Source organism: Microbulbifer elongatus (genome assembly GCF_021165935.1).
Taxonomy (GTDB): domain Bacteria; phylum Pseudomonadota; class Gammaproteobacteria; order Pseudomonadales; family Cellvibrionaceae; genus Microbulbifer; species Microbulbifer elongatus.
Window position 1 is genome coordinate 402,496 of sequence record NZ_CP088953.1, and the last position, 115,343, is coordinate 517,838.

Consider the following 115,343-nt stretch of genomic DNA (forward strand, 5'->3'; position numbering starts at 1 on the left):
AGATACCCCGACGCGGCAGCAGCCGCGTGCAGATCTGTTCCACCAGGTGGCGATCGTCTTCGTTGTTGCCGAGAGTGGCCCACTGCGCGACTTCCCGCGCGGTGAAGATATCCCGTGTGCACTCCCGCCACTCGGCGCTCGGATAGAGGCGCGGGTCGTATTCGTTACTGACAAAGGGGTAGGGATACTGCAGCCAGTTGGCGGGGCGGTTCTGCAATGCTCTGCGGCTGACGGACACCGGGTTACAGTGCGCGCGCCAGAACTGCCGGTCGTCTTCGTCCCGTTGTGGCTCACCGGCATTGTGACTGATTACCCCCTGCTGTGACACGGTTTCACTGACATAGAAGCCACTGCGCTCGCGGGTGACCAGAAAGCCGTCATCCACCAGCTGCTGATAGGCCAGTACCACCGTATTGCGGGCGACACCCAACTGCTCGGCCATGCGGCGCGACGAGGGCATTTTGTGGCCCGCAGGGATGCTGCCTGACAGGATACCCTGGATCAGTCTTTCGCGGATTTGCTGCTGCAGACTTTTATCCGCAGCGGGATCGAGAACGATCAGTGCTTCGCTCATGAACGGCTCGTTATATTTGTTTTGGCCTGGGTGCGCATACTGGAGATTGCTCGCAGTTTGCACGGCGCCCCGTTCAGATTCAAGCCGGGGCGAGCGCCATGAGAATGGGCACCCCTGGAATCACCAGGAAGACCAAGTGCACCGCCCTGCCCGGGCTTGCGAAGGCATTCAGGCTCTATGGCTCAAGTACCATGCGTATTGTGTGCCAGTTTTTTCAGTCGAAATGCCAGCCACACCAGAATAATACCGAATACAATCGCGTAGCTGCCGATCAGCCAGAGTAAAGCCAGCGCACCGGCGCCCGGTTTCAGAAGTAGTACGAGCCCAAAAATCACCGACAGCACCCCGGCAAAAATCAGCAGCCATTCCTGGTCAATTTCCTTGCGCAGGCGAATAGCGCCAATTATCTCGAAGATGCCCCGCACCAGCGCCCAGGCACCAATAAAGATCACCAGCACCAGCGCCGTGACCTGTGGATAGACAAAGGTGAGAATCGCCGCGGCGATGCCGGTGATCCCCACAAACAGTAGCCACCAGAGGGACGAGCGCTCTACCTGGCCACGCCCCTTGATCGCCCCGTACAGCGCCACCACGCCGTCGATCAGTGTGTAGATCGCAAACAGGAACACGAGGCTCAGCAGGGATATGCCCGGCCAGATAAATGTCAGCACACCAAATGCGATAGCGAACAGGCCACGCACCAGCGCCACCCACCAGTTATCGGCCATAGCGCGCAGTAGCGGTCGGGAAGACAGGGATAATTGAGAGTCACTTTCGGGTGCCATGGGGGCCTCCTGACATGGGGGGCCCGATGCGGGCCACCGTTACGCCGGAGTTTTAGTCTCCCGAAAAGCGAAAAACGAGATTATTTTTTCAGTGAGCGGCGGTTTTAGATGAAGTGCTGCACCTTGTTCTTGTAGCTCCGGCTCATTTTCAGGCGCTCACCGTTATTCAGCACCAGGTGGTACTCTCCATTGATGTGCGCGCAGATCTCGCGGACCCGCTTTAAATTGACGATGGTGGAGCGGTGAATACGCTGGAATACCTTCGGATCCAGCTGCTGCTCCAGCTCCTTCATGGTGATCCGCATCACATGGGTTTCTCCATTGGCGTGCACACACATGTAGTCTCCGGCAGCATCGATCCAGTCGATATCCCGCGCGGGCACCAGGGTAATCTTTCCCGAATCCTTGATCGCGATCTTGTCCGGGTAACGGCTACCACCCAGCTCTCCGGCAGCCAGCTTTTCCTCCAGAGCCTCCGGTGATTCCTGGGTGAGGTCTGCCGCAGCCTCGAGCAACTGCTCCCGTTGTGCCACCAGGTTTTCGCTGCCCAGCTTTTCCCGCACCCGCTGCAACGCCAGCGCGAGGCGGTCTTCCTCAATCGGCTTCAGCACGTAATCCACGGCACTGACCTCAAACGCTTCCACCGCGTACTGATCGTAAGCGGTCACAAATACGATCTGAGGAATTTCATCCCGCGGCAGCAACTGGACCAACTCCAGCCCACTGACGCCGGGCATCTGGATATCCAGGAACGCCACATCGGGCTTCAGCGCCAGAATCTGCTCCCGCGCCTCGCGGCCATTACCACACTCGGCCACCACCTCAATGCCACCCAGGTTTTCCAGGCGCAGGCGCAGACCGCGCCGGGCCAGAGGCTCATCGTCCACAATGATGACGTTCAGGGTTTCGTTACTCACTGCTCGCTTCTCTCCGGATAATCCGCCTTATTACCGCACTTGGCGCCATTGCGCGCTATTCCTGTTCGAAGGGAATACGCAGATGCACTGCCAGCCCGCCTTCCGGGCGATTACAGAATCGGGTTTTCTGCTCGACCCCATACAACGCGCGCAGACGTTCGCAGGTATTGCGAATACCCACACCGGCACCGCGACCCAGGCCCGCGAGATCCTCCTCGCGCACCCCTGGCCCATTGTCGCTGATCTCGATCAACAGTTCGCCGGCAAATACGCGCGCTTTCATCGTGATTTCACCACCCCACTCCCGCTGGGAAATACCGTATTTGATGGCGTTTTCCACAATAGGTTGCAGCAACAGGCTGGGCACCAGTGCATTCGGCGCATCGCTGTCCAGGTCCACGTTGATCTGCAGGCGATCCGCAAAACGCACTTTCTCGATATCCAGGTAGAGCATCAACGCCTCGACTTCCTTTGCCAGCGTGACCTTCTGCATCGGATCGTTATCCAGCGAGTGGCGCAGGAACTGAGACAGCCGCGTCACCATGCTGTTGGCGGTTTTACCGTCCTGATCCAGAATCAGGGTGGAAATCGCGTTCAGGGTATTGAACAGAAAGTGCGGGTTGAGCTGATAGCGCAGCATCTTGAGCTGGGACTGGTGCGCGATGGACTCCGCCTTCAGGGCTTTTTCCTGCTGCTGCAGTGAGGTCTGGTAGTACTTGATACCGTAGTAGAGCGCGGTCCAGGTCATGTATATCAGAAAGGAGTACGAGAACCAGTAGACCGCCATCACCATGGGGTGTTCGTCACTGTCCTTGCCGTAAAGCCACAGGGAGCCACCGAACTTGATCGCCGCCCACAGCGCGGCGGCAATGATGAGCACCCCCAGAGTGCCAATCAGACGGGTAGCCGGCGGTTTGTCCCACAGGTGCTGGAAGCCGCGGCGCATACCCTCGGACAGGGCGACCCCCGAGGCTGTAGCCACCGCCAGATAACCGGTGTACAGCCAGTGGTTTTCCACCCAGAAGAAGCCACCGATAAAGGTCAGCAGTGTGTAGCCTGCCCAGCCGCTGAATTGCAGCGCCCAGTACTGGTTGCGCTCGGTTGCCAGCCAGTCGGACAGCCAGTTGAAAACAGAAGTACCCATAAATCTCCAAAGGTGCGCACGTACGGCGCCAATCTGGGAAAATAGCCTAAAGGACACAAGCCGTGGACGAAATACCACCAAACGCAACAATCGGACGGACTGCCGCAGAAAACGCGGCAAGTGGAGGCAGAGCAATGAGTTACTGGCTGTTCAAGTCGGAACCGGATGAATATAGCCTGGATGACCTCAAGGCCGAACCTGGTCATGTTGGACGCTGGGACGGTATTCGCAATTACCAGGCGCGCAACTTCCTGCGCGACGAGGTGGAAGAAGGCGACGGTGTGCTCTTCTATCACAGCGCATGCAAGGTGCCGGCCATCGTCGGCACGGCGCAGGTGGTGCGAGCCGCCTACCCGGATCCCGCTCAGTTCGATCCAGAGAGTAAATACTTCGACCCCAAGGCCACCGCAGAGAAGCCGCGCTGGTTCTGTGTGGATATCCGCTGGCAAAGCGAATTTGCCCGCCCGCTGCCACTGAAAGAGATCAAGCAGAACCCGGCGCTGGCGGAGATGGTGCTGGTGAAACAGGGAAGATTGTCGATTCAGCCAGTAAGCGAGAGCGAATGGCGACTGCTATTGAAACTCGGAGCCTAAACGACACCTTTGGTGCGCGCGATAAACAGGCTGAGTAGAGATAATACGGTCAGCACCACGAGAATAATGCCGAGTAACAGAAAAGGACGAAACGGTTTGCGCTCCACATCGTTGTGGCCGCTTTTCAGGTAACGATCGACCTTGGCCTGATCTTCATCAGAGAGCTTTTTTGGCGGGATGGTGTTTTCGGAGTCTGGACTGGGCGAATCTGAACTGGACATAGCTAACCCGGGCTCTTTTTATTGTGATGACCGGAGTTTAGGAGATTCGTCGATACTAAAAAAGCCCTGGAGAATATCGGCTCCCGAGCGCAGCGCCCCTCCAGAGAGGGCCTGGATCACGGGTGCTTTTGTCATGCCGGACTCGATCCGGTACCGGGATGACAATACGAGGCTAGATGACCGGAACGCCCGTCATGCCGGATCTCGTCCGGCACGACAGAAGCATCTGGCATCCAGCACCCGGGGTTAGAACAAATCTTCTTCCAGATCCATCAGGGTCTCACTACCGGCCAGCACGCTCGCGGCCAGCGCCTTGGCCTGCGGTAACAGGCGGGCAAAGAAGAAGCGGGCGGTTTTGACCTGGCTGCGGTAGAAGTCATCACTCTGGCCCACGGCAACACTGGCGACCTTGGCCCACATATAGGCGTAAGCCACATAACCGAACTGGTGCAGGTATTCCACAGAGGCCGCACCCGGCGCATTGGGGTCGGTCTTGGCGGCCTCGATCACTGCGGCGGTCACGTCTTTCAAGCGCTGCAGCTCGGTTGCCAGCGGCACGATGAATTCCGCCAGGGCGTCGTTGCCGGCATTGGCATTGATAAACGCCTGCACGTCGGCCGCGAACAGCTCGAAAAAGGCGCCGCCGTTGGCCACGGTCTTGCGGCCGATCAGATCCAGTGCCTGAATACCGTTGGTCCCTTCGTAGATCTGGGTAATGCGCACATCGCGCACCAGCTGCTCCTGGCCCCACTCGCGGATATAGCCGTGGCCGCCGAAAACCTGCTGGCCGAGTACCGTGCAATCGAGGCCTTTGTCGGTAAAGAAGGCTTTGGCCACCGGGGTCAGCAGCGCCACCATGGCTTCCGCGTGCTGCTTTTCCTCACCCTCGCCGAATTTCGCCAGATCCAGCCATCTGGCCACGTAGGTGGACAGCGCACGGGCGCCACCGATATAGGCTTTCTGGGTCAGCAGCATACGGCGCACGTCCGGGTGCACGATGATGGGGTCGGCGGATTTTTCCGGTTGCTTGGCACCCTCCGGCGAACGGCTCTGCACGCGTTCACGGGCGTATTCAATGGCGCTTTGATAGGAGCGCTCGGAGGCACCCAGCCCCTGAATACCCACTCCCAGGCGCTCGTAGTTCATCATGGTAAACATGGCAGCGAGGCCCTTGTTCACCTCGCCCACCAGCCAACCTTTGGCACCGTCGAAATTCATCGCACAGGTGGCGGAGGCCTTGATGCCCATCTTGTGTTCGATGGAGCCACAGCTCACGCCGTTGCGCTCGCCCAAGCTGCCGTCTTCGTTCACCAGGATCTTTGGCACCAGGAACAGGGAGATCCCTTTCGGGCCCTTGGGCGCGTCCGGCAGCTTGGCCAGCACCAGATGGATGATGTTTTCCGACAGGTCGTGATCGCCGCCGGTGATAAAGATCTTGCTACCGGTAATGCGGTAGCTGCCATCGTCCTGTGGCTCCGCTTTGGTGCGGATAATACCCAGGTCGGTGCCGGCGTGGGGCTCGGTGAGATCCATGGCGCCAGCCCAGGTGCCGGCATACATATTCGGCAGGTATTTTTCTTTCAGTTCGTCACTGCCGTGCGCGTCCAAAGCCAGGCAGGCGCCATTGGTGAGTACCGGGTAGAGGGCAAAGGAGATACTCGCCGAGCACAGCATTTCTTCCACCTGGGCACCCAGCATCTTGGGCATCCCCATACCGCCATATTCCGGATTCCCCACCAGTGCTCCCCAACCACCTTCGCAGTAGGTGGCGTAGGCTTCCGGGAAGCCTTTCGGGGTGGTTACCACACCGTCGTTCCAGTGGCAGCCTTCCTCATCGCCGCTGCGGTTGAGCGGGTCCAGGGTATTGGTAGCCAGCTTGCCCATCTCCTCGAGGATGGCGTCGGCGGTTTCCCGGTCTGCGGTTTCCGCCAGCGCGGGCAAGCGCGCCCAAAGTTTGTCTGCCTCGAATACCTCGTGCAGCAGGAAGTTCATCTCGCGCAGTGGTGCCTTGTAGTCGGCCATGGTCTCGCCTCGCTGGATCGGTTGTAGATGGTTACGCAATGACTGAGTGGACAGCTCAATGGCTAGATCAATCGATTGTTTCAAATACATGTTTCAAACATATGTTTGAAATCTAGGGCCAAGCGTATGCCAAGTCAAGCCGAACACTGGGTCCGGCCTGTCTTTATCAGTCACCACCCGGGCAAGGGGCGGTTCGCGAAGGGATCAGTTGCAAGAAGATAGCAGCGGGGAGAGGTCGAGGTGGGCGGCGCCATTGCGGTAGTCGCCAGATGCATCGAAGTCCAGTTCCCCCAGACAGGGAGCGGGGAGAATCGCCCGCAGCGTCATCAGGTTCTCGTCGGCTCTGGGCATCTCGGCTTTGGGCGTGCGTACAAAGTTGGCCACCCACCCTGCCAGTTTCAATCCGTCACGGTGAATGGCCTCGGCGGTCAGCAGGGCGTGGTTAATACACCCCAGTTCCATACTGACCACCAAGATTACCGGTAGCTCCAGCGCCCTTGGCAGGTCGGAGAGGAACTGCCGCGGCGCCAGCGGCACCCGCCAGCCACCGGCCCCTTCGATCAGCACCAGGTCAGACTTGTTGCTCATGACCCCGCGACAGATCCCGACTAAACGCGACGGATCCAGCCGCCTGCCGGCTTCCATCGCCGCTATATGTGGCGCGATGGCCGGCTCCAGGGCAATGGGGTTCACCTGCTCGTAGGGCATCTCCTCGGTCATGGCCTCCATCAGGGTGAGCGCATCGCTGTTGCGCAACCCCGCCGGTGTCTGCTCACAACCGGACGCCACCGGCTTCACCGCCGCGGTCTTCAGCCCCTGCTCTTTTGCTGCCTGCAACAAAGCGGCTGTGGTATAGGTCTTGCCGACTTCCGTATTGGTGCCGGTCACAAAAAACGTACGGGTCACGGAAACTTACCTCCCTTTTGGAAATCTTTTATGTTGACGCCTCTTTAAACATGATCTACTTGCTGATAAATTGTTCACGTAGAGCAGTAATCGTACAACCCACTTCGCCAATCACGGCCGGGGTTAGGATAATTGCCTAACGAAGACCCCGCCGCTGGCATGGGGTGACAGCCGAGGACAGCGCTGTCATGACGCTATTGCGTCACCAAGTCGCACCGCGCAACCACATTGCTCAGCCACTGGCGGATGCTCCCCGCCTGAACGCCGAGACTCCCCGCATAGGTCAGGGATGTGGAAGTGCGAAAGTACGGATGCTGATTTACAGCCCCGGAATGACATAACAAGCAAATGCCATCAACACCGACGAGAGCCATGCGATACCTGAAATTGAGCCTGATTGCCTTACTCCTGATCCCCACTCTGGCCGTTGCCAAGATCAAGCCGGTTGATGAGGTGGTGGTGTATAAATCCAAACACCTGATGCAGCTGAAGCGCAACGGAAGGGTTGTGAAAAGCTACAAGGTGGTGTTCGGTAAAAACCCGGTGGGTCACAAACAGTACGAGGGCGACTCCCGCACACCGGAGGGCCGCTACACCCTGAACTGGAAAAAGAAAAACAGTACCTATTACCGTGCCATCCAGGTTTCTTACCCCAATGCACAAGACCGAGCGCGGGCCAGAAAAATGGGGCGCAGCCCCGGTGGCTCCATCATGATCCACGGCCAGAAGCCCCACTGGAAAGGCATCGAACAGTACCTGACCAAAATGAACTGGACCGACGGCTGTATTGCGGTAACCAACCCGGAGATGGACGAGATCTGGGCGATGGTGGATACCGGTACGCCGATTGAGATTTTTCCGTAACGCCCGCGCCAACAAATTCGAAGTACAAGAATCAGAATCGAAGGCCGGGGGCTGGGGCAAGTTTTTCGAACCGTCGTCGCCATGGATGGCGGCGCCGGAGCGTACATGGATGTACTCGCAGCGATTCGAAAAACTTACCCCAGCGCACGGCCGCCACCGCATTGGAGATCAGTGCTCCGGACCACCGCCGTGGCGGCGAATCACTGGGTGCGGGTTTTCAGGACCGAGCTAGGCGCCCCCCAGTGAACCCATCGCTGGGCGCTTCGGCACAAACATCCTGTTTGTGACGATCCTGAAAACCCGCACCCAGCAATTCACCTTTAACTTTTGACTTCTGTGGCTCGATGTTCAGTCTCAGTGTTCTTCCTGGTAATACTCCGGCGCCAGATCATCAAAGCGCGTGTACTTACCCACAAACGCCGCCCGGCAGGTACCAATCTCACCGTTACGCTGCTTACCGATAATCAGCTCCGCCAGGCCCTTATCCGGACTGTCCTCGTTGTAATACTCATCCCGGTAAATAAACAGAATCACATCCGCATCCTGCTCGATCGCCCCGGATTCCCGCAGGTCCGAGTTCATCGGCCGCTTGTTCGGGCGCTGCTCCACCCCACGGTTCAACTGCGACAACGCAATCACCGGGCACTCGTATTCCTTCGCCAACGCCTTCAAAGAGCGGGAAATCTCGGAGATCTCCTGAGTACGCCCCTCGGTACTGCCCTTCACCTGCATCAACTGCAAGTAGTCCACCATCACCATCGCCGGCATCGCCCGGCGCTCCGCCTCCTCGCGGGACAGCTTCGGGTCCGCCTGCATCAGCTTGTTGGTGTGATCGCGCACCGTGCGCTTAACCCGCGCACGCACTTCCGACGGCGACAGGCCCGGGGTGTCGTCGATATACAGTCCCTTACCCTTCATCTTCTGCACCGCGCTCGACAGCTTCGGCCAGTCCTCTTCCTGCAGCTTACCGTTACGGATACGCCCCTGATCGATCTTGCCGATGGACGACAACATCCGCATCACCAGACTGTCCGACGGCATCTCCATACTGAATACCAGGGTCGGCTTTTCCTGACTCAACATCGCCGCCTCGACGAAGTTCAGTGCCAGTGCGGTCTTGCCCATGGAAGGACGGGCGGCGAGGATGATGAGCTCACCCGGCTGCCAGCCGGAGGTGCGCTGATCCAGCTCGGTGAGCCCGGTGCTGAGACCGGTGAGATCACCTTCCGATTTGAACAGCTCATCGATACGCTCGACGGTCTTCTTGAGCAGCGCATCCACACCGACAAAGCCGCCCTCTTTGGCACGACCCTCGGCGATTTCCGCCACGCGGCGCTCCGCCATCTGCAGCAGGTCGGCGGAACCCAGACCACCGGGATTGAAGCTGGTGCGGCTGATTTCACCGGCGGCGGCAATCAGCTGGCGCAACATGGAGCGCTCGCGCACGATTTTGGCGTAGGCGACGATATTGGCCGCAGACGGGGTGTTTTCGGCAAGCTCGGCGAGATACGCCGGACCGCCCACGTCCGCCAGCAGATCGCGGCTGGCCAGCCCCTCGGCGAGGGTGACGATATCCAGGGGCTGTTCGCCGTTGGACAGCTCCAGCATGACGCCGAAGATGATGCGGTGACTGGCGACGAAGAAGTCTTCCGCGCTCAATTGCTCCGCCACCGCATCCAGGCGACTGGCGTCGAGCATCAGGCCGCCCAGTACCGACTGCTCCGCCTCTACCGAGTGCGGCAGCGGAGAACTGGCGGTGGTTTCCTGGGCATCTTCTTCGTGCGGAGCGTATTCGTTCATCTTCGGCTTAGTATTCGATGACCCGCGAAATCTTCCGGACCGGAAGGTTCGCGGGCTAAAAACAAATCAGGCGCTGGCTCTCCCCGTCAATCTCGCGATCGACAGGGAGAATCCAGCGCCTGATTGTAGCGCGCCTGAGGCGGGAACGGGCAATCCCGTTTCCGCTCAGCGCAGCAGCGCGTTCTAGCGGTGGCAGAAGCTTATTCGGCTTCTACAACCACCTTCACGGTGCTGATCACGTCGGCGTGCAGCTGTACGTCTACGTCGTACTCGCCCACTTCGCGCAGCGCACCTTCCGGCAGTTTCACTTCCGCCTTGGCAACTTCAACGCCAGCGGCGGTGATTGCTTCAGCGATGTCGCGTGTGCCGATAGAGCCGAACAGTTTGCCTTCGTCGCCAGCGTTGGCAGCGATGGTCACAACCAGGTCGGCCAGCTTGGTAGCGCGGCTTTCCGCTTCGCTCACTTTCGCAGCGGCAGCGGCTTCCAGTTCAGCGCGTTTGGCTTCGAACTCAGCAACGTTCGCTGCGTTGGCCAGTACGGCTTTACCGGTAGGCAGCAGGAAGTTGCGGCCGAAACCGGCCTTGACTTCAACGCGGTCGCCCACGTTGCCCAGTTTGCCTACTTTGTCGAGCAGAATAACTTCCATCTCGGAACCCTCAGTTTCAGTTCTTGTGCGCCGCTCAGCGTTTATTGCTTGAGCGCGCGCGAATATCAATCCAGCTATCGATCAGGGCCAGTCCACACAGGAACCCGGCCAGCGGCAGTGCCGCGATTACCAGCATGATGTACATGGCGATCAGCGGACCGCGCCCCCAGCCCTTCTGGGCAACCAGCCAGTGGATCAGGCAGATGCCTGCCACCATGATGGGGAAAGCCGCCACCGCGCCCCAGAACACAAAGTGTTCACTGACGAGGCAGTAGATCCACAACAGCATGCCGGCCGCGGCAATCGGCAGGGGCATGCGCAGCCCGTGCATTTCTTCCCGCAAACCACCGGGGTTGTACAGCAGCGCCTGCCACCAGCGCCCGAGCAGCAGAGACAGCATGGCGCTGATCACGGATACCCAGGTCAGGTAGCCAGTGGCCTGCGCTTCGCTGGCAAATGCCTTGCTCAGCTGCTGGGCCTCCGGGGTACTGGCACCGCCAGCAGCCTCGTTGACCGCGGCGACCAGGTTGTCCAGAACTCCGCCGCTCACCTGCGAGGTGACGAGGATGCCCACGGCGGTTGCGCCGGTCATTGCCACCAGCGCCCAGCTCCAGGCGCGGGTCGTGCGCAGCACCATTGCACCGGCCAACACCCCCACAAAGTGGGTGATGGCCATGCCCGCCATCAGTGGCGACATATAGCCGGCACCGGCGGCGGCCCCAATCGGCAACAGGGCCCAGGCCAGAACGAACAGGCCGTCACTATTGCCACGGCGCAACCCTACCAGTGCAAGCACCGCGGGGCTGATCAGCGGGATTCCCACCATGGTGAGGATCACCGCGCGCACGCGCGATCGCATGGCAAATTCAGCGATAGCGCGCACTAGATAGCTTCTCTTTTACAACAATTGCTACGAAGCAAAGCGCAGCTTAGGCTTCGTGGCTGTCCGTGTACGGCAGCAGCGCGATGTAACGCGCACGCTTGACCGCGGTGGCCAGCTGACGCTGATACTTGGCTTTGGTACCAGTAATACGGCTCGGTACGATTTTGCCAGTTTCAGAAACGTAGGCTTTCAGGGTATCGAGATCTTTGTAGTCGATACGCTTAACGCCTTCGGCGGTGAAACGGCAGAACTTACGACGACGGAAAAAACGTGCCATCTGACTATCCCCTTACTCTTCGTCTTCAGTGGTGTCGGAAGACGCTGCTTCCTTGGCGCCTTCGGAAGAAGACTCTTCCTTCTCGGCGCGCTCGCGACGCTCAGAGCGTTCTGCGCGCGCTGCTTTGCGCTCGCGGGACTCTTTCTCGGCCTTCATGATCGGGCTTTCTTCGGTGATGGCTTCGTCTTCGCGAATCACCAGATTGCGGATCACGGCATCGTTGTACTTGAAGTTGGTGGTCAGTTCCGCCAGCGCTTCTTCAGTACACTCCACATTCATCAGAATGTAGTGCGCCTTGTGGATCTTGTTGATCGGGTAAGCCAGACGGCGGCGGCCCCAGTCTTCCAGACGGTGAACGTCGCCACCGCTTTCTTTGATGGTCGCAGTGTAACGCTCGACCATGCCGGGCACCTGCTCGCTCTGGTCCGGGTGAACCAGGAATACAATTTCGTAATGACGCATTTTTGCTCCTTACGGGTTAACACAGCCTCCCGGCTTGCTGCGGTTTTGGTACCGCGGCTGCCCAGTGAGGCAAGGAGTACACAGTAGCAGTCCGAAGGGTGCTATTGCGGGCGGCGTATTCTATGCGCCCGGGGAGGTGGTTGCAAGTTGAACAGTTCGGGGAGTGGCGCGCAGCAAAACAGATTACGTGACTATCGGGTCGCCGCACGCGAGCAAAAAAATGCGGTTTTCATTGAGGGGATTGGCGCGCGCCTCGTCATAGGGGCAATGGTCGCGACAATAACCCAGAAGCCGAACAACAAGAAAACAAAGACCCAGAAAAAATAACAATAAATAACATGGACCGAAGAATAACAATCGGGATCCAATCCGCAGAGGGGCTCAGCCCCTCAGCGTTTCTTTTCACCTCTCATTCCGTTCCTGCCCCAGCCACTGGCCGCCCCGTATCAATCAGAAGACGTAACTGACTCCCAGGCTCAACTCGGTCTTGTCGTAGTCATACAGCGCCCGGTTTTCCCGATTGCCGATATTCAGCAGCTTGCCATCGAGACTGAAGCGCGGGGTCAGGCGGTAGCGGGTGGAGACCCAGGTTTTGATGCGATCGGACTCACGTTCGTACTCAAGCACATTGCCGCCATCGTCCACCACCCGATTCAGTCCGTCGTACACGCTGTAGAGGTACTCGACTCCGGCGCGCAGTTCCCAGCGGCTCAGAAAGCGCCAGCGCAGGTCGCTGCCGAATGCGTGACGCACCGGGGAATAGCTGTAGTAGTCCTCCGCGGCCTGTTGCAGGTCCTCGCGGTCGTTGGTGTCGTACAGGTAGTACACGCCCCAGTCTGCGCCGAATGTCTCGCGGCGCGCACGGGCCGAGAAACGCTGGCGCCAGCCGTCCAGATAGCTGTAGTTTTCACCGCCGGCGTAATAGGCGGGAATAACCGACAGCTGCACACGGGTCGCGCCAAAATCCCGCTTGGCCCGCCCGATGAGCTGCAGCTGCTGGCTGACCCGCTCGCCACCCAAGGTTACCCACTCAACCCCACTGCCGGCTTCCAGGCTCCAGCCATTCCAGCGCAGATCGCGAATGAACGACGCGCTGAGGCTGCCCAGGTTCAGACTGTCCAGCTCGCTATAGCGACGGGTAAAGCCGTAGCCCTGCAGGCGCCAACCGTCGTCCTCGGTCCCCGCGAGCCGGTACTGTCCCCAGCCGAACAGTTCGAAGAAGCTGTCTTCCCCCACCGCGTCCTCACCCAGCAACTCGGTCTTTACCGCGTAGGGGTTGCCATCCTGGCCGCCATTGATACTGACCATGGCCAGCCAGGGTCGCGACCGGGGAGCCGGCGCCTCGACCGGACTGCCCAGCTGCAGCGCTGCCAGCCGTTGCAGCTTCGCCGAGCCGGCGCGCTCGCTCACCCGGCGAAAATACTTCGCCGCCAGCACCTGATCGCCCTGGCGCCGCGCCACCAGCCCCAAATTGTATTCCGCCAGGTCCCGCCACTGGGGCTCGGCCACCAATTGCCAGAAATAGTCGGAAGCCTCCGCGTACCGGCCCAGCTTGAACAGGGTGACTCCGAGGTTGAATTTGAGCTTGGCGCTGTCATCCCCACCCTGCTCCGCCTGCCGGAACAGGGTCAGCGCCTGCGGATAATCGCCGCGCTTGAAGGCGCCGGTAGCCGACGGCAGCTCTTCGGCGCTCAGCCGCGCCGGGCCGAACACGGAGACCGCGACAAGAGCGGTCATCAAAAAAAACAGTTGAATAAATTCGCGCATTCCGTGCCTCGTTACCTGACTTCCCGGTATGGAGTTTTGTGCCGCATCAATCGGCACCAGCCCGGGCGGCTTCCTGCGCGCCCGGGCCGACTTCGGTCACGGTTCCTTATCCTCCGGCACCCTCTGCCGCGTCGCTGGCATCACTGGCGACATCGCCGCGCAGGGAATCCAGCAGGGCATCCACATCCCCCATGCTGCCGCGCGCGTCTTCCGGTACAGCACCGAGGATGTCCTGCATCATCTGCTCGATCATGCCCTGCATTTCCGCATTGGTGAGGCCATTTTTCAGGGCCTCCTCCACTGCCTCGCGCGCGGATTCCACCGCCTGCTGGGCCTGCTCATTGGCCGCCAGCGCCGAGTTTTGCGCGCTGGCCATCAGCTCGGCGCGGCGCTCAGCCATTTCCGCAAGCATCGCTTCACTGTTTGCGGCGCCCTCGCCTGACAGCGCACTGTCACCCGTTTGCGCTTCGCGCATGGCCTTGATTGCGGCCAGTGCAGCGGCGAGTTTCTGCTCGGCAATCTCGCGCATTTCTTCCGGCAGCTCGATATTGTTCAACAGATCCTGGGCGCTCTCTGCGTCCTCTACCACCTGCAGGGTGATATCCGAGTCCGCCATTTCCACGGTGGCCGGATCCTGTTGCGCCCAGGTGATACAGGAAAGCGGCAGGCAGATGGTGAACAGTGCCGTGCACAGCAATTTCCGCTTAATCAAAACGTGGAGCGCGGTCGCTTGAATCTTTGACATAGTCCTTTACCTCGAGTGATCAAAAATAAATGGCAATTCAGAGTCAGAGTTGTCTAACTCACCAGGCTTTCACTACTGGAAGCCCTTGCTGGCGGCCGGCGATGACTGTCAGCCAGTAACTACCCAGTTACACGGAGCGGAAAGCCAAAAGGTTCCCGCAAAATTTCCACAAGACAGAAAAATTAAAGCAGGCACTCAGGCGGGATGCGGGAAGGCAGGCGGGGCACAGGTCTCAAAAAACACCCAATACAGAAAGGGACCTGCCAAATCGTTTTGTTGCGTCAGAAGCCAGAAATAACAGGCATAAAAAAAGCCGGACGGATACTCCGACCGGCTTTACGGGGGGATAACACCGGGCGATCAACCTGCCCGCTGGCGCACCGCTTCAAACAGGCAGACACCGGTGGCGACGGAAACATTCAGACTACTGACCTCGCCAGCCATAGGGATTTTGATCAGGTGATCGCAGTTTTCCCGGGTCAGACGCCGGAGCCCCGGTCCTTCTGCGCCCATCACCAGTGCCAGGGGACCGGTCAGGGACGACTGATACAGTTCCTGCTCTGCCTCGCCGGCGGCACCGAAAATCCATACCCCCGCCTGCTGCAGCATCTGCAGTGTACGCGCGAGATTCGTCACGGTAATAAATGGCAGCACCTCGGCGGCGCCACAGGCGACCTTGCGCGCGGTGGGCGTGAGGCCCGCCGCCTTGTCTTTGGGGGCAATCACCGCGTGTACGCCGGCGGCTTCGGCCGAGCGCAGACAGGCGCCGAGATTGTGCGGGTCGGTCACACCATCGAGGATCAACAGGAACGGCGCTTCGCCCTTGCCGTCCAGCTGTTTGAGCAGGGACTTCAGGAACTGCTCGTCGTAGATCCTGGTGTCGCCAACGCAGATGGCCACGGCGCCCTGATGACTACCGTCGTCGCCGACCTTTTCATCCAGCGCCTTGCGATCGACATAGCGAATGGTGAGTGCATTCTGCTCCGCCTGACGGATGATTTTCTGCAGCTTCTGATCACGGCGCCCGCGCAGCAACAATAATTCCTGCACCTGCTGGGGCGAACTTTTCAACAGGGCCTGTACCGCGTGCAGGCCATATACCAGTTGTTGTGCCACGATTTATTTCTTTCCGCCGGTTTTTTTCGCCAGTTTTTTCTTGAGCTTCTTCTTCGCTGCCTTTTTGGCGGCGCGTTTTGCGGCCTCGGCTTTATCCGCCTTCTGCGCAGCCTTGCGCGCGGCGACTGCCGGGCGCTTGCCGCCCTTGCGCGGTGGTGTTTTTTTCGGCTTGCGTTTTTTCGGCGCAGCCTCGTCGCCGGCCTCACCGGCGCCTTCACCCTCCACCAGACGCTCTCTGGAAGGCGGTACCACTTCTGCGGTATCGCTACCTACCTTGCGCTTGCGGATCGGGCGCGGCTCATCTGCACTCTCTTCCCCGCTTTTTTTCTTCAGGCCTCCACCCCAGGGGCTGGCCTTCTGCTCCTCCGAACTGAAATCGGATTTGCCGCGGCGCTTGCGCTCCTGCTGGAACTCCACTGCCATTTCCATGGCGCGGCCGCTGACCTGGGTGGATTCCTCGCCGGCGCGGGTTTTCTTTTTCGGCTTGGTGGCTGCCGGGCCCTCACTTGCGGCGTCAGGGGTAGTGCGCTGGGTACTGCTGGCACTCATGGATTTTTTTTCACTCTTGCTGTCGCCCTTGGCGAACGAATTCTTTTCCGCCTTTTTGTCGGCTTTCTTGCCGGCTTTAGGCTTTCGGTATTTTGGGGTCTGGTAACTGGGGCGCGGGTGCAGCTCCACAAAGCTGAAATCCACCTTGCGCTCTTCCAGATCCACCCGCGCCACTTGCACGGTGACGCCGTCACCCAGATGGAAACGGGTGCCGCTGCGCTCGCCAACCAGACGCTGCTGCGCCTGTTCGAAGCTGTAGTAATCCTTGGGCAGCGCGGTGACGTGGATCAGGCCCTCCACATACAGGTCGTCCAGCTCCACAAACAGACCAAAGCCGGTGACCGCACTGATCACGCCGCGGTACACCTCGCCCACATGATCCTGCAGGTATTCGCACTTGAGCCAGCTGACCACATCGCGGGTGGCATCGTCGGCGCGGCGCTCGGTCATGGAGCAGTGCTCACCCAGCTCCACCATGGCCACCGTGCTGTAGGGCAGAATTTCCTCCCGCTCCAGCGCGTGGGCACCGGGCGCCTGGCGCACTTTTTCCGCAACCGGCGCGGGGTTAGCGCTGCCATTGCGGATCAGCCAGCGCAGGCCGCGGTGTAACAACAGATCCGGATAGCGGCGGATCGGCGAGGTGAAGTGGGCGTATGCGCGGTAATCCAGGCCAAAGTGACCGCGGTTTTCCGGCTGGTACACCGCCTGATTCATGGAGCGCAGCAGCATGGTCTGGATGATGTGGAAATCCGGGCGCCCTTCGACCTGCGATAGCAGTGCCTGGTAGTCGCTCGGTTGCGGCTCACTGCCACCCTCAAGGCGCAGACCCAGCTCGCCCAGGTATTCGCGCAGATTCTCTAACCGCTCAGACTTGGGAATATCGTGCACCCGGTACAGGGCCGGCAGTTCCGCCAGCTCCATCAGTTCCGCCGCACACACATTGGCGGCGAGCATGCACTCCTCGATCATCTTGTGGGCGTCGTTGCGCTGCACCGGCACGATGCGCTCGATCTTGCGCGCGGCGTCAAAAATGATCCGCGTTTCGGTGGTCTCGAAATCGATGGCGCCGCGACGATCCCGCGCTTTGCGCAGGGCGGTGTACAGATCGTGCAGGTTGTCGATATGTGGAACCAGCGCGGCAAACTGCTTGCGGATCCCGCTGTTGCGATCATCCCGTTCGGCAACCATCTCACCGACCTGGGTGTAGGTAAAACGCGCGTGACTACGCATTACGCCTTCCAGGAACTGGTAGTTCTGGATAGTCCCCGCCTGGTCAATGTGCATCTCGCACACCATACACAGCCGATCCACTTCCGGGTTCAGAGAGCAGAGACCGTTGGAGAGTTTCTCCGGCAGCATGGGCACGACAAAGTCCGGGAAGTACACGGAGTTGCCACGCTGGTGCGCCTCTATATCCAGCGGTGTGCCCACCTGAACGTAATGGGAGACGTCGGCGATGGCCACCAGTAATTTCCAGTTGCCGTCGGGCAGAACTTCACAGAACACCGCATCGTCAAAGTCCCGCGCGTCCTCACCGTCGATGGTCACCAGCGGCAGCTGGCGCAGGTCGATGCGCGCGGTTTTGTCCTCTTCCAGCACCTCGTCGGCGATACCGTCCACCTGCGCGAGCACCGACGCCGGCCAAGTGTGGGGAATGCCATAGTTGCGGATGGCGACATCGATTTCCATCCCGGGTGCCAGGTGGTCGCCGAGCACTTCCGCCACCTCGCCCTGAGGCAGGTTGTTGCGACCGGGCTGGGTGGTGATATCCACCACCACATACTGACCGCTCTGGGCGTCGGCGCACTTGCCTTCCGGTACCAGCACATCGAGGGTCAGACGGGGATTGTCCGGGCGCACAAAGCAGATGCCGTCTTCGCGGTAAATCCGCCCGGCCAGTTGCTGGGTATTGTGCTTGATCACCCGCACCACCGCGCCTTCGCGTTTGCCGCGGAAACCGCCGGGGGTTTCCCGCACCAGTACCTCGTCGCCATCGAAGACCTTGCGCATCTGGCGGTGGGACAGGAACAGGTCGTCGCTGCCGTCACCGGGAGACACAAAACCGAAGCCATCGCGATGGCCGATCACTCGCCCGCGCACCAGGCTCATTTTGTCGAGCACGCCGAAGTCGCCATCGCGGTTGCTGGCAATCTGGCCGTCTCGGCTCATGGCGATCAGGCGGCGGCGCACGCCCTCGCGGCGGTCTTCGTCGTCAATGGACAGAAGGTCCGCGACGGTCTCCCAGGCCACCGGGCCCGGCTGCTGTTCCAGCAGGTCGAGTAGAAACTCGCGGCTGGGAACGGGTTTTTCGTATTTCTCCGCCTCGCGCTCGGCGTGAGGATCATTTTCCATTGCGGCGGGATTGTTTTTTTCCTGATTCAAAACTGCTTCCATAATTCTGCGATTGACCGCGCGGTCTGCGCAGCCCCGGGATTTGTCCGGCGCAGGGGGTGTGAATGGGTGCAACGGTCAGGCCCGGGCTCTTCAGTTTTACGGTAAGCCAGGACGAGTGATTGGAGTGGCGAGTGCCAGAAGTGGCATTGGCCACTGGTTTTGTTGCACATTGCCGCGAGTATAAGCGATTTGTGGCTCATTTCCCGATTTGATTTGCAGTTTCCGTCCGCCTATACCGGTAAAACACGCGGCAAGTGAACGCAAGCCGTTGATTGGCTGACAAATTTTGGCAGCGAGAGGCGACGAAAAAGCGTTGACACCCCCCTGGGGAATCACTATAGTGCGCGTCCTCAACGGGGCACACCGTTGAATTGCCCAGGTGGCGGAATTGGTAGACGCGCTAGCTTCAGGTGCTAGTGGCCTTACGGTCGTGGAAGTTCAAGTCTTCTCCTGGGCACCATCTTTAAAAAAGGGGCCGACTCGCAAGAGTCGGCCCCTTTTTGTTTTATCCCCCCAACTACCCCCCCCCAACTACGAACAGCGCCCCAATTTAGTTTGGGAATTTGCTGTTGTACGGACGAAGGTGGCGATGCCGGGCGTGGCTTTGCGAGACGTTGATTCGGGCAAAAGCCCTCACCCGAAGGGCACCTTCGGTGTCCAAGGCTAACGCCTTGTCCGCGAGAGGGACCTCGCGGAAGAGCCCCCATGGATGGGTTTACGGCGTGTCTCGCAAAGCCACGCCCGGCAGCGTCACCGCCACCGAGCCAGCTCGAAGGCTTACCCCGTATTACGCATACCCGCCGCAATACCCGCAATCGTCACCATCAGAGCACTTTCCAGTACCGGATCCTCCTCACGGGTGCGCAGACGCGCCATCAACTCTGCCTGCAACAGGTGCAGGGGATCGGTGTATGGATCGCGCACACGGATGGACCAGCGCATGACCGGGTTGTTATCCAGCAGACTCTCGCGGCCGGTGAGCTCACTCAGGGCGGCGACGGTGCGCGCCAGACGGCTGCGCAGTTCGACACCCAGTCGTTGCAGTTCGGCATCATCGGTGAGGCGTTCTTCGTACCAGAGGGCCACGCGAGGGTCGGACTTGGCCAAAACCATTTCCAGCATATCCACCACGGTCTGGAAGAAGGGCCACTGCTCGCTCATGGCGCGCAGGGTGTCGGGAGCATTTTCCAGGCCGGTCTCCAATGCAGCGCCGGTGCCGAGCCAGGCGGGGAGCATCAGGCGCATCTGGGTCCAGGCAAATACCCAGGGGATGGCGCGCAGGGTTTCCACGCCGCCGCCGGGCTTGCGGCGTGCGGGGCGGCTGCCCAGGGCCAGGCGGCTAAGCTCGGTCTCTGGGGTGACCGTGCGCAGGTAGGAAACCAGCGCCGGGTCGTCGCGTACCACTTCGCGATAGGCGCGTACGGAGGCCTGGGTCAGGCGATCCATTTCCGCGCGCCACTCCGGACGCGGCTCCGCCGGTGGCAACAGGGTCGCCTCCAGGGTGGCGGCGATGTACTGCTCCAGATTGTAGGCGGCCACGGACGGGCGGCCGTATTTGAAGCGGATCATCTCACCCTGCTCGGTCACACGAATGCGACCGGACACGGATCCCGGCGGCTGGGACATCAGCGCCATGCGGGTAGGCGAGCCACCGCGGGAGATGGAACCGCCGCGACCGTGGAACAGGGTCAACGGAATACCGTGCTCTTTAAAGATTCCGGTGAGCGCTTCCTGGGCGCGGAACTGGGCCCAGGCCGCACCCAGGAAGCCGGCGTCCTTGGCAGAGTCGGAGTAGCCGATCATCACTTCCTGACCACCCTTGACCCGCTCGCGGTAGAAAGGAATCTCCAGCAGCGCGCTCATGGTGTCGAAGGCGTTGTTCAGGTCATCCAGGGTCTCGAACAGCGGCACCACGCGCATGGGCGACTGCACGCCGGCAATTTTCTGCAGCAGCATGACCGCCAGCACGTCTGAAGACGTGCGGGCCATGGAAATGACATAGGCGCCGAGGCCCTCCGGGCCCTGCTCGGCAATCACCTTGCAGGTGTCCAGCACTTCGCGCACTTCGTCGGTACAGAATTCACTGCGATAGAAGGCGCCGTTGATCAGCGGGCGGCGGCTTTCCAGCTCCGCCAGCAGGAATTTCTGCTTTACCTTCTCACCCCATTCGGCGTAGCTGCCCAGATCCAGGAAGCGGGTGATGGCGTCGATCACCATGGCGTGACGGGTGGACTCCTGGCGCACGTCCAGTTTGAGCAGGGTAATACCGAAGCCGTTGAGGCGGCGCAGGGTGTCTTTCAGCTGGCCATCGGCGATGGCGGCAAGACCGACTTCGCGCAGGGAGCGATCAATCAGGCTCAATTCCTGATACAACTCGCCGCTGGTGGTGTAGACCTCACCCTGTGGCTCGGATGCCCCATTTACGCGGGCCTCCATCAGCGCGCGGGTGTTGCGCAGACGGTCGCGCACCTCGCGCAGAATCAGCCGGTAGGGCTCCTGGCTATCTCCGGTGCGGGCCAACAGTTCGTCGCTGGCGCGGTGCATGGACAGGTCCGCCAGCAGATTTTCCACATCCCGCAGATACAGATCCGCGGCCATCCAGCGAGCCAGGGTCAGCACCTGACGAGTCACCTTGGCAGTGACATTGGGGTTGCCATCGCGGTCGCCACCCATCCAGGAGGCAAAGCGGATCGGCACCCAGTCCGCCGGCAGCGGCTCCAGACCAGCCAGCGCCAGCTCGTTTTCAATCTCGCGCATGCCCTGGGGAACGGCTTCCCACAGGGACTGTTCGATGGTGGCGAAACCCCACTTGGCCTCATCGACCGGGGTCGGGCGCTCGCGGCGGATTTCATCGGTGCACCAGGCGGAAAGGATCTGCTCACGCAGCAGGCGGCGCAGGCGCTCGGCCTCTTCCGGGGTGCAGTCCGGGCGATCCAGCCCGGTCAGCAGATCCGCCATCTGATCGTATTTGCGAATCAGGGTGCGCCGGGTAACCTCGGTGGGGTGCGCGGTGAGCACCAACTCCACGGACAGATCGGATAGCACCTGACGCACCCGCGCCGGCTCCACTTCCGCCCTCTTCAGCTCCTCCAATACCTGCCGCAGGCCACGGTCGGTGTCCGGATCCCCGGGGAAGCGCTCGTGCTGGCGACGCAGGCGTTCGCGGTGGCGCTGTTCGGCGATATTCGCCAGATTCAGGAACTGACTGAAGGCACGCGCCACCTCAAGGAGGGTCTCGTCATCCAGCGGGTCCAGGAGCTCCCGTAGTTTACCTACAGGCATTTCCCCGTGACCGCGGCTCTCCACCGCTACCTGGCGAATCGTCTCCACAGTATCGAATAAGGCATCACCCGCCTGTCCGCGCAATACGGTTCCAAGCTCTTCGCCAAGCAGGCGAACATCTTCCCTCAAGGGTGCATTCTGATCTTGATCCACGGATTAATTCCCCCTTACTGGATTACTTATGAAAACCATTTTCACATATTTCCGGTCAGTTTTTGATGCCCGACACCGAATTCCTGTAAAAAAACTACAAAATTGCCGGACACAAAACAAGCGCGCGCGGATACCGGAATGCACGCCCGGTGTCGGTTTATCGGTCACACAGGACAATTGACAGCCCGCTGAAAATGGCTATAGTGCGCACCTCAACAGCGCACAGCGCTGCTTGCCCAGGTGGCGGAATTGGTAGACGCGCTAGCTTCAGGTGCTAGTGGCCTTACGGTCGTGGAAGTTCAAGTCTTCTCCTGGGCACCATCTTTACGCAAAAAGGCCGACTCTCACGAGTCGGCCTTTTTGTTTTGCGCGCTGCGCAGGTTTTGGGCGCTATCGTTCAGGGATCGAAGGCGCCAGATGACGCCTCCAGGCCCAATCTCACTCAGCACCCACTATCAGCGCCCTCCTATTAACGTCCGCCAACGGCCATGGGCAGCGGCTCCAGCATGGCGCTTTCCAGTACTCCGCGCTCAACCGCACCGTCTTCCACCTTCGCGCTTTCTTCCCGCTCTTCCTCGTCGTCCTCAGATTCACCCAAAGGTCGCAGCTCGCCACCGCGCAACTGCACTTCCGGGAGGTTCAGCGCGTCGATACCCAGACTGTACGGGGCCACTTCGCTGAAAATACCCGGGTCCAGCTGGGCGATGTCGTCTACCGGGTTCTGCACCGCAGTCTTCAGTCCCTGGGTCGTCTCGGCACTGGCGATGGAAACACCCTTATTACCGATTGCGGTAAATATTGGCATATATCCCTCGAACGCCGGCTCGTAGTAAAACAACGCGACGATGCCCACAGACTCGGTGACATTGAATCGCAACGGGTTAATTACCGTACCGATATTGCCCCAGCGCTGCTGCTCGGTACCGATAACCGCGGATCCGGCTGTAATGTGCGTATCGCGGAAACTCTCGGCGGTTAGCAGGCCAAAATTGGCGCTGGCCAGGGATAGATTGCCTCGACCCACATCGAGTTTTCCGATCACCAGATCATCGCTCTCCACAATCGACACATCGATATCGCCGCCGCTCGAACGCAATGACAACGACTCGAGATCAGATTCAATATTCAGATCACCGGCCAGGGTAAGGTCGGCGCCGCCAGCCTTGAGGAAGCCACCAATGGTTTCTGCGGTAGTACTGACGAGGATCACATCGCCCGCACCGCCGTATCCGAGCGTCATATCACCGCCATTAAACTCGATGCCCGCAGTACCGCCAATGTTGGTGAAGTCCATTTGCTGACTGGAAACCAGATCCAAGCCGCCCGCAGTATCCTGCAGGGACTCGAAACCGGTAAAAGCGAACTCTCCCAACTGGTGTTGTGCCTCCGAGTTACCGCGGATCTGCCATTGCTGCTGCGTGGCCAGCTGCATCACCAGCTGATCGCTACCAGATCCCCCGGCAAGCTGCGCGGGCTGGCTGCCGGCCGTGATCTGCAAAACATCGTCGCCAGCGCCCAACAACAGGCTATCCAGTAGGGTGCCGCCCATGATCACAGTGTCATCCCCAGCACCCGTATCCAGGGATGCCAAACTTCCCCCATCCAGCTGGAAGGAGTCGTTGCCGCCACCGGCGACAATCTGCTCGAATCCACTGAAGCTCACCGAAGCCTGTGCATCCGAGACGCTGCCGCCGCTGTTGCCCAGGGTCCAACTCATATCGGCATCGAAGCCGAGAAGGGTATCGCTGCCACTGCCCGCTGCTATGGAATCCACTCCAGCGAAATTCACTCCACCTATCTGCAGATTTTGTGGACCAGTCATCAAGTATTCGGTACCGAATGACGGACCTGTATAGGCGCCGGTAGCCTCGACCTCCTCCAGGTTTTCAAACAGTACGGTGAGGGAGTCGACCGTGGCCACTGCAGCACCTTCCACCAGCGCGGCATCGCGCTCGAGCGAACGCCAGAGAACATCATTCCCGGTGACAACATCTGTGCCTCCGCCGGCATCGACGCTCTCTACACCACTGAATCCCATACCGGCGACGGTGATACCGCCATCGCTCAGCACGAACCTTTCAGTGGTGGCACTGCCAACCAGCTCCGAGGCGCTCACACTTTCAATTCCGGTAAACGCCATCTCACTGCTTGTGAACGCACCGTCCACCCCCGCCAGCTGCACGCTGGAGATCGCAGTGACATCGTCGCTTCCAATACCGCCATCGACAGCGGTGACATTGGAGAATTGAATGCCATCTACAGTCAGAGCACCGTTATCGATGACCGCAAAGGTATGCCCACTGTCATTTCCGACAATGCGACCAGAGCCCCCGGCGAACCGTTCGATACCTGAGATCAACAAGTCACCGTGCTGCAGGCTCGCAACCTCTTCCGCCAACTGCCAGTCCGCGCCGATGGAACTGCTCAAGCTATCCCCCTCAGCGCCACCAGCAAGTTTTGTCACACCCTGAAACGCTATCCCGGCGACCTCGATCGAGCCGTCGCTGGCGAGCGCGAAACTATCTGCTCCCGCGCTACCTGTCAGGGTGTCAGTGGTCGCCTGTTTGATACCCTTGAGGCTAAGCGAGCCCGCAAACACCTCTCCAGCAGTGTCAGACAATGTCAGCCCACCATTGTAGGCGCTGGCATCCAGAGAGTTATCGGCAGAAACACCATCCACAAATGTCATGTCGTTGATGGTCAATCCGCCTACAGAAATACTGTCAGCACTGTTCAGAACAAATGCATCTACCCCGTCTGTACCAAACACACCACCACTCAAGGCGTTGAGAATCTCTACATTCAGGAAGGTGATACCGTTATTTTCAGCACTGCTGCCACCGACGATCGTCCAGTCTGCGCCATCGAACCCGGTAACCGTATCAACACCACCTTTTCCGTCTATCTGAGTGGATTCGGAAACTATCTCAAATCCATTGACGATCACATTGCCATCAGCGTTGAACCAGATTTCATCACTATCGTCGGTAGCTCCAACTGCGCCCACGTCGAGCTGTTTGATATCGTAAAACTCGATACCCTCCGCGAAGACAAAATCGTTGGTCTCATTCAGATCTATCGTACCGGCGGAGCGCAGAGTATTGGTACCATCGTTACCATTCACCCGATTCAGCCCCGTCAGATTCAGATCCGCCACGGTGATTGCGCCCGCACCAGTCACCTCGAACGTTTCGTCCCCAGCGGACCCGTCCAGCTCAGCCAGCACAGCCGAGCTCAGTGCGGCAAAGGTCAGAGTACCGGCCACCTGCAACTCGCCATCGGTGCCAGTCAGGGCCAGTGCATCGCTGTAGCCGCTGGCATCCAGCTGGTCACCGGCAACGCCGGGGTTGGTTACGGCATCATAGGTTGAGCCATTGCCGACAACACTGGCCAGGCCGGTAAACGCCATACTTTCATAGGACACGGTTGCGCCGTCGTCGGCACTGCCGGTCAGCGTAAAAGCATCATCCCCTGTGGTACCGGTCAGCGTGGCTGCAGTGGTGTTGAAGCTCTCAAAGCCATCGAAGGTGATGCCGTTGCTGCTTTCTACGGAATCTGCATCCAGCAGTGCCCAGTTGATACCACTGGCACTATCAACGCTATTGCCGGTGCCACCGGCGGTCACGCTGGTAACACCGTCGAACTCGATCAGGCGGGCGGTGATACTGTCACTGGTAAGAGTAAACACTTCACTCTGCGTGCTACCGGTGAGCGACGCGGTATTGGCGGAAGTGAGTCCACTGAAGGTGATGCTGCCTGCGGTAACTTCCCGCGCACTGCCGGTGAGCACCAGGCCCGCACCAAAGGCGCTGGCATTGAGGTTGGCATCATTCGGGGCCGTGAAATGCTCGACATTGCTGAAGGTGATACCGTCGTGCAATACCGAAGCGTCCGCATACAGGGTAAAGCCCTGACCTCCACGGGAATCCACCCGGTCACTTTGATCCACACCGGTGCCGGCATCGACACTACTCACGCCGATGAAGTCAATATCCGCAACCTCGACGGCACCACTTCCTTGCAGGGTATAGACTTCCGCATTGGTGCTGCCTTGCAGCGTGGACGCGGTGGCACTGTCAATACCGGTAAAGTCGATCGCACTGCTCTTGAAGGCACCGTCGGTCCCAGCCAGGGTAACACCGGCGATGGCTTCTACGTCATCCGCGCCGGTACCGGCATCCACACTACTGATGCCACTAAACTGGTGCGTGCCATCAACGGTCACCGCGCTGTCAGCAGTCACCACAAAGTCGTGCCCGCTGCTGTGCCCTTTGATCACCCCGGCGCCACCGGTGAAGACGTCGACACCTGTAATAGTGAGGTCACTATCCGATTCGCGATCGAGGGTAACGCTGGCCAGGTTTTCTGCCAGTTGCCAGTCGCCACCGGCAGCGCTGTTAAAACTGTCGGAGCCACCGTTGCCGTCCAGGTTCGCAACACCGCGGAAGATAAACCCGGTATAAGTGTCGACGGTCAGGATATTGCCGGTAGCCAGATCGAAGACTTCTTTATCTGTGGTGCCGGTCAATTTGCCAGTGGTGATGTCTGTGATACCGGTGATGGTTAGTTCACCGGCTTCCAGCTCGCCAGTGGTGGTGGTGAGACTGATACCCGCACCGAAGGCACTGGCATCCAGGCTATCCGCATCGCCATTGCCGTTCAGGGAAGTCATGCCGAAAATGGTCATACTGCCAAAATCGATACTGTCATCCGTGTTCAGCTTGAAGCGGTCGGCACCGGTGGTGCCCAGCAGACCACCGCTGACTGCTGCCAGGGTTTCGGCGTTGAGAAAGGTAATGCCGTTGTTTTTGGCACTGGTGCCACTCAGCAGCTGCCAGTTCTGGCCCGACATGCCGGTGACACGGTCGTCGGTACCGCCGCGCGCATCAATGGTTGTGACGTTTTCAATGGCGATACCATTAACGGTCAGCTTGCCCAGGTCATCGAAGGCAATAATGTCATTGTTGTTGGTGGCGTTCAGGGTGGCGGTTTCATTCGCATCAATAACCCCCAGACCATAGAAGTCTATACCGCTGCTGCGAACATAGCCGCCTTCCATGGTCGGTGTGTCTTGGGCAACCAGCTTGTCGTTGCCACCACCGCCGTTCACACGGGAAAGCCCGGAAAGATTGATGCCGGCAGCTGTCAGCGTACCTGAACCGCTAGCCTCAAACACGTCGGCGCTATCGGTTGCGGTCAGCTGCTCCAGGATCGCGGAATTCAGCCCTTCGAAGGTCAGAGTACCGGCCACCTGCAACTCGCCATCGGTGCCAGTCAGGGCCAGCGCATCGCTGTAGCCGCTGGCATCCAGCTGGTCACCGGCAACGCCGGGGTTGCTTACGGCATCATAGGTTGAGCCATTGCCGACAACACCGACCAGGCCGGTAAACGCCATATTTTTATAGGACACGGTTGCGCCGTCGTCGGCACTGCCGGTCAGTGTAAAAGCATCATCCCCTGTGGTACCGGTCAGCGTGGCTGCAGTGGTGTTGAAGTTCTCAAAGACATCGAAGGTGATGCCGTTGCTACTTTTTACCGAATCTGCATCCAGCAGTGCCCAGTTGATACCACCGGCACTGTCAACGCTATTGTCCGTACTCCCGGCGGTCACGCTGGTAACGCCGTTGAACTGGATCTGTTGTGCACTGACGCTGCCACTGGCCAGGGTAAATACATCGCTTCCACCACTGCCGGTAAGCGACGCGGTATTGGCGGAAGTGAGTCCACTGAAGGTGATGCTGCCTGCGGTAACTTCCCGCGCACTGCCGGTAAGCACCAGGCCCGCACCAAAGGCGCTGGCATTGAGGTTGGCATCATTCGGGGCCGTGAAATGCTCGACATTGCTGAAGGTGATACCGTCGTGCAATACCGAAGCGTCCGCATACAGGGTAAAGCCCTGACCTCCACGGGAATCCACCCGGTCACTTTGATCCACACCGGTGCCGGCATCGACACTACTCACGCCGATGAAGTCAATATCCGCAACCTCGAGGGCACCACTTCCTTGCAGGGTATAGACTTCCGCATTGGTGCTGCCTTGCAGCGTGGACGCGGTGGCACTGTCAATACCGGTAAAGTCGATCGCACTGCTCTTGAAGGCACCGTCGGTCCCAGCCAGGGTAACACCGGCGATGGCTTCTACGTCATCCGCGCCGGTACCGGCATCCACACTACTGATGCCACTAAACTGGTGCGTGCCATCAACGGTCACCGCGCTGTCAGCAGTCACCACAAAGTCGTGCCCGCTGCTGTGCCCTTTGATCACCCCGGCGCCACCGGTGAAGACGTCGACACCTGTAATAGTGAGGTCACTATCCGATTCGCGATCGAGGGTAACGCTGGCCAGGTTTTCTGCCAGTTGCCAGTCGCCACCGGCAGCGCTGTTAAAACTGTCGGAGCCACCGTTGCCGTCCAGGTTCGCAACACCGCGGAAGATAAACCCGGTATAAGTGTCGACGGTCAGGATATTGCCGGTAGCCAGATCGAAGACTTCTTTATCTGTGGTGCCGGTCAATTTGCCAGTGGTGATGTCTGTGATACCGGTGATGGTTAGTTCACCGGCTTCCAGCTCGCCAGTGGTGGTGGTGAGACTGATACCCGCACCGAAGGCACTGGCATCCAGGCTATCCGCATCGCCATTGCCGTTCAGGGAAGTCATGCCGAAAATGGTCATACTGCCAAAATCGATACTGTCATCCGTGTTCAGCTTGAAGCGGTCGGCACCGGTGGTGCCCAGCAGACCACCGCTGACTGCTGCCAGGGTTTCGGCGTTGAGAAAGGTAATGCCGTTGTTTTTGGCACTGGTGCCACTCAGCAGCTGCCAGTTCTGACCCGACATGCCGGTGACACGGTCGTCGGTACCGCCGCGCGCATCAATGGTTGTGACGTTTTCAATGGCGATACCATTAACGGTCAGCTTGCCCAGGTCATCGAAGGCAATAATGTCATTGTTGTTGGTGGCGTTCAGGGTGGCGGTTTCATTCGCATCAATAACCCTCAGACCATAGAAGTCTATACCGCTGCTGCGAACATAGCCGCCTTCCATGGTCGGTGTGTCTTGGGCAACCAGCTTGTCGTTGCCACCACCGCCGTTCACACGGGAAAGTCCGGAAAGATTGATAGCGGCAGCTGTCAGCGCACCTGAACCGCTAGCCTCAAAAACGTCGGCGCTATCAGTTGCGGTCAGCTGGTCCAGGATCGCGGAATTCAGCCCTTTGAAGGTCAGAGTACCGGCCACCTGCAACTCGCCATCGGTACCAGTCAGGGCCAGTGCATCGCTGTAGTTGCTGGCATCCAGCTGGTCACCGGCAACGCCGGGGTTGGTTACGCCATCATAGGTTGAGCCATTGCCCGCAACACTGGCCAGGCCGGTAAACGCCATGATTCCATAGGACACGGTCGCGCCGTCATCGGCACTGCCGGTCAGCGTAAAAGCATTATCCCCTGTGGTACCGGTCAGCGTGGCTGCAGTGGTGTTGAAGTTCTCAAAGCCATCGAAGGTGATGCCGTTGCTGCTTTCTACGGAATCTGCATCCAGCAGTGCCCAATTGATACCGCTGGCACTGGATACACTATCGCTACTCGCCCCTTTAGTAACCGAGGTCAAATCACTGAATTCAAATCCGGTATACCCGGAAACAGTCAGTGTTCCGTCACTCCGTAAGGTAAAGACTTCCTGAGCAGTACTGCCCTTCAATTGACCGCCGCTGGCAACAACCTCCCATGCACCAGTGAAATCAATCAATGAATTGCGAACGTGATCGGCACCCAGGGTCCAGATACCACCACCGGTGACCTGGTCATTCCCGGACCCGGCGATAGTCGACAGCCCCGTAAATGTGAATGCATCGCTCGCGAGATCCGCATTGTTCGAAGAATTTATATCCAGGGAGACACTCTGACCATTAGTATTAACCGAGGCAACACTGGTAGACGCGAAGTCAGAAAATAGAATACCGCTGCTGACGGAGAAATCTGGTTCGTCTTCTGCCCCGGCGAGATGCGAGTAGATTCCGCTGCCGCTAGCATCATCGAGATACAATACCGCCAGCCCGGAGGCGTTTTCCGAGAAACTGTCGTTTCCATCGGAGATCACCTCCCCCAGCGCATCAAACACCATTCCGTTGACTGTTACCGTCTGCGAACCGGCACTGGAGCCGATCACGAAGTCGTGTTGTGTTTCTGCTGTTGTAGACGCGGTCAACTTATTGGCAGTAATACTGGAGATGTCGGACATTTCCAGGGTGCCGGCAACCACTTCCAGTTCGGTATCGGTGAGCACCAATCCATTTGAGTAGGCACTGGCATCCAGAGAAGGATTACCTGCAGTGCCAACGACAAAACCCGAACCTCTCTGCAAAAAAGCAAGATCACTGAAAGTCGTATTTGCGACAAAAACGTCGCCATCGGACTCAAGCGTGAAACGCTCACCAATATTGAAATCTAGCGTACCGCGGTCAGTATTGATGGTATCGAAATCGTAAACATCCACGCCGGAGCCACTTGAGAAGAAAAGCTCACCTTGCTCAGATCTATTCAGGGTCCAGCTATCGTCCCAACCTATAACCTCTGTTCCGTTTTCGGTACCCTGAACTGTTTTTAAAGCATAAAACTCGATATTACTAGTGCTGACGTCAAAGTAATCACCCTTCGAACCATCATTTTTAATGGTGAATATGGCAGTACCGACCGCATTGCGTGCCGAGAGCACATCAGTGGTAACCGTACTTAATCCGTAGAATACTGTCCCAGTACTAGCTGCTGCATCTGTCAACAGAGCAACACTATCGTTATCAACTCCAATTACAACTCCATATTCGTAATCAGAGGCACTCAGATGACTACTGCTCGATCCAGCGCCGGGGGATACCTTCGCCAAATCTTTAAACAGCATCCCATGGATACCGACATAACCACCGCTGCTGATTGAGAAATTATTTTTGGCATTCTTTTCGGCGGTTAGATCCGCACCACCCGACGTAACTTCCCAGATACCGGTGAAATCAATACCATTATTATTCCCACCATCGTCAATTACGGTCCAATCACCGGTCGAGTACAGCTTATTTCCGGAAGCCCCGATTACATCGGTAAGACTGCTGGCTTCCAGATTTATATCCGTAAACTCTGCCACCCCATTACCGGTCACTGACAAGGCGATACCGCCGGCCTGTCTCGTATCTATCTGTGCGACTTTAACGCCAGATAGCCCAAAAAACTTGATCCCGCTATCGTTACTGGCAGTGTCGACGAATACATCTGCCGCAACATCGCCATCATCTTTTTTAAGATAGACTTCCGATAGATCTAGCGCATTCAATTGACCACTAGACTCTACTTTGTTGATGCCACTGAATATCAATTGGGTACCATCAAACTCCGCGTTATTGGCAACGGTAACGGAGGTTCCACTGTCCACATCGAAGAAATAGCTATTACTATCACCGACAACGTTTCCTGAACCACCAACAAATACACCGACATTCTCAACAGTGAGACTTCCCCCGTGGGTAACGCTGGCCAGGTTTTCTGCCAGTTCCCAGTCCCCACCGGCAGCACTGTTAAAACTGTCGGAGCCACCGTTGCCGTCCAGGTTCGCTACACCGAGAAAGTTAAACCCGTCGTAAGTGTCGACGGTCAGGGTGTTTCCGGCAGCCAGGTCGAAAATTTCCTGGCCTGTGGTGCCGGTCAATGTTTCGGTCGTGATCTCGGTGATTCCGGTAATGACTAGACCACCGGCGTCCAGCTGGCCGGTGATGTCGGTCAGACCGATGCCCCCACTGAAGGCGCTGGCGTTAATAGCATCCTTGCCCCCAAGACCATTCACCGTATCGAGGTTTTCAAAAATCACTCCACTGTATTCGATATTCCCAGAGCCATTTAGGAAGAACACATCGTCGTCAATACCATCAGTTCCATTATTCCCAAAGAGTGTGACCCCTTCACCGACCACCACACCATCAGCATTTGTGATCGTTGCAACACTCGTTAACGAGTCACTTTTAAGCTTTGTTTCACCACCGCTCGATTCAATTACTGAAAATGAGGAGATTCCACTGACATCAAAGTGATGATTACCACCGGCGTTAGCTATCGTGAATGGATTTACAGACTGTATATTCCCGATAATACTAACCGTTGGAAGGTCCAGCTCTTCGGCTCCCTCCACACCCACTCCCAACGAGAAATCGTTGACACTAACAGCTCCGTTATTAGTAAAACCACTAGCAGCTACTATGTTCAAGGTGCCGTTACTAGCTGTTACTGTTTGCCCCGTGGCCAGCTCCACAGTGCCTTCGGATACGAGATTAAGAGACGAAGACTCGGTCCATTCGAGACCTTGCTCGACAGTAAGTGGCTCTGCATTCGCATCAATGGTCAACGTTGCGTTAGCGGCCAATGCGTCGGCGACTGCGGTGGAGCTGATACAGTTATCCGCGCAGTCAACACCATCTAGCTCCAGGGATTGGGCAGTAACTTTCCATTCGCCACCAGCTGCCGCATCTATGTCATCGGTAACCACGGACACATCCGATGCACCTGCGATGGCATCTTCGGAAGTGGTTGTAACGACACCACCGCTACTAAGCACGCCATTCCCAGTAGCACTGATGCTGCCAGCAAGGGTAAGGCTCTGGGAGGCAGAGACAGTAATATCGCCACCATCCGCCACCGTATCAATTACTGTATCGGGGTCTGTATCGGTGTTTGTGTAGGTACTGGCATCCGCAATCAGCTCACTATCCGTACCCAGCACAACATCCTTGGCCGTAACGTCAATTGATCCTGCCACGGCATTCTCAATCTCACCGTTGCTGACATTCAGGGTTCCATCATTTTCAATCTTTGCCGTGCCCGCCCCATAGGCACCCAGAGTGATCGTGCCTCCGGAGGTGTCAATTCCCGTTGCCAGAACATCACCGGTGTTATTCACAGCTGCGCTGTAGATACTATCAGCTGCGCCAGCCTTCATTACTACCTGTACAGCATCCACCGTGCCGGAATTCAGAATCTCGTAAGCGGCATCAAACTCATCATCAAGAGCCTCTTTCTCTACTTCTACACCGATCAGCCCATCGCCACCCAGGCTCAGCGTGACGCGGCCGCCCGTATGAATATTGATATTACCGCCCACCAACTCGCCCTGATCTTGTGCGGTAGACAACAGACCTGAGTTCTTCACGCTCTCACCAATGAGTGTGATACCCCGACCGGCCCTGATCACACTGCCAGCTTCAACGGTTACTGATCTGGACTCGCCATCTTCACTGGATATACTCGATGGATCTATTAAGTTGAAAGCAAAATCGCCAGAGCCACTGTCAATATCGCCTTCCATAGCCGCGGCCGTCAGTGCAGCCACATTAACAGAAGCCCCCTGTCCGAACAGAACGCCCCTGGGATTGATCAATACCACATGACCGTCTGAACCCAACCAACCCGCAATGTTGGTGGTACCATTCTGCACCTTATTGATCACCACGGAAGACGCATCAAAGCTTCCATCAGCAACAGCGGTAAAGTCAAAATACAGCCCTTCCGACTGAGCGATATTGAATGTTTCCCAGTCAAGTTTGGCAAACTCGCCATCAATACTAATTTTGGAAAAGCTTTCGCCGTCCACCTGATGTTTATCGCTATCGTCGAAGGTAACAGCGTCGTCAGTGGTGAAGTCTCCAATATTTCCAACTTCTACAGAATGTGCCACGGTGGCACTCATCAGCCCCGCCAGGCTCACCGCAACAGACAGCAAATTTCTTTTCATATTCATGATTCTTGCCACTTAGCTCCATGGCGGCGTCGAAACGCTGCCGATACCATTAAATTTGAGTTTTGTTTATTGCAGGAAGTAGGAAAAATCTGCGTATAAGGTTGGCGCATCGGCATTGTCGCCAGTGCCGTCCACCGAAGACTTTGACGTCGTTGGCCACGCCACAGACAACTGGCTGGCCCAGTTTTCACTCCAACTGAGCTTAAACAGAAAACCGGCTCCAGCGAGAGCTGCCCAATCGTTGTTCAGGTCGGCTTCAAAGTTGTTCACGACCCCATAACCCGCGTCGGCTATTACTGCGATCTGCAGCACATCGTTCAGTCGATGACCGAAGACTCGCGGGTTAATCGCATCGGGGAACGACGGGTACCACTCGGCAGAAATCAGACCGGCCTGATCGGCAGAAAAATCTCGGACGTCAAAGGCGCGGACCCCATTGGCGCCACCAAGAGAGAACTGTTCAAATGAAGGCAGAGTATTTTCACTGTACTGCCAGCGGCTTTTCACAATAAGACGGGACTGGGAATCAGTCAGCGGCATTGGTAAAAACAGCAGAGAGCTGGTCTCCGCAGCAACCTTCTCAAACTCGGAATCAGTTTCCAAGTCCGTTTCGCCAGAATAGCTTGATAATTCACCGTACTGAAATTTTGCGTTAACTACGTTCAGCATCGGGATACTACCGCCGGAGAGCTGATCAAAATAGACACCAACCTCACCGCCAAGCGCTTGATCCCAACGCTCCAGAATTGGCGTTGCAGCCAGAATTTCCGTTTTCTTATCGGTTATTGCAACATTACCAGTAATATTAAAATCACGAGAGCGCCGGAATTTATGTTCGAAACTCAGACCGTAGTTTTCGTTAACACCTTCCAAGTCGAGCAAGTTTATGAAGTCATCTTCATTTTCCGGGTTATGAATCTTGAACTTATTGTAATCAGCAGAAAATTGAACACGAGTTCGTGGATTCAATAGGGGAAGACTGTACTTGATCTGTCCGAGATTGGACCCGAAACCTGAATCAAAATCGTCGATACCGGAAGACTTCAGATACCCTACGGTCAATTCATCACCAATGCCTAACGGATTGAACCAGTCAACGGCGCTGAAGATTCGGTTGTCGCCGGTAAATGTCGACCCATGGTTGTCCATGCGGGTTACCAGGCGCCAGTCACTCTCATCTCTGACTTTCAGGTTAAGCCGAGTCTCACCCGGGTTATCCCCAGGGCTGAAATACCCAGTTACATTCAATGCTGGCAAATCGTTCAGCAGATATAGCGATTCTTCGATATTGTCGTGATTGACCAGCTTGCCTTTCTGTGAGGAAAATGCAGCGGCCAACTGTTTTTCACTATATTTCCGATTCTCGTGTACCGACACCTGCCCGAGAAGCCCCTCCTGAACGGAGAATGTCACGATGCCATTTTTCACTTCCTGCGCCGGGATCTGAACCTGTGCGAGAAACAGACCCTGCTGCCGGTAAAAACGGGTAAGCTCGGCAGCAATATCTTCGAGGTCGACGTAACTCAGGCCACGCTGTGCATTCTGCCTTTCCAGCGTAGTAACAAGCTTGCGCAGCTCCCGCGACCCAAGATTTTCTGGAGTGAAGCGCGCTCCCATACTGTCGAGAAGAGTTGCGATTTCTTTAAGATTGTCGACGGTATAGCCTGCCGCAACAATCTTATCCTCTTTCATGTATTTGACACGCAGCGCTTCTGCTTTTGCCTCTACCGTTTCGCGATCGATACCGAACTCCGGATATTCTTTCAGCCGATGGAACCGGAATTCCTTGACAGAAATCCGCGGCCCGATTTCACGGCCTGAGACTTCTGGTATATCTGTATCCAGGTTCGGGTCCCGGGCCTCCTTAGCCCGACGCTCAAACTCCCTCTGAACATCCTCGTTATTAACGTGAGGCACATCCTGCTCAAAAGCCTGCCTTACACGACTACGAAAGCTGGAGTCACTCTGTTGCGCCTGCGCCTGTAACGCAACCGTCATCATGCCCGCCAATGCGACGCACAACCATTCCTTGCTCGATGAAGACACGGATCCCCCCGGAGTTCCTTCTCAATTTTCCAGAGCGTAAACATACTTCGACGCCCTGCTTTTATTTAATTTTGTTCAAAGCCTGACAGTAGGCATTCATCAATTCACTATTTCGCAGTATGCGCTGCCACAACAGCACCACTGGTTTTTCGTTTACCGGTTGAGGTCCCGCACTACGCGAAATCCAGTGAGCTCATCCGCGTTACCACTGTGGAACATTTTTGATGTTGCAAGACATCGGCTCATGGGATCCTGACGACTACCACCGGCTGCGATCAGATTATTCTCCAAATCAAACACCCATTCCTGAACGTTGCCTACGGCATTGACAATACCGAACGGGTTGGCGGACCCTGCGCGCGCAGCAACAAGTTCTGCCCCTTTTTCAATACCCCCATAGCGCAGGTAGCAATTGCGGTCGGAAACTTCTGGCTCACCATTTGCACTCGCGGCAGCAAACCACTCGCGCTCACTGGGCAGACGGTAACTTCGGCCGGTCTCCCCGCTGAGCCATTCCAGATAGCGCTGCACCTGAGTCAATTCCACGTTGTGTACGGGTAGCTTTGAGTCGGCTTCCGAGAACGGCGAACAGCTACTGGTGGCGGTACAGAACTGTGAAAATTCAGCCTGACTGACCTCAAACTTGCCAACCGCCAGGGGCCGACCGGAACCACCATTGACCACCACCAACTCAGGACCTTCGCCACCCGAAACCATTGGGTCAGCACAGGTGTACCGATCCCCGCGGGCACCGCTACCGGGGCGCAGGTGCGCGCAGTAGTCGATATCGAGATTAGCGAGCACTTCCTGACTGGGGAGTAGATTTCGGGCACCTTCCAGAAGAGTTGCCGTGGTTGCCGGGCTCTTGAGCGCGAGCTTTCCAAAGCAGCCGGCAAGCTCTTCACCCACCACAGGCCGCAGCAGTTGCGCTTTAGTGACATCGATTGAGGCAAGTCGGGTCAGCGCATCTCCAATCTGCGGCAGACTGATGTTGAAATCACACTTCAGGGTGCCTTCCAGATCGTCGAGAACCATATCGATCTGTCGTTGCTTCTCCTGCGCAATACGCTGCTGTTCTGCACGTAGCGCTTCACGCCGCAGGCGCTCTTCTTCGCGCTCTGCTGCCAGCCGCTCCTCTTCGAGTTTGCGTCGCAGCTCCTGTCGCTCCTGATTCAACTGAGCGCGAATGGCATCCGCACCGGCTACATCGTCATTCCAGCTTGCAGCGCGTCCGAGCATCTCTTCCGCGGGTTCCAGGTTACCGAGGTTGAGCTGACCGGTAGCGGCGGCAATAAACAAGTCGGATACTGAACGATGAATGGATTCACGGAATTCAGCATCGGACGGATTCAGGGTTGCGTAATCCTGCAGCTCGGTACGCAGATCACGTTCCCAGTTTTGGGTCAGCACACTGAGCCCAAGCAGGCGTTCAATCGCCTCTTTTTTGTCGGCAATTCGACGCTGCAGTAGTTCTTGCTCCAGCTTTTTCTCCAGCTCTACCTTCACACGCTGCTGCTCAGCGGCATTTTCCTGTTCAAGGTGGTTGTAGCCGATACCGCCCGCTACCAGTGTTGCCACAAACAGTGTGCCGAAGGCCCACTTCCAGCCGGTTTTTCCGTAGAACTTTTGAACAAATCGCTCGACAGTCTCAGTTCGGTCCGCACGGTGCAGCGCCAGTGCAGATTCCAGAGCACGCCACTGACGACGGCTCAGCGACCGAATACGCTTGGGCTTCAGCTTCTGCTCAAAAGCCTTATCAGCGGGCACTTTGTTATAGGGGTGGCGCCCACAGAAAAGCTCGTATGCCACACACCCCAGAGCAAAGACATCATCACTAGGCTGGGGCTCGCCACCCTTGAGCATTTCAAGACTTGCATAGGCCGGAGTCAGCGCTCCCAGGGTGCCAGCATCAAAGATGGTTTTTTCACCGGCCTTGCTTGCAATTCCACCTTCGGATACCGCTCGCGCGATACCAAAGTCAATAACCTTCGCACCCTTTTTGGCGGTGACGAAAATATTGCCGGGTTTGAAGTCCGAGTGCACGATGCGATGGGAATGCGCATAAATCAGCGCCTGGGAAACATCGCGCAGGATTGATTCCGCGCGCTCTTTCTCCAGACCCACATCCGCGTGCTCACGAAGCAGCTTGTCGAGGGGCGCCCCTTCAAGAAACTCCATGGTCATGAAGACACGATCGCCTTCCCGGTCGAAATCGTAAACAGTTACGATGTTGGGGTGAGCCAGTGTCTGGGACTTCCGCGCCTCCCGCTGCAGGGAAATGAACGCGTCGGGATGCTTCTGAAAGTCTTCGTTCAGCAGCTTGATCGCGACATAGGGATCACTGTCACTGGCTTCAAGCTTGCGGCGGTCCAGGGCTTTGTAGACGGCTCCCATCCCCCCAACACCGAGCAATTTATCCAGCTCGAAACGGCCCTTGATGATCGTTTTGGTAACAGCGCCCTCTCGGGATCTGGAGGGCTCAAAATGCACAGCCTCACGGGGGCGGGGAAGTGATTCTCCAGCACCGCCGGAATCGACGATTACTGTCGCATCGATACCGTCGACGCCCTTCGCAATGCTCGACGTACCAGATGGCGACTCACCGGCACCTGAGGGAACCAAACCCGGGTTGCCGCCAATCGGGGGATGATCGTTGGCACCGGTATTCTCGTTGCCTACAAAAACCGTGACGTCAGATTCATCACAGGCCGACAGGTTTTCCGCAGCTTTCTGAATTATGCGGGTCTTGTCATTCACAACCATCTCCCTGGTGTAAACTCAGCGGCGGATCCTCTCGCCGATAGGATTTTCGTTGCGCACGGTGCGCCATCAGACCGCATCGCGTCTGGCACCTTCCGGATTTGTCAGCGAGGAAGTGGGACCGTGCCCGAAGGTCGCGAAGTATATCGAAGGGCTCTCACGCCAACAATTAATTGGCACAAGGTTTTACACGAATTCCTATTACACTTTGTTACATAACTGGTGAGTCGTTACCAGTTAGCCCGCAAGTGAAACCATCGTACCAATAGTGCTGTGACTACAGGCCAGCATGCACATACCGCACACATCAAAATGGAACGATAGTGCCACCAACACTCGCCGCGCCCGACTCTACCGGAAATAACGAAATCTTTATTGGACTAGTGCGCTGATACCGCAGGTTTCCTGAAAATTTATTGGTGCCAGAGTCGATTTGAAGTATCTGCAAGTATTCCGTAATAGTGTTATCCCGCACGCTATAAAATAGTGCCAGAGTCGATTTAAAAATTCCCACAAATGGTTTTTTTTTTATTTTGGCTCTGCTTAAATCCAACCGCTCGCCAAGTTTTGGCACTCCTTGAACTACTGCTGTCGCGGTGGAAAAGGAAACCCCACCATCGATCCATACCATATTGAGGGATTAACAATGGCCATTTACATGAACTTCAACAACAAGGCGCCTGCCGGTAACGTAACTGCCAAAGGTTACGAGGACTGGATTGAGGTAGACAGCTTCAACTTCGGTGTCGGCCGTGGCATCTCCATGGAAGCGGGCGCTGTTGCCAACCGTGAAGCCACCCGCCCGAGCCTGAGCGAAGTTACCGTGACCAAGCGTATCGACGCTGCTTCCGGCGGCTTGTTCAAGTCCTCCGTAACCGGTGATGAAGGCGTAAAAGTCGAGATTCACGTTGTTCAGACCGGCGCCAACTCTGTAGAGAAGTTCGCTGTTTACACTCTGGAAGACGTTCTGATCTCCTCTTACAGCATCTCCGCTGCCGCAGGTGGTGCACCGGCTGAGTCCATCTCTCTGAGCTTCGCCAAGATCGAGGCGGACCTCAACCATGCGGACAAAACCAACAAGAACCCGAAAAACATGCGCGTCGGATACGACCTTACTACTGCTACTCCGCTGTAATCTGGTCAATCGCAGGCTGCGACATTTCGTTCAGCGGTCGGCGCGAAGAGCCGGGCTTAGCAGCAGGGGGCTGTCAAGCCCGGCTTTTCTGTTTTACTGATACTTGCTTTTGCCATACAACCTTTCTCGAATGCGGCCTGAGGGCGCCAAGATACCGGCGATTTCCAGGTATGAGGGTCGTAATGACAGGGAAATTCGCTTCGGGGGCTCCAGTATGAGAACCCCGGCGCCGACAAGGACTTGGGGCTGATATGTCTTCACTCAATCAAGACAATCGCATGATCCGGACGGATTGTCCGATCGGAAAAGATATTTTCATCGCAACCGCCATCACCGGCGAAGAGCATATCTCCAACACCTACCGCTACCAGCTCCGCCTGATGTCGGACGATCACGAAATCACCCAGGACAAGATTGTCGGCAAACTATTTACCGCCACGATCCAGCACGGTGATGCGGAGAAATACATCAACGGCTACGTAACACATTTTTCTATGCTCGACGTGAATGCGGAAGGGCTGCGAGAGTATACGGCTGTCATTCAACCCGGCCTGTGGTTCACCACTTTGGCGGGGCAGAATCGTATCTTCGAGAGCAAGTGTGCACTCACTATCATCAACGAGGTGCTGAAAGAGCACGCCGCGGTGGTCACGTTCAGCACCAAGTGCAACAAAAAATTCCTGAAACGCGAATATTGTGTACAACACAACGAAAGCGATTTTCAGTTTATCAGCCGGCTTCTCGCCGAAGAAGGTGTTGCCTATTACTTCCTGCAGTCAGACGGCAAGCATGAGCTTGTGCTATGTGACGACAGTAAACATTTTTACGACTGCCGCACAGACAAACTTGAATACGACGGCGGCGGCAGCCATCCAACCATGCATTCTGTACGCCGCTGGCAGCGCGAATTTAATTACCATGGTGGCGGTTTCGAGTTTAAAGACTACAACGAATATACTCCGGATAAAGACAACAGCCAGAATGTGTCAACAGCGAGCAAGCTGAACAACGTAAAAGGCTATATTCAGAGCCTGTACGGTCGAAATCACTTCGAGCCGAAATCAGATGGTACCCACGTATTCCAGGATAGCCACCACAAGACACTCACCGAACATGCAGTCGAGTCACTGGAAGCGGGTTTTGACATAGCGCGTGGCGCCAGTGATTGCGGTGAGCTCTGCGCTGGGGGTAGATTTGAGCTGGCACACTCACTGAAGAGTGAAAAAGGTAAGTATCTCATCACCTCGTTACGGCTGTCAGCGAAAGACAGTAACAGCGAGGACTCACAGTTCAGCAACACATTCACCTGCATCCCTGAGAAGGTCATGCCGCGGCCGGTACCTTTCGGCAACCTGAACAGGTCCCATGCGCCACAGGTGGCCACCGTAGTTGAGGTAAAGGCCACAGACTCTTCCGGTTCCGGGGACGAATATACCCAACTCAAAGTAAAATTCCCCTGGAATTCCAAGCAAAATAGCTGCTGGATTCGTGTGCTGCAGTCTTTCTCAGGCAAAAACTGGGGAGCCAGTTTTGTGCCCCGGGTCGGTCAGGAGGTGGTGGTGAGCTATATCAACGGCAATCTTGATCGACCGCTGGTGACCGGCGCTGTGTTCAACAGCAATAATCCTGGCCCTCAATACACCGCAACTCAGAGCGGCTGGAAAACACAGATCAAGGACAGCAAATTCAATGAGCTGCGCTTCGATGACAAAAAGGACAGCGAAGAAATCTATATGGAGGCCGGTAAGGATCACAATTTCCTGATCAATAATGACCAAACAGGAAAGATTGATAATGATCAGACACTGGAAATCAAAAATAACCGCACCATTACCATAGCGGAAGGTAATGAAACGATTACGCTCGGCAAAGGCGACCAGAAGACGGATATCGAGGGCAGTCAGTCAGTGACGCTCAATTCTGGCGATCACACCGTCAAGGTGAAAAGCGGAAAACAGACAATTGATGTGATGGGAGCCATTAAAATCACCTCCAAGACATCCATCGACCTGAAAGTGGGTGGCAACAGTATTTCCATCAAACCCTCGGGTATTGAGATCAAAGGTACCATGCTAACCTGCAAGGGCGACTCCATGGCGGAAATGAAGGCCGGTGGGATACTGACACTTAAAGGCGGCGTCACCAAGATTAACTGACGGAATACATTATGACTGACCTGGTGAAAGTTCAGGCGACAACCGCGCAAGAGTTGTTACAGGACATTGAAATCAGTGAAGAAGGGCAGCCGCATCTGGTTCTGGACACCGCACCGGAGATCAGCATCCTGCGCCTGATGGAAGCGGCATGTTATGGCGATGCGGTCAAACTGCTTGCTCGTGGTCTTCCGAAACGGGAAGCCGTCTGGTGGGCTTGCCTGTGCACGCGCGATATCGAGACACCGGAGACCGATGAGAATAATCGCAAAGCGCTGATGGCCGCAGAAAACTGGGTCAAAAAACCCAGCGAAGAACGGCGCCTGATTTGCAAACAGATGGGGGAGGCCACCAAATTCAAGACACCGGCAAGCTGGGCGGCAACCGCAGCCAGCTGGTGCCATGGAAGTATGGCGGGGCCCGATGAGCCCGTGGTGGAAGCACCGGAGCATCTGTATGCCCATGCTGTCGCGGGCAGTGTTTCCCTGGCAGCGGTGATGCACAATCCCGTGAACCCCGAACAACCCTTCGAGCGGTATCTGCAACAGGGTCTCAATCTCGCCCGGGGCGGCAACGGCAAAGCCGGGTAACCACGCAGCCAGGAGTATTCAACAATGGGAAAGCCCGCTTCACGTCTCACGGATATGCACGTTTGCCCCATGGTGACCGGCACGGTTCCCCATGTGGGAGGGCCAATCGTCTCACCGGGAAGCCCCACCGTGCTGATTGGCGGTATGCCAGCTGCAACAATGGGCAGTACCTGTACCTGCGTCGGACCACCAGACAGCATCATCATGGGCAGCACCACCGTACTGATCGCCAACAAACCTGCTGCCCGCATGGGGGACTCGACCAGTCACGGCGGTAAAATTGTCATAGGCTGCCCTACCGTTCTGGTGGGCGGTTAGAGGGTAAACAAAAGAAGGCCGTTTCCACCTCAGGGATGGAGCACGGCCTTTTCGACTTCAGGCAAGCCCCCGGCGTCAGTCCCGGGAGCTTTTGAACACGTAAAGCTTCATAAAATCAGCAATCTTCTAACTGACCTGATATTCAAACTCACCCTCTTCCGTGGCACCGATATGTACCCGCTTGATATCCTCACCGCGCGCCATTCGATCCAGACACTCGCTCGCCAGCGCCGGCAGGACGGTTCGATTGAGTATGACTTCGATATTCCGCGCCCCGGTATCGGCTTCCTGACAACGGGCAACAATGCTGATTAGCACATCGTCTTCGTAGCTGAATTCCGCCCCATAGTGTTCTTTCACACGCTTCTCGATGCGGCGCATATTGATTTTACAGATTTCGACCAGATTCTCGTCATCCAGCGGGTAGTATGCGATGACATTGGTTCGCCCAAGAAACGCCGGTTTGAATTTCTGCAACAGGTGTGGCCGGATATTGTCCAGCAGTACCTCGGGTTCCGGTTTTTCTTCAACCTGATTGAAGATCGCGCGAATTGCGTCTTCTCCGGCATTGGAGGTCATGATGATGACGGTGTTTTTAAAATCGATGTCACGCCCCTCACCGTCTTTGATGGTGCCCTTATCGAACAGGTTGTAAAAGATATCCTGAACGCCGGGGTGCGCTTTCTCCATCTCATCCAGAAGGATCACCGAGTAGGGTTTACGCCGCGCTGCTTCCGTCAATACACCACCCTCGCCGTAGCCCACGTAGCCGGGAGGGGAACCGAGCAACATGGATACTTTGTGTTCCTCCTTGAATTCGGACATATTGATGGTCGTAATATTCTGCTCACCGCCAAACAGTGTATCGGCGAGGGCCAGTGCGGTTTCGGTTTTGCCGACACCGCTGGTACCACAGAACAGAAAGACGCCGACCGGTTTGCGCGGGTCGGTGAGGCCGGCGCGGGATGTACGAATCGCTTGCGCCACCGCTTCCAGTGCATGCGGCTGACCGATAACCCGCTGATTCAGGCGCTCCGCCAGGCTCTGCACCGCGTGGATTTCATCGGCGACCATTTTCCCGACGGGAATCCCGGTCCAGTTGGCGATAACCGCCGCGATTGCCTGCTCATCAACCTCCGGCTGCATCAGGGGCGTATCGCCCTGGATATTCTGTAACTGGGCGGTCAGCTCCTGCAGCTGCTGTTTGAGATCGGCGAGCAGTGACTCATCGGCTGAAGACCCCGTGGTAAACGCTTCATCAATCTGGTCCCGCAGAGCACGAATCTGCGTGATCAGTTCAAGCTCCTGCTGATGTTGACTCTGTAGATGCGCAAGACGCTGCTCCGCCTCTTCTTTATCTGCCTGCAGTGCGGACAGCGATTCTTCATGGGCACCAGTGGCGGCGTTTTCCCGGCGCAGCTTTTCCATGGTGCGCTCGGCACCAGCGATAATTCGCTGGGCATCCTCGATGGCGCCGGGTGTTGCCGACTGACTCAGTGCAACCCGTGCGCAGGCAGTATCCAGCAGGCTCACGGACTTGTCGGGTAACTGTCGGCCCGGGATATAACGGTGAGACAATTTTACCGAGGCAACAATTGCCTCATCCAGAATACGTACTTTATGGTGGGACTCCAGGCTTGGGGCAATGCCCCGCATCATATCGATGGCCTTGTTTTCGTCTGGCTCTTCCACTTTTACGACCTGGAATCGACGGGTTAGCGCCGGGTCCCGTTCGAAGTACTTCTTGTACTCGGCCCAGGTCGTTGCCGCAATGGTGCGCAACTCACCCCGAGCCAATGCGGGCTTCAACAGATTGGCTGCATCCCCCTGGCCTTCCTTTCCGCCCGCACCAATCATGGTATGCGCTTCGTCGATAAACAGAATAATCGGCGTGGTTGACGCGCGCACTTCTTCAATCACGGACTTCAGACGATTTTCAAACTCGCCTTTCACACTGGCGCCAGCCTGCAACAGACCCAGGTCCAGGGTCCGCACGGCAACATCACGCAGTGGTGTCGGCACATCACCATTGGCAATACGCAGGGCAAAGCCCTCGACCACAGCGGTCTTACCCACACCGGCCTCGCCAGTGAGGATCGGGTTGTTTTGCCGCCGGCGTGTCAGGATATCGACACACTGTCGTATCTCTTCGTCACGCCCCAATACCGGATCGATTTCGCCGTTACGCGCGCGCTCGGTGAGGTTGACGGTATATTTATCCAGAGCCGGCGCTTTGCTCGCCATAACCGCGGCCGCAGCGCCTTCACCGCCATCTGCAGCGGCAGTGAGGTGATGGGATTCAGCACTCTGTCCGAACATTGCACGGGCAGTCTCGCGAATCGACTCTGGTGCTATGCCTTTCAGTACCGGACAGCTTTCCAGCACCTGGCGACGGGCGCTTTCCTCGAGCAGCAGCGCAGCCAGCAGATGTCCGGAACTCACTACCCGATGACCGAAATCAATGGAGGCAAGCATCCAGCTGTTTTTCGCAGCTTCGACAATCGCAGGAGACAATGCGGCAGGGCGACTGCTACCGGATTTGAAGGCAGCGATAGCGGTAGCCAGTTGCTTGGCAAACTGGGATGGATTGACATCGTGCTTTTCAAGAAGGTGAAACAGATCGGTGTCGGATTGATCCAGCAATTTTAACAACCAATGCTCTATTTCCACGTTGTACTGGCTTTGTGCCAGGCAAAGGCCGGCGGCTCCTTCCAGTGACTCCCGCATATGCGGCGTCATGGTTTCTACCAGGCGCTTAAGATCGATGTTGATCATAGACTTTTCCCTTTTTTGGTAATCCGTTTCAAAAGCGGCAAGCAGTGCATGCTTCTGTAAAACGGCGGTTTCCTTTCAGACTTGGAGGTATCGACGACAGACAGCTATAAATCATGCTAACGGCAGTGCTTCGTCAGGTGACATCTGTTCGGCACTCAAACTGATATATACCGGCTCACCGCTCTCCGGCTCCGTGGACATATGTGTATTCCAGCCGAGTAGCGGCTGGGTCGCTGCCTGGTCGGACAGCTGTACCGGCGCGACATCGTCGGTGAACAGGGTCGCGGAAATCTCGAAATCCATCTCCACGCCCGCCCCCAGCTGGATGAAGGACTTTAGCGCTTCCAGTTTACGCCCACCGGGGGCCATGGCCATGTGCGTTTCGTAGTCCATTGGCTCGATCACCACACGAAATTTATTCTGCGCCTGGAAACAGTGTGTCCCCATGATCGTATCTACCCCCAGTCGGTTATTAACCCCCAGGGGTTGCTCCGCACAAGGCAGTCGCGTGAGTACGTCCTCAGGCAGCTCGTCCCATTGCCCCTGAAACTGTTCTATTGACACGTTGAGGCCGAAAAACTGCCGGATCATCTGCGCAAGGCCCGTGGCCGAACACTGCTGACGGCCCAAGTGGCCGGCCAGGCCCAGTAATGCATCGTCGGGAATTGGCAGGCGATACCGCATTTCACTGGTACCAAGCCCCGCGACCGAAGCGATAACCTGAGAGAAGAGATCCGGCTCTTTGTCCTGCCGCAGGCGCGACTGCTCGTAGTTAACCGGCAGCTGGTACTTTTGCCAGGCGCGATACAGCAGTGATACGTGACGATGATTGAAGATATCGAGAAAATCTTTCAGTGCAGCGTTTTTCTCTTTTAATTCCTGCTGCACCACCTCGGTCATAAAGTACGGCAACACACCCTGACTGCCGATCAGCCCTCCAAACCCGACCTCCATTTCCCATTTTTCAGTGTCGGAATCCGTCTCTTTTATCCCGTCCGGCACCGAACGACGATGGAGTTTCAGAACATCGGCACTAACAAACGACAGTGATGTCTGCGACTTGAAACGCAAAAATTCTCGCGACGGCGGTGTTGCTGTACCGAGTCGGCCAGCGCCGTAGGGAGAATCCTCGCCCGGTGTAAGAACCGCCGACTCGAGAAGCCGCACCGCCTGATAGAATTCGAATCGGTAAGGCTCGGTGCGCAGCTGCTCGATTAAACCAGTGCTTTGTCGCCTGCGCGCGGTGGCCATCGCTTAAGCTCTCCATCCCGGCCACTCAACTTAGCGATCAGCCGGGTAAATGAATTGATAGAACAGTACAGCCCGAGGAATCGCTCAATCACACTGGCAAACAGTAACGCGCTGGTACCCTTGAGCATCATGGAATCCAGAACAATGGTGACCTCGGTGCCGCGACACAGCACAACGCTTCCGTCAATCTGTATGGGTGCGGTAATCGGACGGGTTTCCATCTTCAGCAATGCTTCAATGAGATTGCGGGTGCTGCCGGAATTCCGAAAGTCGTAAAGGCGGAGTATTTCCTTGAAGGCGTCACAGCCACCCTCGCCGCTCAGAGAGAGATGATTGAGATTCAGGTGCGATACAAGACGCCAATAGCTACGCTCCCGTCGCGGTGGTCGCAGGGTTTCAGTAGGTGGTACCACGCAGCTGATCCGCTGCGCCGGCGCATCGCCATCCACGATCGTCAGGTAGGGCTGTGCGTTGCCGGTAGGCAGCTTTTTCGGCAGATTCCGGTTGCTACAGGTCAATTTGAGGTCGAGCGTCTGCCCATTGGCCTCGAGGGGGCGAAAATCAAGATCCACCAGACTGATATCCAGTTCCGATGCCAGCTCATTCCCATGTTCCCCTTCAATGACATCGCGGCGCCGCGCATACCAGAATGCACTTTGTGCACTTCCAGACTGGCTGTGCTGCAATCCGTAGAAGGGGCGATACCGCGTGGTGTTCCCAGAGGAATCTGTGCCGTTGACTTCATCAATGGAATAGACTTCCAGGCCATCGGTACGGCGGACATCCGCAACCACATGGTATTGGTACTGGCGGTGATCCACCGGGATGGGATCCGCACTCTGTTCAAACAGATTGATCACCGGAGTGCAGCCAAGCGCGAACATCTCCTCGGTCATCTGTTTTTCGAGTTCGTCGTGGGTTTCCGACAGATAGAAATACAGGTTCAGTGTATCGCCATAGCGGCCATCAATGGCATCCGCCACGCCGGTAATATCAATAAACTGAAATTTTTCCGGGAAGGTGAAATATTCCGTCAACAGGCGATAGCCCAGGAACGCTGATTCGGGATAGGGCAGCAACCCGTCATCACTGTCGAGCCCAACCTGTTCAATTCGGCTTGGCTCAAGCATTACCGGCGAGGGATCGCCCTCCCCATTTGCGACCACTAATCGGACGCACTTTGTCAGCAACAGGTCATACAACTCGCAGATATGGCTGGGCAGTCCACGCAAGAAAAAGCGCAACGTTTCCGGCGCAAGTTCGGAAAAATGGACTTCGCTACTGAACGTTTTCAGAGATAGCTTGAGAACACCGTTGGCACCCTGGATATCGTTACACCCCGGCGCGATAAACGGCCGCGGCATTAAAGTTGCGGATTCGACGCGAAACGGTGATACATCGACTGGATAGCGACTGCTAAAACGGCAGGTCTGCCCTTGGAAGGTCTCTGTTTCCAACACCAGATCTCTCTCCAGGTGCACGATCGCATCCAGATCCGGTTCCGCCTCAAACTGGACGATAGCACAGGAAGGTATTGGGCGGAGATAATGTGGATAAAGAGTTTCCAGTACTGCATCGGTTAGCTCGGGGAAGTCGTCGTTGAGCTTCTGCTGCACCCGCGCGTTCATATAGGCGAAGCCTGACAGCAATCGGCCGACCAGAGGGTCGTCTACTGTTTCGGCATCGAGTTGAAGACGGGAGGCGGCGGCAGGGTGCAAACGCGCAAATTCGCCAGCACTCTGCTGGACAAACGCCAGTTCCCGCTCGTATAAATCGATCAGCTTTTCACTCACTACAGAATCTCCGAAACATCCACGAGCTGGGTCACCGGGTTTAACGTGGAGTCGAACACGATCACCTCCGCGGCGGGATTTACATGCAATACCGCTTCTACACGAAAACGGATACTGGGGTCTTCCACATCGACCTTCTCCTGAGTGGATACCTTGACCGAGCGTATACGCGGCTCAAAGTCGAGGATCGTTCGTTCAATATCGCGGCAGAATCGTTTTCGGCTGTCAGCGGATGTCAGGTTGACTGTGGAGAGATCCGGCAATCCATAATTGATATTTGACGCCTCCAGATGCTCATGTTCCTCCGGGGCAGAAATGCAGCGATAGCGAGTATTGAACAGGTATTCCAGGTCCCGCCTCACCCCTTCCCGCAACTGCCGCAGCACCTGATGGGGACGGTGCAGATCTACCCGGCCCGAGGACTCCAGCAAGCGATCCAGTAGCGGTGCAATCAGCCGCTTTTCTCTGGCCATTAGTTCGCTGCCCCCACACCGATTTGTGAAAGTGCGGTAGTCAATTTCAATTCGGATACCAGGTGGTCGACGGTATAGTGGCTCTTAAGGTGAATAATGCTCTGATAACTCCCCGCTTTACCGGGCTCATCGACTACCCTTACCCGGGCTTCCCGCAGAGGATAACGAGCGAGCATTTCCCAGGAGAGGTCTTCCCGACCCGTGGTATACCGATCCATCCAGTGTTGCAGCTGACGCTCGCAATCGGCGGCGTTCATATAGGCCCCAACCTTGTCGCGAATCATGACTTTAATGTAATGCGCAAATCGGGAAGCACAGAGTATCTGCTGCAACATGCTGCTTATCCGGGCGTTAGCCTGAGCCGCCTTGGAGCTGTACTGCTTGGTTTTCTGCAGTGAGGGCACACTGTTAAAAGCGCTGTAAGGTGTGTCGTAACAGTGGCACAGGCATATAAAACCGAGATCACTCAGCTCTCGCTCAACGAAATCTGTCACCAGAATCGAGGTCGACATCCTCAGAAACTGTGGTTGACTGTCGACCCCGTAGCCAAGAGCCGGTAGCTGGGTAACCAGTCCGCCCCCCAGGTGATCCCGTGCGACCCCGCGGATATGGGAGAACCAGCCAACCTCGTCAAATTCCCGTACCAGCACGGCGCCAAGCGCGAAGACACTGTTTCCCCAGAGATAATTTTTGCTGTTCGTCGCCGCCACATCTTCGCGAAATCGCAGCCCGCGGTAGGCAGAAAAGCCCTGCGTATGTGGCTCGCGCATCAGTACCTGCGGCAGGGTGATACCGATAAACCGGCTATCCTCCAGCTCCCGTAAGCTGTTCCAACGGATGTACTGTTTTTCGCGGAAAATTTCGCTGTAATCCATGGGTTTCGCGAGATCATCGTAGCTGTCCACACCGAACAACTGGGGCGTGGCGCTGCAGATAAATGGTGCGAAGGCGGCAGCTGCCGTATGCGCTATTCCCTGTAGCGTGAAAACATCGTCATAGGGATGACCGTCAAACGGGCGATGAGAGATATAGTAGTCACCCAGCAACAGTCCATAGGGCTCACCACCGGGCGTACCGAACTCTTCGTTGTAGATAAGATGAAAAAAGCCCGACTGATCAAAATCCGGCGCGCGCTCGATGTCCCGGGATAAATCCTTCCAGCTCAGGTCCAGGAGCTTGATCTTGATATTGTCAGCACTTGGGGTCTGCTGAATCAACAGGAAAAGGCCCCGCCAGCTCGCTTCAAGCCGCTGGAATTTCGGCGCATGGATAATGTGGTTAAGCTGATCACTGATCAGCATATCCAGCTCACTGATAACACCGCTGATCCACTGACGAACGCTGGTACTACGATGTGCATCACCGGTACCACGGGCGCTTACCCAACGCTCAAAGGCAAACAGGTCATCGGGCTCGTCAAGAAAATCCTTCAGCCAGTTGGCCTCGAGCACATTGTCATCGCAATGCACGGAAGCGCTGCCGGTAGTTGGACTGGAGGTAACGGCAGACAAGGCGAGAGCTCCCTAGGATCCTTGGGACAGAATTGACAAATAACGAACACGCCGAGCGTGCGTAGAAGGGCCGGCAGAAATGCCGGCCCTACACCATCAACCCGCAGACGGGATATTGGCGACCATACGCATGGAAGTGGTGAGTTCTTCCATCTGCAGCCATGGTTTCAGATAGGCCACGGCGCTGTAGCACCCGGGCTGACCAGGGATCTCTTTCACTTCAACGCGGGCTTCCGCCAACGGATACTTGGCTTTCATCTCGGCGCTCGCATCCGGGTTGGAGTTGGTGTATTGAGAAATCCACTTGTTCAACCAGCGCTCACAGTCACCGGCTTCCATGAATGAGCCGACTTTATCCCGCGCCATCACTTTCAGGTAGTGAGCGATGCGGGAGGTCGCCATGAGATATGGCAGACGAGCGGAAATGGATGCATTCGCAGTGGCATCCGGATTGTCGAAAACCTTGGGCTTCTGTGCACTCTGGGAGCCAAAGAAAACGGAGTAATCGGTATTCTTGTAGTGGCACAGCGGCAGGAAGCCCTGGGCACTGAGCTCAGCTTCACGGCGGTCGGTAATGCCGATTTCCGTCGGGCACTTTTGATCGAGGTCGCCGTCATCGCTTTTGAACACGTGGGTCGGCAAACCTTCCACCTTACCACCCCCTTCTGCGCCGCGAATCGCAGTACACCAGGAGTTTTCTGCAAACGCTTTTGTCATGGTAGTGCCCATGACATAAGAGGCATTCATCCAGCAGTATTGATCGTGCTCCGCCGGCTTTGACACCCCAGATTCATCCACTTCAAATTCTTCGAAATTGAAGGATTCCACAGGCTTGGTATTGGCGCCGTAAGGGGTACGAGCCAGTGTACGGGGCATCACCAGGGTGACAAAGCGGGAGTCATCACTGTCGCGGAAGCTGCGCCACTTGATGTATTCACCGGACTCGAAGATTCCACCGAGATCACGAGGCTTCGACAGCTCGGTAAAATCGTTAAAACCAAACATGCCCGCGCCGGCGGCAGAAATAAACGGGCAGAAACCAGCAGCTGCCACGTTAGACATCTTGCTGAGCAGTTCGATATCTTCCGGGTGACTGGTGAATTCGAAATCACCGATCATGCAGCCGAAAGGCTCGCCACCTGCAGTACCGAACTCTTCTTCATAGATCTTTTTGAAGGTCTGGCTCTGATCGAACTCAACAGCCTTGTCCAGGTCGCGAAACAGCTCGCGCTTGTTGATATTCATCATCCGGATCTTCAAGGTGGCACCGGTTTCAGAATTCATCACCAGGTGGTTGAGGCCGCGCCAGGAGCCTTCCAGCTTCTGGAATTTCTCATCGTGGAGAATGGCGGAAAGCTGGCGCGACATCGCCTGATCAATTGCCTGCACTGCCTTATTGATGGTCTGGGTCAGGTTGCGGTCCCAGGTCAGGGTTCCCTGCAATGCCTGCTTGGTCAGGTTGGCAATCAGGTCCTGAGCTTCATCCGGCTGGGTCTGCTTGGTCGCCGAAATGGCCTGCTCGAGGAGACTGGCTGACTGCTCTTCAACTTCCTGTTCTGCTACATTTTCAACTTCGGTGCTCATTACGCATCCTCTCCTTTTTCTTCACCGAGGCCAAGCTGCTCGGAGATAGCGCTGACGTTGTCTGTGCTTTTCAGAATATCCTCAAGGACTTTTTCCAGTTCCTCCGAGCGATCGGCCTTGCTCAGCAGGTCACGCAATTTACTGCGTGCTTCGAGCAGTTGCTTCAGAGGTTCAACCTGATCGACGATCTGCTCCGGGGAGAAATCATCCATATGGTTGAAATCCAGGTCCACAGCCATCTTGCTACCGTCGCCAGCCAGGGTGTTTTCAACCTGCAGATTCAGCTTGGGATTTACCTTGGCCATGACATCATTGAAATTGTCACGGTCAATCTGAACAAACTTGCGCTCTTTCAGAGGTCGGCGATTTTCGGTGTTGTCACCGGAATAGTCCCCCATCACCCCGGTGACGAACGGAAGCTCTTTTTTCACCTCCGCGCCATTGGTCTCCACATCGTAGGTAATATGGACACGCGGCTTACGCACACGCTTGAGTTTATTGTGAATGCTCTCGGACATCGGGGTCTCCTTTCCTCAATTTGGAAATCGTGGGATTAGTCGGGGTTACCAGCTTGGAGCGCCGGACGAGGCCGGCTCAGATTCAGATTGATCGGACCAGCTATCGTCAGTCTGACTCGCAGGAGCCGGATCTGGCTCGGCAGACGCTGCCGCCTGATCCGAGCGCACTGCTGCTGCGGGAGGGGCTACGTAACGCTGGCTGTCACTGCCATCCAGCATGACGCCGGTCAGCTGTGAATAGATCGCGCGGGACTGGTCATCGGGAAGAAGTTCGGTCATCAACTCCGCAACCGTCATGCGTCCCCAGTTGATTAGCCGCTCGAGCCCGGGGGCCAGCGGCGTGTGCGGTTCGTAGGTGCGAAAATAGCGCGCGGCCTTTTCCAGCAGTACCAGCGCATCTTCACGAGAGGTGATAGCGCCGGTTGGCACCGCAACCTGTTGCACCATCGCTGTGACCTGCTGCATCCCAGGCTCCTGCGGCGCTTCGCCATCGGGCGCCTCAGGGGATTCCGCAACCGCTGCCAGAGATTCCAGCTGCTCCTGATAGATAAAACGCGTTGTACGCAGCACCTCATCCAGCAGGCTGCTGATATTGGAAAACGGGGGAGCATCGTGGGCACAATGTCCTCGCAGTGTTTCATTGATCTGCTTGTAGGTTGTCAGCGCTTCTTCCAGTGTCTCTACCAAATCCTGAGCCCACTGGGGAGCAGCGCTTTTCGAGCACTGCTCAAATTCACCGAGACCGTAACCGAGTGTTTCAACACGCGCGGCTTTTGCATCCGGGTCAGCGATTTTATCCGCGTCTCTTGCCTGCTGATACTGGAAAAAAGAAAAGCCACCGAAGTCCCCTTCCGGGGTAATCTCTGCACTGCGGATAGGAAGCAACAACGTGCCGTCCGCACCGTCGCCATTGAGGCCGGTCAGCGGTGCAACCTTGGTTTCAAGACCGTCTTCATCGGGCTCGGGGTAAAGGCCGTCCCAAAACTGCTCGACCAGGCCATTGATCAACGCCACACCATCGCGCAGACCGGCAAAACCGTGCAGGCGGATGAGCGCTTCGGTGTACCAGCTCGCGACTTCAAGATCTTTGCTTTTTTCTCGCAGAATCTTTTCTGCGGTTCTCGCGACATCCCGCCACGGCGCCAACAGGTCGGTATCGCTGTCGTCAAACATAGCCGAGCGCTCGGCCGCTCGGGCGCTATTGCGCGCATCTTTAATGGTGTAGTAATCGGAAGTGGGTGAGCGATCCTCACGGATGTCCTCCCCCTGGGGGCTGTCTGCACTGATCTCCTGCAACAAGCCGTCAATTTCGATCACATTGGCGAACGCCATAGAAATTCCCTTTTCTCACAATTTTCAATCCAGCCAGATAGACACAGATCAAAGAAAACTCGACATCAATTCCGGGCGCGATTAAGCCCGCATACGCCGTTTTCGACGTGACATCCGGCCCACTCTTTCTGCAGACTTCGCCGGCGGTCGGGCAGTGTTAAAACTGCCTAGAACACTCAGAAGCAAGGAACGCTTCTCCTCGAACGCCTGTGCTTCACACCAGAAAAACTGCGTGAATACTCGGCCGTCACTGCGGCAGCAAGCAACCAGATAACGCACCGGAATAACATCTATGCGTGCGCTGATCTCCCCCACAAAGCCATCAAAGCGGCCTTGAGAGAGCGGCTCCGCGGGGCGCACTACTCTGCCCCCAACAATCTGGTGAGCACATTGTTGCAGCTGGGCGCTACAGTAATCTTTCATTGCAGCGGGGGAGTCAAACTGTTGTACAGGTTGCCAGAGAACCACGCAAAACTCGTTATTTTCGACGTTTCCCGCTTCAATCACCGCATTCTGATTGAGACCCGGAAGGGCCTGCCAGTGCGCAGGCAGTTGCAACGCACAGCTACCATCGCTGGCAGCCAGTTTCTCTCCTCCGATCACAGCCGACGCTGGTTTACTGTCATTCTTTTCACGCGACGCGTTCTGACCGGAATCGCCGTCAGGCTGATCAGAACCATGGACTTCCACATGCCAGCCCGCTTCGGCAAAGGCCCCGGCAAGACGTTCAGCATCAGCCGCATGCTCATACCGTTTGACCACCGACGTACCACTGGCGAGCAATCGTTTAATCTGATGAAAGTCGAGACCAAAACGGCTGGCCAGGTACGCTATGCTCTCACGCCGGGAATAGCCATGACGCAGGCGCCCGGTAAATACAACTTGAAAGTCATTTACTGACATTTCTCTTCCCTGAGTTTTTAGCCTCACACTCCATGGAGGCTACAAAGATGCCGAGGTCATCAATCCGGTCCGGGGCCATCTTCATAAAATTCAGCAATAATGGCATCGAACCAATCGGTACACGCGTACCGATTAAGTAAATTCCAAACCATTATTCTATCGAAATTGAATCAGCAAAGAAGCGTATCGAGAGGGCAAATTCCCGTAAATCCGCATTTATATTGGTACGCCCATACCAAGTAATACAAAATTACACCAGTTTGGTGGCGGCGCGTAATTACACGTTATTTCACCAGTGTAATTGATCGCGGCTGATTACACTTATTGTCCGTCGGAATCACTCGGAAGAACGTCAGCTTCCCGTTCGATAATGTTATCCACAGCCACTGTTTACCAGTGATATTCCGGCGCTCCGATCATGGAGCAATACGTGGAGGGATCCGGCAGGCCGGGACACAACATGGAAGTGGCATTCAGGTGCTGTGAGCCTGCACACCACCACAGGCTATAGCTGCTGGCATTGGGTTTCATCAAAGTTTCCAGCAGCAGTGGATAAGCGTCTTCTACATCGCCACCACCGCTCACTGAAATCAACCCTTGGCTGTTGTCGCTAGCGGATTGCAGCGCAATATGTCCTTGCGACTGCGTGACACTTTTCCCCGCCCATGCAGGAAAACGCTCGAGGACCTGATCCACGAGCAGCCCATTCTGTAATGCCTCGATGGAAAGTTCTGACAACGCCTGAAACCAGGCACGATCATCCGTCATCAATGTAAAAGGGTTCACGGAAGCGGGTTGCGCGGCCGCCAGAGTAAGCGGGAAATAACGCCCCACACTGTCGACACTCGGCACAAGAACTCCAACCCAGCTCTGCCCGTCGAGCACACCCGGAGAAAAAGCGAATCGCCAGATCGGGCTGGTAAGATAATAGTCCAACCAGCCCTCACCTATAATTTCCCGCGCGCCGTGCACCGCCCTCTGCAGCCACTCATCCCACGGCGTAATAAAAGAGCCAGGAAGATCCCGTTGTACGAAGTCACCGTGCGCAGGCAGCTTGCCAAATATTCCTTTGTTCGCCATAACAAAAGCCTGCGCTTACAGAACCTGCGGGCAGCGGTAGGCCGCCAGCAGATTCTTATCAAACGGGTTATAGGCACTGGACGATCGCACCCGGAACTGCGCCGAGCGCCCTTCTTCGCTAAACGTAAGCAGGTACTCATTGCTGCTGCGCCCGCGGGTCATCTCCGAATTGCCCAGCAGCCGGTACCAGGCCCAATCGCCTTCAAAGTGCTGTCGATGTATCGTCTGATTCAGATCTTCAAAAATGATACGCACACGATTGGACTCACCACCGCGCCAGTCAAGATTACGACTGGTACGCGGGCCATGCGAGTACGGCACCCGCTGATCGCCCAACTCCAGAGCGAACAGGCGTACACCGGAGTCGAGCTTTGTCGGCTCTATGCGGAATCCGTAACCAGCCTGCTCTCCCTGAGCAAACAGGGTTTTGCGGATAATCTCCGCACGCTTCAACTGAGTAAGAGAACTCGAGGAAATCCCAAGGGTGCGCCCTTCCAGTGCGCGCGCCTTCCAGTTACGTGTATCAACAAAGGGTTTCAGATACTGCTGCACAAACTGCTGCTCAATCCCACCGGGCTTGAAGTACTCATTAAACAGCAACACCGGCACTTCCTGTTCGCTACGGCTCTGCAGTGGGAATCGGTTGGCAAGGCTGCGGCTATATACACTGTATACCTGCTCACGCCAGGCACGATCGACATGGCCTTTTGCCTTTGCCATAACCAGTGCCCAGGTATTGTCTGCCACCTGCGTCAGCCAACGATCGAAGGGCGCCGGGGCGTTGGTGGCCTTGATGCGCAATTGCTTGATCGCATCACTCGCACCAGAAAAACGCGCTTTGGCCTTGTTGAAAGCGACCTCGCCGGCGTCTACACCGCCGTCGATTTCAGCGAGATACTCCTGCACTTTGCCGATTGCGGCAAGATATTCCTGAACCCGTGCCGGACGCCCTTTCTCACTACGGGTAAGCCTGTGCAGTTCCTCAAACCGAATATCAACGACCGTGGGTTGATACTGTTCCGCAATGGCATTTGCGGCGCCGCTAACCGCGGCACCTCCCAACCTGCGCGTGGTGCTCGATACTGGCAGCGGAACCCCGTTGGCATCCACCGGCAGCTCCGGACGCAACGTCAGTCGGGTATTGTCCGCGGTAATCTCCGAGACTGCGAGCAGCGGCGAGTACACCGGATCGGCAAGTTTGGACAGAACGTCAAACGCCTGAGAGGTAGAATTGAAGCCCGTCAGCGAAAACCCGGTAAGGAACTGCTGCCAGCGCTGCTGGTACTCCGCCAGATAAATGCGCTTAACATCTTCACCGAGCTGTTGGCGGTCTTCCTCACTGAAGTCTTCACCGTCCAGGTCATTTCCATAGATCCAGCGCTCCTCTGCCAGCTTCTGCAGCAATGGAGAGTCCGCACTGAAGTCCACATCCTTGTACCCTGCCTTGGTATACAGATAGGGAATCTGGAACCTGGGGTCCGCCGGGTCCACACCAAATAGCTGCCGGGTATCGCCCCCGACCTCCCCGTACAGGTCAATCCGCGCCTGCCCGAGATCACTGCGCTGTAACTGACCATAGAGACGCTGGGGAACCGGGATACGGCGCAGCTGCTGCCGGGCACTGGCGACGACGCGCTCGTTCGGTGCTCGGCCTTCCGGCAGTGGACGGAAAAACAGACGCTCCAGGTGGGCGAGTAACTGCTCCTGCCTGGCCGCCTCGCCACTCAGGCGCTTCGACCAATCCGCGGAGAAATATGCCTTCAGCGTTTCTATATCGCGCTTGTCTTTCTCAAAGAACATCAGATAGGTTTTCAGGGTCGACACCAGAGCCGGGTCAGCACTGTCCATTCTGGACAGATCACGCTCGATGGCGGTCTGCAACGCGGGCAGGAAAAGGGTGTCCAGCTGCTGCTGGTACAGCAGATCCGCGGCGCGATCTACACGATCGTCATACAGGCCCAGGTTATTCAGCCATGGATGTTCTTCTTTCTGATATACCCGCGAGGCGGTATGGAGATGCTCCAGCTGATCCAGCGCTTCCGTTGGTGTCAGCCGCCGGCCGCGCGTTTCGGCCTGCAGGGCTTCAAAGCTGCGAATATGATCTCGCACCTCATTCATATACAGCTTGTTCTGAGCGACGCTGCCGGTCCATAAAAATAGTGCACCGACAAAAACGGCGGCAGAAGCGGCATACACTGCCCCGCGAAACCAGCGGGTGGCGCGTTCGAATTTTCGGTTTACCCCGACGAGCTCCGCCTCAGGAAACACAACATCTTTCAGCAGGCGGTGCAGGAAATAGCTCTTACCCTGCCCCTGATGCTTGTGCCCCACGTCCCGTTCCAGACCAAAGTCAGCACTGACCGTGGCCATCATTCGGTCAATCGGACTGCCTTCCTGAGTGCCACTGGTGAAATAGATTCCACGTACCAATGGGACGGTGTCGTAACGATTCGGGCTGAATGCCTGACGCACAAATTCTGAAAGCAGGCTCTGCAGGCTTTCCATACGCGCAGGAAAGCCCTGTAACAGGGCACGCTTTTCAATATTGCGTTCCTGATTCACCCGCCACAATACGCGCTGATTAAGCCGTCCAATCAATGCGCGGAACTCACCTGCAAACTCATCCAGCGGTGCTCCGTCACCAACGCGGCCCTCTTCCGGAAAGCTGATACCCCAGACCTGTTCACGCTCCGCCTGTGAAAGGTTGTCGAAAAACTCACTAAAGCCTGCCACCAGGTCACACTTGGTGAAGGTGAGATAAATCGGAAAACGAACACCGAGTTGCTGCTGCAGTTCATTCACCCGGGCGCGAATGGTTTTCGCCTGATGGGTACGCTGTTCTGCGGTCTGCACCATCAGATCCTGCAGGCTGATCGCAACCAGCACACCGTTTATCGGACGACGACGACGATACTTTTGCAGCAGATTCAAAAATGCCTGCCAGGCACTGTTGTCATATACCCGATGACTATCCTGTGTGGTGTAGCGGCCAGCGGTGTCGATGAGCACGGCATCATTGGTAAACCACCAATCGCAATTCCGGGTGCCGCCCACACCACCCAGGGCCTCCTTGCCGTGACTCTGGGCCAGAGGAAACTCCAGGCCAGAATTCACCAGCGCGGTGGTTTTACCGGAGCCCGGGGGGCCGATGATGATGTACCAGGGCAATTGATACAGGGAGACCTGCCCCTGGGCGGAGCGGAATCTCGCCTTGCGCAGCACCTGCATGGCATCGCGGAACCGTTCCGAGAGTGCCTGCAGCTCCTCCTGACTACGCTCCTGATCCGGATCCGCAGGCGCCTCGTCCTGCGACGCTTCGATACCCTCGATCAGCGCCTGGTTCTGACGTCGCTCCACCAGCCACTGAGCCAGATTCCATACGATCCAGAGCGTGAACATAACGACGATAATGGCAATGCGCACACCTTTCGACAGGGTTGCGTTTTCACTGCCGAACTTGATGTATTCCGCACCAAACCAGATCAATAGAGACAGTGCGACAAGGCCGATCAGGCCGAGCACCCATTTATTGGCAAAAAAATTGGCCAGACGTTTCATGGTAATTTCCAGCGTTCCTTATTTCTGCTCAATCGACGGCGATACGGCGGTGTCCGCAGTCAGCGCCTGTATTTCCACAGCCACCGGGGTTGCGCTCTGGTACAGCCACCAGCGATAGCCACTGAAGGTGACTGCGAGCACACCAAGTACCACACTGGCAATCACCCACAGCGGAATGTACTGGATCAGTCGTGTCTTACGCTCGACACATCCTCGCCAGCGAGGAGAAAGGTCCCGTTCCATGGGCGGGCGGTGAGTCTCAATCGTGCGATACAGGTTGTCGCGAATCTGATCGAGTTGTTCGTATCCACGGGGAGCAAGCCGGTATTTCCCCTGAAAACCAAGGCTCAGACAGAGATAGAACAATTCCAGTAACTCGATGTGCGACCCCGGTGTCTCCAATGTTCGCTGCAGGATCAGAAAACATTTCTCACCGCCAAACGTCTCTTTGTGGAACAGACTGAGTAGCGAGTGCTGACTCCAGCCACTGGCGGTGCCCCAGGGTGTTGTCAACACGACTTCGTCCACTACGGTACACAACAGATAGCGCGCGGTGAGTACTGTCTCCTGCGGCAGGGAAAGCTGCTTTGCCTCACGCTCAAACGACTGAATCTCACGTGTCAGGCGTTTGTGCAGGTCCGGTACATTGTTGTGGCTCATGGTGGTACGCGGTTTGATGATCGCACCGAGCAGTTTGGACGCTGCGGAAATCAGCGGATTGAGACTGTTGCGAATTCGCAGATCCGCTGCCGCCTCTGCTGCGGAGAAGTCCTGCGCACGGGGACGCGCACCAGTGGGCGCGGCTGCACCGGGCGTGGGGACCATTACCGTACGATCGGCGGCACCGGGTGTTGAATAGGCGTCGTTACTCATATCAGTTATTCCTGATGGCCCAGAGTTCCATGGTCATGCCTGGGAACTCGGCCCCCAGGTGTACGGCAAAACCGCCAGAGCGCTGCATTGCCTGCCAGAGCTCACCGGTACGTTCCAGTTCGAAATAGGTAAATCCGGCGTGGTACGGAATCTGTCGCGGCGCCACAGGAAGTGCGCGCACAGTAAGCCCTGGCAGCTGTGCTGAGATCAGTTCGCGAATGGCCTCCACGGGAGCGACCTTGGCCTGCCCGGGGAAGCGGCTGCGTAAAAGATCCCCGGGCATATCTGCCTTCGCCGCGAGAATAAAGCTTGCCGTCTTCACCAGAGATGGATCGGTTATTGGCGCCACGTAAATACCGAACTTGCGCTGCACCAGATCCATGGGGATGGCGGTTTGCTCCAGTACGGTGGAGAGGGACTGACGCAAGGCAGAAAAAAGACCGGTATAACTCTGCTGCAGATTGTCGTGCAGATAGCGGGGAATTTCCGGCGGACGTTTATTCCCAGCGGTGAAGGTGGAAAGCTCGCCGGCCAGCTGTAATAACTCCAAAAACAATGTGTGTGGGTGCAGGCGCGGCTGCCCGGTAATCTGCTTTAACAACGGCTCAAAGCGGTTGATCACCTGCAGCAGCAGGTAGTCAGCGATTTCGGCAGACCCACTGCGCCCACTGTCGCTCAGGCGATGCCCCAGGGCGCTTCCCCGATGGTCCAGCAGGCCTTTTACTTCTTCGATATACGCTTTGATCACCGGAGATGCGTCGGCATTCAACAGCGGTGGGATATATTCTGCATCAAGCTCTACCGGCTTTTCCGGCTGGCGCTCGCGAATGCGCGCAATACCAATCGCCGCATAGCCACTCAGATCTTCACTGCCGAGCTTGAGACAGGTACGCAGCTTACCCACCTGAATACGAGCAGCCTCACCGGACGTAGAGGCGCTGTTACGTGCATCAAAGTTACAGGCCTGATAGCGGGCTTGAGGAAAATCCTCCTGATCTCTCACAGACTCCTGGCTGCCCGGCCGCTTCATTGGAATACACAGGTAAACCACCTCATCCCGTGTGTTCACCGGAACATCCAGCACATCGGGCAGATGCTCATTCTCTGGCGCCAGCATTGGTGTACCGTCCGGGAATATGGCGCTGACACGGGACAGTGACAGTTTGCCCATCGCCATGGGCTCGCTATCGATCGCCACTTCAATCAGTCCCCAGGTATAAGGGCCCAGGGCACTGGTGCGCGCTTCCAGCATCTGTTCCAGATAGCGGTCCTGTTGCTGGAAGTGCTGGGGACGCAGAAACATCCCCTCGCTCCAGATCACCTTATTATTCGCCGACATACATTTTCCCTGTTGCGGCGCGAAGCGCGTGCCTCGCGATATGATCAATTAAAAAATCAGCGTTTGCCTGACTGCTGTAATTTCCGCAGTTTCTCGTACTCCGCGCTGGAGATGGTTACGGTCTTGTCTTTATCCGCACCGTTGGCAGCGGCACGCTGACGCATATTCAATGCTTCCGTTGATGCGATGCGCGTACCGGCCAGGGTTATCGCATAATCATTTTTGCGGTGATCGGTAATCGGCAACAGCATCAGTGCATCGGCACGCTGGTATTGCACAAACTCGGCAAGCAGACCCACGTACTTGACGTCGGGCGTGAGCGGCAGTTCCTCAATTCGCTGTTCACCGGGTGCGAACTCTTTGAGAATGACGGTATCAATCAGGTCCTTGCCAAGACGGGACTCCGCGTTCTCATACAGGTTCAGAAATTCCTCTCGGGAGAACTGTCGATCATCCGCGAGCATAAACACACGCACCACCACCGGCGACGCGCGACCATCGCTATCCGGATTGACGTCCGACTGCACATCCAGATTCAACGCGACGCTGGTATCGAAGTTCAGGGTACGGCGAGTGGTTTGACAGGCGGACACTGCTATTGCAAGCAGAACCACCAGCAAAAAATGTACGATTTTCTGGGCTTTCACGGCTTACTCCGTTATTTTTTGCGAACATTTCCCGGGAGCACTGGCTTCCCGGCCTATATCGACTAGAGATACCTCAGTTGAAACACGGTTATTTATTGAGATTGCGCGCATTCTTCAGCTCGGAGAGCTGGCTCTCATAAGTCGTCGCGAATTCCTCGCCGAACAAACGTCGGTAACAGTTCTCCGGGTCACCGACCAGCTGACGATATGCGTCGACATAATTTTCCCAATTACGGGCGCTTTTACTGGAAAAAACCCCACTCTGTTTGCCACCCCGGCGCTCGATATTTTCCGGGCTGAAGTATTTCAACATGGCCTCATAACCTGCGCGCATTCCCGACAGAACCGCCACCTGATGATCGGACAGGTCGTCAAAACTATCGCGCACGGCCTCTACCGGGGTCATAAAGGCACCGGTGCCTGCGAACATGGCTCCCAGCGCGTCTTTTGCGGTGGCACTGAATTTGAGTGGATTATTGGCTTCGGTCTGAATCATGGTGCGCTGTACGCGCAGTTCATTCTTGATACTGGTGCGGGCACGTAGCAGATCGATAAGCCGCGCCACGGACTCCTCGACAATCGCCGCCGCCTGCGTATCCAGTTGCGCCAGCTGCTCCCCCTGTAACTGAAGCCCCAGTTGCTGGGCCATGGATGAGGCCGTCGTCGATGGTGTCGACTGAACCTGCGGCGCAGGCGGAGCGAGAGTCTCACCAGCCGGGGGGGTGGCGGGAGCGACCGCCGGCTGACTGAATTGCTGAGAGGCCTGGGCGAATCCGTGGGTCGGCGGCACTGGCGTAGCGCCAGCCACCTCCAACCCCGGGAAAGTGGGCGGTGCATGCTGCGGTTCGGCCGGCGCATCAGGTACCGGGGCGGCGTCCAGACCACCGAAACCAGGAGCGCCGCTTACCTGATCTCCGGCTACTTCCGAGAAGGATTCGGCAAAGGGGTTGTCCACAGGGGGCTGAGCCGGCGGCATGGGGGCCTGCGGCGCGCTTTCTGACACCGGCTGTGGCACCGGCTGCGGGGGCTGCCGCTCCTGTGAAGGCGGTGGCTGAGGGGCTTCCACGGGCTGCTGCTGTGCGCGGAACTGCATGGCATGATTGTGTGCAGGGGCATGGTCCTGTTCGCTGCCGTCTTTCCACCAGGCGTCGTCGTCGCCCCACTGACTGGCTGGCGCCGGACTCGGCGCAGCCGCAAAGTCACTCAACGGGTCAAACCCACTGTTGCTGATACCGCTCACCAACCCATCCGGAGCGCCGCTATTGCTGCGGTTCAGCACTTGCAGCGGATCGGTCGGTGTACTCTGCCCGAGAAGGCTATCAAACCCATCTCCAGCAAGCCCGCTGGCCGGTGCATCGGTGCCACCGCCTGCCAGGTACCCCCATTCACCGCTCTGATTATTCTGCGCGCTGGTGCCGGGCTCCAGCCAGCTATCCAGCTCCTCGGCTTCCTTGTTACTTTGCATTTTTGCCGCAGCCGCGGGACTGAACGTGGTGCGATCCGCGTTATCGAGGAAATCCGCATCACCCAGTCCTTTGGGCAGATTGCTGTCTGCCTTGGGTTGCCGTACCGACACTTTAAGCTGGTAATCACCCAGACTGATCACATCGCCGTCCGCCAGTGGAATACGCTTTCCCTTGCCAAGCGGATCCGCAGATTGATTGTGGTAGGTGCCATTGGTGCTCTGATCCACCAGGAAATAGCGGTTGTCTGCAAACTGAATCTCACCGTGCCGGGAGGAAACAACACGCTGCGGATCGGGCAGTACCCAATCATTGCTGTCCGCACGGCCGAAACTTCCCCCCTCCCGGGTGAACAATTTGGTGTGCTTGAGCATGTTGGCCCCTTCGGGGTCGGCGACAACAGAAAGCAAAAGATCCATGACGTTCAGGCTCGCACGTTGGTTGACCACGGCTGTTGGCAATGCCGCGGTACATGAGGGTGGGGAATACCGGCGGAAAGGTGCGCGGCAAAATTGGCACCGGACGGACGCAGCATCATTGCCAGGCGCCTCGCAGAGTGGTACCCGCCAGTGACTGCAGTCGCGGTAAAACGATCTCGTCACGCCCCTGTACGGAGCGCAGGGCGCTCAACCCGGCCGCATTGAAACGCGCGGCGGCTCTGTCGGTCATCCAGGCTTCAGCACAGGGAGTGAGCCATTCACCGTGCGGTAACTTGCGCAGATGCACCGGTAATCCCGTGTACTGGTCAGCGGGCACTACGGTGGGTACGCCCTGCGCCGAAAATGCAGAACAGATCGATAGCGCCAGCAAGTAGGCACTGTTACCCCACAGGTAATACCGGTGACCAAGCTCTGGACTCAGCTCTTCGAATGCAAAGGTCTCCGTACGGGAAGCGTCGGCACCAAACGGCATACGTAGCAAAAAGCGCGGTGCGGCCAGCGCCACATGCTCACAGGCAGGATAGGCCCGCAGTGCCCGCCAACCCTCGGAAAATGCTTCCGACAGAGGGTAACACCAGTCATCGGGATCCATGGATCCGGCCATACTCGGGCAGCCTGCCAGCCGGCAATCTCCGCCGAGTATCAGCGTACTTCCCGCGGCCTCGGCAATGGTTGCCAGGTCGATCAGCATGTGCAGATCGCGCTCTTCGTCAGAAACGAAATAATCCCCCAGAATCAGGTCGTAGGGCTTGCTTCCGGCGGTGGTGTAGCGCTCGACGAGACACTTGAACAGGCCTGAGCACTCGAGATCGTCCTCGGCTTGGGCAAAGTCCGCGAGCACTTCTTCCTTGCTGATATCGAGCAGGTGAATTTCCAGCCCCGGATGATCCTCCAACCGCCGCAGCAACATATGCAGGCTGCGCCAGCTGGCTTCCAGTTGGCGAAAATCACTGTGATGCATGATTTTGCGCATGGCCTCCGAGGCGGCCTCTGTCACCGCATCCAGGTACGCCGCCTGATTGGCATCGGGCTTTTTCTGCAGGTAGGGCGCTACAATATCTTTGATCAACAGGTCGATCTGCCCTGTCGCCGAGCTGCGCGTATGCTCCTGATACAGGGACTGGTAGTGCTCTCCGGAAAGTATCCGGTCGAGCATGGATTGCGCACCATCGGCACCATCCATTCGGGGCGCTGTGGGCGCAGTGATATCAGAAGGTAATAACTCGGGTCGCCATTGACGAATTTCCTCCGCTGCGTCGGCGAAACCATTGCTACTCAACAGCTGCTTCTCCAGCTCAATAAATTTCTTGAACAGGGGTACCCGTTGATAGAGGTAATCCGGATGAAGGTCATCAAACTCCAGCAGCTGCAACGGTTCATCCATTCCCGGGATATTCAGCCGAATCTGAAGCCGCTCAAACAGTTGCTCAAAGTTGTCCTTACCCAGACGATAAGCCTGCCGCTGTGCCAGAGTCTCTGGTTCACACAATGCGCGACTGGCTCGGCCACTGAAATCACCGACAATTGCCACCCGGAAATTGGCACCATGGTACCGAGTGTCGCTCCCTCCGGATTCTTCCCCGGCAGAAAATATGGCAGCGCCAGTCTGCATGCTCGCTCGACTCATAATCCCGTCTCCAGGGTGGTGGTATTGTTATCCGGTGCGCGCTCCTCGGAAGCATCACAGAGGGTTTTGACCGCTTGATGACCGGCGGGCAACTTGTCCTCTTTACTGGTCGAGGCTTTGGTCGCAGTTTTTTTGGTCGCGGATTTACGTGGACGTCCACGTTTTAACGGCCGCACTCGCTGATTGGAAATCTGTTCGATTTTGTCCTTAAACACATCCCCGCCCAGAATCTGTCCGAGCTTGATGGTTTCGGCGATATATTCAAGCAGACGCCGGTCAAAGCGATAGCGGAAGAGCTCTCGATAGGCATCCGCGCGAGCCGCAGCACTATCACCCAACGCCATATACAGACGATGATCCTTGATCACCGTGCTGGCCTCGAGATTTGCGTGATGGCGGAAACTGGACCAGGCGTAGTCACTCATGGAGTCTGCCAACCCGAGGTAGATCGGTCGCGACTCGACATAGCGATAGCAGGTCAGCAGATATGCATCCGAATCGATTAGGCTGGACTTGTAGCGGCCGGCCCACAAGGTGCCGGAGCGACGGTACCGGTGATTGACGAACTGAACGTAGCGACGCCCCAGGGACTGCATCATCGATGGAATGCCATCCGGCACTTTTGGCGTCGCAATGATCTGAATCATATTGGGCAGTAACACATACGCGTGCACATCCACCCGATACTGATCCGCCGCATTGCGCAGGCTGTCCAGATAAAACTGGTAGTCTTCCTCATCAAAAAAGCACGGCAGGTTATTGTGCCCTACCTGCACAATATGCTGCGGAATGTCGATCAGATTAAGTCTCGGAAGACGGGGCATCGTGCCAAAAAATCCTTTTTAATTTGCACAGCCGTACCAACTGCGCACCCACTAAGCGGAAGGGGTTGGCATTATGGCAAATGATTGAAAAAAAATTCAAACCTGATGCACAAGCACGTTAACATTGCCCCGCTAAAACGGAGGAAAGTCATGGAGAGGAAACCGCTGCATGGGTTTCAGTTCCGCTACTTTCAGGAATTTGTCATGGAGCTGCGACTGACATGGAGCCCATCAGGCTGGCAGTCAACGGACGCACCGATATCGGACAGGTGCGGGAAGAAAATGAAGACAGCATCCGCTGTCACAGCAACCCGGACCACCCCTTCGCCTACGTGGTGGTCGCCGATGGTATGGGCGGCTACAGCGGTGGAGCTACGGCAAGTCGCATCGCCGCTGACACCCTGGAGAAGCAGTTTGACGCCCTGCTGAGCTCCACATATCTCGCCTGTTCTCCGGCACAACAGCAATTGATGTTACGTGCTGCGCTGGTGGAAGGTATCGGCATGGCAAATCGGGAAATTCTGCAGACCAAGCAGAGCCGCCCGCAATTTTCACAAATGGGTACCACGTTGGTGGCCGCCGCCATCTGGCAGGATTTTTTGATCGTTGCGCATATCGGCGACTCTCGCGCCTACCTCTGGAACAACTACGGCCTGCAACGATTGACCAAAGATCACAGCGTGGTTCAGGAAATGATTGATGCCGGTCAACTAACCCCCGAACAGGCACAATCGTCCCAAGTAAGAAACCATATCACCCGGGCGCTGGGTATTTCAGAACCGGTGGAAGCGACCGTTAACAGCTGGACACTGAAAGAAAGTGCATTGCTCCTGCTGTGCAGTGATGGACTGACAGAATACCTTGACGACCATACCATCGAGCGGGTTCTTGCCACTTATCGACCGGCACTGGAAAGTGTGTACCATTTTATCGAAGATGCGAATCAGTGCGGCGGTCGCGATAATATCAGCGCCGGAATCATCGAGTTCTGCCATCGCACCGATGCGGTCGTGGAATTCTCGGGTGACCCGATCACCCTGCAGCCCAAAGCGGAAGACGATATCACCGTGCGCAAGGCACAGCGTTAGCGCGGTGCAGGTACCCGCTGTAATTATTTCCTGGCAAACCTATTCCGAGTAAGCGACATGACACCGGATCGTCTGGTCGAATTTGTTCCCTCTGTTCTCGCGCGCTTGCAGCCGCACACCATGCCACCGACTTCATCAGATGCGATCGCCATCTGCAAGTGGTATGAGTCCTGGGTGCGCGCAGACGACGATATCGCGCTCTCGCCACGGCTGGGCCAACAAAGCGCTCGATTCCCGGAGGATTTCTGGCCCGCGCCACCCTCGATCAATGTCAACCGTTACAATATCGTGAACGCGAGGCGCACCGCACAGCTCATTATTCCGACTTCGGTGCCGGTGCGCTTCTGCAACTACCCGGGCCATAATCGCGCCGGCGATTTTTTACCAGCACTCTCCCAATGCCAGCGGGTGGCGGATCATGTGATCGCCAGTAACGGCGAGCTGGCTTTTGTCCGAACGGACTTCGTACTCTGCGGCCCCTTTTCTTTTCAATGGCAACGTTTTTATCGGCAGTCGCTGCTCAGGGATGAGGACGAACACAGCGAGTGCGGCCTCGGTCCTGGTTGGCGCCACAGCCTGAGTGAATGCCTGCAGCTTCCAGACCCTCAGGGCGGCTCGGAGCAAAAAGTTCTGCTACACACCGCAGAGGGTCGGGTGATTGCGTTTGACCTTCCCGCTATCGGCCACGGTTGTTTCAATCGGAGTGAACGCCTTTTCCTGCTGCGCCAGAGCCTGCACAGTTTTCGCCTGTCCACTTTTGACACACCCGACAAAGTATTTCGTGCGGATGGCACTGGCTCCGTGGTGCCGCTTAGCGAAATGCGCGATGCGAGTGGCAACACCCTGAGCGTGGACTATCGCAATGGCAAGCCGGTAAAAATCGTGACGTCCTGGGGGCGCACACTGGAGTTTGAATACCAGCACGACCGGTTACTGCGCATAGTCAACACGCAAGATAGCGGTACGGCTCTGTGTGATTACCAGTTTGACGATGCGGGCACTCTGCGGGAAAGCCACAGTTCCGGTCAGCAGGAAAGTTATGCCGTCAACGAAGGCGTCCTCGCCAGCATTACCAGCCTGACCCTCGGCCATCTTGTTTTGCACTACGATCGGCTGCAGCGCGTCGATACGATTCACGTGCTCGAAGACCCGCAACCGGGCGCGGCGCCGAAACCCGAGTCGCAACCCCAGCCAACGGCTTCCGCGATGTATTACCGACTGCGCTGGAAAACCGGCAAGCACAATGGCAGGTTACGCTGCACCTTAACTACACCGGATCAACAGGACCTGCACTGGTGTTTCGATGGCCGCGGTGATCTGATAGAAATTCGCCAGGGCGCACGCCTGTCGAGCCGGCGCTATGATCATTATCGCAATCTGTGCCGCCAGGTCGACCATCAGGGAGGCGACACCCTGTTTCGACACGATCGCTTCGGTCGCCTGCTACGCCGCACCTGCGGCGCAACACACCACCGCTATCTCTATGACGAAAACGGCCGACTTGTTGCTGCCGGTGCGGTTTTAACCGGGTCAACCCCATCGCCGGCGGACTCAGAGCAAAGTCGCAGCGACGTGCAGCGCTGGCACTACCGCTATCGGGAAGATACCCCCTACCCCGCAGAAATCATCGACCAGGCCGGGCACTGCTGGCAATGCGAGCACGATGAGCACGGTCAGCTTCGTCGGCTAATCGACCCCGAGGGCGGAGGCCTATCCCTGGATTGGGACGCCCACTGTCAGCTTGTGCGGCTGAGCCATGGCGACGCGGTTTATCGCTGGGAGTACGACGCGGCAGGCCGGGTCACTGCCCGTACTGGCACGGGACTCGCACCCAGACAGTGGCAATACCGGCAGGACGGCACTCTTACAGAAGTGTCCATCGGCTCTCAGTCTTTTGTACTCAATCGCGATGAGTACCATCGTGTCTGTGCAATAAAGATCGACGGCGAACCCGCCCTGCAATGGCAATACGATGGCTATAGCCGGGTGCGGGTGCTGCAGGATCACGCCGGCTATCAACAGCGCCTGGACTACACCCCGCGGGGACAACTGTCGGCTCTGCAGGTGAAGACCCACTCATCGGTACACAACCACTACTACTGGCGCTACAACGATTTCGGGCAACCGTCGGTTTTCGGCGGTGGCGAGACCTTGCGGCGCGAATGGCTGTACGCCCCCTGCGGGCGCCTTGCGGAATTTCATGACAGTGACAGCCATTGGTACTTTCATTACAACGATGCAGGCGAGCTGGCACAGATTCGCAACAACAGCGGACAGCTGTGCAGCTTCCACTTCGATGCCCATGGTCGACTGGTGCAGGCAGCCAATGAGCATTGCAACCTGCGCTACCACTACGACCTGCGCGGCCGTTTGATTGCGGAACACCAGGACCTTAGCAGTGACACTGGCGACAGCAACGCCGCTGGCCGGCAAAGCCTGAGCATCAACCACAGTTACGACAAGCGCGGATGGCTGAAACGCTCCGGATCCGACCAGCTGAATATCGCCTACACATTTTCCGCCGCCGGCGACCTGTATGGTATCGATGCCAACGGCGCCATGGTGCTACGCATTGATACCCAGCAGCAGGACGGCGCGGTAAACGGAAGAACACTGTCCCTGGGCAACCATCAGATACAGTACCGCTATCGAGATGGTGTGCTGGCAAGCATCGGCAAAGACAAGGCGGTACTCTGGGAAATTGACGGCGCAGAGTGTCCGTCCACGATACCAGGGCCACAGTATCTTGCCGTGGCAAATGGTCACTGGGATGCCCGCGGCAACCTGATATCCGAGAGCCGCGGTGCGGACCAGGGTTCAGCCCACTACCACTATCAATACGATGGCTGGGGACTGCTCCACTGCGTGGAGTGCGGCGACTTCAAGACATGGCTGCGCTACGACCCGTTTGGTCGCCGCCTGAGCAAGTCCAGCACACATCGCCGTTCACGGCGGCAGCGGCGTGTCGCCAGTCACTGGTGCACCACCGGTCTCTGGAACGAAAGTCACCAGCTGGGTGACCGGGTACGGTCCACACACTATCTGCATCATCCCGGCGACGGTATTGCAGTGGCCCGGCTGTCGCTGGATGCGGAAGCCTCGGCTTCGCCTCAGAGTGACAGCATCCCTCTGGCTCAGCGGGAGTTTTTTATCAGCGACCAGCGCGGCCACCTGATCGCGCTGCTCGGTGAAGAGGATACAGAATCGACCGACCACCCCGTACTGTGGACTTTCGATAAATCCTCTCCGGGATGGTGCCCGGGCAGTTATCAGGGCAACCGTGGGATTCTCGATGTAGAAACCCGCCTGCTCTACCGCAACGGCCATTATTTTCATGGCGATACCATGGCCAGCCATGGCGATCCATTATCCCGCCCACTGGATGTGGGCTATCAGCAGCCACCGGACGCGGGCCGCGGTGAGAGCGAGGCGGGTACCGAACAGCTCGCCCCCGACAACAGCGGGGCAAGCTCCCCAACCGAAGTGACGGCGTCGGCGTTATTCAACAATTGACACCCAATTCCCTTTGCCGGCATCTGAGTTCCTTTAGTATTGACCCAGCGAGACAGCGCTGTCATTCCCGCGAAACTTAATAGTAACAAGGGCCACAGCGCGCTTGCCATTCATACAACCAACAATAATTTCAGGAACTGGCAATGAATCACACCACCCGTAAGGGCCTTGCACCACTGGCACTGGCCCTGGGCGCTCTGCCCGCGATCGACGCCCACAGCCACGGCACCATGGAGGTGCCGGAAAGTCGTATCTACAACTGTTTTCTCAATAACCCCGAGAGCCCTTCCGACCCCGCCTGCGCCGCCGCCAAAGCCGTGGGCGGCACTCAGCCATTTTACGATTGGAATGAAATCAACCAGGCCAATGCCGCCGGCAACCACCGGGCCCTGGTACCAGACGGCGAGCTCTGCGCCGGTGGGCGCGACAAATACGCGGGTATGAACCTGGCCCGCAGCGACTGGCAGGCAACACCGATTACCCCCAAGGCGGACGGGACTTTTGATTTTGTTTTCTGGGGCACCGCACCCCACGCCACCGATGCGTGGGTCTTCTACATCACCCGCAACGGCTATACCGGCAACGAGCCCCTAAAGTGGGATGACCTGTTCGAGTTCTGCCGCCTGGGCAACGTGCCCGTAGGTGCGGACAAACGCTACACCCTCAACTGCCCCCTGCCCCAGCTCACCGGTAAACACGTGATCTACACCACCTGGCAGCGCTCCGACAGCCCGGAAGCCTTCTATACCTGCACCGACGTCATTCTTGGCGATGGCGGTACGCCCAGTCAGTGGGCGGATGAGGGCGCACTACAGGCCTATTCCGATCTCGCTGCCGGCAGTGTGGTTACCCTGCGACTGTTCAATGCCAATGGCAATGATCTGGAAACCATCGGCTACACCCTGGAACAGGACGCGTCTGCCGCAGACTGGGCCTTGGCATTCGCCAACGCGATCAACAGCCAGTCCCAGTATGCCCGCATCGGCGTGCTCGATCCGGTGAATGACACCGTCAGCCCGATTGCCAGCGCCTCAGAAAACCGGGTTTATACCCAGGCGGATCTCAACCTGAGCCACGAGGTGGATATTCAGCCTGCAGATAATGGCGGCGATCCAGGCAATGGAGATGGCGGCGGTGATACAGGCGGAGACGGTTACGACTACACCTACCCCGATGGGATTGGTAATTATGTTCCCGGTGAAACCGTGGTGCTCGGCAGTGACAACAACCGCTATCACTGCCGCCCTTTCCCCCAGGGGCAGTGGTGCAATATCAACAGTGCTTATCACTACGCACCGGGCACGGGTACCAACTGGGAGGGTGCCTGGATCAAGCTCTGAATGAGAGCTTATAAAGCAGGCGCTACGCCTGAAAGCAAAACGCCCGGCAGTGCCGTAATGCTGTTCACTTAAGCATTGCAGCCTAAGGTGGGGCCCCGGAAAAGCCGGTTTCCAGATCAGGAAACCGGATTTTTTTGTGTCTCTTCAGCAGTCTCTCTTCGATATTGATGCCCTCCAGTCCTTCTGTGACCTGAGTACCTTCACCCAGAACATTCCCGTTGAATGGGTGGATTCCGCTCTGCAGTTATCCTCGCAAGCCACTATTCGCCGCCGTCGACTTCCCGCCGATCAGGTACTCTGGCTCGTGCTGGGCATGGCCCTGTTCAGGAATGAACCGGTCTCAGAAGTTGCCCGCAGGCTCAATATCTGTGCTCAGGGGCTCGCGAACGATAGCCTGTTGGCGCCAAGCGGGGTATCAAAGGCGCGACAGCGTCTTGGTGCTAACCCCGTTCAGTGGCTATTTCAACGTACCGGGGTGCACTGGGGACATGAGCGTTACCCCGAAGATGAATGGCGAGGATTGCAAGTTCTCGCTGTCGATGGCGCGCTGTTGCGCACTCAAGATACTCCTGAGCTGCGAGATCATTTTGGCTCCGGTAACACGAGCACAAACCGGCAAACTCCGTACCCTCTTATGCGCCTGGTTGCTCTAATGAACGTACGTTCACATGTACTTCTGAATGCAGAGCTAAGCCCTTACCGACGCAGCGAAATACGCCTGGCCGATGAGTTTATGAATCAGGTGCCGGAAGCCTCCGTAACCCTGTTTGATAAGGGTTTTTGGAGTGCAGACCTTTTGCTGCGGTGGGCGGATCAGAACACGCAACGCCACTGGCTGATCCCCGAGCGCAAAGGCCTGGTCAGTGAGACAGTGGAGGTCTACAACAAAAATGATCGACTACTGCGAATGAAGGTCTCCCCCAGGCTCGGAAGCGCAATCCGGCCCTTCCCGAGTACTGGGAAGTTCGAGCAGTGAGCTACAAGCATAATGGCAAAAACAAAACGGTATTTACCTCGCTACCGGCAGATACTTATGGCACTAAAGCCGTTGCGAAGCTCTACCAAGAGCGCTGGGAAATCGAAATCGGCTTCCGTGACATCAAAAGTTCCATGCAGCACAACGCCGTCACCCTACGTAGCAAGACCGTGGAACTGGTTTATCAGGAAGTGTGGGGGCTACTGTTGGCGTACAACGTGATACGTCGAGAGGCAAGCCAGGCAGCGGTCGCTCACGGGGGAAACCCAGCCAGGATACGCTTTAAGTTCGCATGCCAGTATATTGCTGCGCAGCTGATTGTCATGGCCGCGGCTCAGCCATTATCAAGGACTGGAGCGCGCTTATCGGAGCTTAGGGCGGGGATTGGGAACCTGTTTTTAGAGGACCGTCCTCGGCCTTCTAGGCCGAGGACGGTAAAGATCAGCAAAACCCGCTATCCGGTGAATCGTCGTGCTGCTCCGCTTAAGTGAACAGCATTACGGCAGTGCCGGGCGTTTTGCTTTCTACTTCAGGTCGCCATCGAGTGAGGCGACTGGCGCAAGGTGAACATAAACAATAGCGCCGCAATACCACCACAGGTGGCAATGGCGGCGACCAGGGTTAGGGGGCTTCCGTCAAACACCGCACTGACAATGCCGATTGCCACTGCGCCCAGCATCATCTGCATGGTGCCGCCAAGGGCCGCTGCAGTGCCCGCAATGGGGCCGTGATCATCCAGCGACAGCACCATGGTGGTGGGCACTACCAGTCCGAGAAAGGCATTGGCAATCAACAGCAGCACCACCAGCACAACAAAATCATCGATTCCCGCAAGATTCAGCATCAGGTTCAGGGCAGCCGCCAGGGAAAAACCGGTCACCGCCCATTTCACCACCGCCACACCACCAAAACGCTCACACAGATTCGCGGCAAACTGGCTGGCCACAAAAAATCCCAGGGCATTCAGTGCAAAGGCCAGACTGAATTGCGTCGGTGTCAGTCCGTAGTAATCCGTATATAAAAACGCGGCAATCGACAGGAAGGAGAAAAAGCTCGCCATGCCCATACCACCAATCAGGGTCATCCCCATAAAGGTGGAATCGCGGAATAGCACTTTGAACGCATCGAACATGGCGCGGAGTTTGAGTGGCACCCGATTCACGGCGGGCAGTGTTTCCGGCAGGGCAAAACGGATCAGCAACAGGCTCACCACCGTCGCCGCGGCCACCGCGTAAAATACCGAGGGCCAGCCGAAGGGTGCCATCAACAGACTACCTGCGAGCGGCGCCAGCATGGGAGAGATGGAAATCACCAGCATTACCGTGGTCATCAGGCGCGTCGCCTCGGTTCCGGTGTAGCGATCGCGGATGATCGCCCGCGGAATCGACATTACCGACGCCGCGCCAACCCCCTGCACAAAACGCATACCGATCAGCCACTCGATGGTAGGCGCCAGCGCGCAGCCAATGGAGGCAAACAGAAACAGCACCAACCCGAAATACAGCGGTCGTTTGCGCCCGAACATATCCGCGGCGGGACCATAAAACAGCTGGCAGACGCCAAACGCAATAAAAAAAGAAATCAGCGTGTACTGGGACATAGCCGCCGGCACACCGAAATCTTCCGCCATCGCCGGCATCGCTGGCAGATACATATCGATGGCAAAAGGCCCCACACAACTGAGCAGGCCCAGGATGAGCGCCATCTTCAAAAAATCAGGTTTCATAAATATCGATATCCGGAATATTTGCCGGACTACCGCTCGCCCGATCCCAGGCTGATTCTAACAGTCCTCAGAGGCAGTCCAAGCCCAAATAGTCACTGACTTCCACTGTTCACAAAGTCACAACTACAATAACCGCAAGTCACAATTACATGAAACCAGACTCTATGTCCCAATCAGCCCAAGAGCCATTCACCATTGCCGGCGTCACTATCGCCCGCGGTGAAACAAAAAAAATTGAGCTCCCCATCGTGCGACTCTACACCGACACCGAAATGGCCATTCCGGTCTACGTACACCGCGGCAAAAAGCCCGGCCCCACCATGTTTGTCAGCGCCGCTATCCACGGGGACGAACTGAACGGCATCGAAATCATCAGCCGCCTCATCAACAGCAAAGCACTCAAGTCGCTGCGCGGCACTCTGATCGCCGTACCTGTGGTCAATGTCTACGGCGTCCTCCACCAGTCCCGCTACCTGCCCGACCGCCGCGACCTCAACCGTTCCTTCCCCGGTTCCGCCCGCGGCTCCCTCGCCGCCCGGATGGCGCATATCTTCCTCGAAGAAATCGTCGCCAAATGTGAGTACGGCATCGACCTGCATACCGGCGCCATCCACCGCAGCAACCTCCCCCAGATCCGCGCCAACCTCGACGACCCCAAAACCCGCGAAATGGCCGCCGCCTTCGGCGTCCCCGTACTGCTCAATGCCACCCTGCGCGACGGCTCTCTCCGCCAGGCCGCCGCCGATCTCGGTGTACGCATACTTTTATACGAAGCCGGCGAAGCCCTGCGCTTCGACGAACTCTGCATCCGCGCCGGCGTGCGCGGCGTACTCAACGTCATGCGCAAACTGGAAATGATCCCGGTCAAAAAAGGCCGCCGCGGTATTGAACCCTTTATCGCCCGCCGCAGCGGCTGGCTGCGTGCCGGCGACAGCGGCATCGTCAACCACAAAAAACAGCTGGGGGACCATGTAGAAAAAGGCGAACTCCTCGCTACCATTGCCGACCTGTATGGCAACGAGCTGGACCAGGTTTTGGCAGACGCCGACGGCATCATTATTGGAAAGCAGAATATTCCGCTGGTGCAGGAAGGTGAGGCGATGTACCACGTGGCATATTTTCAGGAGCCGAATGAGGTGCTGGAGAATCTGGAGTTGTTGCAGGACAGCTTGCTGCCAGAAGAAAACTTCTGAAAATCTTATCTAACGAAGTAACACTGCAAAAATCGAAGGGCGGGTGCCGGGTGCAGGTTTTCAGGAGCGTCGCAAACAGGATGTTTGCGCCGCAGCGCCCAGGGATGGGTTCACAGCGGTCCTGAAAACCTGCACCCGGTGCCTGCCCGCCACAAAAGGTCGAACAGAGCACCAAAGGCTACGAAGCAAAATACTTATTGCTTACGCAGAAGCTCCAAAACCTCTTTGCTCGGAAAGCCCTGTAACTCAACCCCGGCCTCTTCCTCAAACTTTAAAATCGCCTTGCGAGTACCACTGCCGGCCTTGCCGTCGATCTCACCGTCGTAGAAACCCTTCTCTTTCAGCTTGGTCTGCAGCTCCATTACCTCGTCGGCTTCCAGTTTCGTAAACGGACGTTTCCAGTCTTTGGTCAGCGGCTCAGCACCGCCAATCTGGTCCGCCAGAATACCCACCGCCGCCGCATAACGATCCGAATTGTTATAGCGTTTGATGACAAAGAAATTCTTCAGCATCAGAAACGCCGGCCCCTTGCGCCCCGCCGGCACCTTCAGCTCCGCCACATCATCCGGACGCGGAAACGACTGTCCACGCACCCGCTTCACACCCAGCTTCTCCCACTCCGAAATCTTCAACTTACCTCCAGGCAACTTGCGCTCCGGAATCGTCACCTCATAACCCCAGGTCTGCCCGCTCACCCAGCCATTCTTCTTCAGCAGATTGGCCGCCGTCGCCAGCGCATCCGGCACCGAATTCCAGATATCGCGCTTACCGTCGCCATCCATATCCACCGCATAGGCCTGGTAGCTGGTGGGAATAAACTGCGTGTGCCCCATGGCACCCGCCCAGGAACCGGTCAGATGACTCTCATCGATATCACCACTTTGCAGAATCTTCAGCGCCGCCAGCAGCTGACTGGTACCGAACTTTTTGCGCTTCGGATCCGCATAGGCCAGTGTGGCCAGCGACCGAACCACACTGCGCATCACCTTCTTGTTGTCCAGTATCGCGCCAAAGCTCGATTCCATAGACCAGATCGCCAGCAGAATATTCGGGTTTACCCCAGACTGCTTCTCAATTTTGTCCAGCCACGGCTTCAGCTCCTTCTTTTTCGCCTTACCGCGCTGCACTGCGTACTTGGTGATGCGATTGTCGAAATATTGCCACGCCGGCGCTTTGAATTCCGGCTGGAAGCTCGCCTTGTCCAGCACCCACTGGTCCGGGGAATCGATACCCTTGAAGGCGCGATCAAAGGTTTCCGCGGTGATGCCCTCTCTCATGGCCTTCGCGCGGAACTCTTTCTTCCACTGCTCAAAACCCGGATCAGCCGCGGCGCCCGCCAACAGAGGTAGCGCGCAGAGAAGTACAAACAGCATGGAAACGAAACCGGTACGACGCACCGGGGAAAAGGCAACCTGGCCCATAACAGCTCCTTGGCAAATAACAGCTCGCACAAGGGTAGAACGGAAGGCAGGCAACGGAAAGGGAGGATTGACGCCAGTCACTCAGGCTGTGACTGGCCCGACACTATATTCCACGCGCTGAGAGCTCAGCGCGATACGCTGAAGGCTCCAATCAACCAAAGGAAACGGCTAGCGCGCCGGAGGAATTACGTAAAACAGCACCGCAAAGAAATGCAGCACACCGCCCGCCAGCACAAACAGGTGCCAGATGGCATGGTGGAAACGCAGACTGCGCCACAGATAGAACGCGATGCCACCGGTATAGCAAAGACCACCGAGCACCAGCAGTAACAGACCGCCCGGGGCCAGATTATCCATCAGCGGTTTGATCGCCGCGATCACCACCCAGCCCATCAGGGCGCTCAGAGTAATCGACAGGGCGCGGATTTTTTTCAGCGGAGTGAACTGAATAATCAGTCCCAGTAGCGCCAGCCCCCAGATCACACCAAACAGAGACCATCCCCAGGGCCCGCGCAGGGTGACCAGGGTAAATGGCGTGTAGGTGCCCGCGATCAACAGAAAGATCGCCGAGTGGTCTACGGTGCGCAGCACCTGCTTGGCGGTGGGATGGGTGACACTGTGATACAGGGTGGAGGCGGAGAAACACAGAATCAGCGTAGCGGCATAGATGCTGCTGCTGACGATATGCCAGGCGTCGCCGCGCAACGCAGCAAAGGCGCACAATACTCCCAGGCCGGCAATGGCCAGAATGGCACCCACCCCATGGGTAATGCTGTTGGCGATCTCTTCGGCAAAGCTGTAGCGAGTGGCGACCTTTGCGGTCAGGCTGTTGGACATGGCGCTTACCCGTGGTGCAGTTTCCGTGGATCAGGTTTGCCTGCCAGTATGGCAGAAAATTGTGACTGCAAATTGAAATACAGTCTCATGATCAGGAAATGTGCGCCGGGAGGCAAGCGCTGTTTGAGACCGGCGGGTACCGCCGGTCTCGGCAGGGTATCGGCAGCGGCGGATTACACGCTGGCGTTGTGAATCCCCATTTCACACAGGGCGGAAGATTCGCGCACGATGGTCTGCACGCGGTCCGGACCGGTGGAGATGATATCGATGGGCGCACCAACCAGCTCTTCGATGCGGGCAATATAGTTACGCGCCGCCTGGGGCAGCTCGGCTTCGCGGGCCACGCCGAAGGTGGTCTCGCTCCATCCGGGCATGGATTCGTACACCGGCTCCACACCTTCCCAGCCTGCGGCATCGAAGGGCACCGGCACATCTTCACCGGCACTGTTGCGGTAGCCCACGCAGATCTTCACTTCGTCCAGGCCATCCAGCACGTCCAGCTTGGTCAGACACAGGCCGGAGATGCTGTTGATACGGATGGCGTGGCGCACCGCCACGGCATCGAACCAGCCGGTGCGGCGCTGACGACCGGTGGTGGCGCCGAACTCGTGGCCCTTCTCACCCAGGTGACGGCCCACTTCGCAGCCCAGCTCGGTGGGGAAAGGACCGCCGCCCACGCGGGTGGTGTAGGCCTTGGTGATACCCAGTACGTAGTCGAGGTACAGGGGGCCAAAACCGGAACCGGTGGCGGTGCCGCCGGCGGTGGTGTTGGAGGACGTCACAAACGGATAGGTACCGTGGTCGATATCCAGTAGGGAGCCCTGGGCACCCTCGAACAGGATGTGCTCGCCGTTTTCGCGAGCGTTGTGCAGGATATCTGCCACATCCGCAATCATCGGCACCAGATCCTTGCGCCAGGTTTCCGCCAGCTTGAGGGTCTCCTCATAGCTCACCGGATCCGCCTTGTAGTACTGGGTCAGGGCGAAGTTGTGGTACTCGAGCAGTTCTTTCAACTGGGCACAGAAGTTGTCCCAGTTACACAGGTCGCCGAGGCGCAGGCCGCGACGGGCCACCTTGTCTTCGTAGGCGGGGCCGATACCGCGGCCGGTGGTGCCGATGGCATTTTTACCACGGGCCTTTTCACGGGCCTGGTCCAGAGCCACGTGCACCGGCAGGATCAGCGGGCACGCCGGAGACAGACGCAGGCGCTTGCGCACAGGGACGCCGGCGGCCTCCAGTTCGCCCATCTCTTTTTCCAGGGCTTCCGGAGACAGCACCACACCGTTGCCGATCAGGCAGGTTACGTCCGGGCGCAGAACGCCGGAGGGGATCAGGTGCAGTACGGTCTTTTCACCATTGATCACCAGGGTGTGGCCGGCGTTGTGACCGCCCTGAAAGCGGACGACCAGTGCGACTTTCTCGGTCAGCAGATCGACAATCTTGCCTTTGCCTTCGTCGCCCCACTGGGTGCCCAGCACCACTACGTTCTTGCCCATGTGTGTAAATCTCGTGTCGTCAGTTCAACGTTAGACGGGCGGAAGGAAATTGTTGGCCGCGCCCGTCCAGCGGCCAACCGTGCAATCTAGTTACTGCCGTACAAAATCCGGCTCAATCGGATAGCTTAGGGTTCAGCCCCGCGCTTTCACCACCCACTGGTCGCCTTCGCGCACCAGTTCGCGATCGCAACGTGCCAGGGTCTCGGTATCAGCGCTGCCCTCACCGGGCATGGCGCTGATCACGATCTCGCCCTCGGCACGCAGACTGCCAATCCGCTGCCACAACTGCTCACAGTCGCTGGCGGGGGCCAGAATCGCACCGGCTTCGCCACTGTCGTTCTGGCCCAGGGTGTTGATGGCCACCAGGTCGGTACTGAAACCGGTGGCTGCACGGTCGCGACCGAATACGGCGCCAATACCGTTGTATCGACCACCGTTGGCCAACGCCTGGCCGTGGCCCGGTGAATAGGCGGCAAATACCAGCCCGGTTTCGTAGTCGTAACCGCGCATTTCACCGAGGTCAAAAAACAGTTCTACCTGCGGGTAGCGGCGCGCGATGGCATCCGCCACCTGCTGCAATTCTTCCAGCGCATTGACCAGTGCGTTGGGGCCCTCGGCAAACAGTTCACTGGCGCGAGTCAGGCATTCGCTGCCCCCGGCGAGACGCGGCAGGCTGCGCAGCCACTTGGCCGCCTGCGGGTCTTCAATATTCGCCTCCACCCAGCGCTCGATATCCGCGACCGCCTTGCTCTGCAGCAGCGCCGTCAATGCACTCTGCTGGTCGGAGTCGAGCTGCGCGGCTTGGGCGAGGCTGCGGAAAATGGCCACATGGCCAAGATCCAGGTGAATCTCCCGAATACCCGCGGTGCGCAGTGTCTCCACCATCAGGCTGATGACTTCGATATCCCCCTGCAGACTCTCCACACCGTAGAGCTCGGCACCGATCTGGATGGGCGCGCGCGGGCCCATGGGCGCTCGCGGGCGGGTGTAAAGCACCTGGCCGGCATAACACAGGCGGTTGGCACCGCTTCTGGGAAAACTATGGGAGTCGATACGCGCAGCCTGGGGGGTAATATCCGCGCGAATGCCGAGACTGCGCCCGGACAACTGGTCGGTCACCCGGAAGGTACTCAGGTCCACATCGCGGCCCATGCCGATCAGCAGGGAGTCGGTGAATTCCACCATGGGCGGAATGATCATCTCGTAACCCCAGCGGTGGTACAGGTCCAGCAGATCTCTGCGCAGTGTTTCCACCCGCTTGGCGTCCGCGGGCAAAATCTCGGCGATGCCATCCGGTAGCATCCAGCGTTCGGCTTGGGTCATGATGTGGGCGTTCGACAGTTAACGGTGCGGCCTTGTAGGCCGGAAGAATTCTCAGTCCTGGAAATCAGCCAAAGAGCATCAGCAGGGCTGTACCGGCGAGCATGGAGACCAGCCCCGCCGTGCGCAGGCTGCGATTATCCACAGATGCCAGCTGCTGCACCAGTGCGCGCCAGCGCTTGGGGTAGAGAAAAGGCAATATGCCTTCGATGATCAGTACCAGGCCAATGGCCCGGATCAGCTCGTCCCACACGGTAACGGCTCCAGCAGCGTTCCAATAAACCGGCCGGCACAAAAAAACCGGGCGCCGGCCCGGTTTCGAGGATTTTACCACTATTTTGGCAAGGTGTGGCCACTAGAACTGGCTGATCGGACTACTTCGGCCGAAGCGAAGGTGTCGATGACGGGGACAAGCTTGCGAAACCTTCACCGCCATGGATGGCGGTGCAGAGCCCCCAGGGATGGGTTCACGGCGTGTTTCGCAAGCTTGTACCCGTCAGCGGCACCGCCACTGTGGTCACAACAAAGTCCACTACTTGCCAGATGGATCCTTCAGATAACGGAAGAACTCGCTGTCCGGCTCCACCAGCAGCATGTCGCTCTTGTCCTTGAAGGACTCCTTGTAGGCAGTCAGGCTGCGGGAGAAGCGGTAGAACTCCGGATTCTTGCTGTAGGCTTCCGCGTAGATCTTGGCCGCTTCCGCGTCACCAGCACCACGCAGCTCCTCCGCCTTGCGATAGGCTTCCGACTCGATCACCACCTTCTGGCGATCCGCATTGGCGCGGATGCGCTCACTGGCTTCCTGACCTTTCGCACGGTGGTCCCGGGCTTCCAGTTCCCGGCCGGCCCGCATACGCTGGAACACCGACTCGGACACTTCCGGCGGCAGGTCGATGCGTTTTACACGCACGTCCACGATCTCTACCCCCAGATCTTTCTGCGCGGTCTGGTTCAGATTTCGCGTGATATCGCCCATCAGCTCATCGCGCTCGCCACTGACCACCTCGTGCAGATCACGCACACCGAACTGGTTACGCAGGCGGTTGTTGATCTGTTCCGCCAGCAGGCGTACCGCATTGCGCTCGTCCCCGCGGGTAGCGACGTAGAAGCGGCCCACGTCGAAGATGCGGAACTTCGCGTAGGAGTCCACCATCATGAACTTGTTTTCGCTGTTCAGCATCCGCACCGGTTGCGAATCCACGGTCTGGATACGGGCATCGAACTTGCGCAGCTCGTTCACCAGTGGAATCTTGAAATACAGACCCGGCTTATAGTCCGTGCGCACCACTTCACCGAAGCGCAGTAATACGGCCTTCTCGGTTTCTTTTACCACAAACGCACTACTGGAAACCGCGAGCACGGCCAGCAGCACGAGGGCGATAACAAAAAGAGATTTGTTGCTATTCATGGTTTCTCTCCTTATCGCACTTCGCGGCTGCGGCGGCTATTGGCCACTTCGGCGCGCAACTGGTTGATCACCCGCTGGGAGATCTCGTCGATCACCTGGGGAGAGATTTGCGGACGTTGACCGGCATTGGTGGCACTGCCTTCAGTCAGCTTATCCAGAGGCAGGTACATCATGTTGTTACCCCCCTCGACATCCACCATTACCTTGGAGGTGTTTTGCATCACCTCCTGTACAGCGTCCAGATACATACGTTCCCGCGTCACTGCCGGCGCACGCTCAAACTCGGTCAGCAGCGCGGTAAAGCGCGCCGCTTCACCGCGGGCGCTTTCCACCACACGGGACTTATAGGCTTCGGCTTCCTCGATCATGCGCTGAGCCTGACCGCGAGCCACCGGAATCACCTGGTTGGCGTAGGCCTGGGCTTCGTTCTGCAGACGCACCTCATCTTCGCGCGCACGCACCACATCATCAAACGCGTCCTGCACTTCCCGCGGTGCCTTGGCATCGGTGAGGTTGACCACGTCGACGCGGATACCGGTTTTGTACAGGTCGAGGTAGTCCTGCAGGCGCGCCTGCGTATCAGCGGCCACCTGAGTACGATTCTGGGAAATCACCCCGTTCAGAGTCTGCGAGCCCACCACGTGGCGCAGGGCGCTGTCCGTGGCCTCCTGCAGACTTTTCAGCGGGTCCGCCACCCGCAGTACAAAGGACTCGGCGTCGTCGATATGCCACTGCACCTGCAATACCACGTCGACAATACTGGCGTCCTCGGTGAGCATCTGGCCGTTGGTGCGCTCGGTACGCACCTCGGTCATATTCACCTTGGTGACGTGGTCGATCAACGGCGGGTTCCAGTGCAGACCGGCGGTTTCGGTGCCGTGGTATTTACCCAGGCGCAGTACCACCGCAGATTCGTTTGCATCCACCTGATAGAAACCCCACAGGCCGTACACCACAGCGAGTACGATCAGTACCAGTGACCAGGGGAAGCTGGCACTGCCACCGGGACGACCGTCGTCCCCGGAAGGTTTGCCGCCGAACAGGCCGTTCAGCTTCTGCTGCATCTTACGCAGCACTTCATCCAGATCCGGCGGGCCATCGTTGTTGCGATTGCCGCCGCCCCATGGGTCTTTGTTATTACCACCCGGTTCGTTCCAGGCCATTGATCAACTCCAACTCTGCAATTTATTAATCATTAGCTGACGCAAATTCTAGCATTGATTGCCGAAGACCTAGCATTGAATAGCAAGGCCGCGCCAAGCAGCGGATTTCATTCAGTCCACTTCCCAGTCTTCTGGCTTGGGCTCATCTTCCGGCTTCTCCGGCAGCCACTGGGGTGGGTTCGACACCTCGCGGAACGGTGCCATCAGGCGCTGCAATTCCGCACGGGGCAGCAGCACCTTTAACTCTAAGTCGCCATTGTCGCGGTAGCTTTCCTCCTGCACCGCGTTCCCTTCAAACAGCTGTGCACGCAGGCGCGCATGTTGCGGCGGGATGACAATGGCACCACTGACCATCTGCTCGCCAATGCGCTCGGCGATGGCTTCTACCAGCAGGTCACAACCGGCACCCGTGGCGGCGGATAGCCACACGGCCCGCGGCACCCCCTGATCATCGCGATCAATGCGCGGTTCGGCGTCCGCCAGTAAGTCCAGTTTGTTGTACACCAGCAAATGGGGCAAATCCGCCGCGCCAATTTCCTCGAGTACTGTCTGAACCTCTTCGATCAGATGCAACCGATTTTCAGCGGCAGCGTCCACCACGTGTAACAACAGGGTGGCATTGGCCGCTTCTTCCAGGGTGGCGCGGAAGGCTTCCACCAGGCGGTGCGGCAGGTGAGATACGAACCCCACGGTGTCGGCGAGAATCATCGCGCCGACATTCGGCAGCTCCACCCGGCGCATGGTCGGGTCCAGGGTCGCAAACAGCTGATCCTGCACGTAGACCTCCGCATCTGTGATGCGGTTAAACAGGGTCGACTTACCGGCGTTGGTGTAACCCACCAGGGAGACGGTAGCGACTTCTGCCCGGGAGCGCGCGCGACGGCCCTGGTCGCGCTGGCGGCGCACCTTGTCCAGGCGCTTTTCGATGGAGTCGATACGTGCGCGCAGCAATCGGCGGTCGGTTTCCAGCTGGGTTTCACCGGGGCCGCGCAGACCGATACCGCCTTTCTGGCGTTCGAGGTGGGTCCAGCCGCGCACCAGGCGAGTGGACATATGACGCAACTGCGCCAGTTCCACCTGCAGCTTACCTTCGTGGGTACGCGCGCGCTGGGCGAAGATATCCAGAATCAGGCCGGTGCGGTCGAGCACCCGACATTTGAGCTCGCGCTCGATATTGCGCTCCTGACTGGGCGACAGAGTGTGATCGAAAATTACCAGCGCGGCATCGTGCTTGGTGACCGTCTCACGGATTTCTTCCAGCTTGCCGCGACCGACAAAGGTTTTGGGATCAGGAGTGGCGCGCTGGCCAAAAATAAACGCCACCGGGTCGGCACCGGCAGATAATGCCAGCTCTTCAAACTCCCGAGGGTCGTCGGGACTGTCGATGGCAGAAAGCTCCAGATGTACCAGCACAGCCAGCTCTCCGGATTCCGGGCGATCAAAAAACAAGGATTATTCTCTTGGGATCAATAGTTGGGCCCGCACAAACTGATGAATGCACCGGCGCCGAACAACAGACGCCCCGGGCGAGCCGGGGCGCTGAATACAACGTTACGCAATTTTGCGGGATGACAGGCACTGTAGCCGACGCCGCGGACAGCGGCGCTCTGCAGAACATTGCATCACAGCAGACGACGATTTAGCCGCCGAAGCTGTCGCGCTCACCGCCCTCAGGGGCACCACCTTCACCGCCCTGGCCGGCCGGGTTCATCAGCGGCACACGCACGGCGCGGGAGGGAACAACGGTGGAAATTGCATGTTTGTAAACCATCTGGCTTACGGTATTTTTCAACAGTACGACAAACTGGTCGAAAGATTCGATCTGGCCCTGCAGCTTGATGCCGTTCACCAGATAGATAGAAACCGGGATACGCTCTTTACGCAAAACGTTCAGGTAAGGGTCTTGTAAGCTGTGCCCTTTTGACATCTTTGTTCTCCTTGCCAAAAGATAAATCGCCAGATGACGCACGATCGCGCCCGCGAATCCCGCGGACTGAAGAAACGGCCATGGTAATGAGGCGTATAAAAAAGAGCCAAAAATTAACGAGGCTCTGTGAATAACTGACTGAAATGGGACGGATACACCGGCCCACTCACGTTATGGCTGCTCAACCGAGAAATTTCAAGGCCTCTGGCAACATTTCATCGATTTTGCGGACTTTACCGCCAGGCTCCTGTGCACCGATCCGATTCAAGTCGGGCCAGCGCCGCAGCCAGGTCAGCTGGCGCTTGGCCAACTGACGGGTAGCGGCCACTCCCGCCGCCACCATTTCATCGTACTCTGTGTCGCCGTCCAGGTACTCCCATACCTGGCGGTAACCCACCGCGCGAATCGCCGGCAGGTCTTTGTGCAGATCGCCGCGGGCGCGCAGTGCTTTCACCTCGTCGATAAAGCCGTTTTCCAGCATGCGTCCGAAGCGCTCGGCGATGCGCCGGTGCAGGATACTGCGATCCTCCGGCACTATGGCCAGCTGCTGCACATCAAAGTGCGCCACCGGCGAGGTGTCCTCCTGTTCCGCACGCAGCTGGGTCATGGTCTTGCCGCTGAGGTGATACACCTCAAGGGCGCGCTCGATGCGCACCGAGTGATTCGGGTGCAACTCGGCGGCCAGCTCCGGATCCACCTGCTGCAATTCCGCGTGCAGTGCGGGCCAGCCCTCACGGGCGGCGCGCGCTTCAATCTCCGCGCGAAACGCCGGGTCCGCCTCCGGCATCTCTGCCATGCCCTGCAATAGAGCCTTGAAATAGAGCATGGTTCCGCCCACCAGCAGCGGAATCTTTCCGCGCCCGCTGATTTCCTCCATCGCCGCCAGCGCATCGCTGCGAAAGCGACCGGCAGAATAGCGCTCGGCGGGATCGCAGATATCGATCAGCCGGTGAGGGTAACGGGCCAATTCTTCCGGCGTGGGCTTGGCGGAGCCGATATCCAGCCCCCGGTACACCAGCGCGGAGTCCACACTGATCAGCTCCACCGGCAACTGATCACTGATCGCCATGGCCAGATCGGTCTTGCCGGAGGCGGTAGGCCCCATCAGAAATATGGCGCGGGGGCGGCCTTCAGCCGAAGGATTCAACTTACTGACCTCGCAAAAACCACTTGTCCATATCTCCCAACTTGATTTGGGTCCAGGTCGGACGGCCGTGATTGCATTGGCCGCTGCGCTCGGTGCGTTCCATATCCCGCAACAGGCCGTTCATTTCCGGAATGGTGAGTTTACGATTGGCGCGCACGGAACCGTGACAGGCCATGGTAGAGAGAATCTCGTTGATCTGGTTGCCGATGCGGTCGCTGCTGCCTTCCGCCAGCAGATCGCTGAGCACATCCCGCACCAGCTGTTCCACCGGTGCACCGTGCAGCATGGTGGGCACCTGGCGCACCATCAGGGTTTCCGGGCCCGCGCGCTGCAGCACAAAACCCAGCGCAGTGAACACTTCCTCACGTTCTTCAAAGCAGTCCGCCTCGCGCTCGCTTACCGCCAGACCCACCGGCACCAGCAGTGGCTGCGCCTGAATACCACCGGCGGCGTGGGCGGTTTTCATCTGCTCGTAGACAATGCGCTCGTGGGCCGCGTGCATATCCACCACCACCATGCCGTGTTCATTCTGGGACAGAATATAGATGCCATGGAGCTGGGCGATGGCGAAACCGAGTGGCGGTGTTTCACTATCAGACTCTGCAGGCAACTGTTGCGACCAGGCACCTGCGGCTGGGGCCGTTACCGGCGCTTCCTGCACACCGCCTTCGAACGGCTTGTGCAGCTCACCGTAACCCTGCATCTGTTGCTGAATACGCTGCGGCGACGTTTGCTGGCCGTATTGCTGGCCATGGTTTTGCCCGGCAAACCCGCCCGCTTGCGGAGCAGGCTGGGATGGCGCCGAGGATAATGGCATCCGCTCCTGCCCGGAAAACACTCCCGCGGCCACGCCAGTTACCTGCGGCGCAGCCACCGGCGCCTCTCCCTCTTCCCGCGCGCCCGGGCGCACATCCGCCAGCGCCCGGTGCAGGGAGCCGAACAGGAAATCGTGTACCAGACGGCTGTCGCGGAAGCGCACTTCGTGTTTGGTGGGGTGCACGTTCACATCCACCGAGGCGGGGTCCAGCTCCAGGTACAGCACAAACGCCGGATGGCGCCCGTGGTACAGCACATCGGCAAACGCCCGGCGCACCGCGTGGCTCACTACCCGGTCGCGGATTGCGCGGCCGTTGACATAGAAAAACTGCAGGTCCGCCTGGGAACGCGAAAACGCGGGCTCCGCCACCCACCCCCACAGGCGCAGGCCACTGCGCTCCATTTCGATGTGCAGCGCATTCTGCATAAACGCCGGACCACACAACTGCGCAACCCGCCGCTCCATTTCCGCACGGCTGGTACCGCCGCGCAGGTTGTGCACGCCCTTGCCGTTGTGGCGCAAACTGATGGAGACGTCGAAGCGGGAAAGCGCAAGGCGTTTGATGGTCTCGTCGACGCGATTGAATTCGGTTTTTTCGGTGCGCAAAAATTTGCGGCGTGCGGGGGTGTTAAAAAACAGATCCCGTACTTCCACGGTGGTGCCGCGGGGATGGGCCGCTGGCGCCAGCTGGGTTTCCATCTCGCGCCCCTCTGCGGACACTACCCAGCCTTTGCCGGTTTCGTCGCGGCTGCTGGTCATGGTGAGCCGGGCGACGGAGGAGATACTGGCGAGCGCTTCGCCACGGAACCCCAGTGTGGCGACGGCTTCGAGGTCTTCCAGTGCGTGGATTTTGGAGGTCGCGTGGCGGGCCAGGGCCAGATGCAGGTCCTCTTTCTCAATCCCCTTGCCGTTGTCCCGCACCATGATGCGCTTGGTGCCGCCCGCATCCAGATCTACTTCCAGGCGGGTGGCACCGGCGTCGAGGCTGTTTTCCAGCAACTCTTTAATCACCGACGCGGGGCGCTCCACCACCTCACCGGCGGCGATCTGGTTGGCAAGTCGAGGGGAGAGTAATTGGATATTTTCTGGCATTGGATCTGGAACTGGGCTTTGAATTTACTGTGTGCCGCCCTCGCGGGGTTCTTTAAATAGCGGTGGCGCCAGAGCACCGGGTACTAGTTTTTGGAACCGCTGTGAACCCATCCATGGGCGCTGCGGCGGCGACGTCCTGTCGCCGACGCTTCCAAAAACTAGTACCCGGCACTCCGGCTTAACTTCTGACTACGAAGCTACGTCAGGAGCTATGACGCTGTCTTACCACCAACCTCCAATGCGAAGGCAGGATGCCGGGGATGGGTTTTCAAAAGCGTCGCAAACAGGATGTTTGCGCCGCAGCGCCCAGGGATGGATTCACAGGGGGGCGCCTAGCTCGGTTTTGAAAACCCATACCCGGCAGCCTGACGCCACCGCAGTCAGATTCCAACCCCGCGGAGCTGCAGCAGGGGGCCACGGAGGTCAACCCGGAGGAATAGTCAGTGTCTGCCCCACCCGAATCATGGAAGTCCGCATCCCGTTGGCCTTTTTCAGGTCCGCAACAGAAATGTTGTAGCGAGCGGCAATGCCCGACAGGGTATCACCTCGGGAAATCGTATGCTTGCGGTCTATGCGGTCAGCATTGGCCGCCAGCCAGCTGCCCGCCGGAGGGCGGGAAGTGAAATGGGCCACGATGCCCTCGCTGAGCTTTTCCGCCATGCGCCGCTGGAACATCGGGTCGCGCAAACGGCGAGCCTCCTGAGGGTTGGTGATAAAACCGGTCTCCACCAGAATCGACGGCACATCCGGATTGCGCAGCACCGAGAAGTTCGCCTGCTCCACCTTTTTCTTGTGCAGATGGGTAAAACTGCCCAGGGAGCTCAACACACTGGTGCCGATATCCAGGCTCGCATTCATGGTCGCCGTCATCGCCAGATCCAGCAGCACCCCCGCCAGGGTATCGTCCTTATCACTCAGGCTCAGATCCCCCGCACCACCAATCAGATCCGACTCGTTCTCCCGCTGAGCGAGAAAACGTGCGGTTTCACTGGTGGCGCCGCGGGAGGAAACCGCATACACACCCGCACCGCGGGCATCTTTACGGGTGAAGGCATCCGCGTGAATGGACACAAACAGATCGGCGCGCATCTGGCGTCCTTTCTTCACCCGTTCGCGCAGAGGAATGTAGTAGTCGCCGGTGCGCACCAGCTTGGCGGAAAAGCCCGGCTTGCTGTCGATGGATTTCTGCAGGTATTTGGAGATCGCCAGCACCACATCTTTCTCCCGCAGCCCACCAGGGCCCAGTGCACCGGGGTCTTCACCGCCGTGGCCGGCGTCAATGGCGATTACGATGTCTTTTTTGCCGCTGACCTGTACCTGCTCAATGGTTTTTTCTTCCACCTTGTCGCGGTCGTGCAGGTCGATCACCAGACGGTCCGGCAGGGCTTCGTGGCGGCGCAGGGCGAAGCTGCGGGGATTGACCGGCTGCTTCAGGTCCAGCACCACGCGCAGGTCGCGCTTGTTTTTGGTGGCGTGGCGCACGCCGGCGATGGGCGTGTCCGCCAGAGGCAGGTTATCCACAGCGGAGGAAAGGCTGGCACCGCTCACGTCGATCACCACCCGATCCGGGTTCTTCAGTGTGAACAGCTTGTGCTCTGCGGGGCCATCCAGGTCAAACACCAGGCGGGTGTGGTCCGGGGCGCGCCACAGGCGCACGCCCTCCACTTCCGCGCTGGAGACCGGCAGTGCCAGCAGCATCGCCAGCAGCGCGAGGAAAATAAAATACGGCTTGTGTCCCACCGGCAACCCTGCTCCGATCATTATTATTGCCCTGTCCATCGTTTGCGCGCCTAAGGTTCTGATCTGTAAAGCGCTCGCCCTGTCAGTCCTCGGTAAACTCGATGCCGTTCAGCAGCGTGGCTCCCGAGTCGCTCACCGCACTCAATTTTAGCGCGCGCCCGGTGTCCTGCAGCTGAATCTCGATGTGCAGATCCGGCGGCGGCAAGACCCCGGCACCGCGCTCCGACCACTCCACCAGGCTCAGGCTGCCGGGGCCAAAATAATCCCGCACCCCCATATATTCCAGCTCTTCCGCATCACCCAGTCGATACAGGTCGAAGTGGTAGACCCGCTCTGTGGAAAACTCGTAGGGCTCCACCAGAGTGTACGTCGGACTTTTTACCGCACCGCGATGGCCAAATGCGCGTAACACGCCGCGGCTGAACGTGGTTTTGCCCGCGCCCAGCTGGCCGCCGAGAAAAAATACCAGCCCCTCGGCCAACCCCGTCTTCAGGCACGCCTGCCCCAGGGCCTCGCCGGCGGCGACGGTGGCCGCCTCGTCGGCCAGGTACAGCGTTTTTTCCACAGGCTGCTCGCTCACTGTTGCACCTCAGTTTACCCGCTTCAGTCCACAAGACCGCGAATATGCGGCAGCAGATCGGTGGCCAACAGACCGCGCTGACCATCGGCCGCCGCGCGGTTGCCCGCTTCCCCATGTAGCCAGACACCCAGACGGGCCGCTGCCGGCAGTTCCATGCCCTGACCAATCAGCGAGGCGATCACCCCGGTCAGCAGGTCGCCCATACCGCCGGACGCCATACCCGGGTTGCCGGTGTTGATCACCTCGACGCCGTCGGCGTGGGCGATCACCGTGCCTGCCCCTTTTAATATCACCACGCCGCTGAATTTTTCCTGAATTCTGCGCGCCGCCGCGACCGGGTCTGCGCTCACGTCAGCATTGGCAATACCTAGCAAGCGCGCGGCCTCGCCGATGTGCGGGGTCAGCACCCAATCATCGCGCTTGAACCCGGCGAGCACGCGGCCACCGGCGAGAATATTCAGCGCATCCGCATCCACCACCAGTGCTGCCCTGGCGCGACCGGCGCGGGCCAGCAGTTGCTCGCTCCAGGGAGACTGGCCAAGCCCCGGGCCCACCGCAATCACGTCCGGGGTTTCCAGCAGCGGCTCCAGCTCCTGACCAGACACCACCGGATGCGCCATCACTTCCGGGCGGCGAGTAAGCGATGCCATCACGTGTTCAGGGCGCGTGGCCAGGGAGATCAGGCCGCTGCCACTGCGCGCCGCAGCCTCCGCCGCCATCATCGCCGCGCCCCCAAAGCCGTGGTCACCACCGACGATCATCACATGGCCAAACTGGTTCTTGTAGCTATCCGCGGCACGCGCGGGCAACCGCTGCAGGCTCGCGCCGGTGTGACGGGTCAGCAGCGCCGGCACCTGTGGATAAATATCCGCGGCCGCGCCCAGATCCTCGAATACCACCTCGCCGGTCACCGCGGGACCGCGCCCCAGAAACAGGCCCGCCTTGCGGCCGATAAAAGTCACGGTGGCATCCGCGCGGACCACGCCGTCCGCGGTCTGCACAAAGCCGCTGTCCGCACTGAGCCCGGAGGGCAGGTCCACCGACAGCACCGGGGCGCCGGCGCCGTTGATATGGGCGATGGCGCTATCCATGGGCGCGCGCAGGGCCCCGCTAAAGCCGGTACCCAGCAGGGCATCTACCAGCACGGTGTTTTTATCCACCGGGGGCATGTCGTCGAGACGGGTCACCAGTGTGGCGCCCTCGCGCTCGGCAAAGCCGTAGGCCTCCAGCGCTTCACCCTTGAGCCGGTCTTTGGGTATACCGACAAAGACGCTCACCGGAATCTGGCGCTGGGCGGCGAGCCCGGCAATCACATAGCCGTCGCCGCCATTGTTGCCACCACCACAGAATACCTGGATGCCACTCACCTCTGGCCAGCGGTGGCGCAGGCAGTCAAAAGCCGCGCGGCCAGCCCGCTTCATCAGGGCGATGTCGGGGATCTGCTGCTGGCGGATGACCAGTTGATCCAGCTGGCGCACGGCCTCGGCGCTGTATAGCTTCTGCGCTAACTTCTGCGAGGGTTTCTGCGCGAGGGTGCCGTCCGGGGTCATTGAGTATTGGCTATCCATAAAATCTGTACTGCTTCCGACTGTGGTCAATTTTTAAACTGTGGCAAAATACCGGCAAATTATACCGCCTCAACCCGGCAACCGCCGCACGCGGCCAGCGTCAATTTCACGATCACTCCGGCACAATGACCCCAGCATGACCGAACCCGTCCAGTCCCAGCCCTCCGCCGACCTCATGGCCGACCTGGCCGCACAGATTCACGTGTGGGGGCGGGAGCTGGGGTTTCAGCAGGTGGGCATTACCGACTGCAATCTGCAGCAGCATGGCGAGCGCCTGCAGGCATGGCTGGACGCGGGCTATCAGGGAGATATGGCATGGATGGGTGCCCATGGTGAGAAACGCTGGCGACCGGAGCTGCTGGAAGAGGGCACTATCCGGGTGATCAGCGCACGGTTGGATTACCTGCCCCCGGACACCCAGCCGGTGCAGGTATTGAAAGACGCCAGCAAGGCCTATGTTTCCCGCTACGCCAACGGCCGCGATTACCACAAGCTGATCCGCAAGCGCCTGGCGCAATTGGCCCAGCAGATTGATCGCTATTGCGAGGCGCACGACATCGCCAGCGGTGGCCGCGCGTTTACCGACAGCGCGCCGGTGATGGAGCGGGCATTGGCGGAAAAGGCGGGGCTTGGCTGGATTGGCAAGAACTGTATGGTGATCAACAGCCAGGCGGGCAGCTGGTTTTTCCTCGGTGAAATCTTCACCAACCTGCCACTGCCGGTGGAGGTGAGCGAGCAGCCCAATCAATGTGGCGAGTGTACCGCCTGCCTGAAAGTCTGCCCCACCGATGCCTTTGTCGATGCCTACACCCTGGATGCGCGCCGTTGTATTTCTTACCTGACCATCGAGAACAAGGGCCCGATCCCGGAAGAATTCCGCGAGGCCATGGGTAACCGGGTATTCGGCTGCGACGACTGCCAGATCATCTGCCCCTGGAACAAGTTCGCCACCCCCTCCAGTGAAAAAGACTTCCATCCGCGCCATGGGCTGGACAGTGGTGCGCTGGTGGATCTGTTCCGTTGGTCGGAAGAACAATTTCTGAAGAAAACCGAGGGTTCGGCAATTCGCCGGATTGGGTTTGAGCGGTGGCAGCGGAACCTGGCTGTTGCCCTTGGCAATGCCGATCCTGCACCGGAAATTTTTGACGTTTTAGAGGGGGCTCTGGATTCTGCAACACCGTTGATTGCCGAGCATATTGAATGGGCTTTGGAGCGGCTGCGCAGTGGGCGACGACGGAAGCGGAAGATCAAACGGGACTCGTAGAACTTCTATCTAATAACAACCACCTGACTCAGTGGTATCCGGTGCTCTGCCTGTGCCTGGGTGGCGACTGGGCACCTGGTGCGGGTTTTCAGGACCGAGCTAGGCGCCCCCCTGTGAACCCATCCCTGGGAGCTGCGGCGCAAACATCCTGTTTGCGACGCTCCTGAAAACCCGCACCAGGCACCCAGCCTTAGCATCAAACATTTCTCCTTCGTAAGCGGGCAATACAGCCGCCCCCCGAAAACCATAAGCTTACGAAGTACTGAGGCTCAAATCGAAGGTGGAGTGGCGGGGATCTGTTTTCAAAAGCGTCGGCGACAGGGACGTCGCCGACGCAGCGTACAGGGATGTATTCACAGCGATTTTGAAAACAGATACCCGGCGCTCCGCCGCCACTGAACCTGCTTCCAAGCCACTAATACCACTGCGGCTCAACTCATACGGAAAAAGTGCTCACGATAGTGCTTAAGCTCGTTGATCGAATCGTGAATATCATCCAGCGCCAGATGGGATGACGTTTTCTTAACGCCCTCCAGAACATCGGGACGCCAGCGACGAGCCAGCTCCTTGACCGAGCTGACATCCAGATTGCGGTAGTGAAAATAGCGCTCCAACAGCGGCATATACTTCACCAGAAAACGGCGGTCCTGACCGATGGAGTTGCCACACATGGGCGAGGCGCCCTCAGGTACCCACTGGCCAAGAAACTCGATCGTCTCCCGCTCCGCCTCGTGTTCACTGATCCGGGACTCCTTCACCCGGGTCACCAGACCAGAACCACCGTGCTGCTCCGTATTCCAGTCGTCCATCGCATCCAGCAAAGCATCAGACTGGTGGATCGCCATCACCGGCCCCTCCGCCAGCACATTCAGGCGGGAATCCGTCACCACCGTTGCAATCTCGATGATGCGCTCCTTCTCGGGATCGAGGCCGGTCATTTCCAGATCGATCCAGATCAGATTATTCTGATCCACAATAGTCTCCTTAACAGCCGCAGACGGCAGTGACCCACTGGTTAACATGAGGATAGCGGGCAAGTTACCGCAACCATCCACCGATGCAAGTTATAATCCGCCGCTTTCCACAACCCGAATCCTCATGAGCAAGCGCAAACTCAACCGCCGCCAGCAGTGGCGTATCGCCAAAATCCAGCAGGAGCGGGAAGCCCGCGCGCGCAAGCGGGAGGAAAACCTCGACCAGGCCGCGGAAGAAGGCGACCTGGGGCCGGAGCAGACCGGGCTGGTCATTGCCAACTACGGCAGCCAGGTGCTGGTAGAGAGCGATGTCGACAGCGAGCTGCGACAGCGCTGCCATATACGCGCCAATATCGAAACCCTGGTCACCGGCGACAAGGTCGCGTGGAACCCCGCCACCGGCGAATCCACCGGTGGCCTCGGTGTTGTCGGCGCGCGCCTGCCGCGCCATTCCGAGCTGCAACGCCCGGACCGCTACGGCGACATGAAGACCGTCGCCGCCAATATCGATCGTATCCTGATCGTCATCGCGCCCTATCCCGAACCCTTCGCCAACGCCATCGACCGCTACCTGGTGGCCGCGGAAACCACCGGCATCCAGCCGCTGCTGCTGCTAAACAAGATCGACCTGATCGACGACAGCAATCGCGCAAGCCTCGAAGAACTGCTCGCGCCCTACCCCGATCTTGGCTACCCGGTACTCCGGTTATCCACAAAGAGCGGCGAAGGCCTCGACGGGCTGCTGGACACCCTCGCCCAGGGCACCAGCGTCTTCGTCGGCCAGTCCGGTGTCGGCAAATCCTCCCTGATCAACGGACTGCTCCCAGGCACCGACGCCCGCACCGGCGCACTGTCGGAGGCCACCGGCAAAGGCACCCACACCACCACCGCCGCGGAACTGTTTCATCTGCCCAGTGGCGGTGATCTGATAGACTCCCCCGGCATCCGCGAGTTCGGCATCTGGCACATGAGCGAACAGGAACTGCTGGAAGGCTACGTGGAGTTTCGCCCGTTTATCGGCTACTGCCGCTTTCGTGACTGCCGTCATCAGGGCGAACCCGGCTGCGCCATCCAGGAAGCTCTGGAGCGCGGCGACATCAGCCAGCGGCGTATGGACAGCTTCCTGCACCTGCGCAACAGCCTGGAAAGTGAATAAGCAACCGCCACAGAACATTAGGAACCCCCAGTGAGCCAAATCCCCCTGATCCTGGAACCGGAGCAACTGGCCCCACTCCTCGAGCACGAGGAAATCCGCGTAATCGACCTCAGCGCCCCAGCCAACTATCACGCCGGCCACATCCCCGGCGCCCTCGGCCTCCCGTTCCAGGCCCTTATGGCCGGCACCCCACCTGCCCCGGGTAAACTGCCCTCGGTAGAGCGCCTCACCGAAGTCATGCGCGCCATCGGCCTAACCCCGGAAACCCACATTGTCGCCTGCGACGACGAAGGCGGCGGCTGGGCCGGACGACTGCTGTGGACCCTGGACGTCATCGGCCACAAAAAATACAGTTACCTGAACGGCGGCATGGTCGCCTGGAAAAACGCCGGCCTGCCCCTTTCAGCCGAAGAAGCCACCGTCACCCCGAGCGATATCACCGTGGAAATCGCCAACGACGCGCCGATGATCGACGCGCAACAAATCCAGCAGCGCCTGGAGCAAAACGACCTGCAGATCTGGGACGCCCGCTCCCCCGCCGAATATACTGGCGAACGCATTGTCGCCATGCGCGCGGGGCACATTCCCGGCGCGATTAATTGTGAATGGACGCAATTGATGGATCCGCAGCGGGATTTGCGTATTCGCACCGATGCGAAAGAATTTCTCGCTGCACTGGGGATTGATGGGGAAAAAGAAATTGCGACCCACTGCCAGAGCCATCATCGATCGGCGTTTACCTGGTTGGTGGGGAAATCTCTTGGGTTTCCGATTGTGGCTTATCCCGGCTCCTGGAGTGAGTGGGGCAACCTACCGGATACGCCGGTGGAAAATTAAGGTTAGCGCCATCGTTCACTGGATTCCCGCCTTCGCGGGAATGACGATGCCAGATGGTTTGAACCCTCTATCTCGCTAACGAAGTACAAGAATTTAAATCGCAGGTCAGGTGGCGGGGATTCGTTTTCGAAAGCGTCGCAAACAGGATGTTTGCGACGCAGCGCCCAGGGATGGGTTCACAGCGGTTTCGAAAACGAATACCCGGTGCCTGGCCGCCACAGAACTACAACTAACGGGACCCCGTAACTTAAATGCACCCGAAACTGTTTATCTTCCTGCAATACATCACTCCCCAGCACCTGCTCTCGCGCGCAGCTGGATGGCTCGCGGAAACCCGCATCGGCGGTATCAAAAATCCATTCACCAAATGGTTCGTGGAAAAATACAAAGTCGACATGAGTGAAGCACTCGAGGAAGACTACACCGCCTACACCTGCTTCAACGACTTCTTCACCCGCGCGCTAAAAGACGGCGCCCGCCCCATCGTCGAAGGTGAAAACACTATCGCCGGCTGCGCCGACGGCGCCATCAGCCAACTGGGTGAAATCCACAACGGCCGCATATTCCAGGCCAAAGGCCAGGACTACAGTCTGCTCGAGCTGGTAGGCGGCGACCCCGAAGTCGCGGCGCCGTTTACCGGTGGTAAATTCGCGACCGTTTACCTCTCGCCAAAAGACTACCACCGCGTACATATGCCCATCGACGGCGTACTGCAACGCATGATCTACGTCCCCGGCGAACTGTTTTCGGTCAACACCACTACCGCAGCAAACGTACCGCGCCTGTTTGCCCGCAACGAACGCCTCGTATGTATCTTCGACACCGCCGCCGGCCCCATGGCCATGGTCCTCGTCGGCGCCATGATCGTCGCCGCCATCGAAACCGTCTGGGCGGGACAGGTTGCGCCGATCAAACGCGAGATCCGCACCACCCGCTACGACGAACAGAAACCCATTGCGCTGAAAAAAGGCGAGGAAATGGGTCGCTTCAAACTTGGCTCAACCGTGGTGCTGCTATTTGGTGCCGACAAGGTAAATTGGCTCGAAAGCCTCGCTGCGGAAACCCCGGTGAAAATGGGCGAGCATTTTGGGGACCTTACTTAAGCATTCGCTTCCCCAACCCCCGACGCGAAGGACACAAGTCAACGCTAAGGTGTCGATACCGGGTAGGTGTTTGCGAGACCTTCTAAAACAGGGACGTTTTAGAAGAGCCCCCATGGATGGGTTCACGGCGTGTCTCGCAAACACCTACCCGGTAGCGGCACCGCCACGTAACGTCGATCACGCGTACCACCAACACATTCGCAAGTACCCATGCCTCCAATTCCCGCCTTTATCCGCAGCAACCCAAAGCTCGCTTTTTTCGCATTGCTCGCCGTCGCCGCATCCGGCTTCGGGCAGACATTTTTTATCGCGATTTTTGGCGGTGCACTGAGGGAAGAATTTAACCTGAGCAACAGCTGGTACGGTGCAAGTTACAGCGGCGCCACACTGTTATCGGCATTCGTTCTGTTAGGCGCAGGCACCCTGGTGGATCGCTGGCCACTGAAGCGCGTGGCCGCGCTCGGTGTTTTACTGTTGTGCGGGGGATGTCTGGTACTGGCCTTCGCACAATCCGCCTGGATGCTACTGCCGGGATTTTTTCTGCTGCGCTTCGCCGGTCAGGGATTTATGACCCATATGGGGATGACGACCGCGGGGCGTTACTTCACCGCCAATCGCGGCAAGGTGATTGCACTGGCCGCGCTGGGGTTTCCCATAGCCGAGGCACTACTGCCCACCAGTGGCTCCTTGATTATCGAACACAGTGGCTGGCGCAGCGTCTGGTTGCTTGCCGCGGGCCTATTGCTGCTTGCGGTATTGCCCACACTACTGTGGCTCGCGGGTGATGCAGGAAAGGAAAGTCCGCAGGAAGCACAGGAAACTTCCCTGGACGCCGGCGACTACACCCGCGCACAGGTACTCCGCGATCGCGGGTTCTGGTGTCTGCTGCCCGCCGCGCTGATGACACCGTTTGTGGTCACTGCCGTGCTGTTTCACCAGGGTGCCATTGCCGATGAACGGGGCTGGTCGCTGTCGGTACTGGCGGGCGCTTTCGGGGGCTATGCGGCGGGACATTTGCTCGCACTCTTCTTCGCCGGCGGTCTCGTGGATCGCTTCGGCGCGCAGCGCAGCCTGCCACTCGCGCTGCTGCCGATGGTTGGCGCACTGGTACTGCTCGCCTTCAGCAGTGCTCCCTGGGTGCCCTACGTTTACCTCGCGCTCATTGGCATCGCCCAGGCCGGCACCGGGACGGCGGGCAGCGCGCTGTGGCCGGAGCGCTATGGCAGCACGCACTTGGGTGCGATTCGGGCGGTTTCACAGGCCAGCATGGTGTTTTCAACCGCGGCATCACCGCTGCTGATCGGGCTTCTACTGGATAAGGGAATCAATGTGATGGGGGTTGCGCTGCTGCTTGCGGCCATCGTGGTCGCTGCAAGCCTGTTAACGCTCATGGCGCCACTGACGGCAAAACAACAATAACCTAATCAGCTGGAGAGACGTGGCGGCAGGAAGCGAGCAACAAATGCCGGCAGACGCTGCTCGTACAGATACTGGTCCCGGACCCTGGCCACATCAATGGCCGGGTAGCGGCTGGGGTCCATATCCTGCGTGATGGTGATCAGCCCCACCTCGGCGAGGGATTTCTTGCCCTTTTTCACCAGCGCCAGCTTGCGGTCATCATCCGCGGCCATATCGAACAGGCGCGGTTTCGCCAGCAGCTTTTTCTGTGCATCGGTAACCAGCATTACCTTCGGCTTCAGGCGGCGCTGATGGCTCTGCTCCACCACTACCGCAATCTCACCGGTGGAAAGCTCCACCTGAGTGCCGGTGGGATAAAGGCCGATGGACTGGATAAATTCCACCACCAGCTGCTCCTGGAATGCGGAATCGCGGAGCTCGTAAAGCTGTGCCACTGCTCTGGAAGGCGGAACGGGGAATTCGGCACCGCGCGGGTTGGTGGCTTCATCGTAAAAGGTCACGATGCCACACATGCGCGCCAACACCGGGATCTGGCCACCGCGCAAACCTTTCGGGTAGCCACTGCCATCGTACTGCTCTTTGTGGCACTGCACGATGGTCAGTACATGGCGGTCGATATTCGGATCGGAAGACAGCAGCTTTACGCTGTAATCCACAAATTTGCGATATTCCAGCTCCGCACGCGGATCGCGCTTTTCCGCCTTCAGAACCGTCTCGGGCAGGTAGAGCTTACCCACATCTTTCAGCAGTGTGGCAACGCCAAGCTGCACCAGTTCCTGCCGGCGCAGGCCGATATGCCGGCCAAACACCACCGCCCACACACTGGCGCGCACGGAATGACTGTAGGTTTGCTCGTCTTTTTCCCGCACCCGGGCCAGCCAGGAGAAGGCATCCGGACTGCGCAGCACACTGTCCACCATCTGCGACACGGTATGGTTGACCTGCGCGGTGGGGAGTGGCTGGTTTGCCTGCAACTGCACCATGACCTGGTGCATACCCAGGACAATATGCTCGTGCAGCTGGCGCGCCTTGGAGGCCTCCTTCCGCACCGGTTCAGGGGGTGCATAACTGTTGTGGCGGACCTGCACCGGTTTGCAGGGGATGGCGACGGGAATACGGCGGGGCGTGGTTTGGGTGGGGGCATCCTTTGCCGCAGACTCAGCAGCGCGGGTAATTCTGCGCAGTTTTACCCCCACATCACCGACAGTTTTCACCACATCCACGTACACATAGCGGCAGAACTTCTGCAGCTGGCGGATTTCCTCCAGGTCGCGGATATAGAAACCCTGCAATGCAAACGGGGTGCGCGTCCACGGGCGATCCAGGCGAGACACAAACATGCCTCGCTGCAGGTCTTCAACGAATACCTTCGTCTGTTGGATTGCCACTCGATAAGTGCCGTGTTAACCGTAGGGATCTTGTTTTTAAATATTCTTCACAACCAGGCCTGCGCAACGAACAGGCAGGACAGGCTGAATTTTCCGCGCACACGGGCAGCCCGCCCGACCAAAGCCGAGGCCAGTTGAATTGTCACACAAGTCTACCTCCCAGTAGACACTTTAATTGTGATGCACATCACGCAGGGCCGCGAAATTACCCACCAACTGGGGGCCAGCTGCGCAAAAGTAACCCGGGTGACACCAAAATCAACGAAACAGGTTGTCTGCGCTGACTCCGCCGGTGGCCGCTCACCCGCCGTGATACTGCCCGGACAACTCGACCACGGCATCAAACATGGCACCGGCGTGGGCGGGGTCGACCTTCGGGGTAACCCCGTGGCCGAGATTGAAGATATGTCCGCTGCCCTTACCGTAAGCCGCGAGAATGGTTTTTACTTCTTCGCGAATCCGCTCGGGGCTCGCCAGCAGGATGGACGGATCCATATTGCCCTGCAGCGCCACCTTGTCACCGACCCGGGCACGGGCCTTGCTGATATCCGTGGTCCAGTCCAGACCGAGCGCAGTAGCGCCGGTATCCGCCATCGCCTCCAGCCACTGCCCACCGCCTTTGGTAAACAGGATAACCGGCACCTGGCGGCCATCCTGCTCCTTGATCAACCCGTGCACGATGCGAGCCATATAATCCAGGGAGAACTCCTTGTAAGCACTGTGGCTCAGCGCCCCGCCCCAGGTATCAAAAATCTGTACCGCCTGGGCACCGGCACGGATCTGGGCGTTCAAGTAGTCGATCACGGAGTCCGCCAGTACGGTGAGCAGCTGGTGCATATCCTGCGGGCGGTTGTAGAGCATCTCCTTGGCGCGGGCAAAATCCCGGCTGGAGCCCCCCTCGATCATGTAAGTGGCCAGAGTCCAGGGACTGCCGGAAAAACCGATCAGTGGCACCCGGCCGTTCAGTTCACGGCGGATGGTGGTGACCGCATCGGTGACGTAGCTGAGGTCTTTCGCGGTATTTACCACTTCCAGAGCGGCGATATCGGCACTGGTACGCACGGGCTTTTTGAATTTGGGGCCTTCACCTTCCTCAAAATACAGCCCGAGACCCATGGCGTCGGGGATGGTAAGGATGTCGGAGAAGAGGATGGCGGCATCCAAGGGATAGCGCCGCAGCGGCTGCAGGGTCACTTCGCAGGCCAGTTCGGTGTTGCGACACAGATCCATAAAGCTGCCGGCCTTGGCGCGGGTGGCACGGTATTCGGGCAGATAACGGCCGGCCTGGCGCATCATCCACATGGGTGTGCGATCGACGGGCTGGCGCAGCAGGGCGCGGAGGAAACGGTCGTTTTGGAGGGGAGCGAACTGGGTATCGGACATGATCACAACGGCTGGGTAAATGGCCGGCCATTGTACTCTCGAGGTCACTTTTAGGACAGAGACTCGCCTGACTCCAGATTTATGTGGGTGATTGGGCTGCCCTATTAGAGCTTGGTGGTTCCTATTCGGGTGGCCCAGTGGCGGCTTTGCTACCGGGTGCACCTACGCGGGACACGCCGTAAACCCATCCCTGGGGGCTCGGCTGCGGCCGTCCTGGCCGCAGACGGTCCCGCGTAGGTGCACCCGGTATCAAAACCTTCGCATCAGACTATTGAGACGTTTGGAGCCACGGAGAAACCCGTCCGTGGCTCGGGTTAAACACTGCAGCCAGAATCGAAGGTGCTGATACCGAGAAAGGTTTGCCAGACCTTCCGCGAGAGGGACCTCGCGGAAGAGCCCCCATGGATGGGTTCACGGCGTGTCTGGCAAACCTTTCTCGGTAGCAGCACCGCCACAAAACCCAACTATCGGGACCACAAATCCAGTATTAAACCTCGAGGAAATCGAGGATTCCCTCGGCAGCCTGACGCCCTTCCCAGATAGCAGTAACAACGAGGTCAGAACCGCGAACCATATCGCCACCGGCAAAGACTTTTTCGTTGGAAGTCTGGAATTTGTATTCCTGCTTCTCAGGCGCAACAACGCCACCCCAGTCGGCCACTTCGATATTGTGGTCACCGAACCACTCAGCAGGGCTCGGGCGGAAGCCGAAGGCTACCAGTACGATATCTGCAGGGATGATCTCTTCGGAGCCGGGCACCACTTCCGGACGACGACGGCCGTTTTCATCGGGCTCGCCGAGCTTGGTGGTTACCACCTTAACGCCTTCCACCTTACCGTCACCGACAATTTCTACCGGTTGGCGGTTGAACAGGAAGCGAACGCCCTCTTCCTTCGCATTCGCCACCTCGCGGCGGGAACCTGGCATGTTCTCCTCGTCACGACGGTAAGCACAGGTCACGCGCTTGGCACCCTGACGGATGGAAGTACGGTTACAGTCCATCGCGGTATCACCACCACCCAGAACCACAACGCGCTTGTCTTCCACCGAAATGAAATCTTCCGGGCTCTTCTCAAAGCCCAGATTGCGATTCACATTGGCCACCAGGAACGGCAACGCATCGTACACACCCGGCAGGTCTTCACCGGGGAAGCCGCCTTTCATGTAGTTGTAGGTGCCCATCGCCAGGAATACCGCATCGTAGTCGGCCATCAACTGGTCGAAGGTGATGTCCTTGCCGATCTCGGTTTCCAGGCAGAACTCCACGCCCATCTCGGTAAAGATCGCGCGACGCTGCTGCATCACGGATTTTTCCAGTTTGAACTCCGGGATACCGAAGGTCAGCAGGCCGCCGATTTCCGGGTACTTGTCGAATACCACAGGCTGTACGCCATTGCGCACCAGCACGTCCGCACAGGCGAGGCCCGCGGGCCCAGCACCGACCACGGCGACGCGCTTGTCGGTCTTCTTCACCGCGCTCAGATCCGGGCGCCAACCCAGGGCGAAGGCGGTATCGGTGATGTATTTCTCGGCGTTGCCGATGGTCACCGCACCGAAGCCGTCGTTCAGGGTACAGGCCCCTTCACACAGGCGATCCTGCGGGCACACGCGGCCACACACTTCCGGCAGGGAGTTGGTCTGGTGACTCAGCTCCGCTGCTTCCATGATGTTGCCCTCGCTGATCAGGCGCAGCCAGTTCGGAATGTAGTTGTGTACCGGGCACTTCCACTCGCAGTAGGGGTTACCGCAGTCCAGACAACGGTGGGCCTGGCTGGCCACTTGCTTCTCGGTGTACGGCTGGTAGATCTCCACGAACTGGTTGGTGCGCGTGATGATGTCTTTCTTGGCGGGGTCCACTCGGCCCACGTCGATAAACTGAAAATCGTTGTTCAGACGCTGTGACATAAGTAAATATCCCCCTTATTCGCCGCGCTTGCGTACATCGGACAGCAGTCCGGCGAGGCTGGCAGCCTTCGGCTTCACCAACCAGAATTTGTTGAGGTAGTCGTCGAAGTTGTCCAGCAACTCCGCACCCCAGGCGCTGCCGGTTTCGGCAACGAACTCTTCGATCACTTCGCGCAGGTGACTCTGGTATTCCTCCAGGGCCTCGCTGCTGATGCGACGCAGCTCGATCAGCTCGTGGTTGCACTTGTCGAAGAAGTCGCGATCCATATCCAGCACATAGGCAAAGCCACCGGTCATACCGGCACCGAAGTTGACCCCGGTCTTGCCCAGCACCGCGACCATACCGCCGGTCATGTACTCACAGCAGTGATCACCCGCGCCTTCCACGACTGCGAAGGCACCGGAGTTGCGCACACCGAAGCGCTCACCGGCGCAGCCGGAAGCGAATAGCTTGCCGCCGGTGGCACCATAGAGACAGGTGTTACCGACAATGCTGGTTTCCTGAGAGGCGAATTCGCTGCCCTTGGGTGGACGGATCACCAGCTTGCCGCCGGCCATGCCCTTGCCCACGTAATCGTTGGCATCGCCTTCCAGGTACATCTCCAGACCGCCGGCGTTCCACACGCCGAAGGACTGACCGGCAACACCGGAGAGACGCAGTTTGATCGGCGCGTCCACCATGCCCTGATTGCCGTGGCGCTTGGCGATCTCGCCGGACAGGCGCGCACCGATGGAGCGGTCGCAATTGGTCAGCTTGAAGCTGAACTCGCCACCGGCCAGGTTTTCGATCGCGGGCAGGGTTTCTTTCACCATGCGCTCCGCCAGCAGACCTTTGTCCCAGGGCTCGTTCTTGGCCAGCTGACAGGTTTGCGGCTTGCTGTCGAGCAGCGGATCGGTGTGCAGCAGCGGTGACAGATCCAGCGTCTTCTGCTTGGCGGTGCGGCCTTCGAGCGTCTCCAGCAGATCCACGCGGCCCACCAGTTCATCCATGGTGCGCACACCCAGGCTCGCCATCCACTCGCGGGTTTCTTCGGCTACAAACCTGAAGAAGTTCATCGCCATTTCCACGGTGCCGATGTAGTGCTCGTCTCGCAGATCCTTGTTCTGGGTGGCAACACCGGTGGCGCAGTTGTTCAGATGACAGATACGCAGGTATTTACAGCCCAGCGCCACCATGGGCGCGGTGCCGAAGCCGAAACTCTCGGCACCCAGCATGGCCGCCTTGACCACATCCAGACCGGACTTCAGACCGCCGTCGGTCTGTACCCGCACATTGCCGCGCAGGTCGTTTGCGCGCAGGGTCTGATGGGTTTCCGCCAGGCCGAGCTCCCAGGGGGAACCGGCGTAGCGGATGGAGGTAATCGGGCTCGCCGCGGTACCGCCGTCGTAACCGGAGATGGTGATCAGGTCCGCGTAGGCCTTGGCCACACCCGCGGCAATGGTGCCGACACCGGGGCGGGATACCAGCTTCACCGAGACCAGCGCATCCGGGTTGACCTGTTTCAGGTCGTAAATAAGCTGCGCCAGATCCTCGATGGAATAGATATCGTGGTGCGGCGGCGGCGAGATCAGGGTCACACCGGGCACGGAATAGCGCAGGCGTGCGATTAACTCGTTCACTTTGCCGCCGGGCAGCTGTCCGCCCTCACCGGGCTTGGCACCCTGGGCAACCTTGATCTGCAGCACCTCGGCGTTAACCAGATAGTGCGGGGTCACCCCGAAACGGCCGGAGGCGATCTGTTTGATCTTGGAGACCTTGTCGGTGCCGAAACGCACCGGGTCTTCACCGCCCTCACCGCTGTTGGAGCGGCCACCCAGACGGTTCATGGCCTGGGCCAGCGCCTCGTGGGCCTCCGGCGACAGGGCGCCGAGGGACATGGCGGCGGAGTCGAAGCGGCGCAGGATATTTTCCGCGGGCTCCACTTCATCCAGGGGAATGGGCTGCACGTCTTTTTTCAGGCCCAGCAGGTCGCGCAGGGTGGCGACCGGACGCTGGTTGATCAGGGTGGCGTAATCGCGCCAGGCGCCGTAGTCACCGGTGCGTACCGCTTCCTGCAACGCCTTCACCACATCCGGGTTGAACGCGTGGTACTCCTCGCCGTAAACGAATTTGTGCAGGCCGCCAGGCGAGACTTTCTTGCGCGGTTTCCATGCCAGTTGCGCGCGCGCGCGCATATCGTCTTCCAGCTCTTTAAAGCCGGCGCCCAGTACACGGGCGGGGGCTTCCGGGAAGCACAGATCGATCACGTCCTGAGACAGGCCCACCAGCTCATACAGCAGCGCGCCGCGGTAGGAAGCGATCGTGGAGATACCCATCTTCGACAGGATCTTCAGCAGGCCCTTGATGATGCCGTTGCGGTAATTTTTCTGCGCGGTGGCGGCGTCCAGCAGCAGCTCACCGGTTTCGATCAGGTGATTGATGATGCTGTAGGAGAAATACGGGTGCACCGCGGTGGCGCCCACGCCAATCAGACAGGCCAGCTGGTGAGAGTCGCGCGCGGTGGCGGTATCCACCACGATATTGGAGTCGCAGCGCAGACCGTTGTGCACCAGGTGGTGGTGCACTGCACCGGTGGCCATCAGCGCGTCGATGGGCAGCTTGCCCTCTTCGATGTCGCGATCCGACAGCACCACGATCACGGTACCGTCCTCACGCACGGATTCCGCGACATCACTGCACAGTTTCTCGATGGCGCTTTTCAGATCCAGCTGTGCTGGGTCGTAATTCAGATCGAAGACTTTCGCGGTGAACTCTTCGCGCCCCAGATCCAGCAGCGCGGTGTATTTCATGTGCGAAAGTACCGGGGAAGACAGGATCACGCGGTCGGCGTGTTCGACGGTTTCCTCGAATACGGATTTTTCACGGCCCAGGCAGGTCTCCAGGGACATGACGATGGTTTCCCGCAGCGGGTCGATGGGCGGGTTGGTCACCTGCGCAAACTGCTGACGGAAATAGTCGTACAGACAGCGGTTGCCCTCGGACAATACCGCCATGGGCGTATCGTCGCCCATGGAGCCCACCGCTTCCTGACCGGCTTCCGCCAGCGGGCGGATGACCTGGTCACGCTCTTCCAGGGAGGAGCTGAACAGCTTCTGGTAAACCTTGAACTGGTCGATGGAGAAGTTGTTATCCACCGGCGCCGTGACCAGGGTGGAACGGATGCGCCGCGCCTTTTCCTTCATCCACTTTTTGTAGGGCTGGGCTTTTTTCAGCTCACCGTCCACATCTTCCGTATGGCGCAGCTCGCCCTTTAGGGTATCCACGGACAGGATCTGACCCGGCCCCAGACGCCCCTTGGCCACGACATCCGCGGGGTCGTACTGGTAAGTGCCCACTTCCGACGCCACGGTAATGAAGTCGTCCTTGGTGATCACCCAGCGGGACGGGCGCAGGCCGTTGCGGTCGAGGGTACATACCGCGTGACGGCCATCGGTCAATACCAGACCGGCGGGGCCGTCCCAGGGTTCCATATGCATGGAATTGTATTCGTAAAAGGCGCGCAGGTCCGAGTCCATGGTATCCACGTTCTGCCACGCCGGTGGTACCAGCATGCGAATGGCGCGATGCATATCGATACCGCCAACGGTGAGCAGCTCCAGCATATTGTCCAGGCTGGAGGAGTCGGAACCGACGCGGTTCACCAGCGGCTTCAGCTCGGACAGCTCCGGCAGCAGATCGGTAATGAACTTGTTGGTACGCGCCACAGACCAGTTGCGGTTGCCGGTAATGGTGTTGATTTCACCGTTGTGGGCGAGCATGCGGAACGGCTGTGCCAGCGGCCAGCGCGGCATGGTGTTGGTGGAGAAGCGCTGGTGGAACACGCAGATGGCGGTTTCCAGACGCGGGTCTGCCAGATCCGGGAAGAAAGCCGGCAGGTCTGCAGGCATCATCAGGCCTTTATAGGACAGCACCGATGTGGACAGACTGCCAATATAGGTGGCCTCTGTCAGTTGCTGCTCGGCCTTGCGCCGCGCGACAAAAAGACGCGCATTGAACTGTTGCTGCTCCAGTGGGGCATCAGCATTGTTAATCAGCAGATGCTCGAAGCGCGGCAGGCTCTCCTTGGCAATGGGCCCCAGGCAATCTTCGTTGGTGGGCACCACGCGCCAGCCAGCCACACGCAGGCCCTGCTCGTGCACCGCCGCTTCCAGAATCGCGCGGGCGCTGGCGGCTTCGCTTTCGTCCAGTGGCAGCATGATAGAGCCGACCGCGTACAGGTCGGTCAGACCCTGGCCAAACTGTTCCTTGGCCACGGTGCGCAGAAAACCGTCTGGCTTCTGCAACAGCAGACCACAGCCGTCACCGGTTTTACCATCGGCGGCAATACCGCCGCGGTGAGTCATGCAGGTCAGCGACTCAATCGCTGTCTGCAGTAACTTGTGGCTGGTTTGCCCCTTCAGGTGGGCGATCAGTCCAAAGCCACAGTTATCTTTGAACTCATCCAATCGATACAGACCGCTACCCATAGAATTCCTCAAAGTGTTATCGCTCCCCCGTACGCCCTGACCGCCCGCTTGCGCGCATTGACAATCAGTTCACAGCCGGACGGCTATCCCAGGGGGTATATTTATCTACTCTCAAGCCAAAAGTGCCGCAGATGTCACTAAATTTTCTGTACCCCAATGACAAAAAAAGCCCGCGTGAGGGGCTTGGGGTTACTCGCTTTATGCGAGCCTGCGCTTGTTGTTATCGGCTCATATCCCCGGCTTTCACCGAGGGGGCGCGCAATATTACTCGTGCCCCCCTGCAATTGCAAGATTCGCCAGTTTTTTCCGCTGTTGGCGGCAGGTTTAACCGATTTATCTTCTTTTGACACCCACTGCCGTCAAAGAATCCTCACTTTGGTAGTAAAACTACAAAACTGTCATCGAGCACCGCAGGCGCGCAGGGCCTCTATCAGCTGCTCCCTGGGCGTATCGTCGATAATTTGTGCATCCCCCAACGCCCCGAGCAATACCAGACGCAATTTGCCATCCTGCACCTTTTTATCCACAGACATCGCGCTCAGGTAATCGTCGACGGTCATATCTTCGGGGGATTGTTGCGGCAAATTCGCCTGACTTAGCAGGGTGCGTAAGCGCTGGACTTCGTTTTCGCCAACCCACCCGCGTAGACGCGACAGCTCGGCCGCCATCGCCATACCCGCCGCCACTGCCTCTCCATGCAGCCATTTACCGTAACCCTGTACCGCTTCGATAGCGTGGCCAAAGGTATGACCGAAATTGAGAATGGCGCGACGGCCCGACTCCCGTTCGTCGTCGGCGACCACCGCCGCCTTGTCTTCACAGCTGCGCTTCACCGCGTACGCCAGCGCCTGAGGATCCCGCGCCAATAGTTTGTGCATATTCTGTTCCAGCCACTCAAAAAATGGCTGGTCGCAGATCATGCCGTACTTGATGACTTCGGCAATACCCGCTGACAATTCGCGATCCGGCAGGGTACGCAAGGTATCAATATCGATCAGTACCAATTGCGGCTGGTAGAAGGCACCGATCATGTTTTTCCCCAGTGGGTGATTCACACCGGTTTTGCCGCCCACCGATGAATCCACCTGGGACAGCAACGTGGTCGGCACTTGCACAAAATCCACCCCCCGCTGATAGCAGGCGGCAGCGAAACCACTCATATCACCAATAACACCGCCGCCCAGCGCGACAATAGTAGTGGAGCGGTCGTGGCGCTTTTCCAGCAGGGTGTCGAATACCCGGTTCAGAGTATCCAGTGTTTTGAAGGCTTCACCGTCCGGCAACTGAATGGAATCCACTTTGGCGAAGCCCCGCAGGCTCGCGAGCACCTTTTCCAGATACAGCGGTGCAATGGTTTCATTGGTGACGACCAGTACCTGGTTGCCGCGAATGGCCTGTTCAAAGTGGGATGGATCATTTAACAGCGCGGAACCGATCAGAATCGGATAACTGCGCTCGCCCAGGTCAACGTTCAGACGGTGCATGGTTACTCCCTAACGTGCACGGAATAAAAGTGAGGGGAAAATCGAAGCAAGGGTAATAAAGGTGATTGGAACCGGGGACCAGCGTCAGCCGACGTCTTCCCCTTGCAACCGGTCCGCCACCATCTGTGCCGCCTGCTTGGGGGTACAGTGGTCGGTATCACATACCAGATCCGCTACTTCCGCGTAAAACGCCTCGCGCTGCTGGAGAATTTCCGCCAGTTTTGCCCGCGGATCTTCCACCTGCAATAGCGGCCGGTTGCTGTTTTTGGAAGTGCGCTCTACCAATTGGTCGAGGCTGGCCCGCAAATAGACCACAAAGCCCTGTCCTTTCAGCAAGGTGCGGTCTTCCGGCATCAGAACGATACCGCCACCCGTGGCCACCACCTGGGTCTCCCCATTGCACAGTTCCGCCAGCACCTCACTTTCGCGACGGCGGAAGCCCGCCTCCCCTTCCACATCAAAGATCCAGGGAATATCGGCGCCGGTGCGGTCTTCAAGCACTTTATCCGAATCGGCAAAAGGCAGCCCGAGCTGGGCTGCCAGTAATTTGCCGATGGTGGACTTGCCGGCCCCCATGGGACCGACAAGAAAGATGGGCTGGGTAATCACTTGCTGAAGGAGAGGAACTCGTCCTGCATGATCCGCGGGGTGATAAAGATCAGCAGTTCGCGCTTGTCTTCCTGTTTGGTGGTGGTTTTGAACAGGTGACCCAGGAAGGGAATATCTCCCAGAACCGGCACCTTCACCTCACCCTCGATCGCCGTTGCCTCGAAGATACCACCCAGCACAATGGTCTCACCATTGGCCACCAGTACTTTGGTCTGCAGAGAGTTCACATTGATGGCCGGAATCTGTGCCCCGGTGATCACGTTGGTAAACAGCTCACCGACACTATTCTGGTCGATGTTCAGGTTCATGATGATGTTGTCATCCGGGGTGATCTGCGGCGTGACGTTCAGCAGGAGCACCGCCTCTTTGAAGGTCACGGATGCCGCACCAGAAGACGTCGCTTCCAGATAGGGGATTTCCACACCGGAGCGAATGCTCGCTTCCTGCTTGTCACCGGTCACCACCTTGGGCTGGGAGACGATCTCCGCCTTACCCACGTCCTCCAGGGCAGACAGCTCCAGACCCAACAGGAAATCTTCCTTCAGGATGGCATAGGCCACACTGCCGGCGGGGTTGCTGACCCCAAGATCCACCAGCATAGGATCGTGCAGAGTTTGCGGTGCAGACAGGTCCGGGCCATTGCCGTCACCGTCAGAAATTCCTGGCAGCTGTGAGCCGGAGCCGATACCGATCGAATCATCACTGATATTGTGATCTTCCAGATAGCTCCAGCGTACCCCCAGGCTCTTTTCGAAGTCGGTATTCGCGGTCACGATACGCGCTTCGATCATTACCTGGCGAATCGGAATATCGATCGCACCGATCAGGTCGCGGAACTGGGCGATCTTCTCTTCGGTATCGGTCAGGATAATGGTGTTGGTGCGCTCATCGACAATGGCGCTACCGCGGGAGGACAGAATGCTGCGGCCGTCCTGCTGCTCCTGGCCGCCAGCAAAGCTACCCTGCCCAAAACCGCCACCCTGGCCACCCTGGTTACCGGCAAACAGGGTAAACAGCTCCCGGGCATCGGCATAACGGATCTGGATATACTCGGTACGCAGCGGCGCCAGCTCCTCCAGCTGTTTACGGGTTTCCAGCTCACGGCGCTCGCGCTCGGCAATTTCCGCTGCCGGTGCCACCATGATCACATTGCCTTCCTGACGTTTGTCGAGACCTTTGGCCTTCAGAATCAGCTCCAGCGCCTGATCCCAGGGCACACCGTCCAGGCGCAGGGTAATGCGGCCCTGAACGGTATCACTGGCCACCAGATTGAGGTCGGTAAAGTCCGCGATCAGCTGCAGCACCGAGCGCACTTCGATGTCCTGGAAGTTCAGCGACAGTTTTTCGCCAGTGAACTGGAATTCTTTTTCCTTCTCACGAACCTGAGCCACGGTCAGCGGTTTTACGCTCAGCACGTACTCGGTGTCCGCCTGGTAGGCCAGGTAGTCGTATTCGCCATCATGGGGGTCGACGGTGATCACCGTATTGCGGCCGTCGTAGTCCACACTGATGGCGTTTACCGGAGTGGCGAAATCGGTAACGTCGAGACGCTGACGTAGCGACGGCGGCAGCTCGGCACCGAGGAAAGTCAGTACGATTTTGCCACGGGTGCGCTCCACGTCGATATTCACCGCCGGATCGCTCAGGCTGACAATGACCTTGCCCTCACCGCCTTCACCGCGACGAAAATCCACATTGTCGATACCTACATTGCCCGCAGGCTTGAACTGGGCGTTGCCACCGATATTGGTGCTGCTGTGCACCGGCGCCGTGGTTACCGCAGCGGTAGTGGCAGCATCAGCGCCCACTTCCAGTACCACCTGATTGCCAACGCGCTCGCTGGTATACACCGGCAGCTCATCCAGATTCAGAATCAGGCGGGTACGGTCCTCACCGGACACAATTACCGCGCTGCGCGCGGCTCCGATATCCATGCTGTACTTTTTCTGTGGCAGTACGCTCTCCACCCCGGCGAAGTCCATCACGATACGCGCGGGCTGCTCGATGGTGTAACCGGTGGGCTCCGGCGGCACATCACTGAAGGTGAGGCGCAGCTGCAGGCGGCTTCCCGGCAGCTCGGAGAACTGGATGTCATTCAGCTGGCTGGCCATAGACGGCGCCGCCAGCGGCAGAATCATCAGGCCCAGCAGCAACGCTTTCGCGCGCGGCAGCCTATTGGCTCCCCATGCCAATACACTGGCGAGTTGCTTGGTGATCATTTTTAGTTGTCCTTGTCTTCCAAAGTCAGAGCCCGCGGCCGTTCAATCCAGCCGCCGGTGCCGTCCGGCACAATTTCCAATACATCGAGTTGTGACGATGAGGCGTTGACCACACGCCCGTGGTTTTTACCCATGTAATTGCCGATAGTGATGCGATGGATCCCCCCCTCGCCATCATTTACCAGCGCCCATAACTGCCCGCCCCGCGACAGTGTGCCAACCATTGACAGTGCATCAAACGGGAAGCGTTCCAACAGTTCTTTCTGCCGGTTCGTGTCCGGCGCCACATCCAGTTTGCGCCCTACCAGGCGCTGATCCGCTTCCAGTACCGGGCGAATAAACGGGCTGCGCATGGCCGCAGCGCTGTAGACATAGGGACTGTATGGGGTAAATGTTGGGATCGGTTCAATCTGTCCCTTGGGCTTGTGTTTCACCGCCGCCATCTTCTGGCGCAGATCACTGTGATTCCCATCCAGACTACAGCCTGCAAGGGCCAGCATTGCGGCGGTCAGAGCGAAGTATTTTTTCATCCTTCCTCTCCCTGATCCTTGTAGCGATAGGTCTTGGCGTTTACCACCATATTCAACAGTGCGGCGCCATCTTTGCTGGTTTTGATATCGAAGTCGTGCAGCGTCACAATACGCGGCATGCCGGCGATACCGGAGATAAACGCACCAAATTCGTGGTAGCCCCCCTGCACTTCGATGCGGATCGGCAGTTCAACGTAGAACTCGCCAACCTGCTCCCCTTCCAGCGCGACCTTCTGAATCGTCAGACCACTGCCGCGGCCAAATTCATCGATGTCTTCCAGCAGGCCCGGCACCTCGGTGTCTTTAGGCAACTGCTTTAACAGCGCGCCAAAGGTCTCTTCCATTTCCGCCAGCTGCTCGCGATAGGCTTCGAGGTTGGCCGCTTCAAAGGATTTGCGCTCGAACTGGGTAAACAGCTCACGCTCCTTGTTGGCGGCGAAATCCAGCTGGCCGTAGCGATCCTTGATCATGAAGAAGTAGCCACCGCCAATGAGCGCCGCGGCAATAACAACCAACAGTGCGATCCGGCCAGCAAGGGGCCAGACACCGACACGGGAGAAGTCGATATCGTTGATATCCAGCTCATTGAGCTGTTTGAGGGTATCTTCAAGCGCCACGATTACGCTCCACTATTGGCGCCATCAGCGCCCTCTTCTTTTTTGCGGCCGCTGACACTGACCGTCATTTCAAACGCACTGGCCTGCTCACCGAACTCCGGCTTGGCCGTCACACCGGTTAGATTCGGCGACTGGAACCACTCGGACTGGTCCAGACTGCGCATAAACGAGGAAACCCGGTTATTGGATTCCGCAACACCGGAAATCTGGAGGGTCCGACCGGAGCGCTTGAGGCTGGTCAACCACAGACCTTCCGGTGCCGCACGCACCATCTCATCGAAGTAGCGCACCGCCAGCGGACGGTTGCCCTGCAGCTCCTGAATCACGCGCATGCGGTCAATCAGTTCCTGCCGGCGCTTCTTGAGATCCTTGATCTCACGCACCTGCTTGTTCAGCGCAGTGATCTCGGTATTCAGCAGCTGATTGCGCTCATTCTGATTGGCAATCTGGGCGTCCACCGTCTTCATCCACATAAACACGGAGAAGCCGGCCGCAATCACCACCAGTACCGCGACCTGCTGGAACTCTTTCTGTTTCTGCGCGCGGAATTCCTGGCGCCAGGGGAGTAGGTTAATTTTTGCCATGGAATCAGAACTCTCTTTCGCGCATGGCGAGGCCGGCGGCAATCATCAGGGACGGCGCCTCGCTCGCCAGGGCCTGGCGATTCACCCGCGAGGCGACACTCATACCCCGGAAGGGATTGGCCACCAGTGTGGGTTTGTTGAGCTTTTCACCTACCAGCTCGGCGAGCCCCTCCATTGCGGCGACACC

80 protein-coding genes, 2 tRNA genes and 1 pseudogene (2 of these 83 only partly in view) are annotated in these 115,343 nt (G+C 58.0%); 18 read left to right on the forward strand and 65 right to left on the reverse strand.

Annotated features, from left to right (window positions below):
* The 4 genes from LRR79_RS01590 to LRR79_RS01605 form a co-directional block, all read right to left on the reverse strand.
* Positions 1-574, reverse strand: the beginning of a protein-coding gene (locus LRR79_RS01590) for an aminotransferase-like domain-containing protein (RefSeq protein ID WP_231758691.1). It extends 1,226 nt beyond the left edge of the window; only the first 574 of its 1,800 coding nucleotides appear in the window; it begins with the start codon at positions 572-574; the stop codon falls past the left edge of the window.
* Positions 575-756: 182 nt separating this feature from the next.
* The gene (locus tag LRR79_RS01595; RefSeq protein ID WP_231758692.1) at positions 757-1,359 is read right to left on the reverse strand and encodes an HdeD family acid-resistance protein; all 603 of its coding nucleotides are present in this window, start codon (positions 1,357-1,359) and stop codon (positions 757-759) included.
* A gap of 104 nt (positions 1,360-1,463) precedes the next feature.
* A complete protein-coding gene (locus LRR79_RS01600) occupies positions 1,464-2,276 on the reverse strand; it encodes a LytR/AlgR family response regulator transcription factor (protein ID WP_231758693.1) in 813 nt (270 codons plus the stop codon).
* 55 nt (positions 2,277-2,331) lie between these two features.
* Entirely contained in the window at positions 2,332-3,420 is a 1,089-nt protein-coding gene (locus LRR79_RS01605) for a sensor histidine kinase (RefSeq protein ID WP_231758694.1), read from the reverse strand.
* 134 nt (positions 3,421-3,554) lie between these two features.
* Between LRR79_RS01605 and LRR79_RS01610 the strand changes: the two genes are divergently transcribed.
* On the forward strand, positions 3,555-4,013 hold the full coding sequence (locus tag LRR79_RS01610; RefSeq protein WP_231758695.1) for an EVE domain-containing protein: 459 nt from the start codon (positions 3,555-3,557) through the stop codon (positions 4,011-4,013).
* On the opposite strand, the gene LRR79_RS01615 is transcribed toward LRR79_RS01610, so the two are convergent.
* The 3 genes from LRR79_RS01615 to bioD all read right to left on the reverse strand — a co-directional run bounded on the left by LRR79_RS01615 (position 4,010) and on the right by bioD (position 7,162).
* Positions 4,010-4,234: a DUF3094 family protein gene (locus LRR79_RS01615; protein ID WP_231758696.1), complete on the reverse strand. Its 225-nt coding sequence runs from the start codon at positions 4,232-4,234 to the stop codon at positions 4,010-4,012. The genes LRR79_RS01610 and LRR79_RS01615 overlap by 4 nt on opposite strands.
* A 246-nt stretch (positions 4,235-4,480) precedes the next feature.
* On the reverse strand, positions 4,481-6,256 hold the full coding sequence (locus LRR79_RS01620) for an acyl-CoA dehydrogenase C-terminal domain-containing protein (RefSeq protein ID WP_231758697.1): 1,776 nt from the start codon (positions 6,254-6,256) through the stop codon (positions 4,481-4,483).
* Positions 6,257-6,460: 204 nt separating this feature from the next.
* A complete protein-coding gene (gene bioD, locus LRR79_RS01625) occupies positions 6,461-7,162 on the reverse strand; it encodes a dethiobiotin synthase (protein ID WP_231758698.1) in 702 nt (233 codons plus the stop codon).
* A 372-nt stretch (positions 7,163-7,534) separates the two neighbouring features.
* Between bioD and LRR79_RS01630 the strand changes: the two genes are divergently transcribed.
* Positions 7,535-8,026, forward strand: a complete 492-nt coding sequence (locus tag LRR79_RS01630; RefSeq protein WP_231758699.1) for a L,D-transpeptidase family protein — start codon at positions 7,535-7,537, stop codon at positions 8,024-8,026.
* 354 nt (positions 8,027-8,380) lie between these two features.
* On the opposite strand, the gene dnaB is transcribed toward LRR79_RS01630, so the two are convergent.
* The 9 genes from dnaB to rnr all read right to left on the reverse strand — a co-directional run bounded on the left by dnaB (position 8,381) and on the right by rnr (position 18,666).
* On the reverse strand, positions 8,381-9,826 hold the full coding sequence (dnaB, locus tag LRR79_RS01635; RefSeq protein ID WP_231758700.1) for a replicative DNA helicase: 1,446 nt from the start codon (positions 9,824-9,826) through the stop codon (positions 8,381-8,383).
* A gap of 200 nt (positions 9,827-10,026) precedes the next feature.
* Positions 10,027-10,473, reverse strand: coding sequence for a 50S ribosomal protein L9 (gene rplI / locus LRR79_RS01640; protein ID WP_231758701.1), 447 nt, complete (start codon positions 10,471-10,473; stop codon positions 10,027-10,029).
* A gap of 34 nt (positions 10,474-10,507) precedes the next feature.
* The gene (locus LRR79_RS01645; protein WP_231758702.1) at positions 10,508-11,332 is read right to left on the reverse strand and encodes a YybS family protein; all 825 of its coding nucleotides are present in this window, start codon (positions 11,330-11,332) and stop codon (positions 10,508-10,510) included.
* 70 nt (positions 11,333-11,402) lie between these two features.
* Positions 11,403-11,633: a 30S ribosomal protein S18 gene (rpsR, locus tag LRR79_RS01650; protein WP_010133305.1), complete on the reverse strand. Its 231-nt coding sequence runs from the start codon at positions 11,631-11,633 to the stop codon at positions 11,403-11,405.
* A gap of 12 nt (positions 11,634-11,645) precedes the next feature.
* Positions 11,646-12,095 carry a 30S ribosomal protein S6 gene (gene rpsF, locus LRR79_RS01655; RefSeq protein ID WP_231758703.1) on the reverse strand — a complete coding sequence of 150 codons (450 nt, stop codon included), beginning with the start codon at positions 12,093-12,095 and terminating at the stop codon, positions 11,646-11,648.
* Positions 12,096-12,545: 450 nt separating this feature from the next.
* Positions 12,546-13,862 (reverse strand): tetratricopeptide repeat protein, encoded by a 1,317-nt coding sequence (locus tag LRR79_RS01660; RefSeq protein WP_231758704.1) that lies wholly within the window; start codon positions 13,860-13,862, stop codon positions 12,546-12,548.
* A 106-nt stretch (positions 13,863-13,968) separates the two neighbouring features.
* Positions 13,969-14,607, reverse strand: coding sequence for a hypothetical protein (locus tag LRR79_RS01665; RefSeq protein WP_231758705.1), 639 nt, complete (start codon positions 14,605-14,607; stop codon positions 13,969-13,971).
* A gap of 360 nt (positions 14,608-14,967) precedes the next feature.
* Positions 14,968-15,723 (reverse strand): 23S rRNA (guanosine(2251)-2'-O)-methyltransferase RlmB, encoded by a 756-nt coding sequence (gene rlmB / locus LRR79_RS01670; RefSeq protein ID WP_231758706.1) that lies wholly within the window; start codon positions 15,721-15,723, stop codon positions 14,968-14,970.
* Between the two features lie 3 nt (positions 15,724-15,726).
* On the reverse strand, positions 15,727-18,666 hold the full coding sequence (gene rnr, locus LRR79_RS01675; RefSeq protein ID WP_231758707.1) for a ribonuclease R: 2,940 nt from the start codon (positions 18,664-18,666) through the stop codon (positions 15,727-15,729).
* A 373-nt stretch (positions 18,667-19,039) separates the two neighbouring features.
* On the opposite strand from rnr, the gene LRR79_RS01680 reads away from it, so the two are divergent.
* Positions 19,040-19,126 (forward strand) — tRNA-Leu (locus tag LRR79_RS01680).
* Between the two features lie 317 nt (positions 19,127-19,443).
* Here the strand turns inward: LRR79_RS01680 and ppc are convergent.
* Positions 19,444-22,101 carry a phosphoenolpyruvate carboxylase gene (gene ppc, locus LRR79_RS01685; protein WP_231758708.1) on the reverse strand — a complete coding sequence of 886 codons (2,658 nt, stop codon included), beginning with the start codon at positions 22,099-22,101 and terminating at the stop codon, positions 19,444-19,446.
* A 234-nt stretch (positions 22,102-22,335) separates the two neighbouring features.
* Here ppc and LRR79_RS01690 point away from each other — a divergent pair.
* Positions 22,336-22,422 (forward strand) — tRNA-Leu (locus tag LRR79_RS01690).
* A 148-nt stretch (positions 22,423-22,570) separates the two neighbouring features.
* Here the strand turns inward: LRR79_RS01690 and LRR79_RS01695 are convergent.
* The 4 genes from LRR79_RS01695 to LRR79_RS01710 form a co-directional block, all read right to left on the reverse strand.
* Positions 22,571-33,865, reverse strand: a complete 11,295-nt coding sequence (locus LRR79_RS01695) for a filamentous hemagglutinin N-terminal domain-containing protein (RefSeq protein WP_231758709.1) — start codon at positions 33,863-33,865, stop codon at positions 22,571-22,573.
* A gap of 72 nt (positions 33,866-33,937) precedes the next feature.
* Positions 33,938-35,917, reverse strand: a complete 1,980-nt coding sequence (locus LRR79_RS01700; protein ID WP_231758710.1) for a ShlB/FhaC/HecB family hemolysin secretion/activation protein — start codon at positions 35,915-35,917, stop codon at positions 33,938-33,940.
* Between the two features lie 153 nt (positions 35,918-36,070).
* On the reverse strand, positions 36,071-38,674 hold the full coding sequence (locus LRR79_RS01705) for a bifunctional serine/threonine-protein kinase/formylglycine-generating enzyme family protein (protein WP_231758711.1): 2,604 nt from the start codon (positions 38,672-38,674) through the stop codon (positions 36,071-36,073).
* Positions 38,675-38,984: 310 nt separating this feature from the next.
* Complete coding sequence (locus tag LRR79_RS01710; RefSeq protein ID WP_231758712.1) at positions 38,985-39,308, reverse strand: hypothetical protein; 324 nt, start codon at positions 39,306-39,308, stop codon at positions 38,985-38,987.
* Between the two features lie 15 nt (positions 39,309-39,323).
* On the opposite strand from LRR79_RS01710, the gene LRR79_RS01715 reads away from it, so the two are divergent.
* The 4 genes from LRR79_RS01715 (at position 39,324) to LRR79_RS01730 (ending at position 42,873) form a co-directional block, all read left to right on the forward strand.
* Entirely contained in the window at positions 39,324-39,812 is a 489-nt protein-coding gene (locus LRR79_RS01715) for an Hcp family type VI secretion system effector (RefSeq protein WP_043319667.1), read from the forward strand.
* A gap of 251 nt (positions 39,813-40,063) precedes the next feature.
* Entirely contained in the window at positions 40,064-41,968 is a 1,905-nt protein-coding gene (locus LRR79_RS01720) for a type VI secretion system Vgr family protein (protein ID WP_231758713.1), read from the forward strand.
* Positions 41,969-41,979: 11 nt separating this feature from the next.
* The gene (locus tag LRR79_RS01725; protein ID WP_231758714.1) at positions 41,980-42,555 is read left to right on the forward strand and encodes a DUF6931 family protein; all 576 of its coding nucleotides are present in this window, start codon (positions 41,980-41,982) and stop codon (positions 42,553-42,555) included.
* A gap of 24 nt (positions 42,556-42,579) precedes the next feature.
* A complete protein-coding gene (locus LRR79_RS01730) occupies positions 42,580-42,873 on the forward strand; it encodes a PAAR domain-containing protein (protein WP_231758715.1) in 294 nt (97 codons plus the stop codon).
* 126 nt (positions 42,874-42,999) lie between these two features.
* Here LRR79_RS01730 and tssH read toward each other — a convergent pair whose 3' ends face one another.
* The 17 genes from tssH to LRR79_RS01825 form a co-directional block, all read right to left on the reverse strand.
* On the reverse strand, positions 43,000-45,648 hold the full coding sequence (tssH, locus tag LRR79_RS01735; RefSeq protein ID WP_231758716.1) for a type VI secretion system ATPase TssH: 2,649 nt from the start codon (positions 45,646-45,648) through the stop codon (positions 43,000-43,002).
* Between the two features lie 111 nt (positions 45,649-45,759).
* On the reverse strand, positions 45,760-46,899 hold the full coding sequence (gene tssG, locus LRR79_RS01740) for a type VI secretion system baseplate subunit TssG (protein ID WP_231758717.1): 1,140 nt from the start codon (positions 46,897-46,899) through the stop codon (positions 45,760-45,762).
* Positions 46,863-48,692, reverse strand: a complete 1,830-nt coding sequence (gene tssF / locus LRR79_RS01745) for a type VI secretion system baseplate subunit TssF (RefSeq protein ID WP_231758718.1) — start codon at positions 48,690-48,692, stop codon at positions 46,863-46,865. Before tssF ends, tssG begins: the two co-directional genes overlap by 37 nt.
* Positions 48,692-49,165, reverse strand: coding sequence for a type VI secretion system baseplate subunit TssE (gene tssE / locus LRR79_RS01750; RefSeq protein ID WP_231758719.1), 474 nt, complete (start codon positions 49,163-49,165; stop codon positions 48,692-48,694). The genes tssF and tssE overlap by 1 nt, the downstream gene beginning before the upstream one ends.
* On the reverse strand, positions 49,165-50,676 hold the full coding sequence (gene tssC, locus LRR79_RS01755; RefSeq protein WP_231758720.1) for a type VI secretion system contractile sheath large subunit: 1,512 nt from the start codon (positions 50,674-50,676) through the stop codon (positions 49,165-49,167). Before tssC (LRR79_RS01755) ends, tssE begins: the two co-directional genes overlap by 1 nt.
* Positions 50,677-50,772: 96 nt before the next feature.
* A complete protein-coding gene (tssC, locus tag LRR79_RS01760) occupies positions 50,773-52,260 on the reverse strand; it encodes a type VI secretion system contractile sheath large subunit (RefSeq protein ID WP_231758721.1) in 1,488 nt (495 codons plus the stop codon).
* Positions 52,260-52,778, reverse strand: coding sequence for a type VI secretion system contractile sheath small subunit (tssB, locus tag LRR79_RS01765; RefSeq protein ID WP_043319677.1), 519 nt, complete (start codon positions 52,776-52,778; stop codon positions 52,260-52,262). The genes tssC (LRR79_RS01760) and tssB overlap by 1 nt, the downstream gene beginning before the upstream one ends.
* 45 nt (positions 52,779-52,823) lie before the next feature.
* Positions 52,824-54,110, reverse strand: a complete 1,287-nt coding sequence (gene tssA / locus LRR79_RS01770) for a type VI secretion system protein TssA (RefSeq protein WP_231758722.1) — start codon at positions 54,108-54,110, stop codon at positions 52,824-52,826.
* An 81-nt stretch (positions 54,111-54,191) separates the two neighbouring features.
* Complete coding sequence (locus LRR79_RS01775) at positions 54,192-55,013, reverse strand: hypothetical protein (RefSeq protein WP_231758723.1); 822 nt, start codon at positions 55,011-55,013, stop codon at positions 54,192-54,194.
* Positions 55,014-55,403: 390 nt separating this feature from the next.
* A complete protein-coding gene (gene tagF, locus LRR79_RS01780; RefSeq protein ID WP_231758724.1) occupies positions 55,404-56,093 on the reverse strand; it encodes a type VI secretion system-associated protein TagF in 690 nt (229 codons plus the stop codon).
* A 15-nt stretch (positions 56,094-56,108) separates the two neighbouring features.
* Entirely contained in the window at positions 56,109-59,651 is a 3,543-nt protein-coding gene (tssM, locus tag LRR79_RS01785; RefSeq protein ID WP_231758725.1) for a type VI secretion system membrane subunit TssM, read from the reverse strand.
* An 18-nt stretch (positions 59,652-59,669) separates the two neighbouring features.
* On the reverse strand, positions 59,670-60,524 hold the full coding sequence (gene icmH, locus LRR79_RS01790) for a type IVB secretion system protein IcmH/DotU (protein ID WP_231758726.1): 855 nt from the start codon (positions 60,522-60,524) through the stop codon (positions 59,670-59,672).
* Between the two features lies 1 nt (position 60,525).
* Entirely contained in the window at positions 60,526-61,863 is a 1,338-nt protein-coding gene (tssK, locus tag LRR79_RS01795; protein WP_231758727.1) for a type VI secretion system baseplate subunit TssK, read from the reverse strand.
* A 56-nt stretch (positions 61,864-61,919) separates the two neighbouring features.
* The gene (gene tssJ, locus LRR79_RS01800) at positions 61,920-62,510 is read right to left on the reverse strand and encodes a type VI secretion system lipoprotein TssJ (protein ID WP_231758728.1); all 591 of its coding nucleotides are present in this window, start codon (positions 62,508-62,510) and stop codon (positions 61,920-61,922) included.
* Between the two features lie 88 nt (positions 62,511-62,598).
* Positions 62,599-64,422 carry a type VI secretion system-associated FHA domain protein TagH gene (gene tagH, locus LRR79_RS17285; protein ID WP_269455092.1) on the reverse strand — a complete coding sequence of 608 codons (1,824 nt, stop codon included), beginning with the start codon at positions 64,420-64,422 and terminating at the stop codon, positions 62,599-62,601.
* An 85-nt stretch (positions 64,423-64,507) separates the two neighbouring features.
* Positions 64,508-66,040, reverse strand: a complete 1,533-nt coding sequence (locus LRR79_RS01820; RefSeq protein ID WP_231758729.1) for a type VI secretion system contractile sheath domain-containing protein — start codon at positions 66,038-66,040, stop codon at positions 64,508-64,510.
* A complete protein-coding gene (locus LRR79_RS01825) occupies positions 66,037-66,864 on the reverse strand; it encodes a transposase (RefSeq protein WP_231758730.1) in 828 nt (275 codons plus the stop codon). Before LRR79_RS01825 ends, LRR79_RS01820 begins: the two co-directional genes overlap by 4 nt.
* 221 nt (positions 66,865-67,085) lie before the next feature.
* Here LRR79_RS01825 and LRR79_RS01830 point away from each other — a divergent pair, with 221 nt between their 5' ends.
* From LRR79_RS01830 to LRR79_RS01845, 4 genes and pseudogenes are all read left to right on the forward strand, one after another.
* The gene (locus tag LRR79_RS01830) at positions 67,086-67,952 is read left to right on the forward strand and encodes a Stp1/IreP family PP2C-type Ser/Thr phosphatase (RefSeq protein ID WP_231758731.1); all 867 of its coding nucleotides are present in this window, start codon (positions 67,086-67,088) and stop codon (positions 67,950-67,952) included.
* A gap of 57 nt (positions 67,953-68,009) precedes the next feature.
* Positions 68,010-71,465, forward strand: a complete 3,456-nt coding sequence (locus LRR79_RS01835; protein ID WP_231758732.1) for a DUF6531 domain-containing protein — start codon at positions 68,010-68,012, stop codon at positions 71,463-71,465.
* Between the two features lie 143 nt (positions 71,466-71,608).
* On the forward strand, positions 71,609-72,805 hold the full coding sequence (locus tag LRR79_RS01840) for a lytic polysaccharide monooxygenase (RefSeq protein ID WP_231758733.1): 1,197 nt from the start codon (positions 71,609-71,611) through the stop codon (positions 72,803-72,805).
* A 163-nt stretch (positions 72,806-72,968) separates the two neighbouring features.
* A pseudogene (locus tag LRR79_RS01845) lies at positions 72,969-74,272 on the forward strand (IS4 family transposase).
* 38 nt (positions 74,273-74,310) lie between these two features.
* On the opposite strand, the gene LRR79_RS01850 reads toward LRR79_RS01845, so the two are convergent.
* A complete protein-coding gene (locus tag LRR79_RS01850; protein WP_231758734.1) occupies positions 74,311-75,507 on the reverse strand; it encodes a multidrug effflux MFS transporter in 1,197 nt (398 codons plus the stop codon).
* Between the two features lie 164 nt (positions 75,508-75,671).
* Between LRR79_RS01850 and LRR79_RS01855 the strand changes: the two genes are divergently transcribed.
* Complete coding sequence (locus LRR79_RS01855) at positions 75,672-76,700, forward strand: succinylglutamate desuccinylase/aspartoacylase family protein (RefSeq protein ID WP_231758735.1); 1,029 nt, start codon at positions 75,672-75,674, stop codon at positions 76,698-76,700.
* A 194-nt stretch (positions 76,701-76,894) separates the two neighbouring features.
* On the opposite strand, the gene LRR79_RS01860 is transcribed toward LRR79_RS01855, so the two are convergent.
* The 14 genes from LRR79_RS01860 to LRR79_RS01925 all read right to left on the reverse strand — a co-directional run bounded on the left by LRR79_RS01860 (position 76,895) and on the right by LRR79_RS01925 (position 93,216).
* The gene (locus LRR79_RS01860; protein ID WP_231758736.1) at positions 76,895-78,121 is read right to left on the reverse strand and encodes a lytic murein transglycosylase; all 1,227 of its coding nucleotides are present in this window, start codon (positions 78,119-78,121) and stop codon (positions 76,895-76,897) included.
* Positions 78,122-78,289: 168 nt separating this feature from the next.
* Positions 78,290-78,958 carry a PAQR family membrane homeostasis protein TrhA gene (trhA, locus tag LRR79_RS01865; RefSeq protein ID WP_231758737.1) on the reverse strand — a complete coding sequence of 223 codons (669 nt, stop codon included), beginning with the start codon at positions 78,956-78,958 and terminating at the stop codon, positions 78,290-78,292.
* 173 nt (positions 78,959-79,131) lie between these two features.
* Positions 79,132-80,454, reverse strand: coding sequence for an adenylosuccinate synthase (locus LRR79_RS01870; protein ID WP_231758738.1), 1,323 nt, complete (start codon positions 80,452-80,454; stop codon positions 79,132-79,134).
* A gap of 132 nt (positions 80,455-80,586) precedes the next feature.
* Positions 80,587-81,777 carry an ATP phosphoribosyltransferase regulatory subunit gene (locus LRR79_RS01875; protein ID WP_231758739.1) on the reverse strand — a complete coding sequence of 397 codons (1,191 nt, stop codon included), beginning with the start codon at positions 81,775-81,777 and terminating at the stop codon, positions 80,587-80,589.
* Positions 81,778-81,841: 64 nt separating this feature from the next.
* Positions 81,842-82,027, reverse strand: coding sequence for a DUF2065 domain-containing protein (locus tag LRR79_RS01880; RefSeq protein ID WP_231758740.1), 186 nt, complete (start codon positions 82,025-82,027; stop codon positions 81,842-81,844).
* A gap of 279 nt (positions 82,028-82,306) precedes the next feature.
* Positions 82,307-83,182, reverse strand: a complete 876-nt coding sequence (gene hflC, locus LRR79_RS01885; protein ID WP_231758741.1) for a protease modulator HflC — start codon at positions 83,180-83,182, stop codon at positions 82,307-82,309.
* 11 nt (positions 83,183-83,193) lie between these two features.
* Positions 83,194-84,345: an FtsH protease activity modulator HflK gene (hflK, locus tag LRR79_RS01890; protein ID WP_231758742.1), complete on the reverse strand. Its 1,152-nt coding sequence runs from the start codon at positions 84,343-84,345 to the stop codon at positions 83,194-83,196.
* Positions 84,346-84,456: 111 nt separating this feature from the next.
* On the reverse strand, positions 84,457-85,794 hold the full coding sequence (gene hflX, locus LRR79_RS01895) for a ribosome rescue GTPase HflX (RefSeq protein ID WP_231758743.1): 1,338 nt from the start codon (positions 85,792-85,794) through the stop codon (positions 84,457-84,459).
* A gap of 190 nt (positions 85,795-85,984) precedes the next feature.
* The gene (gene hfq / locus LRR79_RS01900) at positions 85,985-86,272 is read right to left on the reverse strand and encodes an RNA chaperone Hfq (protein ID WP_043319697.1); all 288 of its coding nucleotides are present in this window, start codon (positions 86,270-86,272) and stop codon (positions 85,985-85,987) included.
* 181 nt (positions 86,273-86,453) lie between these two features.
* Positions 86,454-87,377: a tRNA (adenosine(37)-N6)-dimethylallyltransferase MiaA gene (gene miaA, locus LRR79_RS01905; protein WP_231759963.1), complete on the reverse strand. Its 924-nt coding sequence runs from the start codon at positions 87,375-87,377 to the stop codon at positions 86,454-86,456.
* Between the two features lie 43 nt (positions 87,378-87,420).
* The gene (gene mutL, locus LRR79_RS01910; RefSeq protein ID WP_231758744.1) at positions 87,421-89,328 is read right to left on the reverse strand and encodes a DNA mismatch repair endonuclease MutL; all 1,908 of its coding nucleotides are present in this window, start codon (positions 89,326-89,328) and stop codon (positions 87,421-87,423) included.
* Positions 89,329-89,751: 423 nt separating this feature from the next.
* On the reverse strand, positions 89,752-91,089 hold the full coding sequence (locus tag LRR79_RS01915; protein WP_231758745.1) for an N-acetylmuramoyl-L-alanine amidase: 1,338 nt from the start codon (positions 91,087-91,089) through the stop codon (positions 89,752-89,754).
* A 61-nt stretch (positions 91,090-91,150) separates the two neighbouring features.
* On the reverse strand, positions 91,151-91,648 hold the full coding sequence (gene tsaE, locus LRR79_RS01920) for a tRNA (adenosine(37)-N6)-threonylcarbamoyltransferase complex ATPase subunit type 1 TsaE (protein WP_231758746.1): 498 nt from the start codon (positions 91,646-91,648) through the stop codon (positions 91,151-91,153).
* 23 nt (positions 91,649-91,671) lie between these two features.
* The gene (locus tag LRR79_RS01925; protein WP_407665225.1) at positions 91,672-93,216 is read right to left on the reverse strand and encodes an NAD(P)H-hydrate dehydratase; all 1,545 of its coding nucleotides are present in this window, start codon (positions 93,214-93,216) and stop codon (positions 91,672-91,674) included.
* A gap of 136 nt (positions 93,217-93,352) precedes the next feature.
* On the opposite strand from LRR79_RS01925, the gene queG reads away from it, so the two are divergent.
* Positions 93,353-94,480 (forward strand): tRNA epoxyqueuosine(34) reductase QueG, encoded by a 1,128-nt coding sequence (gene queG / locus LRR79_RS01930; RefSeq protein ID WP_231758747.1) that lies wholly within the window; start codon positions 93,353-93,355, stop codon positions 94,478-94,480.
* Between the two features lie 431 nt (positions 94,481-94,911).
* On the opposite strand, the gene orn is transcribed toward queG, so the two are convergent.
* Entirely contained in the window at positions 94,912-95,454 is a 543-nt protein-coding gene (gene orn / locus LRR79_RS01935) for an oligoribonuclease (protein WP_269455093.1), read from the reverse strand.
* A gap of 124 nt (positions 95,455-95,578) precedes the next feature.
* Here orn and rsgA point away from each other — a divergent pair, with 124 nt between their 5' ends.
* From rsgA to LRR79_RS01955, 4 genes are all read left to right on the forward strand, one after another.
* Positions 95,579-96,610: a small ribosomal subunit biogenesis GTPase RsgA gene (gene rsgA, locus LRR79_RS01940; protein WP_231758748.1), complete on the forward strand. Its 1,032-nt coding sequence runs from the start codon at positions 95,579-95,581 to the stop codon at positions 96,608-96,610.
* Between the two features lie 30 nt (positions 96,611-96,640).
* Positions 96,641-97,447 (forward strand): sulfurtransferase, encoded by an 807-nt coding sequence (locus LRR79_RS01945; protein ID WP_231758749.1) that lies wholly within the window; start codon positions 96,641-96,643, stop codon positions 97,445-97,447.
* Positions 97,448-97,698: 251 nt separating this feature from the next.
* Positions 97,699-98,550, forward strand: coding sequence for an archaetidylserine decarboxylase (gene asd, locus LRR79_RS01950; RefSeq protein WP_231758750.1), 852 nt, complete (start codon positions 97,699-97,701; stop codon positions 98,548-98,550).
* Positions 98,551-98,760: 210 nt separating this feature from the next.
* Complete coding sequence (locus LRR79_RS01955) at positions 98,761-99,969, forward strand: MFS transporter (RefSeq protein WP_231758751.1); 1,209 nt, start codon at positions 98,761-98,763, stop codon at positions 99,967-99,969.
* Positions 99,970-99,974: 5 nt separating this feature from the next.
* On the opposite strand, the gene LRR79_RS01960 is transcribed toward LRR79_RS01955, so the two are convergent.
* From LRR79_RS01960 to LRR79_RS02010, 11 genes are all read right to left on the reverse strand, one after another.
* Positions 99,975-101,357, reverse strand: coding sequence for an HD-GYP domain-containing protein (locus LRR79_RS01960; protein WP_231758752.1), 1,383 nt, complete (start codon positions 101,355-101,357; stop codon positions 99,975-99,977).
* Between the two features lie 300 nt (positions 101,358-101,657).
* Positions 101,658-102,740 (reverse strand): uroporphyrinogen decarboxylase, encoded by a 1,083-nt coding sequence (gene hemE, locus LRR79_RS01965; RefSeq protein ID WP_231758753.1) that lies wholly within the window; start codon positions 102,738-102,740, stop codon positions 101,658-101,660.
* Positions 102,741-103,227: 487 nt separating this feature from the next.
* Entirely contained in the window at positions 103,228-104,646 is a 1,419-nt protein-coding gene (locus LRR79_RS01970) for an FAD-dependent oxidoreductase (protein WP_231758754.1), read from the reverse strand.
* A gap of 15 nt (positions 104,647-104,661) precedes the next feature.
* Positions 104,662-109,113: a glutamate synthase large subunit gene (gltB, locus tag LRR79_RS01975; RefSeq protein WP_231758755.1), complete on the reverse strand. Its 4,452-nt coding sequence runs from the start codon at positions 109,111-109,113 to the stop codon at positions 104,662-104,664.
* Positions 109,114-109,511: 398 nt separating this feature from the next.
* The gene (gene aroB, locus LRR79_RS01980; protein ID WP_231758756.1) at positions 109,512-110,597 is read right to left on the reverse strand and encodes a 3-dehydroquinate synthase; all 1,086 of its coding nucleotides are present in this window, start codon (positions 110,595-110,597) and stop codon (positions 109,512-109,514) included.
* A gap of 84 nt (positions 110,598-110,681) precedes the next feature.
* Positions 110,682-111,203 (reverse strand): shikimate kinase AroK, encoded by a 522-nt coding sequence (gene aroK, locus LRR79_RS01985; RefSeq protein ID WP_231759966.1) that lies wholly within the window; start codon positions 111,201-111,203, stop codon positions 110,682-110,684.
* Positions 111,203-113,425, reverse strand: a complete 2,223-nt coding sequence (gene pilQ / locus LRR79_RS01990) for a type IV pilus secretin PilQ family protein (RefSeq protein WP_231758757.1) — start codon at positions 113,423-113,425, stop codon at positions 111,203-111,205. The genes aroK and pilQ overlap by 1 nt, the downstream gene beginning before the upstream one ends.
* Positions 113,426-113,427: 2 nt before the next feature.
* On the reverse strand, positions 113,428-113,955 hold the full coding sequence (locus LRR79_RS01995) for a pilus assembly protein PilP (RefSeq protein ID WP_231758758.1): 528 nt from the start codon (positions 113,953-113,955) through the stop codon (positions 113,428-113,430).
* The gene (locus LRR79_RS02000) at positions 113,952-114,572 is read right to left on the reverse strand and encodes a type IV pilus inner membrane component PilO (protein WP_231758759.1); all 621 of its coding nucleotides are present in this window, start codon (positions 114,570-114,572) and stop codon (positions 113,952-113,954) included. The genes LRR79_RS01995 and LRR79_RS02000 overlap by 4 nt, the downstream gene beginning before the upstream one ends.
* Before the next feature lie 2 nt (positions 114,573-114,574).
* A complete protein-coding gene (locus tag LRR79_RS02005; protein WP_043319714.1) occupies positions 114,575-115,156 on the reverse strand; it encodes a PilN domain-containing protein in 582 nt (193 codons plus the stop codon).
* A gap of 4 nt (positions 115,157-115,160) precedes the next feature.
* Positions 115,161-115,343, reverse strand: the end of a protein-coding gene (locus LRR79_RS02010; protein WP_231758760.1) for a pilus assembly protein PilM. 894 nt of this gene lie beyond the right edge of the window; the window shows 183 of its 1,077 coding nt (coding positions 895-1,077); its start codon lies beyond the right edge, outside the window; the stop codon is at positions 115,161-115,163.

What these genes read in the sequence shown, in the direction of transcription:
- rnr (WP_231758707.1), bottom strand. Translation starts at nt 18,666, where the DNA reads ATGGAAGCAGTTTTGAATCAGGAAAAAAACAATCCCGCCGCAATGGAA.
- LRR79_RS01850 (WP_231758734.1), bottom strand. Translation starts at nt 75,507, where the DNA reads ATGAAACCTGATTTTTTGAAGATGGCGCTCATCCTGGGCCTGCTCAGT.
- tssC (WP_231758721.1), bottom strand. Translation starts at nt 52,260, where the DNA reads ATGAGCACCGAAGTTGAAAATGTAGCAGAACAGGAAGTTGAAGAGCAG.
- LRR79_RS01730 (WP_231758715.1), top strand. Translation starts at nt 42,580, where the DNA reads ATGGGAAAGCCCGCTTCACGTCTCACGGATATGCACGTTTGCCCCATG.
- LRR79_RS01855 (WP_231758735.1), top strand. Translation starts at nt 75,672, where the DNA reads ATGTCCCAATCAGCCCAAGAGCCATTCACCATTGCCGGCGTCACTATC.
- LRR79_RS01875 (WP_231758739.1), bottom strand. Translation starts at nt 81,777, where the DNA reads ATGACCCAAGCCGAACGCTGGATGCTACCGGATGGCATCGCCGAGATT.
- asd (WP_231758750.1), top strand. Translation starts at nt 97,699, where the DNA reads ATGCACCCGAAACTGTTTATCTTCCTGCAATACATCACTCCCCAGCAC.
- LRR79_RS01835 (WP_231758732.1), top strand. Translation starts at nt 68,010, where the DNA reads ATGACACCGGATCGTCTGGTCGAATTTGTTCCCTCTGTTCTCGCGCGC.
- mutL (WP_231758744.1), bottom strand. Translation starts at nt 89,328, where the DNA reads ATGCCAGAAAATATCCAATTACTCTCCCCTCGACTTGCCAACCAGATC.
- tssM (WP_231758725.1), bottom strand. Translation starts at nt 59,651, where the DNA reads ATGAAACGTCTGGCCAATTTTTTTGCCAATAAATGGGTGCTCGGCCTG.
- LRR79_RS01620 (WP_231758697.1), bottom strand. Translation starts at nt 6,256, where the DNA reads ATGGCCGACTACAAGGCACCACTGCGCGAGATGAACTTCCTGCTGCAC.
- hfq (WP_043319697.1), bottom strand. Translation starts at nt 86,272, where the DNA reads ATGTCAAAAGGGCACAGCTTACAAGACCCTTACCTGAACGTTTTGCGT.
- LRR79_RS01595 (WP_231758692.1), bottom strand. Translation starts at nt 1,359, where the DNA reads ATGGCACCCGAAAGTGACTCTCAATTATCCCTGTCTTCCCGACCGCTA.
- gltB (WP_231758755.1), bottom strand. Translation starts at nt 109,113, where the DNA reads ATGGGTAGCGGTCTGTATCGATTGGATGAGTTCAAAGATAACTGTGGC.
- LRR79_RS01995 (WP_231758758.1), bottom strand. Translation starts at nt 113,955, where the DNA reads ATGAAAAAATACTTCGCTCTGACCGCCGCAATGCTGGCCCTTGCAGGC.
- LRR79_RS01820 (WP_231758729.1), bottom strand. Translation starts at nt 66,040, where the DNA reads ATGAGTCGAGCGAGCATGCAGACTGGCGCTGCCATATTTTCTGCCGGG.
- LRR79_RS01665 (WP_231758705.1), bottom strand. Translation starts at nt 14,607, where the DNA reads ATGTCAAAGATTCAAGCGACCGCGCTCCACGTTTTGATTAAGCGGAAA.
- LRR79_RS01925 (WP_407665225.1), bottom strand. Translation starts at nt 93,216, where the DNA reads ATGGATAGCCAATACTCAATGACCCCGGACGGCACCCTCGCGCAGAAA.
- LRR79_RS01645 (WP_231758702.1), bottom strand. Translation starts at nt 11,332, where the DNA reads ATGCGATCGCGCGTGCGCGCGGTGATCCTCACCATGGTGGGAATCCCG.
- LRR79_RS01605 (WP_231758694.1), bottom strand. Translation starts at nt 3,420, where the DNA reads ATGGGTACTTCTGTTTTCAACTGGCTGTCCGACTGGCTGGCAACCGAG.
- LRR79_RS01610 (WP_231758695.1), top strand. Translation starts at nt 3,555, where the DNA reads ATGAGTTACTGGCTGTTCAAGTCGGAACCGGATGAATATAGCCTGGAT.
- hemE (WP_231758753.1), bottom strand. Translation starts at nt 102,740, where the DNA reads ATGTCCGATACCCAGTTCGCTCCCCTCCAAAACGACCGTTTCCTCCGC.
- LRR79_RS01915 (WP_231758745.1), bottom strand. Translation starts at nt 91,089, where the DNA reads ATGATCGGAGCAGGGTTGCCGGTGGGACACAAGCCGTATTTTATTTTC.
- dnaB (WP_231758700.1), bottom strand. Translation starts at nt 9,826, where the DNA reads ATGAACGAATACGCTCCGCACGAAGAAGATGCCCAGGAAACCACCGCC.
- tssB (WP_043319677.1), bottom strand. Translation starts at nt 52,778, where the DNA reads ATGTCCGAGAGCATTCACAATAAACTCAAGCGTGTGCGTAAGCCGCGT.
- aroB (WP_231758756.1), bottom strand. Translation starts at nt 110,597, where the DNA reads ATGCACCGTCTGAACGTTGACCTGGGCGAGCGCAGTTATCCGATTCTG.
- icmH (WP_231758726.1), bottom strand. Translation starts at nt 60,524, where the DNA reads ATGAGTAACGACGCCTATTCAACACCCGGTGCCGCCGATCGTACGGTA.
- LRR79_RS01870 (WP_231758738.1), bottom strand. Translation starts at nt 80,454, where the DNA reads ATGGGCAAGAACGTAGTGGTGCTGGGCACCCAGTGGGGCGACGAAGGC.
- LRR79_RS01715 (WP_043319667.1), top strand. Translation starts at nt 39,324, where the DNA reads ATGGCCATTTACATGAACTTCAACAACAAGGCGCCTGCCGGTAACGTA.
- LRR79_RS01955 (WP_231758751.1), top strand. Translation starts at nt 98,761, where the DNA reads ATGCCTCCAATTCCCGCCTTTATCCGCAGCAACCCAAAGCTCGCTTTT.
- LRR79_RS01710 (WP_231758712.1), bottom strand. Translation starts at nt 39,308, where the DNA reads ATGGTATGGATCGATGGTGGGGTTTCCTTTTCCACCGCGACAGCAGTA.
- pilQ (WP_231758757.1), bottom strand. Translation starts at nt 113,425, where the DNA reads ATGATCACCAAGCAACTCGCCAGTGTATTGGCATGGGGAGCCAATAGG.
- LRR79_RS02005 (WP_043319714.1), bottom strand. Translation starts at nt 115,156, where the DNA reads ATGGCAAAAATTAACCTACTCCCCTGGCGCCAGGAATTCCGCGCGCAG.
- LRR79_RS01775 (WP_231758723.1), bottom strand. Translation starts at nt 55,013, where the DNA reads ATGTCAGTAAATGACTTTCAAGTTGTATTTACCGGGCGCCTGCGTCAT.
- tssG (WP_231758717.1), bottom strand. Translation starts at nt 46,899, where the DNA reads ATGGCCACCGCGCGCAGGCGACAAAGCACTGGTTTAATCGAGCAGCTG.
- LRR79_RS01840 (WP_231758733.1), top strand. Translation starts at nt 71,609, where the DNA reads ATGAATCACACCACCCGTAAGGGCCTTGCACCACTGGCACTGGCCCTG.
- rsgA (WP_231758748.1), top strand. Translation starts at nt 95,579, where the DNA reads ATGAGCAAGCGCAAACTCAACCGCCGCCAGCAGTGGCGTATCGCCAAA.
- tssK (WP_231758727.1), bottom strand. Translation starts at nt 61,863, where the DNA reads ATGTCGGCGAATAATAAGGTGATCTGGAGCGAGGGGATGTTTCTGCGT.
- LRR79_RS01860 (WP_231758736.1), bottom strand. Translation starts at nt 78,121, where the DNA reads ATGGGCCAGGTTGCCTTTTCCCCGGTGCGTCGTACCGGTTTCGTTTCC.
- tssA (WP_231758722.1), bottom strand. Translation starts at nt 54,110, where the DNA reads ATGGCGTTCGCCAATGTGATCGAAATTGACGGCTTGTTGCAGGAGATC.
- LRR79_RS01695 (WP_231758709.1), bottom strand. Translation starts at nt 33,865, where the DNA reads ATGAAAAGAAATTTGCTGTCTGTTGCGGTGAGCCTGGCGGGGCTGATG.
- rpsF (WP_231758703.1), bottom strand. Translation starts at nt 12,095, where the DNA reads ATGCGTCATTACGAAATTGTATTCCTGGTTCACCCGGACCAGAGCGAG.
- LRR79_RS01630 (WP_231758699.1), top strand. Translation starts at nt 7,535, where the DNA reads ATGCGATACCTGAAATTGAGCCTGATTGCCTTACTCCTGATCCCCACT.
- queG (WP_231758747.1), top strand. Translation starts at nt 93,353, where the DNA reads ATGACCGAACCCGTCCAGTCCCAGCCCTCCGCCGACCTCATGGCCGAC.
- LRR79_RS01615 (WP_231758696.1), bottom strand. Translation starts at nt 4,234, where the DNA reads ATGTCCAGTTCAGATTCGCCCAGTCCAGACTCCGAAAACACCATCCCG.
- tssH (WP_231758716.1), bottom strand. Translation starts at nt 45,648, where the DNA reads ATGATCAACATCGATCTTAAGCGCCTGGTAGAAACCATGACGCCGCAT.
- tagF (WP_231758724.1), bottom strand. Translation starts at nt 56,093, where the DNA reads ATGGCGAACAAAGGAATATTTGGCAAGCTGCCTGCGCACGGTGACTTC.
- LRR79_RS01825 (WP_231758730.1), bottom strand. Translation starts at nt 66,864, where the DNA reads ATGCCCCGTCTTCCGAGACTTAATCTGATCGACATTCCGCAGCATATT.
- LRR79_RS01970 (WP_231758754.1), bottom strand. Translation starts at nt 104,646, where the DNA reads ATGTCACAGCGTCTGAACAACGATTTTCAGTTTATCGACGTGGGCCGA.
- rplI (WP_231758701.1), bottom strand. Translation starts at nt 10,473, where the DNA reads ATGGAAGTTATTCTGCTCGACAAAGTAGGCAAACTGGGCAACGTGGGC.
- LRR79_RS01725 (WP_231758714.1), top strand. Translation starts at nt 41,980, where the DNA reads ATGACTGACCTGGTGAAAGTTCAGGCGACAACCGCGCAAGAGTTGTTA.
- LRR79_RS01830 (WP_231758731.1), top strand. Translation starts at nt 67,086, where the DNA reads ATGGAGCCCATCAGGCTGGCAGTCAACGGACGCACCGATATCGGACAG.
- tssE (WP_231758719.1), bottom strand. Translation starts at nt 49,165, where the DNA reads ATGGCCAGAGAAAAGCGGCTGATTGCACCGCTACTGGATCGCTTGCTG.
- LRR79_RS01660 (WP_231758704.1), bottom strand. Translation starts at nt 13,862, where the DNA reads ATGCGCGAATTTATTCAACTGTTTTTTTTGATGACCGCTCTTGTCGCG.
- hflK (WP_231758742.1), bottom strand. Translation starts at nt 84,345, where the DNA reads ATGGCCTGGAACGAACCGGGTGGTAATAACAAAGACCCATGGGGCGGC.
- trhA (WP_231758737.1), bottom strand. Translation starts at nt 78,958, where the DNA reads ATGTCCAACAGCCTGACCGCAAAGGTCGCCACTCGCTACAGCTTTGCC.
- LRR79_RS01720 (WP_231758713.1), top strand. Translation starts at nt 40,064, where the DNA reads ATGTCTTCACTCAATCAAGACAATCGCATGATCCGGACGGATTGTCCG.
- miaA (WP_231759963.1), bottom strand. Translation starts at nt 87,377, where the DNA reads ATGGGGCCTACCGCCTCCGGCAAGACCGATCTGGCCATGGCGATCAGT.
- hflC (WP_231758741.1), bottom strand. Translation starts at nt 83,182, where the DNA reads ATGAATAGCAACAAATCTCTTTTTGTTATCGCCCTCGTGCTGCTGGCC.
- rpsR (WP_010133305.1), bottom strand. Translation starts at nt 11,633, where the DNA reads ATGGCACGTTTTTTCCGTCGTCGTAAGTTCTGCCGTTTCACCGCCGAA.